The organism is Acidisoma sibiricum (assembly GCF_057837225.1).
In genome coordinates this window covers 3174938-3288321 of record NZ_CM174445.1, presented here as the reverse complement: position 1 = coordinate 3288321, position 113384 = coordinate 3174938, and the positions used below count along the sequence as shown (strand labels likewise).

Here is a 113384-nt window from a genome sequence, read left to right as displayed (position 1 = left end):
CTAGCAACCGCACCGCCCCCTGTCCACGCAGGAGCAAGCCGGGTCGGACCTGCGTTGCGCATGTCAAGCCATCGTTTCATGACGCCGGCGGCTTCGTTCCGGTATTCGTCGGCACCGGCTTGGCATAGGCGCGCTTGCCGATATTGTTGTCCAGCACTTCCTTGACGCCACCAGCCGCCTGCTGGGCGGCCACCACCGCGACATCGCCCCAGAAAGCGTCGAGCGAGCCTTTCGGGATATCGTGCAACTGCGCCACCCGTCCGACTTCCTTTCCGTCCGGTGTCGTGACGATCCAGTAGATCTCGATCCGCTGCGTCTGCGCATCGACCGTGACCGCTTTCACCTCGCCGCGCATGACATAGTCGGCATCGCGTGGCTGACCGATGACGATGACGCCAAGTACGCCGATGTCTTTTGTCATTTCGCGCGCGAGTGCCGCGTCGCCGTCGCCCGGTGCACCCGTGACCTTGGAGAAAGCCAGCTGCGGTGGCCGGTTATAAAGGCTGTTGGGGTCACTTTGCTTCAGCGCCGCGTCAATATTCGAGAGTAGATTGGAAATCTTGGGCGCCGCGTCATTGGCTTCCGCGGTCAGAACCGCCTGGTCGCCATTCGCCCAGGCCTGGGCCGGCACCGGCTGCCCGGAGTCGCGGCCCTGGATATGGCCGCGCGGGTCGATGACCGTATAGGTCGGTGTCACCTGATCGCCCATCATGACGGCGGTCACACCCAGCACCCAGTCGCCGCGCTGCGGCTTCTGTGCCAAGGCGGGCACGGTCTGGGCGGCCAGTGCGCCAGCGATATCGGCCGCGAAGACCGCTGCCGATTTGTCGTCGAGCAAAGCGCGACCGGGCACCGGTACCACCAGACGCTGCGGCGGCGGATGGGACAGAATGGCCCCCATGCGGCCGGGATGGCCCATCATCGGCTGCGGGAAATCGCCGCAGGCCGCGAGTGTCAGCGGCAGGGCCATCAGCCCATAGCGGAAGGAGGATGTCAGGCGTCGCATCGAATTCCCGAAATTTGATGTCCGATCGGGCCACCGCCCGCGAGCGTGCGGCGCCGGTGGCTGAAAAAGCGATCTGCCTCGGCTTGGGTATCGCCGGGGGTGATCGACACGAGCCCCACCCCTGCCGCGGACAGGCGCGTAGCGCAATAGCCAGCGAGATCGAACAGCCAGCGCTCCGGTCGTCCCGGCTGGAAGAAGCGGGCATTGCCCAGGTCGTGCGCCAGGACGCTGTCGCGCAGATCGGCGGCGACTTCATAAGACGGCTGGCGGATGCAGGGGCCGACGACGGCCGCGATACGCGACCGCTCGGCGCCGAGTGCCACCATCGCATCGACCGTCGCCTCCAGAATGCCCGCGACGGCCCCGCGCCAGCCGGCATGGGCGGCGCCCACCACGCGGTGCTCAGGGTCGGCGAAGAGGATGGGCCCGCAATCGGCGGTGATGACGCCGAGGGCGATGCCCGGCACCCGCGTCACCATGGCGTCGGCGCGCGGACCTTCGCCCGGCGCCCAGAGGTCTGTCACCGTCACAACATCGGTGCCGTGTACTTGCGTGAGGCCCAGGAGATGGTCAGGGGCCGCACCCAGTGCGCGCGCGACCCGCGCTCTGTTCTCCAGCACCACTGCCCGATCGTCACCACCCGAAAGGCTGCAATTCAGGCTGGCAAAGGGGCCGGTGGAAATTCCGCCCTCCCGCGTGAAGAAGCCATGCGGGGCGGATAGGTTCGGGTCGGTCAGGCAAGGCGGGGTCATGCGGCAAATCCTGGCAGGGGCGGGAAGCCGGTGGGCGTGATGGCCATAACCTTGAACAGCCGGCCCATGGCGGTGGGCTCCACCAGCCGGCGGGCCGCAGCCATGATCGCGGCGGCTTCGGTATCAGGCCGTCCGGCCGCCAGTTTGATGGCCCGCGGCAGAATACCAAGGGCGGTCAGGAAAGCACCTTGCGTCACCGGCCCCTGGACCCCCGCGCCCTGTACCATTGCGGCACGACGCATGGCGCCGAAATCGACCAGGGCGGTCAGATCGGCCTCCCCGGCATGGTCCAGCGGAGGCGACATACGCTTGGCCCGGATGGCCTGCAGACTGTCGCCGGGATTGGTGAGCGATCCGTAGTCGATCAGCACGGCAATTCCGCCCTTGGTCGCGATCCGCCGGCTGAGAGACTCGACGAACTGCTCGGCCGGCTCGTTCCGTTCCAAAATCCCCTGCGCATCCGCGTCCTCCGCTGGCAGGCCGGCTTGCGGGTCACATGGTATGTCCACGAAGGTGGTGCCGCTGACATGGCGTTCAAACCAGGCGCCATCCACGACGCGAAACTGCCGGATCGGCAGCGCGTCCAGGAACTCGTTGCCGATCAGGATCAGCGGCCCGTCCGGCAGGCTGGAGAGGTCGTCATGCCACACGGCATTGGGCACGCGCTTGGCTTGCTCGTCGCGCAGGCGGGGCGAGGTTTCGATGAAATGCACCGCGCAGGCGGCGTGAAACGCCGGCGCCACGCGTGCCGTCAGCCGCCGCGCATCGGCCATCAGACTGCCGCGGCCGGGGCCGGCTTCGGCCAGAATGACGGGGGATGGGCAGCCCAGGGCGGTCCACGCGATGGCCGCCCAGGCGCCGATCAGCTCACCGAAGATCTGGCTGATTTCGGGCGCGGTGGTGAAATCGCCGAAAGGGTCCTGACCGGCGTAATAGGCCGCATTGGCCCGGCCCATGAAGCGGTCCAGGCGCTCAGGCGCCGGATCTGTCTCAGGCCGGTCGCTCAAGCCGCCACCGGAATCGGCCGGCTTTTATAGGCGTAGATGAGCAGGCCGATGCCGGCCAGAACCATCGGCACACACAGCAGCTGGCCCATGGTCAGGCCCTGGAACAGGAAGCCGAGAAAGGCATCCGGCTCGCGAAAACATTCGGCCGTGCTACGGGCGATGCCATAGCCAATCAGAAACAGGCCGGTGAGTGCGCCGGCCCGGCGCCGCCGCGTTTCGGAACGCGCCAGCAGCAGCATGATGACAAAGAGGCAGAGCCCTTCCAGAAAGGCCTCGTAAAGCTCGCTCGGGAAACGGGGGATCTGGTCGACCCGCGGAAAGATCATCGCCCCCGGCCAGCCGGCTGGTGCAGGACGGCCCCAAAGCTCGCCATTGATGAAATTCGCGATCCGCCCGAAGCCCAGACCCATGGGGGCGACGATGGCAATGCGGTCGGCGAAGCCCAGCACGTTGATGCCATGCTTGCGGCAGAACCAGATGATGGCGATGGCGACCCCCAGCATGCCGCCATGGAAGCTCATGCCGCCTTCCCAGACCGCGATGATGCTGAGCGGATGGGCGAAGAAGGTACCGGGCTGATAGAACAGAACATAGCCGATGCGGCCGCCGAGGACGACGCCGAGCGTCGCCCAGGACAGGAAATCGTCCACCTGCAGAGCAGTCGCGACCGCCGGCGGCCAGGTCACGAAACGCCGCACCAGCCGCCAGCCGATGACGAGGCCCGCAATATAGGCGATGGCATACCAATGGATGGCAAAGGGCCCGATATGTAGCAGAACCGGGTCAAAATCCGGGAAAACCAGGGGTTTCATAGGCTAGCCATGCCTCGCGCTTCTGCAATGCCGCGGCCGATCTTGGCCAAAGGTCCGGGGCGACCCATGTGTACTGCCCTCGGCGACATAAGTCTGTTAGGAAACAGCTTGGCCGCCTGCGGCCGGGCCATCAGGTTCCGGTCTCATGGCGGCGCCTTATACGCAACCCACCCCCGGGGTGGAAGGCAGGAGGACGGATATGAAGGAGCGCGGCCGCTTCATGGATGATCTGGCAGGGGTGGCGCAGGGTGCGCTATCGGCCTTTACCGGGCTGCGCGACGAGGCCGAGGCCGTTTTTACGGCCCGCGTCGAAGCCGTCATTCACAAACTCGATCTTGCGCGCGGCGAACAGCTGGCCGCCGTCCAGGAACTGGCGACCAATACCCGCCTCGCCCTGGAGGCCGCAGAAGCTGAGATTGCGAGCTTGAAGACCAAGGTCGCGGCTTTGGAGGCTGCACAGGCCGCCCCGGCTGTGGTCCCCACTGTCGATCCGATCACGGCCTTCCCGCAGGATCTGCCGCCTGCGGTGCCCACCGACCTGCCGGCAAGCGACCTGCCTGGCGGCCTGCGGCCTGACGGCGATGCCTATGGCAGTGCCCCGGCATCTCCCATCGCCTGATGAGGTTTTTGTGGCAGTTTAGCCCTTAAGCCTTTGCACCGGCGGGCTTTACTTGCGGTTTGCGCAATAGAGCCCCTAGTGTTTTTACGGAGGCGGCGATTCGCGACGTCGGAACTGGGGTCCATGGGGAGCCCATCATCCGGCAGCGGCAACGTCTCACCGCCGATCCGGCCTTCCTCTCAGCACCGAGGAGACCTTCGATGTCCGCTAGCAGCATTGCCGCTGACGTTAGCGTCAAAAATCCGCTCGATGTGATCGAGCAGATCGTATCCACCAATGAATGGGCTTTCGAGCGCCGCAACAACGCCGAGATGGCGGCCGAAGCCCCGGGGCAATGGTCGGATTACGGTCTGTATTTCAACTGGTCTCAGGAAATTTCGGCGATGCACTTCACCTGCGCCTTCGACATGAAGGTGCCCGAGACGCGTCGCGCCGATTTCTACAAGCTGCTGGCCTTGGCGAACACGCATTTATGGATTGGCCATTTCGGCATGGACGCGGATGACGGCATGCCCGTTTTCCGCCACGCCGTGCTGTTGCGTGGGGCGCCGGGTGCGTCGCTCGAAAGCATGGAGGATATGGTCGATATCGCCATTACCGAATGCGAGCGCTTCTTCCCGGCTTTCCAGTTTGTGATCGCCGGCGGAAAATCGCCGGACGAGGCGCTGAGTGCCGCCATGCTGGAATGCGTGGGCGAGGCCTGATCGCAGGCGGATGCGGTCTAGCAAAAACGAGGGCAGGGGTGGCGACACCTCTGCCCTTTGTTTGTCACGATAACCGTCATTGAAGGCAGAGCAGCATGACCGACAGTGAATTCGACGCAGCCCTGGTTGCCGCGGTTTTTGCCCAGGCCGGGGAGCGCGGCTGGAACCGCGTCAGCATCGTCGAGGCGGCGCGCAGTGCCGGTCTGGATTTGCCGCGGACGCGGGCCCGTTTTCCCACCAAGCTGCATGTGTTGATCCGCTTCGGCAGCATCGCCGATCAGGCGGCATTGGCCGGCGCCACAACGGATGGTCCCATAAAGGATCGTCTCTTCGATATCATTCTGCGCCGCTTTGACGTGTTGCAGGCGCATCGCGCCGGCGTCGTCGCCGTGCTGGCAGCGGCGCGTTTCGACCCGGCGCTTGGCCTCATCCTGGCGCGGCTGTCGGCGCGCAGCATGGCCTGGATGCTGGAAGGCGTGGGTATTCCGGCCGGCGGTCTGCGCGGCCTGCTGCGGACGAAGGGCCTGCTCGCCGTCTGGCTTTATGCCGTCCACGCCTGGACGCAGGATGACAGTCCTGATCTTTCCGCCACGATGACGGCGACGGATAAGGCGCTGGACCGCGCCGCCGAGTTTGCAGGCTATCTGGACGACAAGACGGAAGACCAGAGCGGGGCGCCCACCGCCGGCCCTGACGAGGATCTGCCCTATACCGCGCCACCGCCCATTGATCCCGCGATTTGACGGTTGAGTGATATACGGTGAGGCCGCTTGCAGGCGGGCGCCGGATGGGCGTGAATGGGGCGCAGGGACGCCCTGACCTCTGGCTGGGGGCCAAGAGGCGGTCTAAAAAAACAATCGCGTGAAGGGGGTAACACCATGTCTGATGTGCCGAATTTCCCGGTCGATTTTGCCAAGTTTTTCTCCTCTCTCAGTCTTCTCCCGGCCTTTCCTGAGATGACGGCGCTGGTCGAGACGCAAAAGAGGAATCTGGCGGCCCTGACGGCCGCCAATAAGCTCATCTTTGAGGGCGCGCAGGCCATCACGCAGCGCCAGGTCGAGGTCGTGCGGCGGCAGGTGACGGACGCGACCGAAGCGGCGCGTGTCCTCGCCACCACCCTGAACCCGCAGGAGCGCGCACGCCTTCAGGCGGAACTGGTGAAAGTCGCTTACGAGAAGAGCGTCTCTGACCTCAAAGAGGTCGAGGATCTGCTGCGGAAGTCCAGCACCGAGGCCCTGGGCCTCGTCCACGCCCGCGTGCTTGAAGCGGTTGATGAAGTGCGGGCGGTCGTCGACAAAAAGGCGGCTGGCTAGGCAGACCGGCTCACCAAAAAACGCCCGCGGCGCAAGCCAGCGGGCGTTCATTCAGGCTTGATCCGGCGCGTCAGACGATCGCCGGCGCACGCTCACCGGCGACGCGGCCCCAGCCTTCGCTACCCGTTTCATCGAAAAGCGAGGTCAGCTGGCGCATCATGGTGCCGCCCAATTCCTCTGCATCGACGATGGTGACGGCGCGGCGATAATAGCGCGTGACGTCATGGCCGATGCCGATCGCGACCAGTTCCACCGCGTTGCGGCCTTCGATTTCATGAATGACCTGGCGCAGATGCTTCTCCAGGTAATTGCCGGGATTGACCGACAGCGTGGAATCATCCACCGGCGCGCCGTCGCTGATCACCAGCAGAATCCGGCGATGTTCGGGGCGGGTGAGGAGGCGGCGGTAGGCCCAGGCCAGCGCCTCGCCGTCGATATTCTCTTTCAGCAATCCTTCGCGCAGCATCAGGCCCAGGTTGCGGCGCGCGCGCCGCCAGGGCGCATCGGCGGATTTATAGATGATGTGGCGGAGGTCATTCAGGCGCCCCGGATTGCGCGGCTTGCCGTCCTGCACCCAGCGCTCGCGGCTTTGTCCGCCCTTCCACGCGCGGGTGGTGAAGCCCAGCACCTCCACCTTCACGGCGCAGCGTTCCAGCGTGCGGGCCAGGATATCGCCGCACATGGCCGCCACGGTGATCGGCCGGCCGCGCATGCTGCCCGAATTGTCGATCAGCAACGTGACGACGGTGTCGCGGAAATCGGTGTCGCGCTCCATCTTGTAGGAGAGCGACGCGGTCGGCGTCGTCACTACGCGGGCGAGACGGCTGACATCCAGCAGCCCGTCTTCCAGATCGAAATCCCAGGCGCGGGTCTGCTGGGCCAGCAGCTTGCGCTGCAGCCGGTTGGCAAGTTTGGAGACCACACCCTGAAGATGCTGCAGCTGGTGATCCAGCTGCTGGCGAAGCCGGGACAGTTCTTCCGGGTCGCAAAGCTCGGCCGCATCGATCTCTTCGTCGAAGGCTTTGGAATAGGCCCGGTATTGCGTGTCTTCCTGGCCGCGGTCGCGGGTCTGCTGCTGGCCGCCGGGGCGTTCATCGCCCTCGGCTTCCATCGTCTCGTCCTCGTCGCCCTCGGTCGCCTCCTCGGCCGTCGTCTCGCCGTCCATGTCCTGGGGATCGGGAGTCATGCTGGCTTCGGCTTCAGATTGGGACTGGCTTTCCCCCTCTGAGGAGGCATCCTGCTGCGGGCTCTGCTCCGGTGCTTCGTCGCCGCCTTCAGGCTGCTCTTCCGGCTCGGCTTCGATCTCAGCCTCAGCCAGGTCATAGGCTTGCAGCAGCTTGCGGGCCGCGCGGGTAAAGGCCTGCTGGTCGTCCGCCGTTGCCGCCATGTCGCTCAGCGCGGCAGAGGCGTCCTTGCCCATGGCGTCACGCCATTGGGCGAGCACCCGCTCGGCCCCCTCCGGGGTGGCATTGCCCGACATCCGCTCGCGCGCGAGCAGCGACAGGGCAGAGGCCAGCGGCAGCTGTTCCCGTTTGGTCATGCGGTCCAGGCCCTCGGCCTCGATCTGCTCGACCAGCTTCTGCTGAAGATTGGCGGCGACGCCTGCCATATGGCGGCTGCCCACGATCTCGACGCGCGTCTGCTCCAATGCGTCATAGACGTCCCGCGCTTCGCGGCTGGCGGGTGAGCGGGCTGAATGGATGGCGCTGTCGTGATGCTTCAGGCGCAGCGCCACGGCGTCCGCCGCACCACGGATACGGGTGATTTCGGCCGGCGGCAGGCCACGGGTGGGCGAGGGCAGGCGCGCGCGCTTGCCCGCCAGACTGGCGGGGCCGGCCTGGAAGGCGACCTCAACCTCCGGCTGGCCGGCGACAGCACGGATCGTTCCCGCGGTCGCGCGCTTGAACGCTTCGGCGCGTTCCTGTCCGTCCTTGGTTCCGCTCAAAGCCTGCCTCTAGCGTCAATGACCCCTCAACTCAGGGATGGGCTGAGGGCGTCGCCACATGTGCCGGGCAGGCGTCTCCCGCCCGGCTTTTCGGAAATCAGCTCGCGCGGCGAAGCCCGGTGGGCAGCTCCTCGTTGAAGCAGCGCTGATAGTATTCGGCCACCGTCTGCCGCTCCGCCTCATCGCATTTATTGAGGAAGGTGACGCGGAAGGCATAAGGCAGATCGTTGAAAATATTCGCGTTTTCGGCCCAGGTGATGACCGTGCGCGGGGACATGACGGTCGAGATGTCGCCCGCGATGAAACCGGCGCGGGTGAGATCGGCCAGGGCCACCATGCTTTCCACACGGCGGCGGGCCGGCCCGTCCTTGGGGTCGATGCCGAGCTTGGCCATCACGATGGCCGTTTCCTGAGCATGGGGCAGATAGTTCAAGGTCGCGACGATGCTCCAGCGATCCATCTGGCCCTGATTGATCTGCTGGGTGCCGTGATAGAGGCCGGTGGTATCGCCCAGGCCCACGGTATTGGCAGTCGAGAACAGACGAAAACCCGGATGCGGATGGATGACGCGGTTCTGGTCCAGCAGCGTCAGGCGGCCGGCCACTTCCAGCACGCGCTGGATGACGAACATGACGTCCGGTCGGCCGGCATCATATTCGTCGAAGACCAACGCGACAGGATGCTGCAGCGCCCAGGGCAGAATGCCTTCGCGGAATTCGGTGACCTGCTGCCCGTCCCTGAGCACGATCGCATCCTTGCCGATGAGGTCGATGCGGCTGATGTGACTGTCGAGATTGATGCGGATGCAAGGCCAGTTCAGCCGTGCCGCAACCTGCTCGATATGTGTCGACTTGCCGGTGCCATGATAGCCCTGGACCATGACGCGGCGATTGAAGGCAAAGCCCGCAAGGATGGCGAGCGTCGTCTCGCGATCAAACTGATAGGTCGGGTCGATGTCCGGCACGTGCTCGGTGCGGGTGCTGAAGGCCGGCACGGTGAGATCGGAGTCGATACCAAAAGTCTCGCGCACATTCAGCGTGACGTCGGGCATACCGAGATCGCTAATGCTCGTCGCATATTCGGTGCCGGGGATTGCGCCATTCATCATCGAAAAGACTGTCCTGTCATGCTGCTGCCAGATTAGCGGAGTGAGGGCGCATCGCAAGACGCGGGCTGCGCAGGAAGCCTATGCGGCCGGCCTGTGCGACCCGGCCGCGTCGCGCGCGCGGCTTCAGGGGTTGGCTGCCGCCGGCTGCCGTTCTTCGGCTGGCCAGTGCCGCTTCAAGGCGGTGTAGGCGCCGTTGATCAGCTTGATCTGTTCTTCTGCCGCACCGTCGCCGCCGCCCGTCGCATCGGGATGATGCTTCTTGGCCAGCGCCTTGTAGCGCGCCTTCACGGTATCCATCGTCACCGGCCAGGTCAGGCCCAGAACGCCAAGCGGTTGGCGCAGCTCGGCCGGAACCTCGATCGGTTCACGGTAAGTATGGGGATGCGCACCTCGTCCCGCCATATGCAGCAGCGGATCGCGCAACAAGTCTTCTTGCGCCGCATGGGCGGCGCCATTGGTGCCCAACCGCCAGGTCGGCCGGTGCCAGGACACATCGGCGCGCAGTTCCTGCTCGATCTGCCCCGGCGTCATGTCCCTATAATAATCCCACTTGGCATTGTAGGCGCGAACATGGTCCAGGCAGAACCAGAAATAGCTGTTGAGGGCGATGCGGGACTTGGGCGCGCGGTAGCAGCCCAGTTCTTCACAACCTGGTTGGTCGCATAGCCGGCCCGGCGCATCCGGGTCGGGCGCGTAGGCCCTTGCTCGGGGGGCGCGTCGGTTTGTCATGGCCGCTATATGGTGAAAACCGGTCACGCTTGGCAACACTGCTCTTGCACGGCAGGACGGCGCAGCGAACGGTTGATCAGGACGGGTGTTTTCGGCGAAAATGCTGTGCATGAGCCGTAAGATACGCATCCAGGATACGCTCTCGCGCGCCTTCGCGCCGCTCTCCATCCTCGTGGAGGATGACAGTGCGCGCCATGCCGGCCATCGCGGTCACCCGGGTGGGGCCGGGCAGGGTGGCGAAAGCCATTTCAACGTCACGATAGTCGCCGATTGTTTCTCTGGCATGAACCGTGTGGCCCGCGCCCGCGCCGTGAATGAGGCGCTGGCCGAGGAATTCGCCGGCGGCTTGCACGCCCTGTCGCTCACCCTGCGCGCCCCGGGTGAGAGCGCCCAGTCGCCGGCAGGTTGACCGGGCGCCACCGCCCCGCGACGAGGCGAGATCGTCTCTCTCGATACGGTTCAATTCGGGCGTGATTTTTCCCTTTTTGGTGACTAAAGATCCATCTGGGAGAAAAATATGTTGCGGCCTGTCGATAATCTGGTGAAATGACTTTACGGGGCAATCAGCCTCGCAGCATTTTTTCAGAGATTGGCGCTTATGGCTGCAGCTGTGCCGATGGACGAAACCGATCGTGCCATCCTTCGCCTGATCGCCCGCGATGCCTCCCTGTCTCTCGCCGAGATTGCCGCGGAAGTGCATCTCACCCCCACGCCATGCTGGAAGCGTATCCGTCGTCTGGAAAAGGACGGCGTTATCAAGGCGCGTGTCGCCGTGCTGGACCAGCAGGCGCTGGGCCTGCCGGTGTCCGTCTTCGTATCGGTCGAGACGGCTGATCATTCCGCGGAGTGGCTGACGAAATTTGCCGCCCTCGTCGATCAGACGCCGGAGATCGTTGACGCATGGCGCATGGGGGGCGATGTGGATTACCTTCTTCATGTCGTTGTGACCGATATCAGCGCTTATGATGCCTTCTATCGCCGTCTGATCGCGGCGGTGCCTTTGCGCAATGTGACGAGCCGCTTTGCCATGGAGCGGATCAAGGCAGCGCCCTTGCCGCTTTAGCCGGTCCATGCTGGGATCGGCCCTGAGAAGGAGACTGATCCTGACCGATGATCGCGACGAGCCCCTGTCTGGCGGTCAAGGCGACGGTGTCGCTTCGATGATTCGCACCGCGCTGGACGCCGTCGGCACCCTGCCGGATGCCGAAATTGCGCTGGCAGATACCGCCCTGCTCCTTGGCCGCTTGGACAATCCGAAGGCGGATTGGCGGCGCGCGCAGAAACATCTGACCCAGCTTGCCCGCGAGGCGGCCGAATTGCGGTCCTGGGCTGGCGGTGAGGCGCGGGATCAGGCCGAAGCTCTCTCCGGCATGCTCGGTTGCCGCCATGATTACAGCGGCGACTACGAAGATTATGACGATCTGCAGAACCTCAATCTCATTGCGGTGACCGAGCGGCGGCGCGGCATGCCGGTCGGGCTTGGCATCGTCTGGCTGCATTGCGCGGAGGTTGCCGGCTGGGATTGCTACGGAATCAATTTCCCCGGGCATTTCGTGCTTGGCATTGACGGGGATGACGGCCAGGCCGTGCTCGATATCTTTTCCGGCGGCCGCATTCTGGAGGCTGAGGATCTGGACGGCATGCTCGCACGGGTCAGTGAAGGCCGGCGCCAGGCGGCCCTGCCGCTGCTGACAGGGCGCATGACCAAGCGCGAGGTGCTCATCCGCCTTCAGCAGAATATCAGCTACCGGCGGGAGCAGTCGGGCGATCTCGACGGCGCGCTGATCGCGGCCGAGGACATGCTCCGATTCGCGCCCGCCGATATCAATCTGTGGCAGCAGGCGGCGGCGCTGAACCAGAAGATGGGACGGATCGCCGCGGCCGTGCGCTGCATGGGCAAGGTCGTAGACCTCATCCCGCCGGGGGCCGACCTCGCCCGGGCGCGCGCCGCGATGCGCCGGCTGCGCAGCAGCCTGAACTGACCCTCCTGCGCAGCAGCCTGAACTGACCCTCCTGCGCAGCAGCCTGACGTGAAAAGCCTGCGTGGCAGGCTGAAATAGGGACCCAGAGCTTCCGCCTGGTGGACGCCGCGCCCCTCGACGCTGCGTGGGTCGCTGCCATCTCTGTCCGCAGCGATGGATGGAGCGCCGCAGATGCCGGTCACAGGTCAGCCGTTTCAATTAGTCGTCGTCGGCGGTGGCGTCGCCGGCATAGAGATCGCGACCAGCCTGGGTCGCCGATGGCGCCATGCGCGGGTGGCGCGCAAGGGGGTGCCGGCCGTCACTTTGGTCGATGCCGATTTTGCCCATGTCTGGAAGCCTATCCTTCATACGATCGCTGCCGGGACGCGGGATGTGGCCCAGCAGGACCTCGCCTTCGTGACGCAGGCGCGGGATGCCGGGTTCACCTATCAGCCGGGGGCGCTGGCAGGGCTGGACCGCGCTGCCAGGCAGATCGTGCTCGCACCCCTGCATGCGTCCGATGGACGGCTCGTGATCCCCGAGCGGCGCCTCAGCTACGACGCGCTCATTTTGGCGATCGGCAGCGAAGCGAATGATTTCGGCACCCCCGGTGTGAAGGCGCATTGCCGTACGATCGATTCCCGCCGCCAGGCGATTGCCTTCAATGACGAGATTCGCACCCGCATGCTGCAGTCCCTGGCTCTGGAGCAACCGCTGTCGATCGCGATTGTCGGCGGTGGTGCGACGGGGGTGGAGTTCGCGGCCGAATTGATCCAGCTTTTGCATATCTCCGCCGGATTAGGCGCGACAGGGCTGGCCGGTCGCATGACGGTCACGCTCATCGAAGCCGGGCCGCGGCTGCTGGCAGGCTTCCCCGAGGATATCTCCGCGGCCACGGAACGCCGCCTTACCGCCATCGGCATCACGGTGATGACCAATACCAAGGTGAGTGCGGCGACCGAGTCGGGTTTCACTCTGGCTGATGGGTCTGAGGTTGCGGCCAGTTTGAAGGTCTGGGCGGCGGGCGTGCGGGCGCCCGCTCTGCTGGGCGATCTGGACGGTCTGGAGGCGCTGCCTAGCCATCAGCTCTGCATTCAGCCCAGCCTGCAGGCAACGCGGGACGCGGCCATTTTCGCGGTCGGCGATTGCGCAACGCTGAAGCCGGAGGGAGCCAGCCGCCCGCTGCCGCCGACCGCCCAGGTCGCGCATCAGCAGGCGCGGCATCTGGTGCAGCACCTGCCCGCCTTCATCGAAAACGGCACGCCATTGCCGGATTTCAAATATCACGACATGGGCGCGCTGGTGTCGCTCGCCGATTACGACGCCTTCGGCTCGCTCGGGCGCACCGGTCTGTTCAAGGGCATGACCTTCCGTGGCAGATTGGCCCAGTTCAGCCACGAAATGCTCTACCGCAGCCATCAGCAGAAGATTTTCGGCTTTTGGCGCGGCGGACTGGTGTGGTTTCTGGACTGGCTCAATGCACGCGTGCGGGCGCCGATCCGGCTGGATTAGCTCAATCGAACTTGGGGGCTACGGCGCGGATCTCCGGCAGCGGGACAGTGTCGCCGCCCTTCAGCTTGCGGAATTCCAGATATTGCCAGAACAGCAGCGCCGGCAGGCCGATGACGAGATCGCGGGCCCGCGTGAGAAGAGAGACCGCAACCGAAATTTCGACCGGCAGGCCGAAGATGGCGCCAAGGCCGGCATAGGCCGCTTCCTGCACGCCGACTGCCCCGGGAATGAAAAACGTCATGCTCAGCGCCGCGCGCAGCAGCGCCTCGATGGCGAGGGCCTGGGACAGGGTGATCTGAGCGCCGAGCAGGTGATAGGCGAGCCAGGACTGGCTGGCGGAGCCCAGCCAGCCCAGGAAGTGGAAGAGAACGGCGCCGATGATGCCGCTTTTGCGCGCATAGATGGCATCGAACTGGCTTGCCATATGCTCCAGCGAGCCAAGAGCACGGCCTTCGCCCTTGGCAATGCGGGACGCAAGCTTTTGCACCAGCCGCGTGCCCGGGCCGGGCAGGGCGATGAAAATGGCGGCAGCCAGCGCCGCCACCACAATGCCGGCGCCGACCGGCAAAATCAGGTGCGAATGCGGCTGCCAGACCAGAAGAATCCCGAGGCCCAGGGCCGAAAACATGACTTCGGCGGTAAATTCGGCGGCGACATCGACCAGGGTGGAGGCCGCGGCCAGTGCCATCGGAATGCCAGTGAGGCACACCGCGCGCGCGCCGATCACAAAGCCGCCGACGGGCAGGAAGGGCAGAAAGCGGCCGCCGGCCTCACGCACCAGCCTGCCCCAGTAAAGCCGTGGCAGCAGGCGCCAGGATCGCTGAGGGAGGATGATCAGCCAGGCCAGGGCAAGCGGGATTGAGATGACCAGCTGTGCGAGGATCAGTTCTGCGAAACCCCACCAGCCCACAGACAGCATCGCTTCCAGCACATGATGGGCACCGAAGGCGAAGACGATCGCGATGGCCAGAAGAATGCCGGCGAGCATGAGCAGAAGCGAGAGCCGCTTCATGCCGCTGCCACCGCATTCGCCAAACCGAGCTTTGTATGGTCAGTCAATTGTGTCTTGCCTTGGATCGAAGCTTGCGCAAGGGGCGCCGCTGGCATCTATACCGGCCCGATGCCGGTGCGCCAGTTCCAGTCCATCGACGCTGCATTGAGGAGGAAGCCTTGGCCCGAAACAATCTGACCCTGGTCACCGGGGCCACTGGTTTCGTGGGTGCGGCCGTGGCCCGCGCGATCGCCGCGCGGGGCTATCCGCTGCGTCTGCTGGTGCGCAGCGCGTCCTCGCGCAAGCATCTGACGGAACTGGATGCGGAATTCGCCGAGGGCGACCTGAATGACGTCGACAGCCTCGCGCACGCTGTGAAAGATTGCCGCTATGTCTTTCATGTTGCAGCAGATTATCGTATCTGGGTGCCAGACCCGGAGGCGATGATCGCAACCAATGTGCAGGCGACCGAGAATCTGTTGCGGCTGGCTTATGCGGCGGGCGTCGAACGCATCATCTATACCAGTAGCGTCGCGGCGCTTGGCCTCAATCCCAAAGGCGGCCCGCCTGCGACCGAAATTACGCCCATCACCTATGACAAGGTCGTCGGCACCTACAAGAAATCCAAATTCCTGGCCGAGCAGATGGCGCTGAAACTCTCCGACGAAGGCATCCCTGTCGTCATCGTCAATCCGGCTGCCCCTATCGGACCGGGGGACGTGAAACCGACACCGACGGGCGTGATGATTCGCGACGCCGCCACGGGCCGCATGCCGGCCTATGTCGATACCGGCCTCTCCGTCGTGCACGTGGATGATTGCGCGGCTGGCCATTTGCTGGCGCTGGATCGCGGCGAGATCGGCGAGCGCTATATCCTGGGCGGCGAGAATATTTCCATGAGCGCCGTGCTGGGCCTGGTCGATACGGTGGTGGGCAAGGCCCCGCGCCGTGTCCGCCTGCCGATCGGCCCCCTGATGCCGGCGGCTATGATCGCCGAGCAGGTGGCGCGTGTCACGGGCAAGGAGCCGCGCATGACCCGCGATCATCTCAAAATGGCGAAAAAGATGATGTATTTCTCCTCCGCCAAGGCCGAGCAGACGCTCGGCTATACCTATCGTCCGGCGATTGAGGCGGTGCGGGACGCCATTCAGTGGTTCGACCAGCACGGCTATCTCAAGGCATGACGTTGCTCACGGCTTTGACGCTGCTCGCCCTTCTCATCTGGTGCGGGATGATTTTCTGCCACGGCCGCTTCTGGCAGGCGGGGCCCATCCTGCCGCCTGTGCCGGTCGGGCTGCGGCTGCCCGCCGTCGATATCGTCGTCCCGGCGCGGGACGAGGCCGAGACCATCGGTGCTGCCATCGGCTCGCTGACGCGGCAGGTGCTGCCGGGCGCCCCGGCCGTACGGGTCTTTCTCGTCGATGACGGCAGCAGCGACGGCACGGCCGCTATCGCCCGCCAGGCGGCCGAAGGGGCTCCCAATCCGCTGACCGTCATCACGGGTGCGGACAAGCCGGCCGACTGGAGTGGCAAGCTATGGGCCGTGCGCCAGGGTGTGGCGGCCACCGCCGCCGACCTCATCCTGCTCACGGATGCCGACATCATCCATGATACGGACCATCTCGCCCGCCTCGTCGCCAAGGCCGAAGGCGGCCGCTACGACATGGTGTCCGAGATGGTGCTGCTGAATTGCGAGAGCGTCGCCGAGCGCGCTCTGGTTCCGGCCTTCGTCTATTTTTTCCAGCTGCTCTATCCCTTCGCGAAAGTCGATGACCCGCGCAGCAAGGTGGGCGGTGCGGCCGGCGGTACGGTCCTGATCCGCCGCACGGCGCTGGAGCGCATCGGCGGTATCGAGGTGATGCGCGGCGCGCTGATCGATGACGTGACGCTGGGCAGGGCGGTGAAAAAAAGCGGTGGCCGGACCTGGCTCGGACACACCACGCGGGCGCGTTCCATCCGCCTCTATCCGCATTTCGCCGATATCTGGGCGATGATCGCGCGGTCGGCCTATGTCCAGCTGGGCTTCTCGCCGCTCAACCTGCTGGGCACCGTTCTCGGCATGCTGCTGGTCTGGCTGCTGCCGCCTGCGGTCGCGATCTTCGGCCATGGTGCGGCGCGCGCCTACGGGCTGATCGCCTGGGTTCTGATGGCGGGCAGCTATGTGCCCAGCATCCGCCGCTATCACCTGTCGCCGCTCTGGGGGATCTTCCTCCCGCTCATCGCCCTGTTCTACATGGCGGCCACCGTCGGCTCGGCCGTCAATCACATGCGGGGGCGAAGCGTGATGTGGAAGAACCGGGTCTATGTCGAGGGCGGATCGTGAGCCCTGATCTGGCGCCGCCTGACGTGGCGAATGTCGAAACCTGGTCCGGCAAGGACAAGGGGGATGAGAATTTTCCCGTCGGCGTCCTGATCCGTCCTGATCTTCGCCGTCATGTCCATGCCTATTACAATTTCGCCCGCAATGCGGACGATATCGGCGACAGCCCGGATCTGCTGCCGGCGGAGAAAATCGCCCGGCTGGACCATATGCAGGCGGTGCTGCTGGGCGCGCGCGTCGGCGGCTCCCCCAGTGCCGCCGCCCTGCGGACGACACTCGCCGAAACCGGCGTCGATGCGCGCGTGGCGACCGACCTCCTGGTTGCCTTCCGGCAGGATGCCATCAAGACGCGCTATGCGAGCTGGGATGAGCTTGACCAATACTGCCGCTTCTCCGCCGTACCCGTCGGCCGCTTCATGCTCGACCTGCATCGCGAATCGCCTGAGACCTATCCGGCCGCGGATGCCATCTGCACGGTGCTGCAAGTGCTGAACCACCTGCAGGATTGCCAGAAGGATCTGGCCCAGCTGGACCGCTGCTATCTGCCGCTGGACCTGATGGCGGCCACGGGTGCCACGGTCGGAGATTTGGCGGCGAGCGCCGCGACGCCGGGCCTGCGCCAGGTCTTCAACGCCCTGCTGGACCATTGCGACGCCTTGAACCGCCAGGGTGCCGCTCTGCCGCGCCTGGTCCGGGACCGGCGGCTGCGGGTCGAGCTGGGGGTGGTCATCAAGCTCTGCCGCCGCCTGGCCGCGCGCCTGCGCCGTCAGGACCCCATCGCGGGCCGTGTGAAACTGACGAAAATTGACGCAGCCGGCGCTTTGCTCGGCTCTCTGGGTTATGCGCTATGAGCCTTGCTAAACTGCCTGTGCCTCCCCTGGGCGCCCTGCCGGGCGATCTGGCAGAGATCGAGTCTCTGGTCCGCCGCTCCGGCTCCTCCTTCTATTGGGGCATGCGCATGCTGCCGCCCGATAGGCGCGCCGCGGTCTATTCCATCTATGCCTTCTGCCGGGTGGTGGATGATATCGCTGACGAACCCGGTGCCTTGGTCGCCAAGCGCGAGCAGCTGGACGGCTGGCGCGACCGCGTGAACGCGCTTCTTGAAGGCCGCACGGATGGTCCGCTCACGCGCATGATGCTGCTCTCCAGCCGCGCCTTCGACCTGCGGGCGATCGACTTCCTGGCCATCATCGATGGCATGCAGATGGATGCCGAGCGGGAGATCGTGGCCCCGCCGATGGCGGTCCTCGACCTTTATTGCGACCGGGTGGCGAGTGCTGTGGGACGTTTGTCGGTGCGCGCCTTCGGCGATGCCTCGCCGGCCGCCGACCGCGTCGCCTATTGCCTCGGCCGGGCGCTTCAGCTGACGAATATCCTGCGGGATGTGGGCGAGGATGCCGAGCGCTCGCGCCTCTATCTGCCGCGCGAATGGCTGGCGGAGGAGGGCGTGCCGCCCAATCCGCAGGCGGCGCTGAAGTCACCCGGCCTGCCGCGCGTCTGCCAGCGTATCGCTTCCCTTGCCCGCGACCATTATGCGGGGGCCGAGGAGGCGATGGCGGTCTGCAACCCGCAGGCCATGAAACCCGCCCGCATGATGGCCGCGCCCTATAAGGCGCTGCTGTTGCGGATGGAACGCACGGACTTCCTGCGGCCGACCGAACGCGTCAGCCTGCCGAAATGGCAGAAGGCCTTGTTCGGCCTGCGGATGCTGACAGCTTGAGCGAAGCGCGCCGCGTCCATGTCATCGGCGCCGGGCTCGCGGGATTATCCGCGGCCATGGTCCTGGCCGAGGCGGGCAGGGCGGTCACTGTGCATGAGGCCGGCCCCCAGGCGGGCGGCCGCTGCCGCTCCTATTTCGATCGCGAACTCGGCTGCCGCATCGACAATGGCAACCACCTGCTGCTCTCCGGCAACGCAGCGGCCATGCGCTATCTGGACCGCATCGGGGCGCGGCAAACCATGGTGGGGCCCGCGACGCCCATCTTTCCCTTCATTGACCGGGCGGATGGCACCGCCTGGGTGCTGCGCCTGGATTCTGGGCGCATTCCCTTTTGGATTTTCGATTCCCGCCGCCGCGTGCCGGGCACCACCTGGCGCGACTATCTGTCGCTCCTCCGCCTGCGGGCTGCGAAGGGTTCGGTCGCGGCGGCCATCGGCAGCGCCGGTCCTGTCTATCGCCGCCTGCTGGAACCGCTGACGATCGCGGCCCTCAATACCATGCCGGAGGAGGCCTATGCGCCGCTGATGCAGGCGATCGTCGCGCAGACGCTGGGTGCCGGGGGTGCCGCCTGTCTTCCTCTGGTCCCGGCCGAAGGGCTGTCGGAGAGTTTCATCGATCCGGCCCTCGTCTGGCTCGGGGCGCGGGGTGCCACGGTCGGTCTGGGGCGCCGGATGCAATCCCTGACCCGTGACGGCAATCACATCTCCGTGTTGCATTTCAGTGACGGCGCTGTGCCGCTCGCGCCTGGCGATGCCGTCGTCCTGGCGGTGCCGGCCCCGGTCGCGGGCGCTTTGCTGCCCGATCTGACGGTGCCGGAGGCCTTCGAGGCGATCGCCAATGTCCATTTTCAGGCCACGGCTGCGGTCGGCGAAGCTCCCTTCACCGGCATCGTCGGCGGGCTTGCAGAATGGGTCTTCGTCAAGCCTGGCATCGTTTCCGTGACCATCAGCGCGGCCAACCGCTGGGCGGACATGCCCAATGCGGAGATGGCGGCGCGCGCCTGGGCCGATTGCCGGGCGGCGTATCCTGAATTGCCCGCGGCACTGCCCCCGCACCGCCTGGTGCGAGAGAAGCGGGCAACCTTTGCGGCTACCGCAGCGCAGCAAAAACGCAGGCCTGCGGTTAATGGTGCGGGACTTGCAAACCTTGCCCTGGCGGGCGACTGGACCGATACAGGTCTGCCGTCAACGATCGAGGGCAGTATTCTTTCCGGCGAATCTGCCGCCCGCCATCTTTTGAGGCCCGTATAAAGCAACGATGCCGCACGATATCCAAATCGACACCGCAATTGCGACCGAGGACCTGGCAAGGGCGATCGAACGCGCCGAGGGCGCGCTCGCATGCCGCCAGAATAGCGACGGCCATTGGGTGTTCGAGCTGGAGGCTGACGCCACCATTCCGGCGGAATATGTGCTGCTGGAACATTATCTGGACCGCATCGACCCAGCGCTTGAGCAAAAGATCGGCGTCTATCTCCGCCGCATCCAGGGCGAGCATGGCGGCTGGCCGCTCTATCATGGTGGCGAGTTCAATATTTCGGCGAGCGTCAAAGCCTATTTCGCCCTGAAGGCGATCGGTGACGATATCAATGCGCCGCATATGGCGCGCGCTCGCAAGGCTATTCTGGCGGCCGGCGGCGCGGAACGGACGAATGTCTTTACCCGCATCCAGCTGGCTCTGTTCGGGGAAGTGCCCTGGCGCGCCGTGCCGGTGATGCCGATCGAGATTATGGGCCTGCCGCGCTGGTTCCCCTTCCATCTGCTGAAAGTGAGCTACTGGTCGCGCACCGTCATCGTGCCGCTTCTGGTGCTGATGGCGCTCAAGCCGCGCGCCCGCAATCCACACAACATTCATGTCGCCGAGCTGTTCGCGACCCCGGCCGAGCAGATCACGGACTGGATCAGGGGTCCCTATCGCAGCCAATGGGGCCATGTCTTCAAGCTCATCGACGATGTCCTGCAGAAGGTCGACCCGCTGGTGACGCAGGCGCGCCGGCAGAAGCATATCGATGCCGCCGTCGCCTGGGTGCAGGAGCGTCTGAATGGCGAGGACGGGCTGGGGGCCATCTACCCGGCCATGGCCAATTCCGTGATGATGTTCGACGTGCTGGGCTATGACCCGAGCCACCCCGATTTCGCCATCGCCTGGAAATCCGTCCAGAAGCTCGTCACCGTCAAGGACGGCGAGGCCTATTGCCAGCCTTGCCTGTCGCCGATCTGGGATACGGGCCTGGCAGCGCACGCCATGGCAGAGGCCAAGGGGCTGGGTGCTGCGGAAGTGGAGCAGGCGGCCAATTGGCTGCTGAGCAAGCAGATCACCGAACTGCGCGGCGACTGGGCTGAGATCAAGCCCGATGCGCCGCCGGGCGGCTGGGCCTTCCAATATAATAACGACTACTACCCGGATGTGGATGATACGGCGGTCGTTGGCATGCTGCTGCACCGCAACGGCGATGCCGCCCATGGCGCCTCCATCGAACGCGCCCGCGCCTGGGTCATCGGCATGCAGAGCAAGAACGGCGGCTGGGGCGCTTTTGACGCCGACAACAACCACGACTTCCTGAACCACATTCCCTTCGCCGATCACGGCGCCTTGCTTGACCCGCCAACCGCGGATGTGACGGCGCGCTGTGTCTCCTTCCTCGCCCAGCTCGGCCATGCCGAGGATCTGCCCGTCATCGCGCGCGCCATCGAATTCCTGCGCGCCGATCAGGAGAAAGAGGGCTGCTGGTTCGGCCGTTGGGGTACCAACTACATCTACGGCACCTGGTCGGTCCTATGCGCGCTCAACGCGGCCGGCGTGCCGGTGGATGACCCCATGGTCGCGCGCGCGGTGGATTGGCTCATCTCCAAGCAGCGGCCCGAAGGCGGCTGGGGCGAGGACTGCGCCAGTTTCGAGGGCGCGCCGAAGGGCGAATATCATGAAAGCCTGCCCAGCCAGACCGCCTGGGCGGTGCTCGGGCTGATGGCGGCGGGCGAGGCCGATCATCCCGCCGTCGCCCGTGGCATCGCCTGGCTGGCCAGCGCCCAGAAGGAAAACGGCGAATGGGATGAGATGCCCTACAACGCCGTCGGCTTTCCGAAGGTTTTCTACCTCCGCTACCATGGCTACCGGCTGTTCTTCCCGCTGATGGCCATGGCGCGCTACCGCAACCTGTCGCAGGGCAATTCGCGCCAGGTGATGTGGGGCTTCTGAGGAAGCCGCCTATCGCGCGCAGGTGGGGATTGGCACTACGGGCTGCATCGCCAGGTCATCGCCTTTCGGCACGATATCGACCCTATATCTGAACCAGGTTTTGGGATGCAGTTTGCCGGCCGGGGCGCGCCAGCCGGCATAGGTCATGGATAGGATTGCACCGCGGCTTTTGGGCGGCCCAGCCGTGGCAGTGAAGTCGTAACTCTCGCAATCGGTGTCCGAGTCAAGATCCATCCCCTCCCAGGGAAACCCTCCGCCGCCAAAAATCTCGCCCAGATAGCGTGGCCTTGAACGATCCAGCCGCATGACATCAATGGTGTCGTTGCAGGCTCCCATCCCGCACCATTCGGTCGTTGCCAGATAGAGTGGTGCAGCGTCGAAATGCCGCACAGCGCTGCCGCCATTGGCGGGCACGCCGAACGCGCCTGAATAGAAGACCTCCGGCCACACATCCTCTTTCCGCCACAGCTGGCCCTTATGCTGCAGATAGGCGACGGCAGTGGCCCCCGCGTAAAGATGACCAATCTCCTGAATGGTCTCGTTCACGATAAGCGCCCATCGCGCAGGTCCGAGCGGTATGAGCCGTTCAGGCGTCAGCTGCACAGTAATGGGCCAAGGTGCGCTCTCACCGCGCGCAATTCTCCCGACGAATGTGGGCAGGAACGTCTGCCGGATGAGGGGCGGGGGATGTCCGAAGGCCGCCAGAAATGACGCGTCAAGGTCCGCCTGGGACGCGGCTCTGGCCATGCCTGTGGCAGCCAGCAAGCTCACGGTGACGGTCAATACCGACAGCCTCAACCAGGAGATGATCCGGGGTGCAAGGCACATCCACCGCGATAAAGCCATTGTCAGAACGCATCCCAGTCAGCGCGGGCGATGGGCCGTCGCGGTCCAGGCGATGATAGTCAAATTCGCTTCGTTGCGAAAGCACAATAGTGAACGCCGTCGCGGGTCAGCGCCTGCGGGTGATCCAGATCAGCGGCACCATGATGGCGGTCAGCGCCAGTCCGCCGGCGACGATCCCCGCAGGCGTCGTGCGGGCCGCGGCCGACAGCGTGACCCAATCGCCGATGCGCAGCGTGATGCTGGCGCGCAGCTCCTCCGGGTGGGTGGCCGCCCCCTGCGGTTCCGGCAGGTCAGCGCTTTCGGCCTGATCCTCGGTCTCCACCGCATGCGTCTTGCGCTTGTCACCCATGGACCATCTCCTCCTCTTCGGCATCTGCTGAGGCTGGCGGCGCCTTGGTCCGCCGCGCCGTCAGCGCGTCCAGCGCATCCGCATTGTCCCGCCCCCAGGCATAGAGCAGCTCGATCGGCTGCACGAAGCGCTTGCCCAGCGGTGTCAGGGAATAATCGACTGCCGGCGGCACGGTGCCATAGACGCGGCGGCTGACGAGGCCTGACGCCTCCATGTCGCGCAGGGTCTGCGTCAGCATCTTTTTGGAAATGCCCGGCAGGCTCCGCAGCAGCACGCCATTGCGGGCCGTGCCGCCATGCTGCGCATCCAGCACATGCAGGATCATGCTCGTCCATTTGCTGGCGAAAATCTCCAGCACGCGGCGCGGCGCGCAATCCTCCCGCCAGTTGTCGTCGATGGATGGTGCCGTCATGGTTACCTCTGGGTATCTATGTCCCGCTTGGGTGCCTTCTAGATGCCCGCGCGTCATCTGACTATGTGGAAGGCCAGATAGAGTTTCAGGAGGCGTCATGACAGACCAGGCTTTGATCGCGGGCGTAAGCGGCATTATCGGCGGTGCGACCGCTGAAGTGCTGATGGGGGCCGGCTGGGCGGTGTCGGGTCTTGCCCGCCGGCCGGAAGGCCCGGCCGGCATGGCCAAGGTCGCGGCCGATCTGCTTGATCCGGCCACGCTGAAACCGGCCTTGGCCGGCCAGACGCCCAGCCACGTCTTCATCACCACCTGGCTGCGCCAGCCGACGGAGGCCGAGAATATCCGCGTCAACAGCGCCATGGTGCGCAATCTGCTGGATGCACTGCGGCCGGCGGGCTCCGTCCGCCATGTCGCCCTTGTCACGGGTCTGAAGCACTATCTCGGGCCGTTCGAGGCCTATGGAAAGGGCAGCCTGCCGGCGACACCCTTCCGGGAAGAGCAGGCCCGCCTCGATATCGAGAATTTCTACTACGCACAGGAGGATGAGGTTTTCGCGGCCGCTGCGCGTGACGGTTTCACCTGGTCCATCCACCGCCCGCATACGGTCATCGGCAAGGCCGTCGGCAATGCCATGAACATGGGCACCACGCTCGCCGTCTACGCCTCCATCTGCAAAGCCACCGGGCGGCCGTTCCGCTTTCCCGGGTCGCTCGCGCAGTGGAACAGCCTGACGGATATGACGGATGCGCATCAGCTGGCCCGCCATCTCCTCTGGGCCTCCACAACGCCCGCCGCGGCGAATGAAGCCTTCAACGTGGTGAACGGCGACGTCTTCCGCTGGAGCTGGATGTGGCAGAGGATCGCGGGCTGGTTCGGCATCGCAGCCGCGCCCTTCGACGGCACGGTCCTGCCGCTGGAAATCCAGATGGCGGAAGATGCGGCGATCTGGACCGGCATTGCGGCCGAGCACGGTCTGGTGGAGGCCGATATTCATCGCCTCGTCTCGCCCTGGCATACCGATGCCGATCTTGGCCGCCCGATCGAGGTCGTGACCGACATGTCCAAAAGCCGGCGTCTGGGCTTTACCGGCTACCAGCCGACGGATGATGCCTTTTTCGACCTCTTCACGCGGCTGCGCAGCGAGCGGCTGATCCCCTGAGCCGCCTTCAGGCCGCTACTTGCGCTTACCGTCGTTGATCACGCCGGTGGAGCGCAGGATGCGGCCGACGAGGGAATCGGGTGCAGCCAGCTCGGCCGTGATCTCCTTCAAGGACGTGGCGCCGCCTGGCAGAAGGTTCTGCCACAACGGATGGGTGGCAGCGGCCGGTTTGCGCGCGCCTGCAGCCGGGCGCGCGCGGGGCAGGACATGGCGCGTCAGCCCCCAGCTCTCGGCCATGACATAGGTCGAGGAAATGCCCGCAGGCAGGATGTAGCGGCTGGCGGTGGCTGATCCGCAGCGCGCATCCTCAACCGAGGCTGCCGGGTCGATCGGCGTTGCGTGGCCGAAGCTTGGCACGCTGTAGAGTTCGACTGCAGTCTGGCCGGCAGCGTCCCGCCATTCGGTATGGCGGGTGGCGCCGATCATCGTCTCAGCCGTGGGCGCTTGCGGCAGGCCATGGACATCGGTCCACTGTTTGGCGAGTTCCAGGGCATTGACGGGATTGACGACGTGATCCGCCTCACCCTGCCAGATGGCGATGCGGGGCCAAGGCCCGGGATGGGGCGAGGCCGCGCGCACGCGCGCGCCCAGTTCCACTGGCTTGCGGATACGGCCCTGGCCCATGACGCCGAAAGCCTCCTGCACGCCCGTCGCACTCCCGTAAGGCAGGCCAGCGATGATGCTGCCGCCCGCGAAAAGCTCGGGATAGGCGGCGAGCATGGCGGCCGCCATGCCGCCGCCGGCCGAAAGACCGGTGATGAAAACACGGCGTCCGTCCAGCCTGTATTCGTTCAGCATGAAGCGGATCATCGCGGCGATGGAGGCCACTTCGCCGTCTCCGCGCGTCACATCGTCAGTCTGAAACCAGTTGAAACAGCCCTGGCCATTATTGGCATGGCGCTGCTCGGGCAGCAGAACCGCGAAGCCGAACCGGTTCGCAAGCTCAGACCAGCCAGCGCCCCGGTCATAGACGGCCGCATTCTGCTTGCAGCCGTGCAGCACAACCACCAGAGGCGCGCCGCGCGCCATCCCGTCAGGGACATGGCTGAGCATGCGCAGATGGCCCGGATTGGCGCCGAAATCGGCGGTCTCCATAAGGCTGTGCTCACCTTCGGCTTCGCTGTCGAGGAAGTTTTGCGCAAAGGAATGCGGTTTGAAATTCATCATCTGACTGAAAAAACTATCCTGGCTGTCCAGAAACGCCATGGTGGAGCCTGACTGTAACGGGTGAGGGGCGGCGCCGAGCGCCGCTATTCGTTACAGCGAACATGGTGCGGTGCAGCAATGCGTGCAAGTCCGCATCTGGGTAGCAGCTCTGCGCCCTTCGGCAAGACCGGGAAAGCCTATGCAGCGCAAGCCAATTGGTCAGGAAAATATTTTATGATCGAGGCCTGAGAGGAGAATGACTGTGCCGTCGGACAGGGTGATAAGGTCAGACCCGTGAAGGACGCCCTCGGAGGTAATGGGATTGCCGGCATAGCCTGCGAAGGCGAGACTATCGGTTGCCTTCAGGCCGGTGATGACGACACTGCCGCCGGCATGGCCGTCGATGAAGCCATAGACGTCAGAGCCGCGACCGCCGATCACCGAGGCCGCCCCAGATCCCGCGAGGACACTATCTGCCCCGGAACCGAGGGCGATGATATCCGCGCCGGCGCCGGCAAAGACGGTTTCCGGCCCCGTCCCATACAGTCCGTTGACGGTGGTCGCACCCGCGCCGGCCTGGATCTGTTCACTGGCCGAGCCATTGGCCAGGATCAGCGTGAGGCCACTGCCGCCCGCCAAGGTTGAGGCACCGCTGCCGCCGACGAGGGTGGAGGCGCCCGCGCCGCCGTGGATAAGGCTCGTGCCAGATCCGCCCATCAGAAAGCTCGTGGCGGTGCTGCTGGTGGCGCCATACAGCGTCACCGCGCCGCTGCCGCCCAGGACGGAGACAGCACCCGTGCCGCCGACGAAGACGAGCGGAGAGGCATCGCCCTGGATGGTCGCCGCGGCACTGCCGCCCAGCACGATACCGTCGGGCGCGAGGCCGAAGCTGATCGTGGTGCCCCCTGCGCCGTCACTCTGCAGGCTCAGGCCTGTCGCTATATTGGCGGTGGAAAGCGTTGTGCTGCTCCCGCCCGTGGTGAGCGTGACCTGCCCGTTCGCGGCGGAAACCTGGGTCGTGCTGGTGAGATCGACGCCGGGCAGGGTGATGGTTCCGCCCGCGCTGCCTGATGTCTCGCCGAGTGCCGAGAGCAGCCCGGCGCCGATCGTCGCGCTGCTGTCCTGTCCAAGACCCGCCGCTGAGCCATCGCCGCTCGGCAAGGTCACGCCAAGATCCGAGGCATAGGTCGAGAGGACATGGTAGTCATCGACGGCCGTCGCGAAAATGCCCAGCCAAGCGGAGAGGGCAGCGGCCTTCTCGGTCAGCGTGGTCGCACTCAGCACCTCGTCATAGGCGCCGTCCGCCGTATAGAGCAGCGCCGTGCCGAGATAGGACCCGATGTAATTGGTGACGCCGTAATGGACGATGGTGGGCGACAGCAGCCAGTCGTCATTGCCGCCGGCCGCATAATTGCCGACCGGATCGCCGCGCTCGACATAATTGGTGAGATTGGCGCCGGTGCTGCCCGTGGGAATGTCGCTGGTCGGAATGCCGGGCGTGCCGAAGGTCATGCCGCCAAGGCCGGTTTGCGTCGCCACATATTCGGCTTCCGCCGCACCCAGGGAATGGCCTGCGACGGAGATCTGGGACAGGCTATAGCCCGCTGGCGCCGCGTCCGCGATGACGGTCTGGGTGAAGCTCAGCGCATCGGCGTAGCTGGGCGCATTGACGCCGGCGCTGATCGCCAGATCATCGGCTGTCTGCGCCTGGGTGAAGGTGTCGCTCCCGGTATAGAAATTGGTGCCTTCAAAAACGATGATGATCTGGCCAGTGCCGGTGGCCAGGGCCGCGGCGTAGAACCCTGTCGCCGCATTGTACGACCACAGCGCGCTGCCACCCACGTTGAAGGTGGAAAGCCCGGCCGGCGGGGCAGTGGTGATGCCGTCGACGCCGGACTGGTCATAGGCCCAATCGGACGCCAGCAAATAGTCCGAGATGCTCGGCGTAAGGCTCATGGATTGTGACATGACCGTCCCGAAGGTTCGCTCCGCGACCTTCGCCAGAGCATGTTCTTATTGTTTGTTGGCCAGAATGATACGATATCCGTGATACGTCAATGTCACGGTACCGCCTCGGTCTTTGTGGCTTTACCCCCACGGCGGCGCGACAGCATCCGTTTCAGCTCGCGCGGGTGTGCCACGCCGAGGACGATGCATAGCAGAGCAAAAACTGCCATTCCGCTTCCAACAAGTGACGAAAGCGCAATCAAGCGCACGCTCAGATGATGGGCATAGAGCAGCGGCTGCAGCAGGTGATGCAGGCCGATCAGGGCTGCGCCCATGCCGATGGCGGCCAGCAGAATGCGCGGCAGGCTGCGGCGGCTGCGTGCGTCGAGCGAAAACTGGCGGCGGTGCGCTGAAATCGCCATCAGGCTGCCGGCATTGACCCAGCCGGCGATGGAAGTCGCGAGCGCGATGCCGACATGGGCAAGGCCCGAGAACAGCCCGAGCCAGACCGTCAGCACGATATTCACGGCCATGGCACAGGCCGCGACCTTCACCGGCGTCAGCGTGTCCTGCCGCGCCAGGAAATCCGTGATGACCACCTTGATGAGCACGAAGGCGGGCAGGCCGAGCGCATAGGCGGCAAGGGTGGGTGCCACTTCGGCCACCTGATGCGGCCCGAATTTTCCGCGCTCGAACAGCACATGCAGGATGGGCTGGCTTTCCAGCAGCAGGGCGACCGCGGCCGGCAGGGTCAGCAGCAGCGCCAGTTCCAGTCCGCGATTCTGCGTATGCAGCGCGGCACTATCCTCGCCTTTTCTGATATGGCGCGAAAGCGTCGGCAGAATGGCGGTCGCGACGGCCACGCCCACCACGCCGAGCGGCAGCTGGTTCAGCCGGTCGGCGTAAGCCAGATAGGAGACCGAACCGACGGGTGCCAGCGAGGCGATGGCGGTCGAGACCATCAGGTTAAGCTGGGTCGCCCCCGCCCCGAACACGCCGGGCAGCATGATGCGCAGCAGCCGGCGCAATTCAGGCGTCAGATGCACCCGTCGCGGCATGCCCAGTTTCAGCCCGGCGCGGCGGCAGGACCAGGCGAGCCACAGGCATTGCGCGATGCCCGCCAGCGTCACCGCCCAGGACAGGTTCTGTCCCGTCACCGGATGATAGAGCAGGGCGGCAATAATGAAGACATTGAGCAGGATCGAGGTGGCGGCGGTCGCCGCGAAACGGTCGACTGCGTTGAGCAGGCCGCCCTGAAAAGACGCCAGTGAGATGAAGGCCAGATAGGGAAAGGTGATGCGCGTCAGCTCCACCGTCAGGCGGAAATGCGCGGGGTCCTGATCGAAGCCCGGCGCCACCACATGCAGGATGGCCGGGGTGAAAATTTCACCCAGGATGGTGAATATGGTCAGTGCCGCCAGCAGGCCTGAAAACGTATCCTGGGCGAAGCGCATGGCGGGCTCGCGCCCGTCCCGGGCGATCATGCCGGAAAACAGCGGCACGAAGGCCGCGGAAAAGGCGCCCTCGGCAAAAAGGGTGCGGAACAGATTGGGCAGACGCAGCGCCACGAAGAACGCATCGCTCGTAGCCCCGGCGCCCAGCGCCGAAGCCGTGAGGATTTCGCGCACAAAGCCAAGTACGCGGCTGATCATCGTATAGCCGCCGACGGTCGCGACGCGGCGGAGCAGAGCCATGGGCGTCTTTCATCTTTCAGCGCAGGACGTGCGCCGCCCGGTCACGCCGGACGAGAGGGGCCGGACCTGACTCCTCCGCTGGCTAATGCACGACCGAAGGACCGATCTCAAGCTGCCGCAGCGTCACATCGATCAAGGCCAGGGCCTTGGCGATGGTCTGCGCCAGGGCCTTGGGCTGATCGTCCATCTTGTCGGTCAGCCGCTGCTGCACCGACTGGATCAGTTCCGCGGCTTCCACCGAATGCTGCAATTCCTCGATCTGTTCGCCTTCCAGGGCGATCGCGACATCGAACAGCTCGCTGGCCAGCGCCACCAGACCGGCGGCGGCCGAGCTGGCTTCCTCCGGCTTGTCCAGCAGATCGATCAGGCTGCGCATGTCCTGGATATAGGACCGGAAGACGCGCTCCGTGACGCGATCGGGCAGGGAATGCCAGTCGGGCGCGCGCTCTTCCTTACGCCATTCCAGAAGGATGGCGGCGGCAATGCCCAGCTCGATCCGCTCATCGCGGGCGAAGTGCCGGTTCAGCACCACCCGCCAATCCTCCCAGGCCGGACCTTCCGCGGCGGTCGCCGCAATCACCGCCAGAATGAGACCTTCCGTGGTGCGCCGGCTGCGCGCGCCGAGCGTCGCCAGATACTGCGCGAGACTGGCCTCCAGATCCTTCGGTCCGGCCGCGTTCGTGGCCGTCAGCAGGGCGGCCCAAAGCGCGTCCAGATCGTCGTCATCGCCAATCGTATTGGACCACTGGTCCAGCCCTTCGGCTTCGGCCTCGTCCCTGTCGGCTGACCTGGCGTTCATGCTCTGCTCCTTGCCACTCAATCCCATGGCCCGGTCCAAAGATCGCGGTCAGCCGTGGTATGATGCGCGTTATACGCGTCGATCCCTTTCATAGCCACGAAGGGACCTGGCGAATCATCTGGGACGGCCCGTCCTGGCCTTCAATGTGGCGCCTGATGCAGCGCCCGGATGAAGGCATAGGCGACGACCGGTATGGCGATCAGCACATAGACCCGCAGACTATAGAGCAGCGTCACGGTCATGCGGCTCAGCCGCGCGCGGGGCAGGGGCGCCAGCGATCCGTCTGGGTTGCGCGCGGTGATCATCGGATCAGGTGTCATGAACCGTCATCCTCATCCCAGCAGTCCCGGAAAGACGGTCAGCAGACCGTACAGCGTGCCGACCAGCGAGATCGCGATGACGATGGTGCCGCCCGCCAGATTGGCGATGGCGCCATTGGCAAGGCGGCCCATGATCGCCCGGTCATTGACCAGAAGCAGCAGAAACAGCAAAGCCGGCGCCATCAGCAAGGTCGCGATGACGTTGACCGTCAGCGTCATGGCCAGCAGCGGGGCGCCGGGAATAAGCACGACAGCGCCGGCCACCACGGCCGAGACGATAGCGGCGCCATAGAATAGCTTGCCGTCGCGAAAGTTGAGGTTGAGGCTATGCCGCGCGGACAGGGTTTCGGCAAAGGCATAGGACGAACTGGTGGAGATCGTCATCGCCGCGACGAGGCCCGCTTCGACGATGCCAAGGGCGAAAAGGGTGGCACCGGTCGAGCCGATATAGGGGCGCAGCGCGGTCGCGAAATCGGCACCGCTCGCGAAGCTCGAAATATCGACGTGGTGGCGGAACAGAGGTGCCGCCGCGACCACGGTCGCAATGGCGGCGATCGCCGCAATCAGCGCGCCCACCAGCGTATCGATCCGGCCCTGCGGCAAGTCGGCTTCGACCAGCCCTTTGTCGACGACCGCGCTCTGCTGGAAGAAAATCATCCAGGGGGTCACGGTAGCGCCGATATTGGCGAGGATGAGTGTCACGAAGGCGGTGTTGAAGCCACCCGGCAGCGGACCCCAATGGGCCAGCGCATGAACCAGGGCATGGCCGTCGGGGTGAGCGAGGAGGGCGGCGGGAATGAACAGCAGATTGAAACCTGCCAGCACCATCAGGACCCGCTCCCAGGTCGCGTAGCGGCGAAGCCCGAGCGAGGCGACGATGACCAGAATGCCCAGCAGCACCGATAGCCAGGCGGGCAGTCCGAAATAGAGCCCGCCGGCCTGGATGGCGATGAATTCCGTCACCAGCGTCAGCACATTGCCGAAGACGAGATCGGCCATCGCGAAATAGCCCCAGAAGGGTCCGAATCGCTGGAAGATCAGCTCGGCATGGCCGCGGCCGGTGGCGATGCCAAGCCGCACCGTCATTTCCTGCACGATGAAGGACATCATGAAGGTGAGCAGGATGAAGGGCACGAAGAAGCCGACGCCATAGGTCGCGCCGGTCGTGGCGTAGGAGACCATCGACGGGCCGTCATTCTCGCCCAGCATGACAAGGACGCCGGGCCCCGCGAGAAGCCAGAGCAGCCGCCAGCTGCGTCCGGCGGCCCGGCTGCGCAGCACGGCCAGCCGGTCCAGGGCGCGCAGACGTTCATCATTCGCCAGGGCCATGTCCTGGGCGCCTGCGCCGGCTGAGGTTTCTATCTGCGGCACCTCACAGCTCATCGTGAACCCAGCCCATGCGACACTCTCGTCATTTGATCTGCGTAGAGATAAATGTAGCCAAGGGTACAATTCCGTCAATAGGCTTGGAGGTAGCGCCCAGTCACCGCTATAAGGTCCTGGCTTTACATTGACGTGATGTTCCTCGGGTCGGATAGAAGTCGGATAGAAGAATGTCTGTGAACAAGGCGGGTAGACGCGGCGTGGTGGACGAAACTGCTGACATTCCCGCGGACATGCCCGAGGAACCGACCCAGGCTGAGCGCTTCGGCAAGGCGCGGTCTGCGCGCTCGACCGTGGTGCAGGAAGATTATGTCGAGCTGATCGCCGATTTGATGGCGGCCCATGGGGAAGCCCGCGCGACCGACATCGCCAAGCGCATGGGTGTGACGCATCCGACGGCGCTTAAATGCATCACCCGGTTGAAGCGGGAGGGGCTTGTCACCTCGCGCCCCTATCGCGGCATCTTTCTCACGGAGGCCGGCCAGGAACTGGCCCAGCGCGTGCGCGCGCGGCACCGCCTGATGGTCGAATTCCTGATCGCCATCGGCGTGCCCGCAGAAGCGGCGGAAGCGGATGCGGAAGGCATGGAGCATCACGCATCGGAAGCGACGCTTGCGGCCTTCAGCCGGTTTCTGGGCGGCCACCGGCAGCGCAACTAGGCGCGGCGGCGGCTGCCGCAATATGGCTTGCTATGGAATGGAGAGAGTCTCATGCCGCATGCGATCATCAAGCTTTTCCCCGGGCGCAGTCAGGCACAGAAAGACGCGCTCGCCCGCGCGGTCAATGATGCCATCATCGCAACTCTGGGCAGCAAACAGGCTGCCGTTTCCGTCAGCATCGAGGACGTGACGCCTGAAAACTGGGGCGCTCTCGTCTACGGGCCTGAGATTGCGGACAAGCCGGACACGCTCTTCATCAAACCCGGCTACGATGACCCGCGCTGACCCGCTCCGGCATCGGCGGCCCGCCAAGAGTCCTACGACTTTCTGTGAATTGAAAGAGACGGTGGTGCAGCCGACATGGCAACGTCGCGGCGATGCTTTTGCTTTGTCGCGGCGACGCCATTGGCTAGGTAAGTCGTCGCCTTCAGTGCCAAAGACGGGGAGGGCCGCAAAACCTCCCTGTCGGCGGTGCGCTAGGCACCAGACTGGTTCCAGTTTTGCCATCGATGCACCATCAGACATCCAGCCGGTCTGGATCTATCTGAGGCAACCGCATCTAAACTATTGAAAAAATGGTGCTGCTGGAGGGGATTGAACTCTCGACCTCTCCCTTACCAAGGGAGTGCTCTACCACTGAGCTACAGCAGCGCCGGTGGGCGTGGCGCGCTTCATAGGGGGTCAGGCCGGACGGTGCAACCCCCTGATTGGACAGATTGGGTGGCAGTCGCGCGCTGGGCACAAGACCAGGCGACTGCCGGGGATCGCAGGGTCAGCGCCCCAAATGCGGCTTTGCCAAACCATCGCCGAATGCGATCGGCAGTCTGCGCATGGGAAGGACACGGCAATGGGATACGACGTCAGTCAGGATATCGTTCTCTCACTACGCTGCATGCATTGCCCGCATGTCATGCAGCGCCCGCTCTTCGTATTGATCCCCCTCGACAGCATTGATTGTATGGGATGCGACCGCCCCATTGACCTCCAATCGGGGCTCTATGGCACCCTCGTGAAGAGACTGACCCTTCTCTGCGCTGAGATTGGATAGCTGCCGCCCGGCGCCCGACCTTAATCTCTGTCGCGGCCGTCCTTGTCGAAAACCCGGTGCGTCAGCGTGGCGGAGGGCAGGGTTGAACTCATCACCTCTCCGCGGCGATTGAGACCGATCCAGCCGATTGCCAGAATCACGGCCAAAACTGGAATCGAGCAGACGGTGATGGTGCCGTCTGGATAGTCCAACGCCATGACAACGAGCACGGCCGCGAGAAAGGCCAGGGCAATCCACGCGCTGAAGGGCGCCCAGGGCATGCGGAAAGCAACCGGCTCGTTCTCGCCCCGCCTGATCGAGGCCCGCAGCTTCATCTGGCAGACGACGATGAAGGCCCAGGTGCTGAGCACGCCGATCGAGGCCACGTTCAGGACCAGTTCAAAAACCTGGGCGGGGACAAGGTAGTTCAGGATGACGCCGACCAGATAGACCAGGACGGTCACGGCGATGCCTTTGTAGGGCACGGCATTGGTATTCAAGGCGGCGAGCGCTGTGGGCGCCGAGCCGCCGATCGCCAGCGACCGCAGCACGCGGCCGGTGGAATAGAGGCCCGAATTCAGGCTGGACAAGGCTGCGGTGATGACGATGACATTCATCACGGACCCTGTCCCCTCAATCCCCAGCGTATGGAAGAAGGTCACGAAAGGGCTTTGCCCCGCGTGATAAGCGGTCCAGGGCAGCAGCAGCACCAGCAGCACGACCGAGCCGACATAGAAGATGGCGATGCGCCAGATGACGCTATTGATCGCGCGCGGCAGGATTTTGCGGGCGTCCTGCGCCTCTCCGGCGGCAACCCCCAGGATCTCGACCCCCGCATAGGCAAAGATCACCCCTTGGGTAATCACCACAGCGGGCAGCAGGCCATGCGGAAAGATGCCGCCGTTATGCGAAATCATCGCGAAGCCGGGCGTATGGCCGCCGACATGGGTGCCGGTGCCCAGCACCACGAGGCCGACGATCAGGAACAGCACCAGCGCCGCCACCTTCAGGATGGCGAACCAGAATTCCATCTCGCCGAACCATTTGACGCCGACCATATTGGTGCCGGTGACGATGACCAGCGCGACCAGGGCAAAAACCCATTGCGGTACCGGCCCGAAGACCGGCCAGTAATGCATATAGAGGGCGACGGCAGTGATATCGACGATGCCGGTCATGGCCCAGTTGAGGAAATAGAGCCAGCCCGCGACATAGGACGCCCGCTCGCCCAGGAACTCCCGTGCATAGGAGACGAAACTGCCGGAGGTCGGCCGGTGCATCACCAGTTCGCCTAAGGCGCGCAGGATCAGGAACGCGATGATGCCGCAGGCGAGATAGACGAGGGCGAGGGCGGGGCCGGCGAGTTGCAGCCGGGCGCCGGCGCCCAAGAACAATCCGGTGCCGATGGCGCCGCCCACCGCGATCATCTGGATCTGTCGTTTATTCAGTCCGTGCTTGTAGCCGCCCTCATGAGCCTCCAGCCAGGCCAGTCGGTCCAGATGATCCTGTTTGGCGCTCATGCTGTCTTCCTTCTCGTTGGGCGGATGGCTCGTAAGAGCTTGACTTAAAACCATGTCTTGCGGGCAAACAACGTGAGATGGCTCAAGACGGCTGATCTCGCAGCATTTTCATGCGGCGGCGGTCACGCCGGAAATTGACAAGACCGGGTCCGCGCGTCAGATCCCTGCTCCGTGGACAAGAATGAGCTATCCCAGCCAAGCCTGACGCCCGCCGCGCAGCGCGCCAAAGACGAGCGCGACGCCCGCCGTGCCGCGGCGCTGCGCGCGAACCTGCGCCGCCGCAAGGTGCAGGAGCGCGGGCGCGGGGAAGACCCGCCGCCGCCACCGGCTGACGGCAGCCAGCCGCACAATTGATTTCAACCTGTTTCAGACTGAGCTAGAGGAAGGTATCGCGCGGCCTTGGCCGTGCCCTCTCTTGCGAGTCCCGGAGTCTCTTTTCATGTCCGTCCTGCCCGATCACGAGATCCGCCGCCTGGCCACCGAGCGCGGCATGATCGATCCCTTCGTGGAAACCCAGAAGCGGGACGGTATCGTCAGCTACGGCCTCTCTTCCTACGGCTATGACGCGCGGGTCGCTGAGGATTTCAAGATTTTCACCAATGTCGACTCGGCGGTGGTCGACCCGAAAGCCTTCAATCCGTCCAGCTTCGTGGACCGCAAGACGCCCGTCTGCATCATTCCGCCCAACAGCTTCGCGCTGGCTCATACGGTGGAATATTTCCGTATCCCGCGCGACGTGCTGGTGATCTGCCTGGGAAAGTCGACCTATGCCCGCTGCGGCATCATCGTGAACGTGACCCCGCTGGAGCCGGAATGGGAAGGCCAGGTCACCATCGAGATCAGCAATACCACGCCGCTCCCTGCCAAAATTTACGCGGGCGAGGGCATCTGCCAGTTCCTGTTCCTGCGGGGCGAAGGCGCGCCGGAAGTGAGCTATGCCGATAAGGCCGGCAAATATATGGGCCAGCGCGGCGTCGCACTGCCGCGCATGTAATCGGCTGTAGCGGAGAGAACGGCGCCTTTATGGATCGCATCAGGATTATCGGAGGCCAGCCGCTGTCTGGCAACATCCCCATCGGGGGTGCGAAGAATGCGGCCCTGCCGCTGATGGCGGCAGGGCTGCTGACGGATGAGCGGCTGGTGCTCACGCGCGTGCCGAAGCTCGCCGATATCGCCACCATGGCGGATCTTCTCGCCCAGCACGGCATTGCGGTCGAAACGGCAGACAGCGAAGGGCGCGTGCTGTCGCTCGGCGGCGCCATCACCAATACCGAGGCGCCGTATGACATCGTGCGCAAGATGCGCGCCTCCATCCTGGTCCTCGGGCCGCTGCTCGCCCGCTGCGGTGTGGCGCGGGTCTCGCTGCCCGGCGGCTGCGCCATCGGCACGCGGCCCGTCGATCTCCACCTCAAGGGGCTGGAGCAGATGGGCGCCATCATCGAGCTGGAGGCGGGCTATATCGCGGCGCATACGCGCGGCCGGCTGAAGGGTGCCACCATCATCTTCCCCATGGTCTCGGTGGGAGCGACGGAAAACCTGCTGATGGCGGCAAGCCTGGCCGATGGCCAGACCGTGCTGCGCAATGCCGCGCGCGAGCCCGAAATCATCGATCTCTGCCATTGCCTGACGGCGATGGGTGCCCGTATCGGCGGCATCGGCACCGGGGAACTCGTCATTGAAGGGGTGGAGCGTCTGCACGGCGCGACCCATGCCATCATCCCGGACCGCATCGAGACCGGCACCTATGCCTGCGCGGTCGCCATCGCCGGCGGCGAGGTCGTGCTGCGCGATGCGCGCATCGACCATCTCGGCGCCGTCGCCCGCGTGCTGGAAGAGGCCGGCATCGACATCGCCGAAGTGCCGGGGGGCGTCCGCGTGCGGCGCCGCAACGGCTTGCACGGCGCGGATGTGATGACGGAACCCTATCCCGGCTTCCCGACCGATATGCAGGCGCAATTCATGGCGCTGATGACGGTGGCTGAAGGTGCCTCCATGATCACCGAATCGATCTTCGAGAATCGCTTCATGCATGTCTCAGAACTCACCCGCATGGGCGCGCGGGTGAATGTGCATGGCGCCTCCGCCATTGTGCGCGGCGTCGATCATCTGACGGGTGCGCAAGTCATGGCGACGGATCTGCGCGCCTCATCCTCCCTGATCCTCGCGGGGCTGGTCGCGCGCGGCGAAACCATCGTCAGCCGGGTCTATCACCTCGACCGTGGCTATGAGGATGTCGAAGGCAAGCTCTCGGCCGTCGGCGCGCGCATCGAGCGCATCCGCGACTGATCCCGCGGCGGTGCGTCAGCGGCGCGGCGCCGGCCCGTCGATGGCGCATCGCACATCGGTCTGGCGGAAGTCATCGCCGACGAAAAGAAGCGGGCAATCGCATGAGGTCGCCAGTTCATAGGCGAAGCAGTCGCCGAAATTGAGCTTGGCGGCACTGTTGCGACGGCCCCACCGAACATAGGCGTCGGCGGCCCGCTTTGCCCGCTCGGCATCAAGCGGGATGACGTCCAGGCTTAAGGCGCTGCGCAGGGTTTCCAGCTGCGCCAGCGACCCGGACAGGCACAATATCGAGACCGTCTGTCACATCAGGGGCGGGGCCTGAAAGCGCCGTAAATAGGCTTGGGCGCGCGGCATGGCGTCATGTAGGAATTGACCCGGCTCCCGCAGCCATAGGCCATCATAGGCTTGGGATTTCTCTCCCGAAATGAGAACATCGGGCGGCAGCTGATGAAGGCTGCCGGCCCATCCTGGCCAGCGTCGCTGCGCACCTCGCCAAATATGTTCGATAAAGCGGGGTTTCGACGAATAGCCGTGGTAGTCGAATACCCAGTCACCCCCATCAATGAATACATGATTGCCGATAAATCCGAGGCTCGGCTTTATCCACATCGCTCGCATGTCTGATTGGCCCCAGCGTTCCAGGAATGCATAGGCGAGGACGTGGCATGCACCACAGGCAAAGAATACACGATCGGGCAAAGCCCATTGCATCACGGCATTTTTCTTGCTGTAGCCTGGCGTTATCGGCTGGTACATGCGCGCGGCCTGCTCGTATTTTGATCTTTGCGTTGTTTACTTGAGGCGAAACGTTCTATGTCGCGTGGTTGAAGCGTCCATGCGCAATGGCATCAGGCCACCAGCCATCTGGCCGCCGCGTGAAGCGCGGTGTGGCGAAGACATGGGAAATGGGGAAGGGGTCAGCCGCTGGGTCGTAGGCGCCCTGGCGCATGGCGACAACCGCGCCGACCACGGTGACCGCGCAACCGGCCAGTAACCTGGCTGCCGCCCGCAGCGAAGCGCCGGTGCTTGCCACATCATCGACTACCAGAACCCGGCGTCCGGTCAGGCGCGGCAGAATCAGCGGATCAAGATAGAGCCGCTTGTCAGCGTCGGGCGAGGTGATGGAGCGGATTGGGATGGAGAGTTCGTCACGGTACCAGAACTTCCGAGAATAGCCGAGCGGCACGAAATGGGCATGGCCCAGCCCGCGCGCGACATCGGGTGCGAAAGCAAGGCCAAGCGTCGGCAGGCCGATCACGATCTCCGCTGCATAGGCTTGTGCCAGCCGCACCATCTCCACCGTAATGGCGTCCACCACCGGGAAACTCGCCTGATTGGCAATCAAGGACGCGACGGCCTGATTGGGCGCGGGCAGGGGGCGGATCGGAAGATGCAGCCATTGGGCGCCGACGGCGACGCTGTAGCGGTCGCGATACGGCGGCCCGGCGGCAGGCGCGTCCGCAAAGTCCTGCCAGAAACCGTCCATAATATGCCCCGACCCTCGCTACGCTTCTGGCTATCAGGGCTCGGGCAGGACGTCGATGCCGATGCCGCCCAGCAGAACATGCTGCTGGCTTTGTGTGACCTTCAGCCCGGCGAAGCCAGCGAGGTCACACAGCCGCAGCCCGCTGATCTCGGCGCCGCTGAGGTCGGCGCCGTCCAGGGTCGCTCCGTCCAGAATGGCCTGGAAAAGGTCGGCATCGCGGAAAATGGCGTCCGTCAATCGGGCGGTGGAGAGGTCCGTCTCCCGCAGCCGGCTGCCGGTAAAGTCCGCGCCCGTCAGCGATGCCTCCGCCAGATCGGCGAGTTCGAGATTGCAATGCCGGAACGTCGCCTGGGTCTGAACCAGCTTGCGGCTGACCGCGCGGCTGAAGTCCACCTTGGTGAAACGGGCGCCGCGCATCTGGCATTGGTCGAAGACAACAGCAAAGAGATCCGCCCGCTCGAACTGGGCGAAGGAAAGGTCGCACGCCGTGAAGCGGGCCTGGCGCAATTCGCTCATGAAAAATGTCGCCCCACGGGTCGTCTGGCCAGGCCCGACGAAAACGCAATCGGTAAAATGCGCATCAGTCAGCGGTGTTCGGACGAAGCGGGCGGCAGGCAATTGGCATCGGGTGAAGCGGGCATCGGAAAAATGCGTGTTGGAGAACTGCGCATCCTCAAAACAGCACTCCAGGAACTGCGCGCCTTCAGCATCCAGATCCGCCCAGTCGATATCGGCGAAGCGCATCTGCGTGACCGTCTCGCCACCCCTGAGGCGTTCCTTCAGCTCAGACCTGTCCACGCGCGGCACCTTTCCCCGGTCGTCACGATGACCGAGCAGAGGCGCGCCTGCGGGTCAAGTGCGGGGTCAGGTCCGTCAGCGGGCGGTGCCGTGGCGCAAATAGGATTCGATCTCGCGCTCGAGGCGCTTGCGCTCGGTGATGTCGAGGAAGATCTCGACGTCATAACTCTCGCCATCGATGGTCGCGCGGCGCGCAGAGATGAGGCAGTAAAACAGACGCCCATCCGCGTGGCGGATGGTCGCCTCTTCCTGTGAATAGCTGCCGTGTTCCGCCAGCATCTGCATGCGCCGGTCCCGCTCCGGGCTGTGGATGGCCGCACCGGCTGATGTCATGTCCTGGTCACGCAACGCCTCCCAGCTATAGCCGACGAGGGCCAGATAGGCGTCGTTCACCTGGAGGTAGCGGGCGTGCGGGCCGGCCATGGAAATGCACATTGGCACGGGCGAGAACGTGAACATGTCGAGCAGGAGAGCAACGATCGTGTCCGTCTCAATCACGCCAAACCAATCCTCTCATCGTGACCGAGACAAGGGTTCGGGACATGGACCGGTCTTGCCAGCCGCTATGCCGACGGTCCCCGAGACAGTTTACGCATCAAAACAAATATCACGAAAGGCTGGTGCGCTGTATCATGAAAGGGTTTCAGATTCCTGAGCGCCGCCGCGCATTATCGCCGACCGGCGCTGCCCTCAGCGGAGTGCGAAGCGTTTGACGCTGTGGCTGGGTCCGATCGGGTCCGGCAGATAGCGCAGCAGCCGCGCCTGCCATTGGAATACCGTCTGCGTCGGCCCGCAGGCGGTCTCGGTTGCGACCGTGTGTCCGGTCGCGCCACTGCTGTCCCGGCTGGGGTCTGTCGCTTCGATCCGCAAGCTCGTGTCGCGCGTGTCCATGACCGGAACTTGACGGGCATCGCGTGACGGTGACGTGGCGCAACTGTGTCGAAATCTTGAGAAAACGACCTAAGACGAGATCGTTATACCTTGATACAATTGGAAATGTTGAGGGCGGGAATGGTGGAGCTGAGGGGGATCGAACCCCTGACCTCGTCATTGCGAACGACGCGCTCTCCCAGCTGAGCTACAGCCCCGTTCCCGTCGGCGGCTTAATGCTGGGGTTACGATCCGATGTCAAGCATGCGCCCCCCGTCCGCCCGTTGCATGCAGCCATGCCGCCCGGTAGGGTCCGGCCGCTCAAGAGGAAAAAGCGCTACCCATGGACGCAGTCGTTTGGCTCATCGAAAAGGTCATCAGCCTTTATATATGGGCGATTATCCTGGCCGCCGTGTTCAGCACGCTGGCCTCCTTCGGGGTGCTTGATACCCGCAACCGGCTGGTCTGGACGGTGATGGATTTCCTGGAGCGCGTCACCGCGCCGATCCTCAATCCGATTCGCCGGATCATTCCGTATCTCGGCAATATCGACATCAGCCCGATCATCGCAATCCTGCTGCTGGGCGCGCTGCAGCGCCTGATTGCGGAGCTTTACATGCGGGCGATGATGGGCGGCGGCTTCTGAGCCACCATCCGCGCGGCCACGCTAGAGTCCACGCTCGCGCTTGATGCGGTCCCAGGCCGCGTTCACGCGCGCGGCCCGCTCGGTCGCGCGGGCGACAAATTCCGGCGGCACCCCGCGGGAGGCAAGGCTGTCAGGGTGGTTCTCCCGCATCAGCTTCTTGCGCGCCTCGCGCAGTTCTTCATTTGTCGCCGCCCGCGTCAGGCCAAGCTCGGCATAGGGGTCGCCATCGTCGGTCGTGCGGGCCGCGCGGCTCTGGCCGCTCATCGCCTGGTCCCAGGCAAAACGGTCCAGGCGCAGGCGTTGGTGGACCTCTGCCAGGAAGCGGGTCTCGGCCGCATTCAGGGGACCGTCGGCGCGGGCAATGACGAACAGCGAGCGCAGCACCTCGTCCAGCACCACGCGATTGTCGTCGAAGGCGAGGGCGAGTTCGTCGGCGAAGGGCTCGAAACCGTGCGATGTCGACCGCGCCTCGTCGAACAGCCGTCCGACCAGCGGCACATTCTGCGGCGGCACGTGGAAGGCGCGCTTGAAGGCGTCGATCTCCTGCCGGTTCACCGGCCCGTCGCATTTGGCAAGCTTGGCGGAGAGGCTGACGGCGGCAATCGCGAAGAGCTGATCGCGCTGACCCAGCATGGCGGCGAGGCGCGCGGAATTGAGCGGGGCCGAGGCGGCGCCGAACTGCGCCGGGATAAAGCCCTGGAGGCCCTTCCGAATCTGCGGAATGGCGCCCGAATCGGCCGCATGGCCGAGTGCGGCACCCATGACGGCGCCAGCCGGACCGCCGAAGGCAAACCCCGCGACGCCGCCGATGATCTTTCCCCAAAGCATGGCCGAGGTCTAACACGCTGCGCGCCGGAGGGCGATATCAACAAAAGTGCTCCATCGCATCCGCAGGGTACGTCCGGGTGTGAGGAGGGCGCGGGCCCGGATGCCATCGCCGGGGGCGATGGCATCAATAACGGCCTGTTCGGCGATGCCCTTGGCCAGTATGACGAAACCCTCTGCAGCGGCGCTGATGCCGGGCCAGGGTTTCGATGGAGCGGCTTCGGTCCAATACGGATGACGATCAGACCTATGACGTATGAGGCAGGCCTGTCGTGAGAGCGCCTGCGCCTCTGACCCCGCGTGAGCCTCGGCGCACGCCGCCGGTGCCGCGTTCCCCGCGGCGGCCACGGCCGCGGCGCGGTCGCGCGCTGGGCCTGGTCCTCGCTGGCATCGTCCTGCTCTTCGCCCTGCTGTGGTTCGGACCGCGGCTGGCGGATTGGAGCGCGCATCGTGCCGCGGTGCAGGCCGTGGCCAGCGAGATTCTCGGCCGGGACGTGCAGATCGACGGCGAGATCCACCTTATCCTGCTGCCGCAGCCGTCGATCACCGCTGAGCGGGTCAAGATCAATGACGGCGGTGACGGCGTGCGCATGACGACCGGCGGCCTGACGCTGAACCTGTCGCTGGGCGCGCTTATCACCGGCCGTATTGCCGTGACGCATGTCGAGCTGACCAAGCCGGATATCAGATTGCCCTGGCCGCTGCCGGGCGGCCCGGAAGCCGTGGAACCGCCGCCTTGGCTGGCAGCGCTTTCGGCCGATGTCACGCATGCCACCCTGACCTTGGGGGCGCTGCGCGTGACCGATGCCGATTTCGCCGTTGTGACCGGTGGAGCCGACGACGCCTTGGAAATCAATGGCACGGCCAAGCTTGGTGGCCTGCCCTGGCAGATCGGTCTCGCGCTGTCCTGGCCTGCGTCGGAGGGCAGCGCGCCGGTACGGATGACCTTTGCGAGTACCGCCGCCCCCGACACTAAGGTTGAGCTGCAGGGTCTGCTGAACGAGGACGGCAAGCTTGCCGGCCAGTTCACGGCCAGGGGCGCTGATCTTTCAGCTTTCGTGGCTGCCCCCGCGCTCAGCTTCGACGCGCAGGGCCAGCTGATGGCCGATGGCCGCACGGTCTATCTGACCGGTATCGCGGCGACCCTGGGCAGCATGGCCATGACAGGCGATGTGCTGTTGCATCTGGTCACCCCCCAGGTTGCGCGGACCTCGACCCCGCGCCTGTCCGTTGATCTGCATACGCCGTCGCTCGACCTAGCCCCCTGGCTCAAAGCCTTCCCATCCGGCAGCGGCCGTGGCCTGCCCATGACGCTGTCGCTCGATGCCGACGCCGCGCTCTACGGCGACGGCCTGCTTCGCCATTTCGGCGTCAAACTGTCGACATCGCCGACGCGCCTCCGTCTTGATTCCCTGACCGCGGTGCTGCCGGGCGAGGCCGGACTGTCGCTCTCCGGTTACTACGATCCGCAGGCAGCGGGCTTCAGCGGGCAGATGCGGCTATCTGCCCCGTCTCCGCTCGTAACGCTGCATTGGTTGGCCCAGGCGGGTCTGGTGCCAGACCTTTCGGATGCGCTGTCGGGCCTCAGCACCCTGGCTATCGATTCGCATCTGGATGCCGCGCCGGGCCAGATCGCGATGACCGGGATCGACGGTTTGATGAACGACACCACCATGACCGGTGGTCTGGTCATGACCACGGGCAAGCCCGCGCATATCTCCGCCGGCCTCTCGTTCGCACGCATTGACCTGGGAAATTGGCTGCCGGGCGCCTGGCTGGTCAGCCCGCCACGACCCGATGTGCTGGCCCACCAGCTTACGGGTATCACAGCCGATCTGCAGCTTTCGGCCGATGAGGTTTGGCTCGGTGGCGACCGCCTGGATCATGCGCTGTTCGATGGCGCGATCGACAATGGCAGCCTCAACCTCAGGCAATTCGCGGCCCAGGACGGCGGCATGCAGATACTGGCCTCGGGCGCCATGGATGCGAAAGGCGCTGTGAGCAATGGCCGCGTGGTGCTGACCGCGCCGCATGCGACGCCGATCGTGGATCTGCTGCCGGCACTGCTGGGCAACCTCAATACGGATATCTGGTCCGATCCGCTGTCGGCCACCGTCAGCGCAGCAGGACCGACCAGCGCCCTGGCGCTGAACCTGCAGGGCAGCCTGGGTGATTTGAGCTTTTCCGCGCAGCCGGTGCTCGACCTCCTGCATGACCGCTGGCAGGGCGCCGTGACGCTGCAGCATCCGAGTGCGCGGCGGCTGATGGCCGCTCTGGGCTTCAGCCAATCCGGTGCCTGGCTGGGGGAGGGCTCGCTCTCTGTCGTGGCGAACGCCGCGACCGACGGCCGCAGCTGGCGCGTCAGCCCGCTCACCTTCAGTCTTGGCCTTCTTCATGGCAGTGGCCATCTGGCGCGTCAGACCAAGGGGCCGCCAGATGAGCGGCGGGTGACGGGGGCGCTGTCCTTCGCTGCTTTGCCCTGGCCTCACCCGGACGCGGCAGAGCCTTTGCCCATGGACCTTTTGCAGGGCTGGGACGCCACGCTGGACCTGGGCATTGGCGCCATTACCGATGACCTGACGCCGGTGGCCACCAAGATCAGGGGCAATCTTGATGTCTCTGACGGTGTCCTGCGACTGGCGCTGGAACATGCCCAGGTGCTGGGGGGCGAGGCTTTCGGTGCGATCAAGGTGACGCGGGCTGATCCGCCGCAGGCGGAAGCCGAGCTGGGCCTGGAGAATGGTCAGATCGGACAGGTCGGCGCTCTGCCGCACTGGCTGCCCGATGGTCTCAAAATCCAAGGGTTGAGCGGTCAGGTGACGCTATCCGCCCATGGCTACAGCCTGGCCTCCTGGCTCGCCAGTCTGGCCGGTAAAGTCGATGTCACCGCAGGGGCCGGAAGTTTGCCGGGATTGACGCTGGCCGCAACGGCGGGTGCGACGGCCGGCCTATCCTCAGCCTCCGCCGGCAAGGCTTTGTTCAGTGGCGCGACGCCGTTTGACCGGCTGACCGTCTCTGCCACCCTCAATCAGGGGGAACTCGGCATCGGCGACTTTAGCCTGTCCGGGAGCGCGGGCGCCCTCGGCGTGACCGGTCAGGTCGATCTGGTGCGCGGCATCTGCAATCTCGATCTGGCTCTCAAGCCGGCAGGCGCCGCGGCTGGTGCTGCCGTGTTGCGCGGTCCTGTCCACAGCCCCGCCGCCTGGATTGTCGCGACCCCGCCAGGCGGCTAGAGGCGCGGCCGGCTAGGCGCCGCCGGCTAGGCGCCGTCCTCTGACGACCGATCGCGCAAGGCCCAGACACGCAAAGCGGATGCCAGCGGACGGGCCTCGGCGCGCTCAGCATCGACCACCATCACCAGCGCCGCCAGCGTCTCCCCGCGCCGCCGCGCGGACGCTTCGAGCACGGCCCAAAACTCAGATTCCAATGCCACCGAAGTACGGTGACCCGCGATCGTGAAGCTTCTTTTAATCAACATCGCGTAATGAGTTCCGTAGAGTGACAGTGCGATGAACACGAAAGCGGGCGCCTGTCGGCTATGCCGGGAGAGGTGTATTGAACAAGCAGGCGAACAGACAATTTGCGTGGGGTGAAGAGATTGCCCCATGCGTTCTGCCATAGCCAAAGCGGTGTAAACTTAGTAACGTAATTGCATCGAAAATGGCCCGCACTTTCTTCATGTGTGACATCAAAAAATAAGCATAATTCCTTGGTCACAAATAATTTTCTTTCCCCGCCAACAGCCTCTCGACTAGATGCAGCTCAGGCTTGGCAAGCCCCATTTGGGACGATGCCGGCCGGTTTGGACTTCGCCAGGAGATTTCGGTGAAACAGTCTTACGTAATTGAAATCGACGGTGTTTTCGTCGGTGCTGCAGCCTTCTACGGGGACAGCTACCGGTTTGTCGGTGTCGATTCCCGTCTCAAGGACCTGGACGGCCAGCGCTTTGCCGATCTGTCCCAAGTCCGCGAAGCCGCAAGCCGGGCCTATCGCCTGGCCCCGCTGGCGGCGCGTCCGCCGGTCAAGACCGTGGCGACCCGTGCCGCCGCCTGACGTGCCTAAATGATGGAGAGGGCCAGCCGCATGCTGGCCCTGCTGCCGCCGGCCGGCACAGCATGGCGGCAGAGCGCCTTGCGCAGCGCTTAGTGCAGAATCAGTTTCTGGTGGGGACTGTCCAGGCTGAAGGTCGGAATCGTGACCTCGAAGACGTCGCCGGTCGCGGTAGCCACCATCTCATAGCTGCCAGCCATAAATCCGGTTGATGTGTCGAGCGGTGTGCCGGAGGTATATTCAAAGCTCTCCCCCGGATCGAGCACCGGCTGCTCCCCCACCACCCCATCGCCATGTACACGCTGAACGCGGCCCGCGGCATTGGTGATCCGCCAGCTGCGGCGCAGGAGCTGAACGGACTGCTGGCTCTGATTGTCGATCGTCACCCGGTAAGCCCAGACGAAGCGGCCCTCGTCGGGTTGGGATTGGTCGTCCAGGTAGAAGGATCGCACGGTGACGCGGATGCCCCGCGTGGTCTCGATATAGGCGTCAGTCATGATGCTCCGCCCTGTCAGCGGTCCTTTGGGCGTGTGGCGGGTATGGCGTGAGGCTGCCCCGGGAGTGGCAGCCTACGCTCAGCGGCGAAGAGCGGCAATCACACCCGCGTCAGGCCGCAATCCGGCGGCGGCCGGCGGCGATTTCAGTAATCTCCGCGGCCGGCCGCTCCGCCGTAATGGCCTGCGCGGCCAGCTCGCCGGTCAGGGCGCCCAGCTTGAAACCATGGCCCGAGCAGGCGCTGATCAGCCAGCCCTTCGGCCCCAGCGGCTTCTGGATGAAATGCTCGTCATCTGTCACCGTGTAATAGCAGGCCTTGCGCTCCAGGACCTGGTAGCGGCCGTAGTCCCGCAGCACGCGCGGCAATAGGCCGGTCAGGCGTGCCACATCCTGCTCCGTGGCGCGGCGGTCTTCGTCCGCATCGCCACGGCGGGTAAAGACATGGTCGCCGACTTTCAGGCGCATGCCGCGGCGCGGCGGCAGAATGTAGCAGCTGGTGTCGTCGCCGATATCGGCCATCACGCCGGCCTCCTGCCAGGCTTCCGTCAGGTCAGGCGGTGGGGCCAGGAAAATGACGGCCTGGCGGGAGGGCACGGCCTCCTGACGCAGCTCCGGCACCAGCCGGTCGGCCCAGGCGCCGGCGGCGATGACCACGTAATCGCCGGTGAAGGTCTTGCCATTGGCGACAAGAGTGCCTTTCTCGGCATCGATCGCGGTTACATCATGCAGGGCATGGAAACTGGCCCCCTGGGAGCCCAGCAAATTGATCAGGCCGCGGATGATGCGATAGGGAAACAGAATGCCGGCGCCGCCGGTTTCCACTACTCGCGTCACCGTTTCCAGATTGATCATCGGATAGCGCTGCTCGGCCTTTCCGAGCGGAATGTCGCGATAGCGGATACCCATCTCGGTCAGCGCCGTGGCGGTGCCATGATACCAGGGCGTCTCTTCATGGATGAAATAGGTCGCACCCGTCGGCTCGTAATGCGTGGCGCCCAGATCCTTCCACAGCCGGTCCCACAGCTTGAAAGCATGGGGCATGAGATGGGCATAGCCCTCGAACTCGCCATAGGCATGGCGGGAGATGCGATGCTCATCCCAGGATGAGCTGACCGGGTTCGGAATCGGACCCCGGTCGAAAATATCGACATCATAGCCGCGCCGCTTCAGGCTCCAGGCGGTCGACAGACCCGCGATCCCCGCGCCGACGATCAGAACTTTCCCTTTGGCAGCCATTGCCTTCGCCCTTCCTCAAGCCTGCGCCAGATACGCGCCTGCATCCGATTCATAATCCGGCAGGATAGGCGGAACCCAGCCCTGCCGCACGCGCCAATCGCGCGGCAGGTTCGCGAAACGGCTGAGGCTGAGCTTGCCGATATCGGCGAAGCTGCAGCGTCCCTCCAGGACAAGATCACGAATCGCATGTCCCGTCGCCGGCGAGAGGCCGAATCCGACGCTGCTCATGGTGGTGACTGTCAGGTTGTCGGGCTCCGACAGCCGGTCGATGACAGGGCGACCGTCGGGCGTATTTTCGATGATGCCGGCCCAGGACCGGATGACGCGCACATGTGCGGCTTTGGGGAACAGCTCGACCAGCCGGCGCGACAGGTTCTGCAGCAGCTGGGTGGACGGGCGCGTCACCGCGCCACCTTCGGGCGGCGTGTCGGCCAGCCATTCATGCGGGCCGCCGCCATAGGCAAGGTTGCCGCGCAACGTCTGGCGTCCGTACAGCCCGTTGCCGTCGACGCCGCCGATTTTCATCAGGGGCAGCGGCTCGGTCACGATCATCTCGGCCCGGGCCGGGGCCACGGGAAGATAAAGGCCGATCGTTTCCAGCAGCGCGCCGGTCTGGGGGCCGGCGGCAAGCACCAGATGGTCGCAGTCGAAGCGGCCGAGTGAGGTTTCCACGCCCTTAACCTTGCCGCCTTCGACGATGAGCGAGGACACCGCCGTGTGCTGCAGAATGCGGCCGCCAAGGTCCTGCAAGGCCCAGGCATAGGCCTGCACCGTGCGCTGCGGATTGGCCTGACCGCCGAAGTGATAATAGACCGAGCCGACGACGTTATCGCCCGCGAGGGGCACCAGCTCGCGCGTCTGCTTTGGGTCCAGCGTTTCGTAGCGGTAGCCCATCCTGGCGCAGATCTCGCCATGATCCTGATACTGTGCGAGCTGCTGCTCGGTCAGCGCCATGATGACGCGTTCGGCGCGGTGCTCGGTCGGATAGCCCAGCAGCTCATCCATCTGCGGCCACAGCCGCTGCTCCTCATGGAATAGCGGGCTCTGGTAATGGGTGCAGCCGCCGCCATTGCGGCCCGATGCCTCCCAGCCGACGATGCCCTTCTCGATGACCAGAACATCGACACCGTCGCGCGCCAGCCACCAGGCGGCGCTGAGGCCGGTGACGCCGCCGCCGATGACGATGACCGACGCCTGTTTCTTGATTTCCGACATTTCCCAGCCCCTCAGAAATGCGTCATCCGGCCGGCGCGCTGCGTCTCGCGCTCCGTGCCGATATCGTCATAGGGAATCCATTGGCTGCGGATGCCGAACCAGACGTTCCAGCCTTCGACCATGCCGAGCGTCTCAGAGTCTGCGGCCAGCACACCGAGCGGCAGCGGCCGCACCGGGGCACGGTAGCCGGCCAGCGCGATGGAACTGAGCGGCCGGTCCGTGCCGATCGCCATGATCATCGCCACCTGCTCGCGGCAGCGGCGGGCCTGGCAGGGCCCCATGCAGGCGCGGGTCAGCCGCTTGATCTGGTCCTGGTTGACAGGTCCATCCTCGGCGAGCTGCGTCAGGCTGTTATGGCGCGCGGTCGGTGCTGCGAGGTAGCGGGGCGGCTGCACATCGAGCAGATCCCGCCGCGACACCTCTTCGCAGGAACAGGCGATGACGTCCCGCCCGCCGGTCTCCAGCAGGGCGCGCATCCAGTCCATCCGGTAGGCGTCGGTATCGGGCGGCAAGACGGGCGCGCAAGCGCTCGGCACTGCCTCCGCCGCGGCGGGATGGCCGAGCGAGGCGAGGGCGGCGGTGGCCGCCGCCATCCCGGTGGCCGTGGCGTCAGAGCCTAATCCGGCCGCGTCGCCCGCAACGAAGATCCCCGCGGGCAGCGTGCCGGGCACGAAGGCGCCGGCTTCGTCCCGCCGAATGTGGGCGCCGGCAACATCGGCCAGATCGATCACCGGCACGGCGCCGATGGCGAGGCAAATCGTATCGCACAGGATGCGGCGCGGCGCGCCGCCGGCAACCGGGGCCAGCAGGGCGGCGGTGACGCCCTCGGCATTGCCCTCCGCCTCCAGGATGGCGTGGCCGGTGACGATCTCGACGCCGCGCGCGACCAGCGTCGAAACATCCGCCTGCGGCCTGTCCCGCACCTCGACCAGGGCGGTAACCTCAAACCCGGCGTCGAGCGCGGCCGTGGCCGTCGCAACCGCCAAATCGCCGCTGCCGAGGATGACGATACGCTGGCCGTTGAAAGCCGCATAAGTCTGGATGAGCGCGGTCAGGCCCAGCGCGCCGACCACGCCGGGCGTCTCAAACCCCCGGAAGGAATAGACCAGGTCGCGCGCGCCAGTCGCGATGATCAGGCGGCGGAATCCGACCAGCCAGGAGCGCGTCTCATCGGCCAGACCCACCACAGGCTCGGGCAGGGAGCGCAGATTGGGGCCGCCGGTAAAGGCACCCCAGGCATAGGTGCCGAGCCTGACATCGATGCCAAGCTCGAAAGCCTCTTCCAGGCCAGGATTGGCGGTCAGCACCTGTTCCAGCATGCGGCCCTGGTTCTGCACCGCCGGCGTCCAGCGATTGCCGAAGAGCAGCGGCACATCCATGCCGATCAGCCCGGCGCCGAGCGGATTTTCATCCACCAGCATGACCTGTGCGCCGCCTTTCGCGGCAGCAATGGCCGCGGCCAGCCCTGCGCGGCCGGCGCCGATGACGACAATCTCGGTCCGTTCGTCCGCGCGGATATGCTTTTCGCCGATGGCGTGAAAGTCGGATACGACGTCTTCGTCTTCCATCAGACAGCCTCCAGCGCTTGGGCAAGATCGGCGATCAGGTCGGCCGCCGTTTCGATGCCGACAGAGACGCGCATCGTGGCGGGGCCGATATGCACGGCAAGGCGGTTCTCTTCCGGCACCGCGTAATGGGTGGTCGTCGCCGGATGACAGATCAAGGTTTCCGTCCCCCCCAGGCTCACGGCGAAGCGCAGGAGCTTTAATTGATCCAGAAAACGGAAGGCGCCGGCCTCGCCGCCCTCGACATCGAAGGAGAAGGTGGAGCCGGGTCCCGCGCATTGCCGGTCATAGACCGCGCGCGCTGTGCTGCCGTCCTCCAGAAAATTCAGATAGGTGATGCGGATCACCTTCGGATGGCCGCGCAGGAAAGCCGCGATCGTCTTCGCATTGGCGACCGCGCGTTCGGTGCGCAGCGCCATGGTTTCGACCGACCGCAGCAGCATCCAGCAATTATGCGGATCGGCGTGATTGCCGAGCAGCGTGCGGAGCTTTTTCAACCGCCCGACGAGGGCCGACGACCCGCTGATGCTGCCGCCCATGAAATCGCTGTGGCCGCCGGCATATTTGGTCAGCGAGGTCAGGCACAGATCGGCGCCATGTTCCAGCGGGCTCTGCAGGAACGGCCCCAGGAACGTATTATCCACCGAAATGATCGGCCGCTGCCCTTGGGCGAGGGCAATGCGGTCCGCCAGCCGGCTGATCAGCGCTATATCGGCAATGGCACAGGTCGGGTTGGCCGGGCTTTCCACCATGATCAGCGTGAGGGGACCTTTGGCCATGGCGGCGTCAGCGACCTGCGTCAGATGCGCCTCGTCCACGCCATCGGTAAAGCCGAAGGGGTGAACGCCCATCTCCGTCATATGGGTATTGAGCAGCATGTCCGTGCCACCATAGATCGGGCGGCTATGCATGACGCTGTCGCCCGGCCGCAGAAAGCATTGGGCGAGGGTGGAGACCGCCGCCATGCCGGAGGAGAAGAGGGCAGAATCCTCGGCGCGATCCAGCACCGCGATGCGCGTCTGCGCCATGACCAGGTTGGGGTGGTCGAGGCGCGCATAGATGAAGCCGTTCTTGCCGGATTTTTCCGGCACGTCGCCATCGAAAAAGGCCTGATGCACGGCGCGCGCGACGGCGGCCGACGGATAGACGAAGGTGGAGGTCATATAGATCGGCGGCTTGGCCGCGCCATTATGCTCGGCCGGGTCGTAGCCGGCGCCGATCGCCAGCGTCTCCAGTGACAAGCCTTTGCCCTGTGCGGAGTCCGCCATGGTCAAACCTTCAGAACGAGATGGGAGCGGGGATAGGCGCAGCAGGCAAGGATGTCGCCATCGGCCACTTCATCCTCCTCGATGCCGCCTTGATGGGTCATCTCGACCGTGCCTTCCAGCTTGCGGATGCGGCAGGTGCCGCAGATACCGTCGCCGCAGGCATAGGAGATGGCAATGCCAAGGCGGCTGGCGGCGGTCAGCACCGTCTCCTCCGGCCCGATCGCCACGCTTTTGCCGGACGGTTCAAACCGCAGCGTGAAGCCGCCGGGCTGCGTCCCGGGTTCGGCCTTGGCCGTGTGCGTCACCGCCAGTTCAGGAATCGGGATAGCCAGGAATGCCTCCTTGCGGAAGGCGTCGGCCGGACCACCGGCCTGGGCATGGGCGGTCTCGATCGCCGCCATGAAACCGGCCGGCCCACAGCAAAAAACCTCCCGCTCGGCAAGATCGGGGGCCATGGCCGCAAAGGTCTCGGCCGAGGGACGACCCTGCGCGGCACTCGTCAGCCAGTCAAGCTTCCAGCTGCCGAGGGCCGCGGCGATTGCCTCGATCTCCGGCCTGAACAGCCACTCGGCCTCGGATCGGGCGAGGTGGATGTAGTGAACCGGCGTTTGGTCGCCGATATCGCGCAAAAAGCGGGCGATGGCGGCCATGGGTGTGGCGCCGCTGCCGGCCGAGACCAGCAGCAGCGGCCGCTCGGGCGGATGCATCAGGCAGAAGGGACCGGCGGGCAGCTTTGCCGCAATCTCCATCCCGGCATGGAGGTGATGATGCATCCAGGCGGTGCCGGAGGCATTGATCGCGCCCGCATCGGCCTGAATCTTAATCGTGAGGTCGATCGCCCCTTCCTGCAGGGGCGATGAGGCGATGGTGAAGCAACGCCAGATCTCGCCCGTCGGCAGCGGCAGCCGCAGGGTCACGAACTGTCCGGCATGGAACCGCACAGCCGCGCCGCTCGCGGCCGTGAAGCGAAAGGTTTTGACGCCCGGCGCCTCCTGGGTGACGCTTAGGCAGCGCAGCAAGTCATCGCCGCCGCGCCAGACAGGCTTGTCGCTCACGCTCAATCGGCCGCGAGGGCTGCAAGCGTGGTATTGCCCTCAACCGCGTCAATATAGTCGAGCGCCTTGCTGACGTAATAGTTCGTGAAGCGCAGCACGAGCGATTCGGCCACCGCGGAATAGGGGCCGGGACGATAGCCCGGGCTGTCGACGCCACGCTGATTGAGTTCGCAAAGGTCGCGATCCTCCATATTGGTCACGTCCCACAGCTTCACGAGGTTCTCCAGATCGTAGTCCACGCCTTCGACCGCATCCTTATGGACGACCCATTTGCCCAGCACGAGGGTCTCCTTCGGGCTTACGGGGATGCAGGTGAACATGAAGGTGAAGTCGCCGGTGGAATGGCAGAAGCTGTGTGGCTCGAGCGCCCAGCGCAGGCTGCCGATATCGCCGTCGCCGACAGGGCACATCAGCTTTTTGACGGCCCGCTGCCCGTCCATGGTCATCGACACCATACCGTCATTGAGCGGAAAGCGCGCGGCCTGCCACCAATCGGCCTCCGCCGGCGCGCCGGGCAGGCCGAGCGCGGTCATGCGGGCGTCGAAATGCGCCTCGTGATCGCTCACCGATTCGAAATTGCCTTTGGCATAGATCGGGAAGGTCACGGCAAGTTCCGGGTGGCGACCGGCGCAGTGATAGCATTCCCGCGCGTTTTCCATGACGATCTTCCAGTTCGCCTTCTCCACCAGCGTCGCCTGATGGGCGATCTTTGCGTCCCTCAGATTATGCGCGGCCAGCATCGGGCCGACGGCCTCGCGGTACGGCGCGAAATCGGGCGGGGTGTCGCTCAGGCAGACATAGACCGTGCCTTCCAGCGTCTCCACATGGATCGGTGCCAGGCTATGGGCCGAGGCATCGAAATCATCGCCCATGCGGCCCGCAAAGATCAGCTTGCCGGCAAGGTCGTACGTCCATTGGTGATAGGGGCAGACGAGCCGCGCACTTTTGCCAGCGCCTTCCGGGCATAGCTCGGCCCCGCGATGCCGGCAGGTATTGTGGAAGCCGCGCAGGATGCCGTCCTTGCCGCGCATGATGATGACCGGCGCGCCACCGATCTTGAGGGACTGGTAGCTGCCGGCGGTGGGAAACTCGACCTCAAAGCCGACCAGTATCCAGCTCCGGTGGAAAATCGCCTTCTGGTCGAAAGCAAAGACGTCCGCGTCATTATAAAGCGATTGCGGCAGAGCGTGGCCCGGCCGCCGCGCCTGCAGAGCCGCTTTGATCCGACCGTATTCCGCCATCATCGCGTGTCCCCTTGCCGTGCAGACCGATAGCGCCCAGGCGCAGTCATAGATGATGACATGACCTGGGGGCGGGCTTGCAAATCGCATTTGTGCATATGGTTATCGAATTTCCGTAAGACCCCCATTTTTCCGCCGTAGACCGGCGATTTTCACCTAGCAATCCGCCGCGGACTGGGTCATAGATTCGGGCGGCGCTTTTGATCCTGGGCTATAAGTGTTTCGGTATGCGGGTTTCCGCGCGCCGCGCGCCTCCCCCCAAAGCAAAAGTCAGTTTGGCCCGCATGTTGCGGGTTGCCAGGTGCGAGGAGAGACCCGATGTCGGTTGGCACGGTTAAGTGGTTTAATGCAACCAAAGGCTATGGCTTCATTCAGCCGGAAGACGGCGGCGCCGATGTGTTCGTGCACATCTCCGCCGTGCAGCGCGCCGGTCTGGGCGGTCTGAATGAAGGCCAGAAGGTCAGCTTCGATCTGGAGCGTGGCCAGAAGGGCAAGATGGCGGCCGTCAACCTCAAGGTCTGACCGACCCGAGCGACACAGCCCGCGGCGCCAGGGGTAATCCCTGGTCCCGCGGGCTTTTTTTTGCCCAAAGACCGGACGGGTCCGGGCCTGCCTCCCTTGATCGAAATCAAGGCATCGCCAGACGGAGACTGGCACTCTCCTTTTGCCACAGGGCTTCCGATCACCGCCCGCGGCAAGGAGGATCGCATGTTGCTCGCCCGCGATATCATGACACGTGACGTCCGCACCGTGGGGCCAGATGCGACGGTCAGCGCCGTGATCCAGATCATGGTAGCCTGCCATGCCTCCGGCGTGCCGGTGGTGACGGGGTCCAGGCAAATCCTCGGCATCATCACGGAAGGTGATCTGCTGCGCCGGGTGGAGACCGCAACCGAACATGGTGCAGGCCACAAACCGCGCTATTTCCTGGATCTGCTTCTGGGGGGTGGGCGCGAGATCACCGATTACATCCGCAGCCATAGCCGTCGCGTCAGCGACCTCATGACCGAGGTGGTGGTGACGGTGGCCGAGGACGCGCCGCTGGCCGAGGTGGTGCGCCTGATGGAAAAGCATCGCGTGCGCCGCCTGCCGGTAGAGCGTGACGGGCGCCTGACCGGCATCGTCGCGCGGTCTGACCTGGTGGCAGCTCTCGACCGCCGTCTGGCTGACATCCTCACCCCGAGCCCGGAGCCCGTGCCGGACCCCGATCTGGAGGCGCGCATCATGTCAGCGCTCGACGCCGCGGGCTGGTTTGCCAGCAATGCCAGTGTCGGCGTGCGCGTGGCGGCCGGTGTCGCCACTCTCGAAGGGGTCATTCATGATGAGCGGCTGCGCACGGCCATCCGTGTCACGGTGGAGAATGTGCCCGGCATCGCGGCGGTCCAGGACAAGATCGTCTATGTGGAGCCGATGACGGGGTCGATCTACCCGGCCTGACCGGATAGGGGGGCCGACGCAGCCGAAAGCGGGGCTGTGCGGCGCGATGCGTGACGGCTATAGGGCAGAGAAACTGACTGTTTCCTGTTTCAGCATCGGACCATCCCATGTCATCTGGCGAGATTCGCCCCCTTCTGATTACGCATAGTGGCAAATTCCATTGCGATGAGGTCTTTGCCTATGCCGTTCTCCGTCTGGCACTTGGACTGAAGCGGGCAGGGGAAGACCATCGCCTGCTGCGCACGCGGGATGCACGGCTGATCGAGACCGGGGATATCGTCTGGGATGTCGGAACCGTCTTCGATCCGGCTCTCAGTCGTTTCGACCACCATCAGCGCGGCGCCCCCACCCGGCCTGACGGCACGCCCTATTCCGCGGCGGGGCTCATCTGGCAGGTCTATGGCGTGCCCGCGATTGCGGCCCTGCTCGGGCCGCACGGCGAGGCGGATGCAGGGCTGGCCCAGGCCATTGCGGCGGAACTGGATGACAGCGTCCTGCGGCGCATCGACGAGCTGGACAATGGCGTATCGCCCCGCGGGCCGGTGCAGGATGACGGGCTGGGGCTCGGCCGCCTGATCGGCGACTTCAACCCAAGCTGGGACAGCCCGGAGTCCAGCGGCCCGGCGGCGGGTGACGCGGCTTTCCTGGAGGCGGCGGATTTCGCGTCCGGCGTTCTGGCCCGGCGGGTCGATATGCTGCGCGCCCGTCATCTCGCCGATGGGCGCGTGCTGGCCGCGCATGCGGCGGGGGAGGACCCCAGGATACTCGTGCTCGACCGTGGCATGCCCTGGAAGAATACGGTCTTCGCCCGCGATTTGCCGGTCATCTACTGCGTCAGCCAGGCATCCAACGGCAATTGGATGATCGACACCATGCCGCCGGAAAAGGAGTCCTTTGCCCAGCGTGTGCCGCTGCCTGAGGCCTGGGCGGGGCTGGAGCGGGAGGCTTTGGCCGCCACGTCAGGCGTGCCGGACGCGGTCTTCGTCCATCTGCGCCGCTTTGTCGGCGCCGCCAAAAGCCGGGATGGGGCGCTGGAGATGGCCCGTCGGGCGCTGGCCATCGGCGCGGCGGCAGCGAAGGACGCTGACCCGGCGCCGAACGGCGGCTGAACCTGCCTCGGCGTCAGAACTCGTTCCAGCCGTCACCGTCGTCTCCCCCTGCGCCTGCCATGGCGCGTGCAGGGGCAGGGGGCCTGCTCTGGCCCGTCGCCGCGCGGGGGCGGGGTGCCGGCGACCGCAGTGCGGTAGGGCCACTGGCTCTCTTCACGGGCGCGCCCGCCCCGGCGGGGCTGTCGCCTAGGCTGAATTGCCCGACCAACCGGCTGAGCGCTTCGGCCTCTTTCGCCAGGCTGTGGCTGGCGGCGGTTGCCTGCTCCACCATGGCCGCGTTCTGCTGCGTCACCTGATCCATCTGGTTCATCGCGGTATTGACCTCAGCCAGGCCGGTGGCCTGTTCCTGCGCCGAGGCTGCGATATCGTTGATCAGCGCGTTGAGCCTGCCGACCTGCTCGACGATCCGGTCCAGCGCGCGGCCGGTCTCGCCCACCAGCCGCACGCCGCTTTCCACCTCCCGGCCGGAGGTGGAGATCAGCGCCTTGATCTCCTTGGCTGCATCGGCCGAGCGCTGGGCCAGCGCACGCACTTCGGTCGCGACCACCGCAAAGCCGCGCCCAGCCTCACCGGCGCGGGCGGCCTCAACCCCGGCATTGAGGGCCAGAAGATTGGTCTGGAAGGCGATTTCGTCGATCACGCCGATGATATTGCCGATCTGCTTGGAGGAGTTCTCGATGCCGCTCATGGCGCCGACGGTCTCCCGCACCACCGCGCCGGATTGTTCGGCATCCTCCTTGGCGGTGATGGCCGTGCTGCGGGCGGCGGTCGCGTTCTCAGCGGTTTTGCGCACCGTCGCGGTAATCTCATCCAGGGCGGCCGCGGTTTCTTCCAGACTGGCGGCCTGCTGCTCCGTGCGCCGCGACAGGTCATCGGATGCCTGGCTGATTTCCCCAGCGCCCGAGCGTACCCCTTGCGTATTGGTGGAGATGGAGATCATCGTCTCCTGCAGCTTGTCCATCGCCCCGTTAAAATCATGCCGCAGCTTTTCGTATTCGGCGGCGAAAACCTGGTTGAGGCGGAAGATCAAGTCTCCGGCGGAAAGCTTTTCCAGGCCAAGGGCAAGCGCATCCACCACCAGACTGGCTTGCTGGGCGGCCTGCGCTCTGATGGCTTCCTGCTGCTGGCGCTGCTCCTCGGCATGGGCGCGCTGCTGGGCGGTTTCAGCCTCCAGGCGGATCTTGTCGCGCCCGGCATCGCGGAAGATTTCGACCGTGCGGGCAATGGCGCCGACCTCATCCCGCCGTTCGGTGCCTTCGACGGTGATGTCATACTTGCCATTGGTCAGCTGCCCCATGAAGTCCAGCTGGCGGCGGATCGGGGCAATGATCCAGGCGCGGGCGCCGAAAACCGCCAGGGAGGCGATGATGATCAGGCCGATGATGATGCCGGCATAGGTGGTCAGAATGGTCCTGCTCGTCTGGGCTTTTACTTGCGCCGCAGATGCGGCAACTTCGCCCCGCAGCGTGGCGACTTTGGAGGTGATCTCGGTCAGCAGCGGTAGGAAGAGCGGGGCGCATTGATCAAGATATTCGCGTTGGGTCGTGAGAAGAGCCGTGGGCGTCGTCGCCGCCGCCATGTCGCTGATGCTTTTCTGGCATTTATTATTGATAGTATCGAGGACCGTTTTCTTGAAAGACTGGTATTCGCTCGCATGCTCCGGCACCAAATTGGCCGCCTGTTCTATCATCTGCGTGAAGTTGCCGAGATCGGATTTCATCTCGGCGAGGCTCGTGGCATTCATGGCGTCCGTATAGTCCAGCCCAAGCTCGGCAATGCCGGCGCGCTCTGATTGCAAGAAACGGGACGCGCGGGTGAGAGAGGTCGCGGCGGCGCTCGGGCCTTCCAGGAGATTGTTGTATCGTGACCCGATCGCGCTGATCTGACCTGACGAATAGAAGGCAACGCCGAGAACGAAGAGGCCGAAGAGCCCCACGATCATCATGATTTTGAGCGTGATAGGGACGTTCTTCAACCGAATCTCTCCTTGACTGGCGGGGCTCTGCGCCCGTGCATCGTGCCGCCGAGTTGGACGCTCGACCGGTCATACAGGGGCAATGGTAAAGTTCCGTTGATGGAACTTTGAATTTTCTCGAAGCTATAAGGATTTGTCGAAGCGAGAGATCCTGAATGGCGCCGGACGACGGTCAATACCGTGAAAGACCGTCATTACCCCGTCCGGCGTCGAACGGCGGCTGAACGCCGGACGTCCAAGTTTGTGAGCCTTTAGTGGACCCTGGTCACCCCGTCATGCCCACGCAAGTGGGCATCTTCCTGACCACCGCACGCAACACCTCGCCGGGAATGGCGCCGCGCCGTCAGAAGATACCCGCTTGCGCGGGTATGACGCTATTGAATGGTCGAATCCGGCTAACTCTAGAACTCATTCCAGCCGTCACCGTCATCAGCCCCGGCGCTGGCCAGGGCGCGGGCCGGTGCCGCGGGCCTGCTCTGGCCCGTCGCTGCGCGCAGACGCTGGGCGGGTGACCGGGGTGCGGCCGGGCTAGATGGTTTCTTCGTTGGCGCGCTGGGTCCGCCGGCACCGTCGCCCAGGCTGAATTGCGCGACCAGCCGCCCAAGCGCTTCGGCCTCCTTGGCCAGGCTGTGGCTGGCGGCGGTTGCCTGCTCCACCATGGCCGCGTTCTGCTGCGTCACCTGATCCATCTGGTTCATCGCGGTATTGACCTCGGCCAGGCCCGTCGACTGTTCCTGGGCTGAGGCCGCGATATCGCCGATCAGCGCATTCAGCTTGCCGACCTGCTCGACAATCCGGTCCAGCGCGCGGCCGGTTTCACCCACCAGACGCACGCCGCTTTCCACCTCCCGGCTGGAGGCGGAGATCAGTGCCTTGATCTCCTTGGCCGCATCGGCCGAACGCTGAGCCAGCGCGCGCACTTCGGTCGCGACCACCGCAAAGCCACGTCCGGCCTCACCGGCACGGGCGGCCTCAACCCCGGCATTGAGGGCCAGAAGATTGGTCTGGAAGGCGATTTCATCGATGACGCCGATGATATTGCCGATCTGCTTGGAGGAGTTCTCGATGCCGCTCATGGCGCCGACGGTCTCGCGCACCACTGCGCCGGATTGTTCGGCATCATCCTTGGCGGTGATGGCGGTGCTGCGGGCGGCGGTCGCATTCTCAGCGGTCTTGCGCACCGTCGCGGTAATCTCATCCAGGGCAGCCGCGGTTTCTTCCAGGCTGGCCGCCTGCTGTTCCGTGCGCCGTGACAGGTCATCGGAGGCCTGGCTGATTTCCCCGGCGCCCGAGCGTACCCCTTGCGTATTGGTGGAGATGGAGATCATCGTCTCCTGCAGCTTGTCCATGGCCCCATTGAAATCATGCCGCAGCTTTTCGTATTCGGTAGCGAAAACCTGGTTGAGGCGGAAGATCAGATCGCCTTCCGAGAGCTTTTCGAGACCTATGGCGAGCGATTCGACCACCAGACTCGCCTGCTGAGCGGCCTGCGCCTTCAAAATCTCCTGCTGCTGGCGCTGCTCCTCGGCATGGGCGCGCTGCTGGGCGGTTTCGGCTTCGAGGCGTACCTTGTCGCGACCGGCATCGCGGAAGATTTCGACCGTGCGGGCAATGGCGCCGACCTCGTCACGCCGCTCGGTGCCCTCTACGGTGATATCGTAATTGCTATTGGCGAGTTGGCCCATGAAGTCCAGCTGGCGGCGGATCGGCGCAATGATCCAAGCACGCGCGCCGAAGACGCTGAGACTGGCGATGATGATCAGGCCGATGATGATGCCGGCATAGGTGGTCAGAATGGTCCGGCCGGTCTGGGCCTTCACCTGCGCGACGGAGTTGTCCACCTCGCCCCGCAGCGTGGTGACTTTGGTGGTGATCTCGGTCAGCAGCGGTAGGAAGAGCGGGGCGCACTGGTCCAGATATTCATGCTGAGTCGCGAGAATGGCCGTAGGCGTCGTCGCCGCCGCCATGTCCTTGATGGTTTTGCCGCATTTGTTGTTGATGGTATCGAGAACCGTTTGCTTGAAGGACTCGTATTCGGTCGCGTGACTTGGCGCCAGCATCCCTGCTTGGTCCATCATTTGCGTGAAGCTGCTGAGATCGGATTTCATCGCGGCGACGGTCGCGGCATTCTGCGTATCGGTATAATCCAGCCCAAGCTCGGCAATGCCGGCGCGCTCTGATTGCAAGAAACGGGACGCGCGGGTGAGAGAGGTCGCGGCGGCGCTCGGCCCTTCCAGGAGATTGTTGTAGCGTGACCCGATCGCGCTGATCTGACCTGACGAATAGAAGGCAACGCCGAGAACGAAGAGGCCGAAGAGCCCCACGATCATCATAATCTTCATTGTAATGGGGACGTTCTTCAACCGAATCTCTCCTTGACTGGCGCGGCCCCGCGCCCCTGCATCTTGCCGGCGAGTTGGACGCTCGACCGCTCATACAAGGGCAATGGTAAAGTTCCGGTGATGGAACTTTGAATTTTCTCGAAGCTATAAGGATTTGTGGAAGCGAGAGATCCTGAATGGTGCAGGACGACGGTCGATACCGTTAAAGATCGTTATTACGCCGTCCGGCGCCGTCCGGCGCCGTCCGGCGTCGAACGGCGGCTGAACGCCGCACGTCCGAGTTTGTGAGCCTTTGGTTGACACAGGTCACCCCGTCATGCCCACGCAAGTGGGCATCTTCCTGACCACCGCACGCGGCACCTCGCCGGGTATAACTCAGCGCCGTCAGAAGATACCCGCTTGCGCGGGTATCGAATGGTCGAACCCGGCTAACTCTAGAACTCGTTCCAGCCGTCTCCCTCATCGGCACCCGCACCGGCCATGGCGCGGCTCGGCGCAGCCCGTGACGCAGCCTTGTCACCGCCGAAGCCCTGCACAGGCCGCAAGCGCGGAGCCGGGGTTTTTGGGCCGGCCGTCGGGCGCTTGCCTGAGGCAGGCGCGGCTGCCGCTTCGCTGCCAATGCGGAACTGCGCGACCAGCCCGCTCAATGTCTCGGCCTCCTTCGCCAGGCTGTGGCTGGCGGCGGTTGCCTGCTCCACCATCGCCGCATTCTGCTGCGTCACCTGATCCATCTGGTTCATCGCGGTATTGACCTCAGCGAGGCCCGTTGCCTGTTCCTGGGCTGAGGCCGCGATATCGCCGATCAGCGCATTGAGCTGGCCAACTTGCTCTACAATGCGGTCCAGCGCACGGCCGGTCTCACCCACCAGACGCACGCCGCTTTCCACCTCCCGGCCGGAGGTGGAGATCAGCGCCTTGATCTCCTTGGCCGCATCGGCCGAGCGCTGGGCGAGCGCACGCACTTCGGTCGCGACCACCGCAAAGCCACGCCCGGCTTCCCCCGCGCGGGCGGCTTCCACCCCGGCGTTGAGTGCGAGCAGATTGGTCTGGAAGGCGATTTCGTCGATCACGCCGATAATATTGCCGATCTGCTTGGAGGAGTTCTCGATGCCATTCATCGCCGTCACAGTTTCCCGCACCACCCGGCCCGAAGTCTCCGCGTCATCCTTGGCGGTCGAGACGGTATTGCGCGCGGCATTGGCATTCTCGGCCGTCTTGCGCACGGTCGCGGTAATCTCATCCAGGGCAGCGGCGGTCTCTTCCAGGCTGGCGGCCTGCTGCTCCGTGCGGCGTGACAGGTCATCGGAGGCCTGGCTTATCTCGCCGGCACCGGACCTGACGCCCTGTGTATTGGTGGAGATGGAGGACATGGTCTCCTGCAGCTTGTCCATCGCCCCGTTAAAATCATGCCGCAGCTTTTCGTATTCGGTGGCGAAAGCCTGATTGAGGCGGAAGATGAGGTCGCCGGCGGAGAGCTTTTCCAGTCCGATGGCAAGCGATTCGACCACCTGGCTGGTCTGCTGCGCAGCCTGCGTCTTCAAAGCCTCCTGATGCTGGCGCTGCTCTTCGGCATGGGCGCGCTGCTCGGCGGTCTCAGCCTCCAGCCGGACCTTTTCCAGCGCATTCTGCTTGAACACCTCAACCGCATTGGCCATCTGGCCAATTTCGTCCTTGCGGCCCACGCCCGGGATAGCGACCTGGTTATCGCCACCCGCCAGACGCAGCATGGTCTCGCTCAGGCGCGACGCGGGGCGAGCGATGGACCGGTTGGCAAAAATGCCAAAGCCGATCGAGGCCAACACGGCCAGGAAACTGCCGATGAGCATGACCCAGCGGGTCGTATCTTCGGCAGCGACTTTGCGGGCGGCGCGCACGTCAAGCAATGACCCCTCCGCCTGACGGAACTCGCTCAGAACGCCGCGCAGACCATCCATCGCTTTCTTGCCGGCGCCGCTGGCTTCGATCGATCGCGCCTCCGGCACCGTCGCCATACTGTCCATGAGACTGATTTCGCGCTCGGCGATATTGGTCCGCCAGTCATCGGCAAAAGTGCGGATCTTATCCAGCCGTTGCTGCTGCGCGGGATTGTCTGCCGTCAAATGCCGCAGCTGCGTGTAGGAATCCTCAAAAGCGGCCTTGCCCTTGTTATAGGGGTCGAGGAAGGCGGGATTATTGCCGATCAGATAGCCGCGCACCCCCGTCTCCTGGTTGACCATGGATTCCAGCATTTGGTCGGCCTGGAGCAGAACTTTGTAGGTGTGGTCGTTCCATTGATCGGCCTGAACCAGCGATCCAAGATTGCGCAGAACGAGAACGGTCAGGGCAATGACCAGAATGCTGATGACAGCAAAGCTGAGCGAGATTTTCTGAGTGATCTTCATGTCTTTGCCAGATGTGAGGAGCGGTGCAGCACGGGTGTTGGATTGCGGTGTCGGCGGCAGAAGCGGCAGGGTCGTGCCGGGCCGGCGTTGACGGTCCGCATCCGAGCAGTCGGACACACCTAACATTCAAATCGTAAGATTCTTCTGAGAGAACCTTAAGAAAACCTGGATTGGCCTCTTTCCGTTCGCGGCGCGGTCAGGTCCAGCTTGGATGATGGCCTTCGGCGCCGAGCGGCCCGGCGGGCCGGTCCCAGCGCATCGCCGTACCATCGATGGCCAGCGGCGGCAGCAGGCGCCGTGCCGGACCCCAGACCGTCGTCTCGACCTCCGGCGCCAGATCGGCCTCCGTCTCCGCGGCGAGGGCGTCGCCTTCCAGGTCAGCCGGATGGCTGAGCAGCAGATGCGCAGTGCGGGCGAGGGAGGCGCGCGCGGTGCTGCCGCGGCCCGTCAGGCGCCGTTCGGTCAGGCCGCGGAGGACGGCGGCGGCCATCAGATAGCCGGTCGCGTGGTCCAGCGCCTGCACCGGCAGCGGCGTCGGCTGTGCCCGCCCCAGGCGCCGCATGCCGGCATCCGCGATGCCGCTGCTCATCTGCACCAGGCTGTCGAAGCCCCGCCGTTCCTTCCAGGGACCCGTCCAGCCGTATGCGCTGAGACAGACATCGACGAGGCTGAGATTGAGGCCGCGCCGCCCGGCGGAATCCAGTCCCTTCGCCGGCAAGGCATTGGGGCGATAGCCGTGCACGAGTACATCCGCTCCGGCGATGAGTTTTTTGAGCCGGTCGAATTCGGACGGCTTGTGGAAATCGAGAAGGGCGCAGCGCTTGCCGAGCGTCATCTCGGGCGCCAGCGCCGCTTCGTCCCAGTTGGGCGGATCGACCCGCAAAACCTCGGCGCCGAAGCCGGCCAGGAAGCGCGTCGCCGTGGGGCCCGCCAGCACGCGGGTGAGGTCCAGCACGCGGATGCCGGCCAGCGGCCGCTCCGCCGTGCCAGCCCAGGCCGGGCGTGGCGCGTCCCCCAGGCGGGCGCGATGCAGCAGCGGTTCGATCGCGACGGCGCGGCCTTGCGGGTGCGTCGCCCAATCCTCGGCCGACCGCATGCGCGCCGCACAGCCGCCCGAGGCCATGATGGCGGCTTCCAGCCCGTCGGCCGACCAGCGCGTGACGGCGGCCGCCACGCCCGCGCGGTCTGCCGCACGGCCCAGCACATTCAGCGCCGCCGCACGGTGATGCGGCGCATTGGTATGCAGCCTTATCCAGCCGTCGGCGGTCGGATAATCGCCCGCAAACGGGTCCCAGGGGGCGGGTAAGTCCCAGCCCGTGGGGCGCAGCGAGGTGCCGAACCAGAAGGAGGCGAGGCGGCGATCCACGGTCACGGAGGGCGGTGCCGCGCTGGAGCCGGCCGCGCGAAATTCTGCGAGCGCCAATCCGGCGATGCCGATGCTCGCCGCAGCCAGATCCGAGACCGCGAAGACTGACGGCAGGTCGCCGGTGCCGACGAAAGTCAGGGCGGCCAGCGCATCCCGGTTGCCGCCCAGGACGGACCAGAAGTCTGCGGCAAGGCGCGGGGCCAGGGAGGCGTCGGTCATAAACGGTGCTCGCGCTGAGGTCGGCGGACTGTCGGCGAAGGGCGGGCGATGGTCACTCTGCCTGGGACCGACCGCCTTGCCGCCCATGCGGCGTCGGGCCAGAACGGAGCGAGGCACGGTAAGTAGATCCTAAGACACTATCCTTCAGGGCATCTAAAGGCGGCATGATTAGGTTTTTGCGAAGATTGGCGGTGGCGCTTGCAGTGCTGCTGCTCCTGGCAAGCGGCGCCATCGCGCTGGTCGGCCCGGCGCGCGTCCCGGGGCTGATGGCCCTGCTGCGCCAGGGCGCGGGCGCGGGTCTCGGGGTCGGCGGGTCTTTTCGGCTCATCGATGCCGCTACCGGCCGGCCCTTCACGCAGGACGACCTCCGCGGCCACTGGAGCCTGCTTTATTTCGGCTACACCTTTTGTCCCGATATCTGCCCGACCGATCTCGCAAAAGCGGTCCAGGCCCTGGCGGCGCTCGGCCCCACAGGGGCTGGGATTATGCCGGTTTTCATCACCGTCGACCCCGCCCGCGACACGCCGGATATCATGGCCCGCTATGTCGCGCTCTTCAGCCCGCGCCTGCGCGGTCTGACGGGCAGTGAAGCAGCGATCGACACGGCCGAGCGCGTCTTCCGGGTCTTTGCCGAAAAGCAGGCGGCACCGGGCGGCGGCGCCGGCGCCTATCTCATGAACCATTCCGCGTTTTTCTATCTGATGAACCCGGCGGGGGCGGCGGCCGCCATTCTGCCGCCGGACCTGGACACCGCTGCCATGGCGGACGCCATCCGCCGCGCCATGGCGGCGGCCTCCGCCGGCTGACCCTCAGCCGCGGCCGAGGTCGAGTGGCGCCGCATCGCGCAGGATCGCATGGGCGGCAAAGCTATAGGCCGGGCCGTCATGAAGGATGACGCCGGACAGCATGCGGCACTCCGCGCGGCCGCCCTTGATCGCCTGGATGAGGATGATCTTGGCCTCCCGGCCCGGGCGCGGCCACAGCGGCAGGATCACCGGGGCGCCGCAGCCGCCCGCCGCCAGGCCGGCCAGGGCGTCCGGTATGGCGCGGGCGGGCAGGATCAGCGTGAAGGTGCCACGGGGTTTCAGCCGCGGGGCCAGCCGCGCGATCCAGCGGCCGAGCATGCCGTCATCCGCCATCTTCGCGCGCTCGCGCAGCCCGTCCGCGGGATGGGTGCCGGCAGCGGCATGCCAGGGCGGATTGCTGAAAATATGGTCGAAGGGTGCGGCCCCCAGTAGGCGGGGCAGCGGAGTGTCCAGCACATCCGCGCAGACCGCGCTGAGATTGTCGTGGCCGTTGGCCGCAAAATTTGCCGCCGCGATCTCCGCCATGTGGGGCTCGATCTCAAGGCCGATGCCGTGAATGCCGCCGATCCGCCGCTCCAGGCATAACAGCCCCGCGCCGGCGCCGGTTCCGGCCTCCAGCACGCGCTCGCCGGTTCGGGCGGGCACGCTGGCCGCCAGAAAGACGGGTTCGATCCCGGTGCGGTAGCCCTCTTTTGGCTGGCTGTAGCGCACCCTGCCGCCCAGCAGAAACCCGTCCGTCATGCCGGCGGCCGCCGTCTCAACCAGCATGGCCGATCTCCGCCGCGCGGGCGCCTGCCACCCCGTCACGGCGCAGGGTGGTAGCGACATCGGCCGATTTGTGCGATGGCGAACGCGGTCGGCTGTAGGCTGACGGTCGGAGCCGCGCTATCCGGGGCTCATATCGACCACCGTAAGGAAGGGCTTGAGTTTGGGCATGACTGCCGGCGTCACATCTCCCAGCCAGGAAATTGCGGCCGAAACCCAGCCGCCCGATGCGCTGACCAGGCTGACGCGCCTGCTGCAGGCGGATATGGAGGCGTGCAGCCAGGCCATCGTGAAGCGGATGGACAGTCCGGTCGATCTCATCGGTCAGGTGACCGCCCATATCGTCGCCGCCGGCGGCAAGCGCCTGCGCCCGCTGCTGACGCTGGCAGCCGCCCGCATGTGCGGCTACCGGGGCGGACAACGGCATGTGCATCTCGCTGCCTGTGTCGAATTCATCCATACGGCGACCCTGTTGCATGATGACGTCGTGGATGAAAGCAGGTTGCGCCGCGGCCTCGACTCCGCCAATGCGATTTTCGACAACAAGACGCCGGTGCTCGTGGGTGACTTCATGTTCGCCCGCGCCTTTCAGCTGATGGTGGAAGACGGATCGCTGCATGTGCTGCGCATTCTGTGCTCGGCCTCCGCCACCATCGCCGAGGGCGAGGTGCTGCAGCTCGTCACCCAGCATGACCTGACCACCACCGAGGAACGCTATCTGGACGTGGTCCGCGGCAAGACCGCCGCACTGTTCTCGGCCGCCGCCCAGGTCGGCGCCGTCGTCGCGGGACGACCGCTGGCGGAGGAAGACGCCCTGGCCCATTACGGCCAGGATCTCGGTATCGCCTTCCAGCTGGTTGATGACGCGCTTGATTACGCGGCCGATCAGGCGGTGCTCGGCAAGACCGTCGGCGACGATTTCCGCGAGGGCAAGGTGACGCTGCCGGTGCTGATCGCCTATGCCCAGGGATCGGAGCCGGAACGGGCCTTCTGGCGTCGCACGCTGGAGGAGGGGCAGCAGACGGACGCGGATCTGGCCCATGCGATGCAGCTGCTCGACAATCACAAAGCGATCGCCACCACTCTCGCACGGGCTGAAAGCTTCGTGCGCAGCGCGCAGGCGGCGCTGGCGATTTTCCCGCCCTCCGAGCTTCGCGATGCCTTGATGGATGTCGCAACCTACACGGTGATCAGGGTCCATTGACGCGGGCTGGGGCGGTCCCACCTGTGGTTCAGCTTCGTTGACCGATTTTGAAAGGGCGACACCCCATGGCGACTGCACCCAAGACCATCCACAATCACAAGACCCGTAACGACCTCGAGAGCAATGCCAAGACCGTGGCCATCGAGATACTGAATGCCCGTCTGGCCGATATGATCGATCTCGCTCTGATCACCAAGCAGGCGCATTGGAACCTCAAGGGTCCGCGTTTCATTATGATCCATGAGATGCTGGACGGTTTCCGCGACCAGATCGACGAGCATGTCGATACCGTGGCCGAACGCGTCGCCCAGCTCGGCGGCACGGCGCTCGGCACGACGCAGGTGGTCGCCGACAAGTCGACCGTTCCGGCCTACCCCACCAATATCTACAAGATCGAGGATCATCTGGCGGCGCTGATCGAGCGCTACAGCGCAGTCGCCAATGCAACCCGCAAGGCCATCGATGACACCGATGAAGCCGGCGATGCTGATACCGCGGATATCTTTACGGCGGCGTCGCGCGATCTCGACAAGGCGCTGTGGTTCCTGGAAGCCCATACGCAGGAACCCGCCTGACCCTGGCGGCAAGTGTCCGCACTTGCCTCAGACTGAGGTCAAAACAGGCCGGAGAGTTATCTCCGGCCTGTTTTGTTTCGGCCAAAGCCTGATGTCCTGCGCGGAACGCCGTCACGTGTCATCACGGCGCCCCGCACGCTAACCATATTGTCGCAAATTCCCTGTCGTGCGGCGCTGGGCAGGCCCGGCACTTCGCGCTATGCGGGGAACATGGATGCAAAGAAGAAAGCTGCGACCGCCTGGCTGCGCCAACAGAGTGCGCAGGGCCGCAAGGCGGCGTCCAGCGCGATCGTCTTCGGCCTTCTTGGCACGCTGTTCGGCGTCATCCAGGCCGCCGCCGCCGCTGACCTGCTCCGCGCCCTCATCGTGCGCGACGATCAGCCGGTTGTGCTCGCTTCCATCATCTTCGCCATCGCCGCGGTGTTGCGCGGCCTGATGGGTCTGGGCGCTGACGCGGCCGGCTCGGCGGCCGGCGCGGCAAGCCGGCGCCGTCTGCGCAGCGAGACGCTCAGCCGCCTGCTGTCGATCGGACCCAGCCTGCTGCGCCATGGCCATAGCGCGCATCTGGCGGGGATTGTCGTCGATCGCATCGAAGCGCTGGACGGTTTCTTCGCGCGCTGGATTCCGGCCGCCCTGATGGCCGTGCTGGCGCCGCTGCTGATCGTCATCGCCGCCGCCATCGCAGACCCTGTCTCGGCCCTCATCCTGGCGGCTTGCGGCATCTGTGTGCCCTTTGCCCAGGCGATTGCCGGAATCGGTGCGGCGCTTGCCGCGCGCTCGCAGCTCGCCGCCATGATGCGCCTCGAATCGCGCTTTCTGGACCGTATTCGGGGCATCGGCACCATCGTCCTGGCCGGACGGGCGGAGGATGAGGCAGTCGCCCTGCGCGGCGCCGCCGACGAGCTGCGCCGGCGCACCATGCGCGTGCTGCGGGCGGCCTTTCTCTCGTCCACGGCACTCGACCTCGCGGCGGCGGTCGCCCTGATCGGGATTGCCGTGCAGCAGGGCCATCTCATCCTGGCTGCGCCGAAAGGGGCCGAGATGGCGGCCCAGGCCGGTCGGGCCTTGTTTCTGCTGCTGCTGGTGCCTGAGATGTTCGCGCCCTTGCGTGCCTTCGCGCTCGCCTATCAGGATCGCGGCGCCGGCATTGCCGCGGCGGAAGCGCTGATCGCGCTGCCCGACGCCGATGCACGCCTGATGGCGGAGCCTCCGGCGGCCGCTCCGGTGACCGTCGCGGCGCATGGCATCAGCGTCGCGTTCGAGGATGTGCATCTGACCTGGGACAAGGCCCGTGGTCCGGCGCTGGACGGAGTCAGCTTTCGCTTGCCGGCGGGTGGTGCCGTTATCCTGGCGGGACCGTCCGGCGCCGGCAAATCCACGGTCATCGAAATCCTGCTCGGCTTCGTGCGCCCCGATACTGGCCGTGTGCTGCTGAACGGCATGGATATGGGCAGCATCGTGCCCCAGGCGCTGGCGCGGCTCACCGCCTGGATCGGCCAGAAGCCGGTCATCTTTGCGGCGACCATTCGCGATAATGTCCGCTTTGCCAAGCCTGAAGCGAGCGCGGGCGAACTGTCCGAGGCCGTTCGCCTCGCCAGCATGGATGGTTTTCTCGCGGACCTGCCGGACGGGCTCGACACTATGGTGGGCGAAGGCGGCTATGGGCTGTCGGGCGGTCAGGTGCAGCGCATCGCCATTGCCCGTGCCTTCCTCAAGAACGCGCCGCTGCTGCTGCTGGATGAGCCCACGGCGCATCTGGACCCGGCGACCGAGGCTGAAGTCCTGGAAAGCCTGAAGCGGCTGGCGGTCGGCCGCACTGTGATCATGGCAAGCCATTCGACCCAGGCGCACATGCTGACCGGCCGCCGCCTCAATATGGCATCGGGTCGGCTTGTGGCGGGCGACGCGCAGAAAGGGGTCGCCTGATGCAGGATATTCTCGTCATCTTCCGCCTCTGGCGGAACCGCGCCGGCTGGATGGTGGCTGGCATCATCCTCTCGCTTCTCGCACTCCTCGCCGGGCTGATGATGATGGCGCTGGCCGGACGCCTGACGGCAGCCGCCGTGGTGGCGGCCGTGATCGTCACCCCGGTCCTGCTGCGGGTGGCGGGCGTTGCGCGCGTCATCCTCCGCTATGCCGAGCGTGTCGTGACGCATGAGGCGACCTTCCGGGCGCTCGCCGATCTCCGCGTGTGGTTCTTCGCCGGCATCGCCCAGCGGCTGGCCGGCGGACTTGGTCTGGCACGCAGTGGTGATGTGCTGAACCGCGCCGTCAGCGACGTGGAATCGCTCGATGGGCTTTATTCGCGCATTCTGGTGCCGCTCGCGGGCGCGGTTGTCGTGCTGCCGATACTGGTCGTCGTGCTGGCGCTGCACAGCGGCATTCTGTCGCTGCTCGTAGGCATTCTCTTCGCGCTCTCCGCCTTCCTGCTGCCGGTGCTCGCCGCCCGCGGCACCGCAAGCGCCGGGGCGCGCCTGGCGGGCAATCTGTCGGCGCTACGCGTCACCGTGCTCGACGCGATCACGGGTCTGCGCGAGGTCCGCGTGTTCGGGGCCGAGGGACGCATGCTCGCCGCCGTGCAGGCGCGGGAGGCCAATCTGCTGGCCGCCCAGCGAGACGTCGCCAAATATGCGCGGCTGGCGCAGCTCGCATCCTTCCTCTGCGCCCAGGCGGCGATTCTGGCTGTCTTGGTCGGGCTCGGCGCGCCGGCGCCGGCCGCGGTGGCGGCTGCCTTTCTGACGATCGCGGCTTTTGAGGCGATCGGCGGTCTGCCCCGCGCCGGGGCGCTGGCGGGCTATGCCATGGCGGGCGCCCGGCGTGTGCGCCTGGCCGCGTCCGCACCCTTGATCTCGCCCGATCCGCTGGCGCCGCGGCCTTTGCCGACAGATTCCACGCTGCGCTTTGAAGGCGTGCGCTTCCGCTGGCAGGCGGAGCGCAGCCCGGTGCTCGACGGGCTGACGATGGAAATCCCGAACGGCTCGCGTGTCGCCATCCTGGGCCCCTCGGGCTCAGGCAAATCGACGCTGGCGCAGCTGGCGCTGCGCCTGGCGGTGCCGGAGGAGGGCCGTATTCTGCTCGGCGGCGTTGATATCGCTGACCTCAAGGCCGCCGACCTGAGGTCGCGCATCGCGCTGCTGTCTCAGGCCACGCATCTCTTCGACGATACCATCCGGGCCAATCTCCTGCTCGCCCGGCCCGACGCCGACGAGCGCGCGCTCTGGGCGGCGCTGGATGCGGCCCAGATCGGCGACACGGTGCGCGCCCTGCCGGAGAAGCTCGATACCTGGGTGGGTGAGGGCGGCTTTCGCTTTTCCGGTGGCCAGGGGCGGCGCCTGGCGCTGGCCCGCGTGCTGCTGTCACCCGCTCTGGTCGTCATACTGGACGAGCCCTGTGCCGGCCTCGATATCGAGACCGAACAGGCCTTCCTGGCGACGCTGAACGATCTGGGCCGCGGCCGCACCTTCGTTCTGATCGCGCACCGGCTTCTGGGCGTGGAGAGGCTGGACCGGATCTGGCGCATTTCAGGCCATCATGCCGTGGCGGCGACTGCCTGACGGGTCAATGCACCCGTGTAGTTCGTTCAAACCGCACGGTTTTTACGCGCAGCTCCCTTGACGGACGCCGCGCGGTCAGGCCCCATCAGGCCAACCTAGTGTGGAGCCGAATTCATGCGCCGTAGAGCAGCCCTTCTTGCCTTGTCACTGATCGGCCTCAGCGGCTGCTCCAGCACATCCCAACTCCTGTCGCGGCAATATCATTCGGCTGAGCCGAAATTCATTGTCTTCTACAGTGCCTGGTCCTCGACACTCGACGGTCAGGGCCTGGCCGTGGTGTCGCAGGCAGCGCAGGCGGCGTTGAAAGACCCTGGATCGACCGTCCAGGTGGTGGGCTTCGCCAGCACGATTGGCACGGACGCCGCCAACCAGACGTTGTCTGAGCAGCGGGCGAGCAATGTCATGAACCAGATCATCGCCGATGGCGTGCCGTCCAACCGCGTCACCAGCATGGCGCGCGGCGCGACCAGCTATCAGCTTAGCCCGATCGAGGCCCGCCGGGTCGAAATCGACATCATCCACGCGGGTTTCTAAGAAACTTTTCCACACTTGTGTTGCGCGAGCCTCATTGCAGGCTTGCGCCCGGCACCCAGAAAACGGCATGAAGGCAATAGGATAGCGGGTCTTCCTGGAGTGCTGCTTCATGTCTTTTGCGGTCTCGATCAAGCGGCGGGTGCGGGCAGGGATTCCGCCTGTCATCTTCCTGTCGCTCGCCGCCTATTTCGCCTGGAATGCGACGCGCGGCGATCGCGGTCTGGTCGCCCAGCAGCAGGATCGTCTGGATCTGCAGGCGGCCGAAGTCCAGCTCGCCCATGCGAATGAAGACGTTGCCCAATGGCAGAACCGCATCCAGGGGATCGGCGGCCGCACGCTCGATCTGGACGCGCTGGATGGCCAGGCGCGCAGCATGCTCAATCTGGTCGATCCCGGTGACACGGTGGTGATGATGGGCAATGGCACGCCGGCGACGGGCCTGCCGGCGCCTGACCCCGGCTCCGTCATCGCGCCGGCGCCGCTGCCGGCCACGACGGCGGGCCAGTAAGCGCGGCCTTCGTCAACGAGACAATAAAAAGGGGCCACATGGCCCCTTTTTTTGTCCGATAAACCCATCCCGGCCGCGCGGCCGGGATGGTCGATGGGAGGGCTGATCAGCCCTCCATGTCTTCCGCGATGAGGCGGAGCGTCTCAGGCGACTTGCCCTTCAGGATCGCGAACCAGATGAAGCCGATCACCATATAGGCGATGAAGATCGGCGGCAGCCAGTTGTAGGGCGCGGTCGGGTAGGGCGCGACGCTGCCGTAGATGACGAAGGCCATCAGGGCCGCGCCGACGACGCCGTAGAGCAGGTGCTGCGCCTGCAGCTTGCCGGCCCGGTAGAGATCGACCGGAGCGGTCACGCAGACGCCGAGATAGACGACGACGAAGCCATAGGTCGCGATGGTGCCGGTCAGACCGAACCCATTCAGGAAGCCTTCCGGCAGCAGGGCCAGGGTCAGGACCAGCACGATGACGGCGGAGGCGAGCACGGCGATATGCGGCGTCTTATGGGTGCCGTGGACCAGGCCCATGGAGCGGTGCAGGAACTGGTAGCGGCCCATGGAGTAAAGCATGCGCGAGCTGGCATTGATGCAGGCCAGGGCGCAGGCAAAGCCCGAGATCATGGCGGCAAAGTAGACGACGGCGGCGGCCCAGGGCAGGCCGGCCTTGTTGGTCATATCGGCGAAGGGGGACGAGCTGTTGCCGATGGCGCCCGCATTGTCATCCATGCCCATGACCATGCAATAGGACAGGATGCAGAAGAAGGCTCCGGCCACGGCAGCGCTGCCGATGATGGCGATCGGCACGTTGCGCTGGGGGTTGGACGATTCTTTGGCCAGGGTCGCTGCACTTTCAAAGCCCACGAAGCTGAAGACCGCGAAGGTCAGCGCTGACATCACGCCACCGAACTTGAGCTTGCTCACGTCCAGCTGCGTGGAGTCGACAACTGTGCCGTGCTTGGCGACGACGACGGCGGTGATGATGATGATGATGCCGATCGACAGCGTCTCCATGATCAGGCCGATCCGCGACGACACCTGAATGTCGCGATAGGCGGCATAGGTGACGAGCGCCAGGAAGGCGACCGTAAAGAGCACGAGCACGGGGAAGGACAGGCTCGCATGGAAAACGGACAGGAAGTTCGACAGAAAGATCGGAAAGCCGAAGACGACGGCGACCGCTGTGGTCAGATAGGCCAGGATCATCGCCCAGCCGGCGAGCGCGCCCGTCATCGGGCCGAAATTACGGCCGATATAGACGAAGTAGGACCCGGCCTCGGGATGACGCTTGGCAAGAGACGCGATGCAGGCACCCACAAACACAAGGCCGATCGTCGCAATCAGATAGGACAGCCAGGAGCCGACGCCGGCGAGGCCGGCAACGACGGTGATATTCAGGGCGGGCGTCAGCGTGGGCGCGATATTGGCGATAGATTGCCCGATCGTTTCGAGCAGGCTCAATGCGCCATGCTTCAACTGCGCCTTCGCCGGAACGCCTGTCAGGTCGGTCGCGACCACCATTATGCAGATCTCCTCAGTAAAAATTTCGTGAAATCGTGGGCGAGTATTCGTGGCATATCACTGATATGGCAAGGCTTGTTTCGTCATATGACCGACAAAAATCGTGTCGCCAGCGCAAACGGCGACCGAACCGTCATGCGCAGCAGCCTGCATCAGCGGCCTTGCTTTCCGTATTGACCGTTTCCGCCAGATTGATTGCAGGATTACCATTGAAAAAGCCGGTCGGCATCAGCGTGAATCCGGTGGAGATGCAGGGCTGAACAGGGAAGTCTTCAACACGCACGGCATGATGCAGCCCAAAGACATGCCACAGCACGACGCTTTCATTCTCGATCGGGCGGTCCTGCGCGACATAGTCGGCAATGCCGCCGCGCCCATCGGAATGGTTCATGAACTCGCCCGCGGGATAGCGTTCCTCCGCGTCATAGGCGGATACCCAAAGATGGTTTTCGACAAAGTTGGAACGCGTGCCCGAGGGGCCGCCCGGCACCAGGAAGGAGGTCACGGTATTGGTCGGCATCAGCTTGTAGGCGGTAGGCTGCCCGATGGCATTGCTGACATTGGGATTGGTCACCTTCCAGTAGCGCTGGCTGGCCGGATTGGCGCGGCGGCTTCCTTCCAATTCGGTGCGGAAGGCGGTCTGAGTCTCAAAGAACGCGTTGCCATAAGGATTGTTCTCGACCGCCTCCGCCTGCGTATTGCATTCGACGACCGTGTTGCGCTCACCGTCCACGGCCATGTCGAGGCGCGCGCAGAAAATATGCTGGTGGATCTGCCCCGCGACACCGGGTGAGACTTCGGTCTCGTATTTGCTGGGCTTGCCCGGTTCGATGCCGACGGTGTTGATGATGCCCGTCGCCTTCATCTCGAATTCGATTTCACCGGCCTGGTCGAAATACCAGTATTGGGCATATTCGTAATTGCCCACGGTGCAGATGACCGAGACGACAAGCTTGCGGCCGCGGCGCACCTGCGTCCGCTCGGTGCGGAAATCCCAGTGCTTCCACAGGATGCCGTTATCCTCTTCATGAATGCAGATCGCCTTTTCGATCGTGAAGATATCGCCGGTCATCGTATTCAGATGCGCGTCGAGATACTGGATCACGCCCAGGCAGTCGCAGCCGAGCTTGAGGGAGTTGGCGAGCTTGCCGAGACCGTATTCGCCGATGTCGAAAACATTCTTGCGGAAATGCCCGCGATCGGGCGACCCGTAAGGCACCACCATCTCGACCAGCGACGCGCGGTTGATGAGCGGCCGTCCGTCGAACCGGATGTCATGCAATGTCAGCCCTTCACGGGCATTGAAACCGATGGACAGCGACCAGCGGTCCCAGGTCAGATGATGGCCGTCGAGCGTGAAGTTGACGCCCTCGGGTTGGACGATATGCAGCGGCTTCAGCGGCGGCTGCGTGTCGGTCACAAACTGGCTGTCGTAATTGACTTCCGTCATCGGGATCGGCGGGCCGGGCCGGTCGTCCACGCGCAAAACCTCGCCGGTCTTGACGTCAACGACCGCGTTCAGCCCTTCGATCGGATGGGCGTAAAAGGCCTCGTCCTGATACAGGCGCAGCCACGCGAAGGTGTGGCAGAGCAGCCGTCCGTCTTCCTCGGCATAGCCGAAATTGCCGGCCGACCAGGGATCGACGCAGACCTTCTCCATCTCGGTCACGCCGCGGCGGGCGCAGGCCGCAATGAAGCGCGGATCGGCCTTCACCCAGCCTTCAACCTGCATGAATTGTTCGAGCTGGATCATCGGCCGGGCGGTGGGCGCATGCTCACGGGTCAGAATCCGCCCTTCGTCGAGCGACAGCGTCAGCTTCCACACGCCGGGCTGATCGTTATGAAAGACGTTCGCCCGGGCGCGCCGGTGCAAGGGCGCGCCGCTGGCGTCCGAGGGCTGGCCGCTGACCACAGCGCTTTTGGGCGGGTCCATGGCCTCGATCGTCTCGAACAGCACGGCCTCGCCGAAGTCGGGGTCCGCCTTGATGATCGTGACGACCGCGCGGATCTCGGTGGGGCTCAATGGCGCCAGCAGCAAGCGGTGCCTGAGCGGCGCCGCCCGGGCGGCGGAGAGACTGGCGGTAGACGCGATGTCATCCAAAGACCGATCTCCTCATGCTCATGGCCATGCGCCCGGAGGGACTCTGTGCATCCCTGGCAATTTTCTAAGCAAATCTCGTGCCAGAGCGGTGCTCCTCCCGGCCTCTGGAGGCTGCCGGCTGATGCAGTCCACCCCTGTTAAGGCCAGAACTCATGCCCATATCGTGGCTCATGGGGACTGAGGAGGATTGCGCCATGACAACCAAGTCCGACCACCGTCGCGATCATGTGTCGCCGAAGACAGTGAAATCCGGTGCCGAGCCCGAGGCAGAGTCGGTTGACGGCTCTCCCGACAACCGCCCGAGCCCGACCGCTCCAATGCCGCATGTGAGTGCGGAGGATGAGCCCAAGGGTCAGCCGACGAGTGACCGTTTTCACTCTGAGCAAGCGCACCGCACCGGCAAGGCCAAGCACTGATCCCTGCCTAGTCGCGCGGCGGTGCTGCTCGCCTAGGAAGCTGAAACTGCATGGGCGACGGGACGGGGATGACGTGGCAGTATGGTTCCATGAGCGCGACCATAGTGGCCATGTCAGAGAGTCCGGCCCTTCAGCCCGTCTTGTTGATCCGGGAGGCGGGTCATCTGCTGGCGATTCTGCAACGCGATGTGGCGGAAATCCTGCCCTTGCCGCGTTTGAGCCCGGTGCCCGGCGCCCCGCCCATTCTCCTCGGCTGCTTTTCGCTCGGTCAGACCGCTGTCTTCGTGCTGCCGCTGAATAGCCTGCTTGGCCTGTCGGGTCCGGCGGAGGGCACGGCGCTCTACCATCATCTCTTGCTGCTGCAGGCCCGCGACGGCGGGCCGCGCCTGGCGTTGCGCGTCGATCGGGTCACGGAACTGGTTCAGGCCGAACCGAGCGGGCTGACGGGGCGCGACAGTTTCAACGGCTGTGTCCAGGGCGAGATCCGCCATGGTGAGGGCGCGGTCCCTCTGCTCTCTGTCCCGGATCTGCTCACGACCTATGAACGCGAACGGCTTGTTGCCTTTACGGCGCTCGAAAGCACACGCGCCGCGCTGTTCCGGCCGGTGGAGCCCGGCTGATGCTGGCGCCCAAGGCGCTGCCGAAGAGTGACATTGGCTTTCTGGAGCTGAAACAGGCGATTATCGCCCGCACCGGCCACCACTATTATAGCGACAAGGATTATCTTCTGCGGGATCGCGTGGACCGCAGGCTGCGGGCCACCGGCTCGCGCACGATCGCAGACTATCTCGTGTTGCTCCGCCACTCTGGCGAAGGTGCGACGGAATGGCAGGAGCTGGAGGCCGAAATCACCATCGGCGAGACCTTCTTCTTCCGGCACAAGGAGCAGTTCGCCGCCCTCCGGGACGTTATTTTTCCCGATATCATTCGCCGGAACACGCAGCGCCGCGCCTTGCGCGTCTGGAGTGCGGGCTGCGCCGTGGGCGCCGAGCCTTATTCCATCGCCATCCTGCTGGAACGGCTCCTGGGTGCCGCGCTGCGCGACTGGACGATCGAGATTGTCGGCAGCGACATCAGCCGTCGTGCGCTTGATCAGGCACGGACGGGCGTTTTCAGTGATTGGGCACTCCGCGGCATGCCGGGCGCCGAAAGGGCGCGGGATTTTACCGCCATGCCCGATGGGCGCCATTGGCGGATTGCAGACCGCCATCGTCTGCGGCTGCACTTCGTGCAGCACAATCTGCTCAGCCTGCCGCCCGCCGGGGGCAGCCCGGACTGGGCTCAGTTCGACCTCATCCTATGTCGCAACGTGCTGATCTATTTCAGCCCGGCACAGATCGCGCCGACACTGGCGGCGCTCGCAGCCTGCCTGTCCCCCACTGGCTGGCTGATGGTCGGCCATTCTGACGCCATCGCGGCCTTGCCGCGCGATCTGAGTATCGTCGAACTCGACGGCACCATGGCCTTCCGCCAGCCCGATTCGGAGATCTTGAGCGCTGCGGCCCGGCCTCCGCGCTTGTCCGCATTGATTGAGCCGGTCGCGATACCGGTCGAACGGCCGCCACCCCCACCACAGATCGGCAGCCGCCATCAGGAAGCACCGGCCCCCGCGCCGCTGCCGCCGGCGCAGGCATCTGTCGTTCCCACGCAGGCAGGGCGCAGGAACGCGCCGCCGCTCGCCGTCATCCGGGCCCTGGCCGATGCGGGACGCCTGGATGAGGCCGCGGATGCCTGCCGGCTGGCGATCGAGGCCGATCCGCTGGACGCCCGGCTGCATTTTTATGATGGCGTGATCGCCCAGGCCGGTGGCCTTCGCGCCGAAGCCGCGGCCGCACTGCGCCGTGCCGTCTATCTTGCCGGGGACATGGTCATGGCCCATTACCATCTCGGCCTGCTGCTCCTGGATGGTCCCATGCCTGAGGCCGGCCGCCGCAGCATGGCGCAGGTCATGCGGCTCTGCGCCACGCTGCCGGAGGATGCGGTCCTGCCGGAGAGCGACGGATTGACGCCGCCTGAACTCGCCGAACGGGTGCGGCTGCGCCTGCGGGTGAAGCGCGGCTAGGATGGGCAGGGGAGGCAGGCTGTGAATCGTCAGGCGGAAAGAGCGGCCGCGATCCTTGATCGCCGCACCCGCGCGCTGGCCGAGCGGCAGGTCCGGGCAGAGGCCACCGCGGCGGCTGTCCGTCGCGCGCTGGTGGTCGCGGCCGTGGGGCAAAGCCTGCTCGGGATCGATATCGCGGACATCGCCGCCGTCATTCCTTTCGAGGGCTGCGCCGCCATGCCCATGCGCGATCCCGCCGTGCTCGGTGTCATCGGCCGCGCCGGGCGCTTTTACAGCGTCGTCGGCCTGCGCCGGCTGCTGTCCGTGGCCGTGAGCGACGATGATGGGTCGGATGGGTCCTCGGCCCATCTTCTGCTCCTGCGGGGTGGCGCGCCGCATCTGGCGCTGGCCGTGGACCGCGTGATCGGCCGTTTCGATCTGGCCGGCAGCGGTCCCAGTTTTGACCTCGACGGGCGGCTGGTTGCGCTTTTTGATCCTGAGACGCTGCGCCGCCGCTTTGGCCCCGCAACACCCGATGCCTTATCCTGAAGCGCGTGCCTGATACGAAATCCTCAGGTGGCGCGCATTCTGCAGCGCGCCACTGCCCCAGACGAGTGGAGTGACTGCCGTGACCATCGCCGCCCGGCTCTTCCTTGGCTTCCTGATCAGCATCCTGCTGCTGATCGGTGTCGGCGTCTTCGCGCTCAACCGGATCGGTACCGTCAAGGATACGACGGTCGCGGTCATCGATCACGATATCTGGGCCTACCGGGCCTTTCAGAACATCCTGCAGGGGCAAATCACGCTTCTGGATGCGCGGCGCGCCATCATCGTCGATTTCATGCTGCCAAAACAGGACGCTGTTGCCGCGAATGCGGATATTTCTGCCCCCACTGTTTCGGCGGCCATTGATCGCTGGCGGTCGCTGGCTGCGGGCCTCAGCAACCAGATGAGCCAGACGGTCTCAATCACGCAGGGGTATGAACAGCAGGCGGCCTCGGTCAATAGCGACGTCCGCGCTGAGAGCTGGCGGGGTATCACCACCGTCCTGCAGCAGGCCCAGCTCCAGTTTATCGCCCTGCAGGCGGATTCGCTGGCCCAATTCGATGCTGTCAACCGCGGCAATATGCCCGTCGTGATGGCGGCAGAGCCGAAGCTGGTGCAGGACAATGCCGTCTTCGGCAAGACGCTGTCCCAGGCGGTCGATGCGCTTGCCAGCGGCAGCAATGCCGGCATCACGCGCATTGGCGAGCTGTACGCCAATGCGCGCTACCTGTTGCTATGGACCATGGCCATTGCCGTCGTCCTGCTGATCCTCATCGCCTGGGCCATATTGCGATCCATCATCCGTCCGCTTGATGCATTCATCGACTTCGCTGAGCGCGTCGGCCGCGGCGATCTCACCGGAGAGCCGCTGCGCACGGGCCGCGATGAACTCGGCCGGCTGGGGGCCACGCTGAACGACATGGCCGAGAGCCTGCGGCAGGTCAGCCGGCAAAGCCGGGAACTTACCAGCACGCTCAACGCCTCCGCCGCGCAGATCCGCGCCTCGACCCAGGAACAGGCGGCGAGTGTCGAGCAGCAATTGGCGGCCTTGCAGGAGACGGCCGCGACTGCGGATGAAATTACCCATTCCGGCGCCCGCATTTCCGCCCGCGCGCAGGAGGTCATCCAGGTCGCGCAGCAGGCGGTGCAGACGAGCGCGAATGGCCTCAGCGCGGTGTCTGACGCGGTTCGCGCGATGGACGCGATCCGCGAGCAGGGCGAGGTGGTGGCCACCAATATCGTCGCACTCAGCGAGAAGACCCAGGCCATCGGCGAGATCATCTCGACCGTCAACGACGTCTCCGAGCGCGCCCATCTGCTGGCGCTGAATGCCGCCATCGAGGCGGCGGCCGCCGGAGAGAACGGGCGCAGTTTCGCCGTCGTCGCCTCCGAACTGAAGGTGCTGGCCGATCAGGCCAAGGAAGCGACCGTGCAAGTCCGCTCGCTGCTGGGAGAGATCCAGCGCGGCATCAATGCCTCGGTGATGATGACGGAAGAGTCGGTCAAGCGCGTCGCCGTGGGCCGCGAGCGTTCGGATGTGACGGAACGCACCATCGAGGCGATCACGGCAAGCGTGCAGGAAAGCGTCCAGACCTTCCAGCAGATCGTAGCTTCCACCAACCAGCAGCAGATCGGCATCGAGCAGGTCATGGGGGCGTTGCAGAACATCCGCCAGGCAAGCCAGCAGACGGCGGCCGGCACGCGGGAACTGGATGTGGCGGCCAGCAGTCTGGCCGAACTCGCGGGCGCATTGATGACGCTGGGCGATCGCTACAAAATCTGAACCACGGCAGATCGCCATGCCCCCCGTTATTCCCGCTGATCTGCGCCAGGAACTGCTGGCGGCGTTCGAGATCGAATATCGTGATCACCTGTCCGTGGTCCGCCGCGGGCTTGATGCGGCCAGGCGGGGGGAACGCGCCGATCTGAAGGATATCTTCCGCCGGCTCCATTCGCTCAAGGGTGCGGCGCGGGCTGTCGACCTGCCCGAGGTCGAGACCCTTGCGCATGAGCTGGAAGCGCAGATGGCGAGCGTGATCGAAAGCGGGCGCGGTCTCGCGCGCGACCGCATCACGGTGATTGAAGCCGGGCTCGACCGGATCGAAGCGGTGATCGAGCGGACCTCCGCTGGCGCCACGCCTGAGCCCGAGGGCGCAGTCAGCCGGGACGAACCGGCGCAGGGTTATTTGCGCGTCGAAGCGAGCCAGGTGACGGATCTGATTGTCGCGGCAACCCAGCTCGCCCAGGCCGTGGATCGGCAGGACGGGTTGCAGGAGCGCCTGGCCAGTCTCGAAGCCGTGGTGCGGCGTGCCCGTCGCGCGATCGAACCCCTGCTGGGCCAGCGTCAGGCAGGGCCGCAGCTGGAGCAGGTCGCGGCTGACCTGAGCCAGGCCCTGCGGCAATCCTCCCTCATGCGGCATGACCTGCGCGGCTCCTCCTGGGCGCTGGATGAGGCGCTGCGCAGAGTCCGCCAGGATGTCGACCGCATGAGCCTGGTGCCCGCCGAAACCATCTTCGGTCCCATGGCGCGCATGGTACGCGATATCGCGCGTGACGAAGGGGTAGAGGCGGAACTGGAGTTTCTGGGTCTTGGCCTGCAGGCTGACCGGCGGGTGCTGCAGGCGCTGAAGGACCCGGTGCTGCAATTGCTGCGCAATGCCGTCAGCCACGGCACCGAAGCCGCGTCGCTTCGGCGTGCCCGTGGCCTGCCGGGGGCGACGCGCATCATGCTGTCGCTTCATAGCGGCGGCGGTGTTCTGACGGTGCGGGTCACGGATGACGGGCCGGGGCCCGATCTGGCCGCCATCCGCGCACGCGCGATCGAGCGCGGCCTGCTGACCGACGCGGTAGCGCGCCGCGCGCCGCCCGAGCAGCTTTTGGCGCTGGTTTTCGAGCCGGGCTTCTCCACCCGCGCCGATGTCGGGCAGCTGTCTGGCCGCGGCATGGGTCTTTCCATCGTAACCGAAGCCGCCCGCAGCCTGGGCGGCTCGGCGCGCATGATCGCGGCGGGGCGGAACGCGCCCGAGCCTGGCGGGCAGGGCCGTGGCGCGACCGTCGAAGTCAGCGTGCCGCTTCTGGTCGCGCGCCAATACGCGGTGCTGCTCGACTTCGGAACGGTGACCGTCGCCATCCCCGCGGCGGGGCTCATCCGTCTGCTGCGGATACCGGTGGGACAGATCGAACCGGTGGCCGGCCAGATGTGTGTGCGGATCGACGGGCCGGGGTCGCACCGCCTGGCACCCGTGGCCGTGTTGGGCGATCTGCTCGGCATGGGCACGGCCGGTCTGCCGGTCCATGACGGTCATGTGAAGCTCGCCGTCATCCAAAGCCCGATCATGAACCAGCGTCTGGCTCTGGCGGTCGATCACTTTCAGGATGCGCGCCGGTTTCTCTCGCATAATGCCGATCTCGTTGGGCTTGATACGGAACTCGTCGCCGGGCTTGTCATGATCACGAGCGGCCTGCCGGCGGCCCTGCTCTCACCCGACGGGCTGATCGCGCGCTGGAGCCGGCGCGGCGGCTGGTCCGGGGATGCCGGGACGGCGGAGACCGTCTCCGACGCGCAGGGGGGCGTCGTGCAGACCATTCTGGTCGTGGATGATTCCATCACCAGCCGGACCTTGGAGAAATCCATTCTGGAAGCACATGGGTATCAGGTGCTGGTGGCGGTCGATGGATTGGAGGCGCTTGCTATTCTACGGCGCTATGGCGGCAGGCGCGGCGATCACGAAGAGGCGTCCGGCGGGGGCATTGACTTGGTCCTGGCTGACGTCGAAATGCCGCGGATGGATGGATTTACACTCTTGCGGACGATGAAGAACGATACGGTCCTCAAAGACATTCCGGTTGTTATCATGACCTCCCGCAGTAACGCCGATGATATCAGGCGTGGGCTGGATCTGGGGGCGAGCGCCTATATCGCGAAGCAGAACTTCGACCAGCATAGTCTGCTGGGCACGATCGGGCAGTTTTTGTGACGGCGTACGCCTCACGCGTTCACGGACGCCCGGTGCGGGTGATGGTCGTGGAGGACAGCCTCGTCATTCAGGGGCTGCTGCGCATGATCATCGAAGCCGATCCGAGGCTAGAAGTCTGCGCGGTCTGCCCCTCGGGTGAGGCCGCCATCGCGGCGCTGTCTGACGTCGATCCCGACGTCATTTCCATGGATATCCGCCTGCCGGGCATGGACGGGCTGGAAGCAACGCGCATTATTATGTCGCGCTCGCCCAAGCCGATCGTCGTCATCGCCGATGCGGTCGAGGATGCGTCCTTGCGCATCTCCATGAACGCGCTCCGCTCGGGCGCGCTTTCGGTGGTGGAAAAGCCTGCCGGTTTCGGTCATGCGCATCATGCCGAGATCGCGGACACCATCTGCACCCAGCTTTATATCATGAGCCAGGTGCCGGTCATCCGGCAGCGGCCGCCGCGGCCTCGCGCGGCCCTGCCGGGGCCTGTTTTTGGCGCGGCGCGGGGGCGGCCGGGTAGCACGCCGTCGATCGCGGCGATCGTGGCATCCACGGGCGGCCCTGCCGCCATCGCCCGCGTGCTGGGCGCGCTGCCCGCCGATCTGCCTATTCCCATTCTCGTCGTCCAGCATATGGGGGCTGCCTTCATGCCGGGCTTCGCCGCCTGGCTGGACGGCATCGTGCCGATGCGGGTCGGGATTGCGGTCGCGGGTGAAACCCCGATGCCGGGCCGTGTCTATATCGCGCCCGGCGACCAGCATCTGACGCTGGCGCCCGACGGCACGCTGCGCCTGGGGCGCGAGCCTCCGGTCAACAGCCAGCGTCCCTCCGGCACGGTTTTGTTCCAGTCGCTGGCCCAGCTCTGCGGCCCGCGCGGGCTGGGCGTGCTGCTGACCGGCATGGGCGAGGACGGGGCCGAGGGCCTGCTCGCCATGCGCCGCAGCGGCGCCCTGACCCTGACCGAGGACGATACAACAGCGGTCGTCTATGGCATGCCGCAGGCGGCGGTGAAGCTCGGGGCCTCCTTGCTCTCTCTGCCCCTCGACAGCATCGCCGATACGCTGCGCCGCGCCGTGCTGGACCCCCCGTCATGGTAAATACGATCGTGCAGGAGCGGAGCCACAACCTTCTGGTTGTGGAGGATTCCGAAACCCAGGCCATCATGATCCGCCGGATGCTGGAATCCCACGGGTTTCAGGTCGAGCGCGCGGCGACCGCGGAAGCCGCGCTCGATCATCTCAATGCCAAGCTGCCCGATCTCGTCATCGCCGATTTTCATCTTCCCGGCATGTCCGGCGGTGAATTGTCGCGCCAGCTCCGCCTGAACAGCCGCACGCGCTCCATACCCCTGCTGATGCTGACGGAAGCGGCCGAAGTGGAAACGGAGCGCGAGGGGCTGGAAAGCGGCGCCGATGCCTATATTTCCAAAGCTGCCGATCCTGACTTCATCATCCTGCGCATCCGCGCCCTGCTGCGCCAGCGGCCGGCGCCGGTGGAGGAGGCAGGCGATGACATGCCGCATTTCCGGCGCCTCCGCTTTCTGGTGCTGGATGATGATGCGGCAGGGCTGGAGGAGCATCGCGCCACGCTGCTGCGCGAGGGCTATCTGGTCGAGGCGGCCTCCGGCGTCGCGGATGCGCTGGTCGCGCTCGACAATCCCGAGCGGCCGATCGATTGTGTGTTGATTGGTCTTCCTGCGCGCGATTTCGACAGTGTGGAGGCGTGCCGCGCGCTGAATGCCTTGCGGACGGAAGAGCGCGCCCAGCAGGGCGATCGCAGCACGGCGCCGTTTCTGCTGATCGGCATTGAGCGCGACGGTGCCGTCTCGAAAGAAAAGCTCTCCGGCGCCTTCGATGCGGGTCTCGACGAATTCATCCCGACCCTGAACGATCACGGTCTCCTGCGGGTGCGGCTGCGTGCCATCGTCCGACGCAAGATGATGCAGGACGAGATGGCGCAGGCCGACGCCGACCGGCGGGAGCGCGCGATCACGGTCGAACGCGCCCGCATGACGGAAGCGCTGACCCAGGCCAATGCAGAGCTTGGGGCGGCGAATGACAAGCTCATCGAGACCCAGGCGAAGCTCGTTCAGGCCGCCAAGATGGCGTCGCTCGGCGAGCTTGTCGCGGGCATCGCGCATGAGATCAACAATCCGCTCGCCTTCATCCTGGCGCATCAGGCAACGGTGCAGCGGGTTCTGGACCAGATCGGCGCCGATGATGTCACGACCGACAAGGCCCGCGGCTATATCGCCAAGGCCCAGGACCGCGCGACGGCGATGGGCGCTGGGCTGAAGCGTATCCGTGATCTGGTGCTCAACCTGCGCCAGTTCTCCCGCCTGGACGAGGGCGGCTTTCAGCTCGTCGATATTTTCGAGGCGATCGACACGGTGCTGACGCTGCTGCGTCCCAAACTGGGTGATCGCATCAGCGTCGGCCGCCATTATAACGGGCTGCCGACACTCTGGTGTTCTCCGGCGCTGCTCAATCAGGTGGTGATGAACATCGTGAGCAACGCGGCCGACGCCATTCAGGGCACGGGTCGTATTGACATTACCGTGACCACCGAAGGAACAGATTACATCATCCTCATCGAGGATTCCGGGCCAGGCGTGCCGGATGCGGTGCAGGAACGAGTTTTTGAACCGTTTTTCACCACAAAGCCGATCGGATCAGGGACAGGGCTCGGTCTGGCTATCGCTTATTCGGTGGTGAAGGCGCATCAAGGAGCCATCACCATCGGCCGTTCGGCTGCGGGCGGCGCTTCCTTCAAGATAGCCGTGCCTCTGACGCACGAAATGGAACACCAGGCAGTCCAGGCATCTGCCATGGATCGGGAGATGTCGGCGGCGCCACTGCGCCCGCCGACCACAGGAGCATGACGGAAGGTATGAGAGGCACTATTCTCATCGTCGATGACGAGCCGGAGATTCTGACCGCGCTGCGCGACCTTCTGGAAGACGAGTTTGACGTCTGGAGCGCCGTTTCGCCGATAGCGGCGCTCGAAATCCTGTGCGATGAGCCGTCAATTTCCGTGATCGTCTCCGATCAGCGCATGCCGGAGATGACGGGCGACGTCTTCCTGTCGAAGGCGCGCGAAATTTCAGATGCGCAAACCATCCTGCTGACCGGCTACGCGGACCTCACGGCCGTCGTCAACGCCGTCAATCACGGGCGAATCTCGGCCTATATGCAGAAACCGTGGGAGCCGGCTTTGCTCCTCAGCACGATCGCCAATGCGCATGAGCAGTGCCAGCTGCGGCGCTCGCTGGCGGAGGAGCAGGCGCTGCTGCGCGGTCTCATGGATGGCAGCCAGGATGCGGTCTCCTTCAAGGATGCCGCCGGGCGTTTCGTGCGGCTCAACCAGGCCAAGGCCGCGGCACTTGGGCTGTCGCCGCAGGCCGCCCTGTACCGGCGCGAGGCGGAATTGCTCGCGGCCGATGGGGAGGGTGGCCGATTGGCGGAAGCCGAGGCCGAGGCGCTCGCGGCCGGAGAGGCGATGGAGAGGCTGGAAGAGCGCGGCGCTGGCCTCTCGCCCCGTTTACTGCAGGTGACGCGGGTGCCCATTCCAGGTGCCGACGGCAAGCCCCGCTATCTGGCCGTGCTCGAACATGATGTGACCGATCGGCGGCTGATGGAAAACCGTCTGCATCAGGCTGAGAAAATGCAGGCCCTCGGCACCATGGCGGGTGGCGTCGCGCATGATTTCAACAATCTGCTGACCGCCATTCTGGGTAGCCTGGAATTGGCACTGCGCCGCAATAATGACGACGCCCGGCTCCAGCGTCTGCTGGAAAATGCAACCCTCGCGGCCGAACGCGGCACGGCGCTGACGCAGCGGCTGCTCACCTTCAGCCGGCAGCGGGATCTGGCCTTGCGCTCGGTCGAGGCCAATCAGGTCATCGATGAGATGGAAGACCTCATCCTCCGCAGCATTGGTCCGGCCACGATCGTGGCCAAGGATCTGGCGCCGGATCTGTGGCTGGCCCATGTCGACCCCGACCAGCTGGAACTCGCCCTGCTCAATCTGTGCATCAATGCACGCGACGCCATGGAAGGCGCCGAGGGCAGCCTGACGCTCGTTACCCGCAATTTGACGCTGTCGGTTGAAGATGGCGTTGATCTGGCACCCGGCGACTACGTCTCCGTCGCGGTGCGCGATACGGGGCCCGGCATTCCGCCCGAAGTTCTGGCCCGTGTGTTCGAGCCGTTTTTCACGACCAAGCCGGTGGGCAAGGGAACGGGTCTGGGCCTCTCGATGGTCTACGGCCTGGCGCAGCAGGCCGGTGGTCTGGCCCGCGTGCATTGCCCGCAGCACGGCGGCACGGTGGTGGAGATCATCCTGCCGCGCGCGCCTGATCCAGCGCGCTGAGGCGGACGCTCCGCGCCAGCACGCGACTGAAAGAACCGGCGGCCATGTCCTTGTTTCTGTCCGTGCTGCGCGCGCCGCTGCTGATCTTGGCACTGGCAGCGTTGCTGACCCGGGCACCGATGTTCGGCAATCCCGTCATCTATACGGATGAGGAATTCTATCTTCTCGTCGGGTCGCGCATCCTGCATGGCGCAATGCCCTATATCGACATCTGGGACCGCAAGCCTGCCGGCCTCTTTCTGCTCTATGCCGCGATGCGCGCTCTGGGTGGCAACGGGGTGCTGGCCTATCAGCTTGTCGGCACGCTCTTCGTGGTTCTGACGGCTGAACTGATCCGGCGCATCGGCACGGAATTCAGCACGCGTTTTGGCGCCCTCTGCGCCGGGCTCGCCTATATCCTGTGGCTCAATCTCGGCCATGCCGGGGCCGGCCAGTCGCCCATCTTCTATAATCTGCCGGTTTGTGCTGCAGGTTTGCTGACCCTGCGCGCCGTGCTCGGGCGGATGGCCCCCTTTCGGGGCCTGATGGCCGCCGGGTCCGCCGCCATGCTGCTGATGGGCGTCGCCTTGCAGATCAAATACAGCGCGGTGTTCGAGGGGGTTTTCTTCGGCCTCACCTTCCTGCTTCTGGCCTATCGCGCCAAGGGCGCGGGGTCAGCCCTTATCTCCGGCGCGATCTGGATTGGTCTGGCGCTCGCGCCGACGCTTCTGGTGGCGGCTTTTTATCGGGTCACCGGCCACTGGACAGCGTTCTTCTTCGCCAATTTCGTGTCGATCTTTGCGCGTGCGCCGACGCCCGATAGCGTCCTGGTTCTGCGCTTGGTCCTGATCCTGGCGGTGCTCGCACCATTGCTGGCTTGTGCCGTCATCGGCCGGGGCGAGCAGGGGGCGCAGGCGCGCGCCGCCCATCGCTTTGTGTTGTCCTGGCTGGTGGCGGCAATGCTGGGGCTGCTGCTGTTCGGCACCTACCTGCACCACTACCTATTGCCGGTGCTGGTGCCTCTGGCGGCTGCGGCTGCCGCGGGCTTTGGTTCGCGAAACCTCCGCGCGCCGGCGCTCGCCGTGCTGGCGGTGGCCTTCATCGTGAGCGAGACCATGATGCTGACCAGCCTTCGCCATCACGGCACGCGCCGGCAGTTTGACGCGATTGCCGCCGACATCGATCCCGCCGGGTGCCTTTATGTCTATAGCGGCGAGCCCGCCTTCTACGGCGCGACCAGCGCCTGCATTCCCACCCGGTTCGCCTTCCCCAGCCACCTCGCCCGGCTGGAAGAGGCGCACGCGCTGGGCACTGACCTGCTGGGCGAGGTCGCCCGCATCATGGCGAGCGCGCCGACCACCGTCATCATCGCCCCGCCCTATGGGGATGAGAATTGGGCAGCGCGCCAAATCGTCCTGAACGGTGTCGCCCGGGACTACCGGCTGGCACTCCGGCAAAAGCTCGGCCGGGATGAGGTCGAGGTGTTCCGGCGTAACACCCCGTAGCGGCGTCAGGCCGGCTGGCGCTTCAACCGGTCAAGAAATTCCTTGCGCATTTTTGAGACTTTCGGCGCGATGATCACCCGGCAGTAGCCGGCATTCGGGTTCCGGGCGAAATAATCATCATGATAGGCCTCGGCCGGATAGAAGATGTCCAGCGGCTCGATCGTGGTAACCGCATTGGCGCCCCAGGCGCCGCGGGCGTCGATTTCGGCAATGATATCGCGCGCGGTCTGCGCTTCCTCTGCCGTCGTCGGCATGATCGTGGAGCGGTACTGCGTGCCCACGTCATTGCCCTGGCGATTGAGCGTGGTCGGGTCATGCGTCGCGAAGAAGACGCGCAGCAGATCGGCATAGGACAGGACAGCCGGATCGTAGGTGATCTGGATGACCTCGGCGTGTCCCGTGCGGCCGGTACAGACCGCTTCATAGGTCGGGTTGGGGATATGGCCGCCCGCATAGCCGGATTTGACGGAGGTGACGCCGGCTAGCTCCTGAAACACCGCCTCGGTGCACCAAAAGCATCCGCCGCCGACGGTGGCCGTTGCGGTTGTCATGTTTGTCTCCCATTTTGACCAATTGTGCGGATCAGCATATCGGCATTCCGACACGACCGTAAAAGATGTCGTCCAGCAAGGGAACGCGAGTACATGGTTATGGCAGACGGCACGGCAACGCCGGGCGGCATCGTCACCATCGGTGAGATTCTGGTCGAGATCATGGCGACCGAGCCCGGGCACGGCTTTCGGGAGCCGATCAGCCTCGTCGGGCCTTTTCCCAGCGGCGCCACTGCCATTTTCATCGACCAGGTCGGCAAGCTCGGCTTTCCCTGCGGTATTATCAGCGCGGTGGGAGAGGATGACTTCGCGCTCGTCAATGTCGAGCGCCTGGCGGCCGACGGCGTCGATGTCAGCGCCATCGCGGTCGATCCCTCCTATGCCACCGGCAGCGCCTTCGTGCGCTACCGCCCGGACGGTGACCGTGACTTCGTCTATAACATCCGTCACAGCGCCTCGGGCCAGACCCAGTTGACGGAAGCCGCGCTGACCTTGCTGGGCCGCAGCCGTCATCTGCATATCATGGGCTCGTCGCTGGCGTCTCCCCGCATTATCGTGGAGACCAAGACCGCCATCGCCATGATCAAGGCGCAGGGCGGCACTATCTCCTTCGATCCCAATATCCGTAAGGAAATGCTGAACGCGCCCGGCATGCGGGAGGCGCTGACCCATATGCTGTCGGTCTGCGACATCTTCATGCCGAGCGGCGCTGAACTCAGCCTGCTCACCGACAGCAAGACCGAGGGCGGCGCTATCGCCGAGCTTCTGGGCCTGGGCATCTCAGCCATCGTCGTGAAAAACGGTGCCGAGGGTGCGACCTATCACGATGCCCATGAACATCGTCGCCAGCCGGCTTTCGCGGTCAGCGAGATCGATCCGACCGGGGCAGGGGACTGTTTCGGCGCGACCTTCATCACCTGCCGTCTGCAGGGGCGCAGCGTCTCGGAATGCCTGCGCTATGCCGCGGCCTCCGGCGCCCTGGCGGTAACCCGCCGGGGGCCGATGGAGGGCACCGCGACCTTCGCCGAGCTTGATGCCTTTATCCTGTCGCAGCGGCGCGGCCTGGTGCCGGGCGCCCCGGCGCCGGCGCCATCGGGGGCGGATATCCTGGCGGAACTGGCGCCCGCCCGCGCCTCGGGCCGGCCGTTCGGCATCACCTCGGTTTGCTCGGCCAATCCCTTCGTCATTGAAGCCGCGCTGCTTCAGGCGAAGGAGGACGGCAGGCCGGCGCTGATCGAGGCGACCTGCAATCAGGTCAACCAGCACGGCGGCTATACCGGCATGACGCCGGCTGATTTTCGCGATTTCGTCTACCGCATCGCGCAGGATGTCGGCTTTCCGCAGGCGCGAATCATCCTGGGCGGTGACCATCTCGGTCCCAACCCTTGGAAGAACCTGCCCGCGGATGAGGCCCTGGCTGAGGCCGAGATCATGGTTGAGGACTTCATCCGCGCCGGCTTCCTGAAAATCCATCTTGATTGCAGCATGGGCTGCGCGGGCGAGCCGATCGCCTTGGCAGACGCCACCGTCGCGGCCCGTGCCGCGCGTCTGGCGACCGTCGCCGAGCGCGTCGCGGCCCAGGTCGGCACCAAACCCTATTATATCATCGGCACGGAAGTGCCGACGCCGGGTGGCGCCCTGGAAGCGATCCCCGAAACCGAAGTGACGGACCCGGAAGCGCCGCTCGCGACCTATGCCGTCCATCGCCAGGTCTTCACAGAACAGGGTCTGGGGCGAATGCTGAACCGGGTCGTGGCCCTCGTCGTGCAGCCCGGCGTCGAGCACGGCAATGAAAGCGTCACCCGCTATTCATCGGCCGCGGCGGCGGAGCTGACCGGGGCGCTCGCGCATCTGCCGGGGCTGATTTTTGAGGCGCATGCCACCGACTACCAGACGGCGGATGCGCTTTCCAACCTCGTGCGCGACGGATTTCCGATCCTGAAAGTGGGTCCGTCACTCACCTTCGCGCTGCGCGAGGCGCTGTATGGGCTGGATGACATCGCCGCCGTGATCGCGCCGGAGATCGACCCTGAAGTCGAATCCCTGGCAGGCGTGATGGAGCATCTGATGCTGCTCAAGCCCGAATACTGGCGCGCGCATTATCACGGCAATCCGGCCGAGCTGCGCATCCTGCGGCATTACAGCTACAGCGACCGCATTCGCTACTACTGGCCGGAGCCCGAGGCGGTCGCGGCGGTGGACCGGCTGTTTCGGCGTCTGGACGGCGTCACCATCCCCGAGCCGCTGATCAGCCAGTATCTGCCGCGCTTTTACGATCGCGTCGCGGCCGGCACGCTGCCTGCCACCGCGCGCGGCCTCGCCGTGGAAGCGGTGAGGGATGTGCTGCGGATCTATGCGGCAGCTTGCCGGCCAGCCGGCTGACGCGGGCCGCCGGGTCTTGTCGCGCGACCAAATAAAGCCTTGACCGCGGCGGCATCGTCACTGCGATGTCATCCGGTCAGGATAGCTGCGCTGCAACATAAAGACTTGGCCGCCAGGGCCGCGCAGTTTTATGTCCAACCGAGCGGAAGTGAGAGGGCGAGTTACGGATGTCGGCGTTCAATACGGAAACAGTGACGAATGTCCATCATTGGACCGATCGGTTGTTCAGTTTCCAAACCACCCGCGATCCGGCCTTCCGCTTTCTGAATGGCCAGTTCACCATGATCGGGCTGGAAGTGAACGGGAAGCCGCTCATGCGGGCCTATAGCCTGGCCAGCGCCAATTATGAGGAGGGGCTGGAATTCCTCTCCATCAAAGTGCCGGACGGCCCGCTCACCTCTCGCCTGCAGCATCTGAAGGAAGGCGACACCATTCTGGTCGGCCGCAAGCCGGTCGGCACGCTGGTGTCTGACAGCCTGCTGCCCGGCAAGAACCTTTATCTGCTCGGCACGGGCACGGGCCTCGCCCCCTTCATGGCGATCATCAAAGACCCCGAGATCTACGAGAAGTTTGAGCATGTCGTGCTGGTTCATGGCGTCCGTCAGGTCGCCGAACTGGCCTATGCCGAGTTCATCGAAAGCCAGCTCCCGAATGACGAGCTGCTCGGCGACATCGTGCGCGGCAAGCTGCTCTATTACCCGACCGTGACGCGCGAGCCCTTCCGCAATCGTGGCCGCCTGACCGACCTCATCGGCAATGGCAGCATCGCGTCCGACCTCGGCCTGGCGCCGATCGCGACTTCGGATGACCGCTTCATGCTCTGTGGCAGCCCGGAAATGCTGGTCGATATGACGTCCTGGCTGCGGGACAACGGGTTTGAAGAAGGCAGTCACGCCAAGCCGGGCGAATTCGTCGTCGAAAAGGCTTTCGTCGAGAAATAGACATGGCTCTCAGCGCTCACCGTCCGGGCGCTCAGCCCGCCGCCGCCCCGGTCGGAAGCGTCTTTGAGAAGATCCAGCACGGCACGCGCGCCTTTGTACTGACGCAGATGGCGCTGGCGACCGCCGGCTTCTCCACTTTCGCTCTGCTTTATTCCATCCAGCCGCTGCTGCCGGTCTTCTCGCTCGTCTTCCGCCAAAGCGAGGCGGGCGCCAGCCTCGCCTTGTCGCTCACCAGCGGGCTGATGGCCTTCTGCATGCTGGTCGCCAGCAGCGTCTCCGAAAGCATCGGCCGCAAGCCGGTGATGGTCGCGTCCGTCGTCTCCTCCTCCGTCCTCATGATCGTCTCTGCCCTGGTGCCGCAATGGTGGCAGTTTCTGGCTGTACGCGCGGTCATGGGCGTAACCTTGAGCGGCCTGCCGGCGGTCGCCATGGCCTATGTCGCGGAGGAAATTCATCCGCGCTCCGCCGGCCTGTCGATCGGTCTCTATATCGGCGGCAATGCTTTCGGCGGCATGATCGGGCGGCTGGTCATCGGCGTGCTGGCCGGACATGTCGGCTGGCGGGAGTCCATTCTGATCATCGGCCTCGTCTCGCTGATCGGAAACCTCATCTTCTGGCGCATCCTGCCGCCGTCACGGTTTTTTCAGCCACGGCGGTTTTCCGTCACCGTGCTGGGGGCAGCCTTCGTCTCCCATCTGCGGGACGGCGCGATGCGCATGCTGTTTGCCGAGGGCTTCCTGCTCATGGGTGGCTTCGTCATCGTCTACAATTACCTCGGCTACCGGCTGCTGGCGCCGCCCTTCAACCTCAGCCAGGCGTCGGTCGGGCTGATTTTCTCCTGCTACCTGATCGGCATCTTCAGCTCCGCCTGGATGGGCAATCTCGGCAACCGCCTGGGCCGCCGCCGCGTGCTCTGGGTGGGCTTCGTGCTGATGCTGCTGGGAACAGTAATGACCGAGACGCACAGCGTTCTTCTCGTCATCCTGGGCGTCGCGCTGGTGACCTTCGGATTCTTCGGTGCCCATTCCATCGCCAGCGGCTGGGTCGGGCAGCGGGCCCGGCACGCAAAGGCACAGGCGTCATCGCTCTATCTGTTTTTCTACTATATGGGCGCCAGCGTCGTCGGCACGCTGGGCGGCGTCTTCATGCGCTATTTCGGCTGGCACGGCGTTGTCGCCTTGACCTGCGCGCTGGTCCTGCTCGGCCTGTTTCTGTCCTGGCGCCTCAGCCGCATTGAGCCGCTGCCGGCGGCCTGACGCGCCTGCTGCCTCAAATAGCCGGTTCGCGCGCGTCATAGGCGCGCTGCGCCTGCGCGACATCGCCAGCATGGGCCAATGTCCAGGCGTGCAGCGCCGCGAAGGGCGCCCGCAAGGTCTGTCCGAGCGGGGTGATGGCATATTCGACAGCAACCGGAGAGGTCGTGATCACCCGCCGGGTCGCAAGTCCATTCCGTTCCAGCCGCCGCAGCGCCTGGGTCAGCGCCTTATGCGTGATCCCGCCAAGCCGCCGCTGAATGGCATTGAAGCGCGTGGGCTCGGTGCAGAGCACCGTCAAAATCATGATCGACCATTTGTTCGCGATCTGGTCGAGGATGAGCTGAGCGGACTGGGCCTCCGGGAAGTCCTGGGCGATGTCGTCGAGCATGGCGGTTTCCTCAAGTATACCTAGGCGATCGTAAGTGCGTAATTGACCGCAGGTATCTATCCTATACCTGGATGGCTCCCTTTGAAGGAGTAATCCTGATGTCTCAGTTGAGTGGAAAGATCGCCGTCGTGACGGGCGGCAATAGTGGCATCGGCCTCGCCGTCGCCCGGCGCTTCCAAAGCGAGGGCGCCAAGGTCATCATCACCGGCCGCCGCCAGACGGCGCTGGACGCGGCAGTCGCCGACCTTGGCCCCGATGTCACCGCCGTGCAGGGCGATGTCACCAGCGCGGCGGATCTGGATCGGCTGGCCGAGACCATCCGCGACCTCTATGGCAGGCTTGATGTCCTCGTCGTCAATTCCGGCGTCGCGGAACCCGCCGCACTGGGCACAATAACAGCCGCGCATTTCGACAAGACCTTCGACATCAATGTGCGTGCGGCGTTGTTCACGGTGCAGACGCTGCTGCCGCTGATGGCCGACGGCGGTTCGATCGTCCTCGTCGGCTCCATTGCAGGCTTCATCGGCACGCCGAGCTACACGGCTTATGGTGCCAGCAAGGCCGCGATCCGGTCCTTCGCGCGCACCTGGGCCAAGGAACTGGCGCCACGCGGTATTCGCGTCAATACGCTGAGCCCGGGCCCGATCGACACGCCGATTTTCGACAACGCGCCGGACGAGTTGCGAGAGACCATCACGCAGATGATTCCGCTGGCCCGCTTCGGCCGGCCGGAGGAAGCGGCCGCGGCGGCGCTGTTCCTGGCATCATCGGAAAGCAGCTTCGTGACCGGGGCTGAGCTTTGCGTCGATGGCGGTATGGCTCAGGTCGTCTGACGCCCCCATCGCCCGTTGCGAAGCGCCCAGAACCGGTTCAGGCTTATCGCTGCAATCACAGAGGATGTGCCGGATGGCATTGGAGATGACGCGTGCCCTGATGACCGCGATGGGCGCCCCTCTGGAACTGGGCTGCGACGCCATCCCATCGCCTGGCCGGGGAGAGGTGCTGATCCGCGTCTCCGCCTGCGGCGTCTGCCATTCCGATCTGCATATCGTGGACGGCGACTGGGGCCAGCCGCCCAAGCTGCCGCTGATCCCCGGGCATGAGGTGGTCGGCGAAGTCATCGCCTACGGGCCTGAGACGGTCGGGCCCGCGCTGGGTGCGACCGTCGGCGTCGCCTGGAATGGCGGCGCCTGTGGCCATTGCCGGGCCTGCCTGGAAGGGGATGAGACCATTTGCCGCGAGGCGGAAGGTACCGGCTTCAGCCGTGACGGCGGCTATGCCGATTACATCGTCGCGCGTGCCGCTTTCGTGGTCGAACTGCCCAAGGATATCGACGCCGCGCGCTTTGCGCCCGTGCTCTGCGCCGGGGTCACGACCTATCGCGGCCTGAAGCGTGCCGGTCTGCGGCCGGGCGCCTATGTCGCGGTCATCGGCTGCGGCGGCCTCGGCCAGATGGCGGTGCAATATGCCCGCGCCATGGGCTACCGGCCGATTGCGGTCGATCTCGACGCCGGCAAGCTGGAACGCGCGACCCGCCTCGGGGCTGTGGCTACGGTGCGCGGCGATGTCGCCGATCTGCCGGCGGAACTCCGTGCCATTGCGGGTGAGGCCGGGCTCAGGGCCGCGATTGTCGTCGCTCCCGCGCCTCGCGCCTTCACCCAGGCGATCGCGGCGATCTCCCCCGGCGGTGCGGTCATCTTTATCGCGCTTCCCGCGAAGGACCGGGATCAACTCCCGGTCTCGATCTCCGATCTCGCCAATTTCGAGAAGCGGCTGATCGGCTCCAATGTCGGCACGCGGGCGGATCTGATGGAGGCGGTGGAACTCGCACTTGCCGCCGGCATCCTGGCCGATGTTGAGACCCTGCCGCTGGCAGAGGCCAATGCGGCGCTGGACCGTCTGCGCCGCGGCCAGGTGCCGGGCCGGCTGGTGCTGACGGCCTGATCGCAGGGCGTCAGGCGGGGCGGATCAGGATCGCGCGGAAATCGTTCACATTGGTCAGGGTCGGACCGGTGATGACCTGAGCGCCGAGCGCTTCAAAGAACCCGTGCCCGTCATTATCATCCAGCGCCGCCTGACCAGAGAGGCCGCGCGCGGCGGCCTCGGCCAGAGTGCCGGGGCCGATCACCGCGCCGGCCACCTCCTCGGCGCCATCGACGCCATCGGTATCGCCGGCAATGGCGGAAATGCCGGCCGCGCCCTTCAGCGCGACCGCGAGGGCAAGCAGGAATTCGACATTGCGCCCGCCGCGGCCCGATCCGCGCACCGTCACCGTCGTCTCGCCGCCTGACAGCAGCACGCAGGGGGCCTGGGCCGGCTGGCCATGCCGCGCCACCTGCAGCGCGATCCCGGCCATGACGCGGCCGACCTCACGCGCTTCGCCTTCGATGGCGTCGCCCAGGATGACGGGCGCAATCCCGGCCGCTTCCGCCACGCGAGCGGCTGCCTCCAATGCGGCCTGGGGCGTCGCGATCATCCGGGTCTCGGCCTGCGCGAAAGCAGGATCTCCCAGTTTGGGCGATTCGCAGCGCGGATCGGCAAGCACGGCCGTGACCGCGGGCGGCACGTCTATGCCGTAGCGGGCCAGCACCGCGCGCGCCTCGGCCTGGGTGGTGGCGTCCGCAACCGTGGGACCCGAGGCGATGACGGAAGGGTCATCGCCCGGCACATCGGAAATCACCAGCGTCACCAGGCGGGCAGGGGCGGCGGCCTGGGCCAGCCTTCCGCCTTTCACCGCCGAGAGATGCTTGCGCACGCAATTCATCTCCTCGATCGCGGCGCCTGAGCGCAGCAGCGCGCGGTTGATCGCCTGCTTATCGGCCAAGGTCACGCCCGGAAGGGGGGCTGCCAGAAGGGCGGACCCGCCGCCGGAGATCAGGCACAGAACGAGATTCTCTGGCGTCAGGCCGGCGACGAGGTCCAGAATGCGCTGGGCCGCTGCCGCGCCCGCGGCATCGGGCACCGGGTGGCTCGCCTCCACCACATCGATTCGCGCCAATGTCCCCACACCGTGACCGTAGCGCGTAACCACCAGACCGCTCAGCGGCCGGTCCTGCGGCCAGGCCTGTTCCACCGCGCGCGCCATGCTGGCGGCGGCCTTGCCGGCGCCGACGACGATGGTACGGCCCGGCGGCGGCGGCGGCAGATGCCGGGGCAGCGTGTGATCGGGTGAGGCCGAGTCGACGGCCGCCTGAAACATCTGCCGCAGTAGCGTCTCATCCTCAGTCACGGCATGTCCCTCAGCCCAGGCAAGCGTGTCCCCAGCTTGCACCGGTTCACGCGTGAGGAAAAGCAGCCGGGCGTCATGGGGTAAAATGTGACATTGCTCTCATAACTCTGTGACGACTGCGCCAAACCCTGTTGTCTTCGCGGCGTGGTATGATAAGGATATCTCAAGATACGGCCGATGCTGATAACGGCCGCGCGGAACCCTTCAGCGGTTCGGAGGAGGAAATGATGACAGCCACAGGCTTCAGCCTTGGCCCCATGGAGCTTTGCGCGTGAGCGCGGCAGTGGCCGTGGACATGCCGCAGGCAGCGGGCGATGTGGTCGTTGATTGCAGCAGCCTCACCAAATCCTATGAGGGCGTGCCTGTTCTGCGCGACATCTCGGCGCGTTTCCTGGCCGGCACCGTCAACGTGCTGGCCGGTGAAAACGGCGCTGGAAAATCCACCCTCTTCAAGATCATCTCCGGCCAGGTCCAGCCTGACAGCGGCCATCTGAAACTGTTCGGCGAGCCGGTGCGGCGCTTCGATGCGCGTCATGCGCAATCGCTGGGCGTGTCCATCATTCCCCAGGAACTCGCCCCCATCCCGGATATGAAGGTGTGGCAGAACCTGATGATCGGCCGCGAGAAAAGCGGCTTCGGCCTGCTCCGGCGGCGGCAGATGATCGAGGAAGCGGCGGCCATGATGGAAGGCGTCGGCCTGTCCGTCGATCCGACGCTGACCATGAAAGGTCTCAACGTCGCCACCACGCAGATGATCGAAATCCTGAAAGCGACCTCGCGTCAGGCCCGCATCATCCTGATGGATGAGCCGACATCCTCCCTCAGTGGGCAGGAGGTCGAGCAGCTGTTCCGGGTCATCCGCCGCCTGCGCGCGGATGGCGTCTGCATCCTTTATACCAGCCACCGCATGGAAGAGATCGAGGCGATTTCAGACACCGTCGCCATCATGCGGGACGGCGCCATCATTCGTCATGCGCCCACATCCTCGCTCACCGAGCGCGAGATCATCGCCGATATGGTGGGGCGTGAGATCACCGAGCTTTTCCCGGACCGGCAGATCATGGAGAGTGAGACGCCGGTGCTGGAAGTCCGCGATCTGGCGGTCAGCGGCTACAAATCATCGGTCTCCTTCACGGTGAAGGCCGGTGAGATCGTGGGGCTCGGCGGCCTGGTCGGCGCCGGACGGTCTGAGATGCTGGAAGCGATCTACGGCATGCGCAAGGCGACCGGTTCGCTGCGCCTGGATGGCCGCGATCTTCCGCTCGGGCATTTGCAGCAATCGATCAGCCGCGGCATCGCGATGGTGCCGGAAGATCGCAAACTGTCCGGCGTGCTCACCTCGCTTTCGATTCTCGACAATATCACGCTGCCGCATCTGAATGCCTTCGTGACGCCCGGCGGCCTGCTGGAAAACGGCAAGCGCCGCAGCCAGGCGCTGGAGGTGCTCAAGCGCACCAAGGTTGCCTATGCGACGCTCGGCCAGAAAGTCGGCCATCTCTCGGGCGGCAATCAGCAGAAGGTCGCCATCGCCCGCTGGCTTGTCACCGGCACGCCGCGCCTGCTCATTCTGGATGAACCGACGCGCGGCATTGATGTCGGCGCGCGCAGCGAGCTGTATCGCCTCATCAATGATCTCGCGGCGCAGGGTGTCGCGGTGCTGCTGGCATCCTCCGACATGCCGGAACTTATCAATCTCAGCCACCGCGTGCTCGTCATCCGGGACGGGGCGATCATGGGCGAGCTGAAGAAGAACGAGCTGGAGCAGGAAGCGATCCTGCGTCTGGCGATGGGAAGGTCGTCCAATGGCAAGCAATAGCGTCTCACCCGTGGTTGCCAACGCAGCGGCACCGAAGGGTCTTCCGTCCCCGCAGAAGGTCGGCCGTTTCGCGCTGCGCTATGCGCTGGTGATCATCCTGGCGGTGTTCCTGGTGACACTGGCCATTTCCAATCAAAGCTTCCTCACCTTCTCCAATATGAACGTCATCCTGATCCAGGTCGCGGCGAATGCCCTCCTCGCGACAGGAGCCACCTTCGTCATCCTGACAGGCGGTATTGATCTGTCGGTCGGCAGCATCGTGGGCCTGTCGGGCGTTGTGGCGGCGCTTTTCGCACAGGATGACGGCGCCCTGACCTGCACCGAAGCGGTGGCACTGGGCGTGCTGGCCGGCACCGCGATCGGCGCCTTCAACGGATTGCTGGTGGCTTTCGCCCGCGTGCCGCCTTTTGTGGCCACACTGGGCAATATGACGGTTGCCTCGGGCCTGGCCTTCGTCGCCAGTGACGGTCAGCCGATTTCGGGTCTCTCGGATCAGTTCCTCGCACTCAGCGGCAAGATCTTCGGACTGTCCATTCCGGTCGCGGTGATGATCGTGGTTGTGGTCGTCGCCTGGATCATCCTCGCCCGCACCAAATTCGGCATGCATATCTATGCAGTCGGCGGCAATCCGCAGGCCGCGCGCGTCGCAGGTGTCAGCCTCCGCAGCAATCGCTTCGCGGTCTATACCATCTCGGGCTTTCTGGCCGGCATCGCGGGCGTCATTCTGGCGGCGCGGGCCACCGCGGGCATCGCCACCAACGGCACCGGGTATGAGCTGAATGCGATCGCGGCGGCGGTCATCGGCGGCATCAGCCTGGCCGGCGGCCGCGGCTCCATCATCGGCACCGTCTTCGGCTTCCTCATCATCGGGGTGCTCGATAACGGGCTGAACATCATCAACGTTTCACCCTTCTACCAGCTCATCGTCAAAGGCCTGATCATCATCGGCGCCGTCTTCGTCGACAGCGTGATGAACCGCGGCGACGACTGAGCCTGAAGGGGACGTGCCTTGGCTGCTCCGCCGCCAGAAGGTGGCGGAGATCGAACAAAAAACGACCAGATAAAAGGGATAGAGAAATGTCGTCCAAGTTCCTCACGAGTCTTCTGGCGGGTGCCGCCCTTTCGGCCGGCATGGCCGGGGCCGTCCCGGCCTTCGCCGATAGCGCCCATCCCGTCATCGGCTTCACCGTCTATGACATGTCCTCCTTCATTTCGCTCGCCAAGCGCGGCGTGGAGAAGGTGGCCGAGGCCAATCATGCCACCCTGCTGTGGAACAGCGCGGGCATGGACGTGAACGCCCAGATTTCGCAGTTCCAGCAGTTCATCAACCGCAAGGTTGATGCGATTGTCGTGGCGCCGGTCAACTCGGCTACGCTGACGCCGCAGATCAAGGCCGCGAAGGAAGCCGGCATTGCGGTCATCGTCACCAATCTGACGGCCAGCCCCGATGCGACGCCCTATATCACTTCCTATGTCGGCCCTGATGACGTGCAGGCCGGCGCCAATGAGGCGAAGCACATGGTCGCCGCCCTCGGCGGCAAGGGCAATGTCGTGGTCCTGCAGGGCCCGCTCGGCCAGTCCGGTGAAATCGACCGCACCAAGGGCATCAAGCAGGTTCTGGCGCAGAATCCCGGCGTGACGGTGCTGGCCATCCAGCCCGGCAACTGGGCGCGCAACCAGGCGTACAGCGTGACGCAGGATTGGCTGTCGCGCTACGGCAGCAAGATCGACGGCATCATCGCCGAGAATGACGACATGGCGATCGGCGCCATTCAGGCGTTGAAGGAAAAGGGTCTGGCAGGGAAGATCCCGGTCACCGGCACCGACGGCATCAAGGACGGCATGCGCGCCGTGCGCGATGGCACCGAGCTCGAAAGCAACCTGCAGGATGGTCCGCTGGAACTCGGCATGGCTGAGCAGGTCGCCATCAACCATGTCCAGGGCAAGCAGGTCCCGGCCACCGCCATGTTCATCATGCCGGAACTGACCAAAAGCAATATCGACCATTACTACACGCAGATGTACGGCGATTTTAGCGGCTTCCTGAACACGCTGCCGGCGCTGATCAACGCCAACCTCGCGTCGGGCGACTACGGCCACCAGTAACCCCCAGAGCCGACTGTAGGCTGTGATCCGGTCGCCCTTGGCCGGATCACACTTCCCCCGTTATGGAGCCTGAGCCCCATGGGAGATGACAGTCAGAAATTGCGCGGCGTCGATGGAAGGCGCCAGCGCATTCTGGACTATCTGCTGAAGGAAACCGCAGCCCAGGTGGATGAGCTGGCGGCGCGTTTCGGCGTCAGCCGCATGACGGTGCATCGCGATCTCGACGCCTTGTCCGAGCAGGGCTTCGTCCGCAAGGTCCATGGCGGCGCGCGGGTGCAATCCTTCACGCTGGTGGAAACTGAATTCGCGCAGCGCGGCACGATTGCGACCGCTGAGAAACGGGCCATTGCGCGCCTCGCGGCCGAGCTGGTGCAGCCAGGCCAGATCGTGGTCATCGACGATTCCAGCACCTCCACCTTCCTCGCCGAACAGCTGGCACCCATCTCGCCGCTGACCGTCATCACCAACGGGCTCGGTCCATTGGAGCGGCTGCGCGGCGATCCCGGCAAGACCGTGATCTGCCTCGGCGGCACCTACTATCAGCATTACCACGGCTTCTTCGGCCTGGTCTGCGAGCAGGCCATTCGCGGCCTGCGGGCCAATACCGCCTTCATCTCCGCCCAAAGCGTCTGGGACAATACGATCTATCACTCGGAAGAAGAGGTCGTGAAAATCAAACAGGCGCTGGCCTCGGTCGCGGCCCAGCGCGTGCTCCTCGCCAATAGCCAGAAATTCGGCGCGACCGCGCTGCACCGTGTCGGGGATGTTACGGATTTCGATGTGATCATCTCCGATCGCGGACTTTCCACGCCGGATCTGGATAAGCTGCGGGAGACAAAGGTGCAGATCAAGCTCGCCGATCCGCAGACATTCTCGTGACCGCAAAAACCATCCCTCACCAGGATTAGAACCATGACAGCAACAAGCCTCGCCAAGACCTATGATCTCTCCGGTCAGGTCGCGATCGTCACCGGCGGCGCGCAAGGCATCGGCCTCGCGATTTCGACCCTGCTGGCCGAGCAGGGTGCGCGCGTCGTCATCATCGACCAGAATCCCCAGGTCTCTGACCTTGCAGAGGGTCTGGGCAATGGTAGCTACGGCCTCGCCGTCGATGTGCGGGATGATGCCGCCGTCCATGCCGCGGTCGATGAGATTGCCGGCGAAAATGGCCGCATCGACATCCTGGTCAATAATGTCGGTATCGCGCCGATCGCGCGGGCGACCGATCTCACGATCGGCCAGTGGGACGCGACCTTCGCCATCAATCTGCGCGCCGCCTTCCTGTTTTCCCAGGCGGCGGGGAAGCACATGATCAGCCGCAATTACGGCCGCGTCATCAGTCTGGCCTCGCAGGCGGCGCTCGTGGCACTCGAAGGCCATATCGCCTATACGGCCAGCAAGGCGGGCATCATCGCCATGTCGAAAGTGCTGGCGCTGGAATGGGGTCCGCACGGCGTCACCGCCAATACGATTTCACCGACCGTCGTCAATACGGCCATGGGCCGGGAAGTCTGGGCGGGCGAAAAGGGCATTGCCTTCCGCGCCAAAATCCCGGTCGGCCGCTTTGGTGAGGTGGAGGAGATCGCCCATGCTGTGCTCTATCTGGCGAGCGGCGCTGCCGGGCTGATCAATGGCGAGAACCTCGTCATCGACGGCGGCTACACCATCGTCTGAGGTCTACGCCGGCGGCCTGCCGCCGCGCTGGCATTTGCTGCGTCATCCCCGCGCTTGTCGCGGGGATCTTCTTGTCTGAGGCGCCAATAGGCAGACCCGTGTGACGAGCACGCGGATGACGAGGTTAGTCCATCGCCACATGGGCCTCGCCCGGATCGGCGGGCTTGGGCGGCACTTTGGGCTTGCGCATGAGAAACAGCAGGAAAAGGCAGGGGATCGAGCTGATCATCAGCGCCTTGAAGGCGTCGCCATAGCCAATGATGCTCGCTTGCCGCTGAATGATCTGGTCCATCTGCTGGGCGCCCAGAGCCGTTCTCGGGTCCAGCATGCGCATCGCGTTGCCCGTGAATGGGTGCGCGAAGGGGGTCACAAACCAGCTCAAAACCGCATGCTCGTATTGCGACATCTGCGTCACGATGGCGGAACTGACAGAAGTGCCGATCGCCATGCCAACGTTACGCGTCAGGCTCATGGCGGCGGCACCATCACCCCGCAGGGCGGGGTTCAGCGTCGCGAAGGCAATCAGCTGCAAGGGCATGAAGACAGCGCCGATACCCGCACCCTGCACGACGATGACGGTAATGATCCAACTGCTGGATACATCCGGCGTCCATAGCGTCATCCAGTAGAGCGACAGCAGCAGAAGCACGATGCCGACCAGCATCTGCAGGCGCACGTCGAGTTTTGTGCCCACGCGCCCGCAGATCATCATCGCGGCCATGGTGCCGAAGCCGCGGGGCGCCATCTCCAGACCGGCCGAACGCACGGAATAGCCCGAGAGTTTCTGCAGATAGGGCGCGAGCAAGGCAGAACTCGACAGCAGCACCAGTCCCACCAGGAACATCATCAGGATCGCGCTCAGCATGTTGCGGTCCGTAAAGATGCCTTTGGGCAGCAGGGGCTTGTCGGATGTCAGCATATGTACGGTGAACAGATAGAAGCCCAGCGCCGCGATCACCGTCTCGGCGATCACCTCGTTCGATCCGAACCAGTCCTTGGTCTCGCCGCGGTCGAGGGCAAGCTGCAGTCCGGCCAGTGCGATGCCCAGAATGGCAAATCCCGTCCAGTCGAAGCGCGGTACGGGACGTTCGTCATCCTTGGCCATGAAGATGAACACGCCGATCGTCGCCAGAATGCCGAAAGGCAGGTTGACGAAGAACACGTAGCGCCAGTTGTAAAGATCGGTCAGATAGCCGCCCAGCGTCGGGCCCAGAATGGGGCCCAGCATCACGCCCATGCCCCAGATCGACATGGCACCGCCGCGCTTCTCGATTGGGTAGATGTTGAGCAGCGTTGACTGCGAGAGCGGCACCAGGGCCGCGCCGAAGACGCCCTGCAGGAAGCGGAAGATCACCATCTCGCCGATGGACCCCGCGATACCGCAGAGCATGGAGGTGACGGTGAAGCCGACCAGGCTCACCAGCAGCACGTTCTTGGTGCCAAAACGCGCGCTCATCCAGCCGACGGGCGCCGTCATGATGGCGGCCGCGACGACATAGGAGGTCAGCACCCAGTTGATCTGGTCGGAATTGGCCGAAAGCGTGCCCTGCATATAGGGCAGGGCCACATTCGCGATGGTGCTGTCCAGCGCCTGCATCAAGGTCGCCAGCATGACGCAGATCGTGACGATGGTCCGCGTCAGCGGCGTGATGCGCTCATACAGTGGGATGGCGGCGGACGTCGCGGACATGCGTCTGGGTTTCCGCGCTTACCAGAGGTCGGAGAGATGGCGCTGATGATGCGTATCGACGGATACGACGACGCTCATGCCGGCGCGGAGCACCAGATCGGCGGGGCCGCCGGTGATCTTCACGCGCATGGGAATGCGCTGCACCACCTTGACCCAGTTGCCGGAGGAGTTTTCCGCCGGCAGCAGCGAGAACTGGCTGCCCGAGGCAGGGGCGATGCTGTCGACGACGCCGGTCCATTTGGAGCCGGGATATGTATCGACCGTAATGGTCACGCCCTGGCCCGGCAGCACATGCGTCAGCTGGGTTTCCTTGAACTGTGCGGTGACCCAGACGTCATCGGTCGAGACGATGCCGAAGGCGGCGGAGGCAGCCGTGAGATACTGGCCGCGCTGCAGATTTTCGACATTGGTGACGATGCCGTTGAACGGCGCGCGCACGGTGGTGTGGTCAAGCTGACGCTGCGCCTCCGCGACATCGGCCTGGGCGCTCAGGTAATCGGGCAGTTGTTCCACCGGGGTTGTGATATCGCCGCCCAGCTTGGCGAGCTGCGTCTTTGCCTGCTCGCCCAGGGATTCCAGCCGCGACTGATCGGCCATCAGCTTGAAATGGGCGTCGTCATATTCGGCCCGCGTCACCCCGCCGCCATGGATAAGCGAGGCATAGCGTCCGAAATCGGCCTGATCCTGCGCGACCTGGGCCTTCGCTGTGTCCACATCCTTCAGCATGCGCTGATAGTCTTCTTTCTCGGCCGCCAGCTGTTCTGCCGTTTGCTCCAGCTTAGCCTTCGCGCCATCGAGCATGATCTGGAAATGATGCTCACCGAGATGGAACAGCACCTGGTTCGTCTTCACGGCCTCGCCCTCATGCACCAGCACGCGGGACACGAGGCCCGAAATGTCGGTCGTGGCATTCACTTCGGCGGCCTGCACATAGGCATCGTCGGTGGAGATGTAGCGTCCGCCGGTCAGCCAGACATAGCCGGTGCCGATGATCACCACAGCGATGCCGCCCAGCATCAGGATAGGGCGCAGGATGCTGCGTTTGCGCTTGGCCGGTGGCGTCGGGGTGGATTGCGCGGGCGGCTGCGCGCTGGGCTCGGCCTTTCTGGCCTCGCCGGCATCGGCCGTCGTGCGATCGCGGGAAGAAATCTGGTTCATGCTCAGACCGCCGCTTTAGTACTGTCGGTGATTGGCTGCGGGAAGCCGTCGGCCCCCTTCAGCGCGTGGGAGACGTTCACTTTGACCCGCGCCAGTCCGGCTTGCAGCCTGTCATGGGTTGCATCATCAATGCCCTGGCCGATCATCGTGACGATTTCACGACGCCGTTCGGCGAGTTCCGCCAGCACGGGCTCGGCCGCCGGCAGAAGCTGCAGGCGCCAAACGCGGCGGTCCTGCTCATCGGGCACGCGTTCCACAAGGCCATGGCTTTCCAGGCGGTCCACTAGGCGGCCGACGGTAATCGGCTCCACCGCCATCATCTGGGCCAGGTCCTTTTGCGACAGGCCCGGATTTTGGGCGAGTTTGATGAGCAGAACCCATTGCGCCTTGGACATGCCGCGCGTGCGCGCGATGCGATCGGCATAGACGCCGATCAGCCGTGCCGTATCGCCAATGAGGAAGAGAAGGTCTTCTTCCTGAGGGTAATTGACCATCCCGGGAGATTATAACACCCGTTATCATATCAATAGATACGATTGCCTTATGGGCGTTCTTGCGTTTCAGTTATGAATGACAGCCGGAAGACACTCGCTATGGGGGGGAGGGGCATGCGGCTCCGGGGCTTGCCTCCGCCGGGCGTCGATGATGTCTCTGGATGAAAGCAGTGGAGTGAAGCCTCATGAGTGACGGTCGGCTAGTCATCGGCTCGCGCCGGTATTCGTCCTGGTCTCTGCGCGGCTGGCTGCCGGTGGCGGCGGCAGGGCTCGATGTGCACGAGGTCGTCATCCCCCTCAGCGGCGGCCATACGGAAGCCGTGAAGGCGCAATCGCCGAGCGGTCTGGTGCCCTATCTGGAACATAACGGCGCGCGCATCTGGGAAAGCCTTGCGATTATCGAATATTGCGCCGAGTTCGATCAGACGCTGTGGCCCAAAAAGCGCCGGGCGCGGGCTTTGGCGCGGTCGATCGCGGCTGAGATGCATGCGGGCTTCCGCGCGCTCCGCCAGGCGATGCCGATGAATCTCGGCCGGGACGACTATGCCGGCCTTGGCCAGACCGAATTCGCGCTCGAGGATATCGCCCGCATCGAGCATATCTGGGCGGACGCGAAGGGCGAGTTCGGGGAGGACGGTCCCTTTCTCTTCGGTGAGCGGTTCACCGGCGCGGATATCATGTTCGCGCCGATCGTCGCCCGGTTCCTGACCTATCAGCCGCCGCTCAAGACGCTCAGCCAGGACTACTGCCAGGCGGTACGTCAGCATCCTCTGGTCGATGCCTGGTATCAGGCGGCGGCCGAGGAGCCGGTCGAGTGGCAGATCGAGAAATACGAAACCCTGCGCTAGCGCGCATTGATCAGCACGACGCCGACCAGGATGAGGGCGATGCCCAGCCATTGCCGGCGGGCAAGCCTCTCTTTCAGGAGCAGAAAGCCCATGATGGCGGTGATCGTGCTGCAGAGCGAACTCAGCACCGCGACGATCGCGAGCTGGCCGGTGGCAAGGCCCAGCGCCAGGCACAGATAGGCCAGGGCCGTCAGCGTGCCATAGCCGAAGGTATAGGGCATCAGCCGTGCGGGCGGCGGCGTCAGGTTGTGCCGCCGCAGGGTCGCGACCGTGGCCGCCAGGAGCAGGGATGACAGGGTGCCGACCCAAAGCGGCGCCACCGGTCCCAGATGGGGCATCACGTAATGCCCTTGCAGCCACAGCGTGGTGCCATAGCCGAAGGCCGCGAGGATCGCCCAGCCGACGCCCGCGCCACGGTTGTGCGTCTCAAGTGTGCGCGCGCCGCGGCGCATGGCGGTGATGGCGATGCCGAGCACGGTGAGCGCAATGCCGATGGCGGCGGGCAAAGACAGGTGCTCGCCGGTCGCGACCGCCAGCACGGTTGAGACCGCGCCATAGCTCGCGACCACGGGCACCACGAGCGACAGGGCGCCTGCGATGAGACCGCGCACCATGGCATAGCCCGACAGCGTGGTGCCGGCCGCGGCAATCACGGCGAGCAGCCAATAGGCATGCGGGGCGGACAGCGCCGGATGCCGGAAGGCAGGGCTGAATATCAGGCAGCCGGTGAAGATCAGGCAGCCGGGGATCTGGCCATAGAAGGTCGAGCGCCAGGGACCGAGCCCGCGCGCCGAGAACCGCGCCAGAAAATCGGCGACACCCCAGAGAATCGCAGCGAGTAGCCCGAACGTAATCGCCATGGCGCCTGCTACCGGCCGGCGGTGAGGCTGTCATCAGCCCAGGCGTGCAGAGCGGACGCGCGCCGCCCCCTTTCTCTCTGGGCGAAGTCATGCTCTAGCGACAAAGCATCCAAAGAGAGCTGCGCGATTGATCATCCAGGCGATAGAGACGGCCGCCGGCGGCAATCCCAGATATCTGCCGGCACGATGCCTTGTCATCCTGGCGGTCGCGATCGCGATGGTGGGCAGCAGCGCGCCGTCGCCGATCTATGGGCTCTACCAGCAGCATATGCATTTCGACCATGCCATGCTGACGGCGATCTACGGCGCCTATTCGCTCGGCACCGTCGCCACGCTCTTTGTGCTGGGCCAGCTGTCCGATCGCATTCCCGACCGCCGCCTGCTGCTGACCGCGGCCCTGGCCTGCTCGGCGCTGGGCGGCCTGCTGATGGCAATGGCGCATTCCGTGCCGGCGCTGCTCATCGGCCGGTTCTTTGCCGGCATGGGCACGGGCTGCATCATGGGGCCGGCGACCGCCGCCCTGGTTGAACTCGATCCCATGCGGGACCGCGTGCGCGCGGCGGTGCTGGCGACGGTCGCCGTCACGGGGGGCATTACCAGCGGCATCGTCATTACCGCCGCGGCGCTGGAGGCCAATGTCGCCCCGACGCTGGTGCCGTTCGCGGTGATCATGATCGGCGCCAGCCTGGCGATCCTGCTGCTGCGCATCGTGCCCTGGGCGCCGCGCGATGTCGTGCCCGCGACCGCCCATCGGGAGACGCGGGCAAAGCCCTCTCTCAGCCTCATGATCCGCGAGGCGGGTCCCGGCTTCTGGCTGTCCTGCGCCGGCATGGCGACGGCCTGGATGGTGGGCGGCTGCTTCCTGGCGCTGGGCGCGATCTTCGCCCGCCAGCTGGCCGGCATCCACAACCCGGCCGTGGCCGGATTGACGATCGCGGTGTTCCAGATCGTCGCCGGCTGTGTTCAGCTCGGCAGCCGCAATGTGGCGCCGCGCCGCCTCGTCCTGGCCGGTCTGGGCCTGATGATCGCGGGTTTGCTGCTGGCCCTGCTGGCGGCCGCCTTCAGCGTGGCGGCGCTGTTCGCCATCGGCGCGCTGCTGACGGGCGGGGGCTACGGCGCGGCCTTCTCAGCCGCGGCGGCGATCGGCAACCGCAGCGCGCCGGCGCAGGGACGCGCCACCATCGTCTCCTTCACCTATATCGCGGGCTATCTCGGCAATCTCATCCCCGTCATCACGCTGGGCCTGATCGCCGATCACTGCGGCCTCTTCGCCGCCATGGCGACGCTCGCCGCGGCGGCCACGCTGTTCGGACTGCTGCTGTCGCTGTTCGTCCGGCGGTTCGCGTAAGGCAAACCTGTTAGGTGATTGAAAAGCCAGAGAGTTGACAGCTGTCAACTCTCTGACTTTAGTCAGATATCCACGTCAGGCGGCGGCCGCCAGATCCGCATGCACCGCGAAGGGCGCTTCGGTCTTGCTGCGCACGTCCTCCACCGTCACGCCGGGGGCGAGATCGACCAGCGTCAGGCCCGGACGGCCTGACGCGGCCCGGCCGACATCGAAGACGCAGAGATCGGTCACGATGAGATCGACCACGCCCTTGCCGGTCAGCGGCAGGGTGCATTCGCGCAGAATCTTCGGCTCGCCCTTGGCGGTATGCTCCATCAGCACGACGACGCGCTTGACCCCGGCGACGAGGTCCATCGCACCACCCATGCCCTTGACCATCTTGCCCGGCACCATCCAATTGGCGAGGTCTCCGTTCTCGGCCACCTGCAAGGCGCCCAGGATGGACAGGTTGATATGTCCACCACGGATCATGGCGAAGCTTTCGGCGCTGTCGAAGAAACTTGTCGTCGGCAGTTCCGTCACCGTCTGCTTGCCGGCATTGATGAGATCGGCATCCTCCTCGCCCTCATACGGGAAAGGCCCCATGCCGAGCATGCCGTTTTCGCTGTGCAGAACGATGTTCATCCCTGGGGGAATGAAATTCGCCACCAGCGTCGGGATGCCGATGCCGAGGTTGACATAGAAACCGTCCTGCAATTCGCGGGCGGCGCGGGCCGCCATCTCATCACGTGTCCAGGCCATGGTCTTGCCTCCTCAGGCGGCGCGCTTGCGGGTGGTACGCTGCTCGATCCGCTTGTCCACCTGATCGAGCTTGACGATGCGCTGCACATAGATGCCGGGGGTGATGATATGGTCAGGGTCGAAGGCGCCCGGCTGATGCAGTTCCTCGACCTCGGCGACCGTGACCTTCGCGGCCGTCGCCATCATCGGGTTAAAGTTGCGCGCCGTCTTGCGGTAGACGAGGTTGCCCTCGGTATCGCCTTTCCAGGCATGGATGACGGCGAGATCGCCGACGATGCCGCGTTCCATGACATAGTGATTTCCGTCGAATTCCCGTGTCTCCTTGCCCTCGGCCACCGCCGTGCCGTAGCCGGTGCGGGTGAAGAAAGCCGGAATGCCGGCGCCGCCGGCGCGGATACGCTCGGCCAGCGTGCCCTGCGGGTTGAACTCAATCTCCAGCTCGCCGGCCAGATATTGCTGCATGAAGAGCTTGTTCTCACCCACATAGGACGAGACCATTTTCTTCACCTGCCTGGTCTCCAGCAGCACGCCCAAGCCCACGCCGTCGATGCCGGCATTGTTGGAGACGATGGTGAGGCCGGTGACGCCGGCTTCGCGGATGGCCGCGATCAGCGCGCTGGGGATGCCGCAAAGGCCGAAACCGCCCGAGAGGATGAGCATGTCATTCTTGAGGAGGCCCGCCAGGGCCTCGGTCGCGGTCGCATGGACCTTGGACACCGCCATCAGCCAACTCCCTCCATCTGGCCCCGCCTTTCCGGCGGGTAGTGTCTCAGGAGGTAGACCATCACCGCGATCGAGGGAAGCGTGGCGAGGGCGGTCATGACATAGAAGCCGTGCCAGCCAAGGCTTGGCACCACGAAGCCGGACAGCCCGCCCACCGTGCGCGACGCCAGCGCCGCGATGGAGGACAGCAGCGCATATTGGGTTGCGGTATGCGCGAGCGAGCAGAGCGACGACAGGTAGGTGAGGAACGCGGCATCGGCCAGCCCCTCGGCAAAGGATTCCACCACCGCCGTCGCTGTCAGCATGTGATGGCTGCCGGCGGAATAGGACAGCAGCACATACATGAACATGCAGAGCGTCTGAAAACAGCCAGTGATGAGCAAGGCGCGGCCGGTGCCGAGGCGCGCCACCAGCCAGCCGCCCATCAGGGCGCCGATGAGAACGGCGGCGAGTGAAATCGGGCCATTGGCGACGGCGACCTGCACCCGGTCGAAGCCCAAATGCCGGTAGAAGGGCACCAGCATGGTGCCGGCCAAAGCCTCACCCAGGCGGAACAGCACGATGAACAGCAGGATCACGACCGCGCCGCGCCGTTGGATGAAGTCCTGCAGCGGCTCGATCACCGAGCGCACGAAGCGCTGGGCGAAGGAAACGCGGTCCGTCAGCCTATGGGCGACGGTGGCGTCCGGCGTCGGCTCCCGCGCCAGCAGCGTCACCACAGGTCCGATCAGCGTCAGCGCGGCCATCACCGCGAAGACGCCATGCCAGCCGAGATGGCCGACCAGGGCGATGGCACCGGAGCCCGAGACCAGCATGGCCGCGCGATAGCCCCAGACATAGAAGGCGAGCGCCGTGCCTTGCGTCGCCTGCGGGAAGGTCTCGATACGCCAGGCATCGATGATGGTGTCCTGGCTCGCCGAGCAGAAGGCGAGGAGTGCGGCAAACAGAATGAGCAGCGCCGGGGCGGTGGGGTTGCCCAGGACCATGAGCAGGCAGGAAAGCGTGAGGAGCGGCTGCACCGCCATCAGCCAGCCGCGGCGGCGGCCGAGGCCACGCAGGAGGCCGGGCGCGCCGTTGTCGAAGACCGGAGACCACAGGAATTTCAGGGAATAGGCGAGGCCGATTTCGTTGGTGAGGCCGATCAGCTTGAGGCTGACATTACCCTCGGACAGCCAGTAGCGCAGCGTGAAGCCCGACAGCAGCAGCGGCAGGCCGGAGGCAAAGCCGAAGCCCAGCATGAGCCAGATGCGCCGGTCCGCCAGCATGGCGGAGAAGGGCGGGCGGGTGGAGGTTTCGAGACTCGCGGATTCGCTCATGCGGGCAGGGTGTCACGCCAGGGGGCGTTTCGGGAAGCTGGGTTCGAGGCGTGGAGAGTCTCGGTGTGAATGTCGGCTATCGACCCATCCGAGACATTGCGTGGCGCGCCGGCTATGTCTGGTATTCGCCGGAACTGGACTGTCCGCTTCTAGACGAAAGATATACCGAAGCGGATGTTCCTTCGTATCACCTATGGGTGGTTCCATGGTTCTGGAAGGCGGGCTTCCGACGTGCGATGGAGAAAATCAATTGACGGGGAGCATCCTTGAACCAGGACGACATGATTGCCGCTCGCCCGCGCAGCCCGATCCGAGTCTGTCTCCTTGGTGCCACAGGCACCATCGGTCGCGCGACGCTGGCCACGCTGATGCGGCGCGGGCATGACGTCGTATGCTTTGCCCGCAGCTGCCCGGGCGGCGCGCTAGCCGTCGGTGGCGCCGAGATCCGTCTTGTTGATGTGCGCAATCCGGTCAGCATCGCACGCGACGGGTTTCGCGGCGAACGGTTCGACGCCGTGGTGTCCTGCATGGCCTCGCGCACCGGCACGCCCCGGGACGCGTGGGCCATCGATCATCAGGCACATGTCAATGTGCTCGCGGCGGCGAGCCGCCTAGGCGTCGGCCACTTCGTTCTTCTCTCGGCGATCTGCGTGCAGA

At 65.1% G+C, this 113384-nt stretch carries 106 protein-coding genes and 2 tRNA genes (1 of these 108 cut by a window edge); 56 read left to right on the top strand and 52 right to left on the bottom strand.

Annotated elements, in window-relative coordinates; translation table 11 throughout:
• Positions 1-76: 76 nt before the first annotated feature.
• The 4 genes from AC3G7M_RS15665 to lgt are packed head-to-tail and all read right to left on the bottom strand — an operon-like array spanning position 77 to position 3577.
• Complete coding sequence (locus AC3G7M_RS15665) at positions 77-1006, bottom strand: hypothetical protein (RefSeq protein ID WP_489213059.1); 930 nt, start codon at positions 1004-1006, stop codon at positions 77-79.
• Positions 994-1758: a peptidoglycan editing factor PgeF gene (gene pgeF, locus AC3G7M_RS15660; protein WP_489213058.1), complete on the bottom strand. Its 765-nt coding sequence runs from the start codon at positions 1756-1758 to the stop codon at positions 994-996. The genes AC3G7M_RS15665 and pgeF overlap by 13 nt, the downstream gene beginning before the upstream one ends.
• Positions 1755-2714: a class I SAM-dependent methyltransferase gene (locus tag AC3G7M_RS15655; RefSeq protein WP_489216077.1), complete on the bottom strand. Its 960-nt coding sequence runs from the start codon at positions 2712-2714 to the stop codon at positions 1755-1757. Before AC3G7M_RS15655 ends, pgeF begins: the two co-directional genes overlap by 4 nt.
• Before the next feature lie 47 nt (positions 2715-2761).
• Positions 2762-3577, bottom strand: a complete 816-nt coding sequence (lgt, locus tag AC3G7M_RS15650) for a prolipoprotein diacylglyceryl transferase (protein WP_489213057.1) — start codon at positions 3575-3577, stop codon at positions 2762-2764.
• Between the two features lie 199 nt (positions 3578-3776).
• On the opposite strand from lgt, the gene AC3G7M_RS15645 reads away from it, so the two are divergent.
• The 4 genes from AC3G7M_RS15645 to AC3G7M_RS15630 all read left to right on the top strand — a co-directional run bounded on the left by AC3G7M_RS15645 (position 3777) and on the right by AC3G7M_RS15630 (position 6213).
• The gene (locus tag AC3G7M_RS15645) at positions 3777-4196 is read left to right on the top strand and encodes an accessory factor UbiK family protein (RefSeq protein ID WP_489213056.1); all 420 of its coding nucleotides are present in this window, start codon (positions 3777-3779) and stop codon (positions 4194-4196) included.
• Between the two features lie 200 nt (positions 4197-4396).
• On the top strand, positions 4397-4900 hold the full coding sequence (locus AC3G7M_RS15640; protein ID WP_489213055.1) for a type III secretion system chaperone family protein: 504 nt from the start codon (positions 4397-4399) through the stop codon (positions 4898-4900).
• Between the two features lie 95 nt (positions 4901-4995).
• Positions 4996-5643: a TetR family transcriptional regulator gene (locus AC3G7M_RS15635; protein ID WP_489213054.1), complete on the top strand. Its 648-nt coding sequence runs from the start codon at positions 4996-4998 to the stop codon at positions 5641-5643.
• A 135-nt stretch (positions 5644-5778) separates the two neighbouring features.
• Positions 5779-6213 (top strand): phasin family protein, encoded by a 435-nt coding sequence (locus tag AC3G7M_RS15630; protein ID WP_489213053.1) that lies wholly within the window; start codon positions 5779-5781, stop codon positions 6211-6213.
• Between the two features lie 70 nt (positions 6214-6283).
• Here the strand turns inward: AC3G7M_RS15630 and cobT are convergent, their stop codons facing one another.
• The 3 genes from cobT to AC3G7M_RS15615 form a co-directional block, all read right to left on the bottom strand.
• The gene (gene cobT / locus AC3G7M_RS15625) at positions 6284-8158 is read right to left on the bottom strand and encodes a cobaltochelatase subunit CobT (RefSeq protein ID WP_489213052.1); all 1875 of its coding nucleotides are present in this window, start codon (positions 8156-8158) and stop codon (positions 6284-6286) included.
• 97 nt (positions 8159-8255) lie between these two features.
• Positions 8256-9209 (bottom strand): cobaltochelatase subunit CobS, encoded by a 954-nt coding sequence (gene cobS, locus AC3G7M_RS15620; protein WP_489216075.1) that lies wholly within the window; start codon positions 9207-9209, stop codon positions 8256-8258.
• A 180-nt stretch (positions 9210-9389) separates the two neighbouring features.
• Positions 9390-9995, bottom strand: coding sequence for a J domain-containing protein (locus AC3G7M_RS15615; RefSeq protein WP_489216073.1), 606 nt, complete (start codon positions 9993-9995; stop codon positions 9390-9392).
• A 109-nt stretch (positions 9996-10104) separates the two neighbouring features.
• Between AC3G7M_RS15615 and AC3G7M_RS15610 the strand changes: the two genes are divergently transcribed.
• From AC3G7M_RS15610 to AC3G7M_RS15595, 4 genes are all read left to right on the top strand, one after another.
• The gene (locus AC3G7M_RS15610) at positions 10105-10404 is read left to right on the top strand and encodes a BolA family protein (RefSeq protein ID WP_489213051.1); all 300 of its coding nucleotides are present in this window, start codon (positions 10105-10107) and stop codon (positions 10402-10404) included.
• Positions 10405-10593: 189 nt separating this feature from the next.
• Positions 10594-11058, top strand: a complete 465-nt coding sequence (locus AC3G7M_RS15605) for an Lrp/AsnC family transcriptional regulator (protein WP_489213050.1) — start codon at positions 10594-10596, stop codon at positions 11056-11058.
• Positions 11059-11155: 97 nt separating this feature from the next.
• The gene (locus tag AC3G7M_RS15600; RefSeq protein ID WP_489213049.1) at positions 11156-11977 is read left to right on the top strand and encodes a SirB1 family protein; all 822 of its coding nucleotides are present in this window, start codon (positions 11156-11158) and stop codon (positions 11975-11977) included.
• A gap of 171 nt (positions 11978-12148) precedes the next feature.
• Entirely contained in the window at positions 12149-13468 is a 1320-nt protein-coding gene (locus tag AC3G7M_RS15595) for an NAD(P)/FAD-dependent oxidoreductase (RefSeq protein WP_489213048.1), read from the top strand.
• Position 13469: 1 nt separating this feature from the next.
• Here the strand turns inward: AC3G7M_RS15595 and AC3G7M_RS15590 are convergent, their stop codons facing one another.
• Positions 13470-14480, bottom strand: coding sequence for a lysylphosphatidylglycerol synthase domain-containing protein (locus AC3G7M_RS15590; protein ID WP_489213047.1), 1011 nt, complete (start codon positions 14478-14480; stop codon positions 13470-13472).
• Positions 14481-14638: 158 nt separating this feature from the next.
• Between AC3G7M_RS15590 and hpnA the strand changes: the two genes are divergently transcribed.
• Genes hpnA through shc form a run of 6 tightly spaced genes read left to right on the top strand, consistent with a single transcriptional unit; the run spans position 14639 to position 21694 of the window.
• A complete protein-coding gene (gene hpnA, locus AC3G7M_RS15585; protein WP_489213046.1) occupies positions 14639-15643 on the top strand; it encodes a hopanoid-associated sugar epimerase in 1005 nt (334 codons plus the stop codon).
• A gap of 2 nt (positions 15644-15645) precedes the next feature.
• Positions 15646-16782 (top strand): glycosyltransferase, encoded by a 1137-nt coding sequence (locus AC3G7M_RS15580; protein ID WP_489216072.1) that lies wholly within the window; start codon positions 15646-15648, stop codon positions 16780-16782.
• Positions 16779-17630 (top strand): squalene synthase HpnC, encoded by an 852-nt coding sequence (gene hpnC, locus AC3G7M_RS15575; RefSeq protein WP_489213045.1) that lies wholly within the window; start codon positions 16779-16781, stop codon positions 17628-17630. Before AC3G7M_RS15580 ends, hpnC begins: the two co-directional genes overlap by 4 nt.
• Positions 17627-18499: a presqualene diphosphate synthase HpnD gene (gene hpnD / locus AC3G7M_RS15570; protein ID WP_489213044.1), complete on the top strand. Its 873-nt coding sequence runs from the start codon at positions 17627-17629 to the stop codon at positions 18497-18499. The genes hpnC and hpnD overlap by 4 nt, the downstream gene beginning before the upstream one ends.
• The gene (gene hpnE, locus AC3G7M_RS15565) at positions 18457-19749 is read left to right on the top strand and encodes a hydroxysqualene dehydroxylase HpnE (protein ID WP_489213043.1); all 1293 of its coding nucleotides are present in this window, start codon (positions 18457-18459) and stop codon (positions 19747-19749) included. Before hpnD ends, hpnE begins: the two co-directional genes overlap by 43 nt.
• 7 nt (positions 19750-19756) lie before the next feature.
• Positions 19757-21694, top strand: coding sequence for a squalene--hopene cyclase (shc, locus tag AC3G7M_RS15560; protein ID WP_489213042.1), 1938 nt, complete (start codon positions 19757-19759; stop codon positions 21692-21694).
• A 9-nt stretch (positions 21695-21703) separates the two neighbouring features.
• Here shc and AC3G7M_RS15555 read toward each other — a convergent pair whose 3' ends face one another.
• From AC3G7M_RS15555 to AC3G7M_RS15545, 3 genes are all read right to left on the bottom strand, one after another.
• Complete coding sequence (locus AC3G7M_RS15555; RefSeq protein WP_489213041.1) at positions 21704-22240, bottom strand: hypothetical protein; 537 nt, start codon at positions 22238-22240, stop codon at positions 21704-21706.
• A 406-nt stretch (positions 22241-22646) separates the two neighbouring features.
• Positions 22647-22889, bottom strand: coding sequence for a hypothetical protein (locus tag AC3G7M_RS15550; protein ID WP_489213040.1), 243 nt, complete (start codon positions 22887-22889; stop codon positions 22647-22649).
• Positions 22882-23301 (bottom strand): winged helix-turn-helix transcriptional regulator, encoded by a 420-nt coding sequence (locus AC3G7M_RS15545; protein WP_489213039.1) that lies wholly within the window; start codon positions 23299-23301, stop codon positions 22882-22884. Before AC3G7M_RS15545 ends, AC3G7M_RS15550 begins: the two co-directional genes overlap by 8 nt.
• Positions 23302-23398: 97 nt before the next feature.
• Between AC3G7M_RS15545 and AC3G7M_RS15540 the strand changes: the two genes are divergently transcribed.
• Positions 23399-24460, top strand: a complete 1062-nt coding sequence (locus AC3G7M_RS15540; RefSeq protein WP_489213038.1) for an SDR family oxidoreductase — start codon at positions 23399-23401, stop codon at positions 24458-24460.
• Positions 24461-24475: 15 nt separating this feature from the next.
• Here AC3G7M_RS15540 and AC3G7M_RS15535 read toward each other — a convergent pair whose 3' ends face one another.
• The 6 genes from AC3G7M_RS15535 to AC3G7M_RS15510 form a co-directional block, all read right to left on the bottom strand.
• Complete coding sequence (locus tag AC3G7M_RS15535; protein WP_489213037.1) at positions 24476-25666, bottom strand: extracellular catalytic domain type 1 short-chain-length polyhydroxyalkanoate depolymerase; 1191 nt, start codon at positions 25664-25666, stop codon at positions 24476-24478.
• Positions 25667-25825: 159 nt separating this feature from the next.
• The gene (locus tag AC3G7M_RS15530) at positions 25826-27562 is read right to left on the bottom strand and encodes a beta strand repeat-containing protein (protein ID WP_489213036.1); all 1737 of its coding nucleotides are present in this window, start codon (positions 27560-27562) and stop codon (positions 25826-25828) included.
• Positions 27563-27666: 104 nt separating this feature from the next.
• Positions 27667-29247, bottom strand: a complete 1581-nt coding sequence (gene murJ, locus AC3G7M_RS15525) for a murein biosynthesis integral membrane protein MurJ (RefSeq protein WP_489213035.1) — start codon at positions 29245-29247, stop codon at positions 27667-27669.
• 82 nt (positions 29248-29329) lie between these two features.
• Entirely contained in the window at positions 29330-30046 is a 717-nt protein-coding gene (locus AC3G7M_RS15520; RefSeq protein WP_489213034.1) for a hypothetical protein, read from the bottom strand.
• Positions 30047-30186: 140 nt separating this feature from the next.
• The gene (locus AC3G7M_RS15515) at positions 30187-30366 is read right to left on the bottom strand and encodes a hypothetical protein (protein ID WP_489213033.1); all 180 of its coding nucleotides are present in this window, start codon (positions 30364-30366) and stop codon (positions 30187-30189) included.
• A 12-nt stretch (positions 30367-30378) separates the two neighbouring features.
• The gene (locus tag AC3G7M_RS15510) at positions 30379-31737 is read right to left on the bottom strand and encodes an NRAMP family divalent metal transporter (protein WP_489213032.1); all 1359 of its coding nucleotides are present in this window, start codon (positions 31735-31737) and stop codon (positions 30379-30381) included.
• A 245-nt stretch (positions 31738-31982) separates the two neighbouring features.
• Here AC3G7M_RS15510 and mntR point away from each other — a divergent pair, with 245 nt between their 5' ends.
• Both mntR and AC3G7M_RS15500 read left to right on the top strand, forming a co-directional pair.
• Positions 31983-32408 carry a manganese-binding transcriptional regulator MntR gene (gene mntR / locus AC3G7M_RS15505; protein WP_489216070.1) on the top strand — a complete coding sequence of 142 codons (426 nt, stop codon included), beginning with the start codon at positions 31983-31985 and terminating at the stop codon, positions 32406-32408.
• Positions 32409-32459: 51 nt separating this feature from the next.
• Entirely contained in the window at positions 32460-32693 is a 234-nt protein-coding gene (locus tag AC3G7M_RS15500) for a tautomerase family protein (RefSeq protein ID WP_489213031.1), read from the top strand.
• A 291-nt stretch (positions 32694-32984) separates the two neighbouring features.
• Here AC3G7M_RS15500 and AC3G7M_RS15495 read toward each other — a convergent pair.
• Together AC3G7M_RS15495 and AC3G7M_RS15490 are read right to left on the bottom strand one after the other, a co-directional pair.
• Positions 32985-33059 (bottom strand) — tRNA-Thr (locus AC3G7M_RS15495).
• A gap of 417 nt (positions 33060-33476) precedes the next feature.
• A complete protein-coding gene (locus AC3G7M_RS15490) occupies positions 33477-34955 on the bottom strand; it encodes an amino acid permease (RefSeq protein WP_489213030.1) in 1479 nt (492 codons plus the stop codon).
• Between the two features lie 171 nt (positions 34956-35126).
• Between AC3G7M_RS15490 and AC3G7M_RS15485 the strand changes: the two genes are divergently transcribed.
• The 3 genes from AC3G7M_RS15485 to murA all read left to right on the top strand — a co-directional run bounded on the left by AC3G7M_RS15485 (position 35127) and on the right by murA (position 37241).
• Complete coding sequence (locus AC3G7M_RS15485) at positions 35127-35309, top strand: hypothetical protein (protein ID WP_489213029.1); 183 nt, start codon at positions 35127-35129, stop codon at positions 35307-35309.
• Between the two features lie 85 nt (positions 35310-35394).
• Positions 35395-35949, top strand: a complete 555-nt coding sequence (dcd, locus tag AC3G7M_RS15480) for a dCTP deaminase (protein WP_489213028.1) — start codon at positions 35395-35397, stop codon at positions 35947-35949.
• Positions 35950-35978: 29 nt separating this feature from the next.
• Positions 35979-37241: a UDP-N-acetylglucosamine 1-carboxyvinyltransferase gene (murA, locus tag AC3G7M_RS15475; RefSeq protein WP_489213027.1), complete on the top strand. Its 1263-nt coding sequence runs from the start codon at positions 35979-35981 to the stop codon at positions 37239-37241.
• A gap of 15 nt (positions 37242-37256) precedes the next feature.
• Here murA and AC3G7M_RS15470 read toward each other — a convergent pair whose 3' ends face one another.
• The 7 genes from AC3G7M_RS15470 to AC3G7M_RS15440 all read right to left on the bottom strand — a co-directional run bounded on the left by AC3G7M_RS15470 (position 37257) and on the right by AC3G7M_RS15440 (position 40613).
• Positions 37257-37526 carry a type II toxin-antitoxin system VapC family toxin gene (locus AC3G7M_RS15470; RefSeq protein ID WP_489213026.1) on the bottom strand — a complete coding sequence of 90 codons (270 nt, stop codon included), beginning with the start codon at positions 37524-37526 and terminating at the stop codon, positions 37257-37259.
• A 15-nt stretch (positions 37527-37541) separates the two neighbouring features.
• Positions 37542-37997, bottom strand: a complete 456-nt coding sequence (locus AC3G7M_RS15465; RefSeq protein ID WP_489213025.1) for a hypothetical protein — start codon at positions 37995-37997, stop codon at positions 37542-37544.
• A gap of 55 nt (positions 37998-38052) precedes the next feature.
• Positions 38053-38727 (bottom strand): phosphoribosyltransferase, encoded by a 675-nt coding sequence (locus AC3G7M_RS15460; protein WP_489213024.1) that lies wholly within the window; start codon positions 38725-38727, stop codon positions 38053-38055.
• Positions 38728-38760: 33 nt separating this feature from the next.
• A complete protein-coding gene (locus tag AC3G7M_RS15455; RefSeq protein WP_489213023.1) occupies positions 38761-39525 on the bottom strand; it encodes a pentapeptide repeat-containing protein in 765 nt (254 codons plus the stop codon).
• A gap of 75 nt (positions 39526-39600) precedes the next feature.
• Entirely contained in the window at positions 39601-40023 is a 423-nt protein-coding gene (locus tag AC3G7M_RS15450; protein WP_489213022.1) for a PAS domain S-box protein, read from the bottom strand.
• A 192-nt stretch (positions 40024-40215) separates the two neighbouring features.
• On the bottom strand, positions 40216-40416 hold the full coding sequence (locus AC3G7M_RS15445; RefSeq protein WP_489213021.1) for a hypothetical protein: 201 nt from the start codon (positions 40414-40416) through the stop codon (positions 40216-40218).
• 121 nt (positions 40417-40537) lie between these two features.
• A tRNA-Ala gene (locus tag AC3G7M_RS15440) sits at positions 40538-40613 on the bottom strand.
• 125 nt (positions 40614-40738) lie between these two features.
• On the opposite strand from AC3G7M_RS15440, the gene AC3G7M_RS15435 reads away from it, so the two are divergent.
• Entirely contained in the window at positions 40739-41041 is a 303-nt protein-coding gene (locus AC3G7M_RS15435) for a YggT family protein (protein ID WP_489213020.1), read from the top strand.
• Between the two features lie 21 nt (positions 41042-41062).
• Here AC3G7M_RS15435 and AC3G7M_RS15430 read toward each other — a convergent pair whose 3' ends face one another.
• Positions 41063-41869: a TerB family tellurite resistance protein gene (locus tag AC3G7M_RS15430; RefSeq protein ID WP_489213019.1), complete on the bottom strand. Its 807-nt coding sequence runs from the start codon at positions 41867-41869 to the stop codon at positions 41063-41065.
• Positions 41870-42189: 320 nt separating this feature from the next.
• Between AC3G7M_RS15430 and AC3G7M_RS15425 the strand changes: the two genes are divergently transcribed.
• The gene (locus AC3G7M_RS15425) at positions 42190-45099 is read left to right on the top strand and encodes an AsmA family protein (protein ID WP_489213018.1); all 2910 of its coding nucleotides are present in this window, start codon (positions 42190-42192) and stop codon (positions 45097-45099) included.
• A 26-nt stretch (positions 45100-45125) separates the two neighbouring features.
• Here the strand turns inward: AC3G7M_RS15425 and AC3G7M_RS15420 are convergent, their stop codons facing one another.
• Entirely contained in the window at positions 45126-45344 is a 219-nt protein-coding gene (locus tag AC3G7M_RS15420) for a ribbon-helix-helix domain-containing protein (RefSeq protein WP_489216069.1), read from the bottom strand.
• 347 nt (positions 45345-45691) lie between these two features.
• On the opposite strand from AC3G7M_RS15420, the gene AC3G7M_RS15415 reads away from it, so the two are divergent.
• On the top strand, positions 45692-45919 hold the full coding sequence (locus tag AC3G7M_RS15415; protein ID WP_489213017.1) for a hypothetical protein: 228 nt from the start codon (positions 45692-45694) through the stop codon (positions 45917-45919).
• A gap of 89 nt (positions 45920-46008) precedes the next feature.
• Here the strand turns inward: AC3G7M_RS15415 and apaG are convergent, their stop codons facing one another.
• The 7 genes from apaG to AC3G7M_RS15380 all read right to left on the bottom strand — a co-directional run bounded on the left by apaG (position 46009) and on the right by AC3G7M_RS15380 (position 53994).
• Entirely contained in the window at positions 46009-46413 is a 405-nt protein-coding gene (gene apaG / locus AC3G7M_RS15410; RefSeq protein WP_489213016.1) for a Co2+/Mg2+ efflux protein ApaG, read from the bottom strand.
• 109 nt (positions 46414-46522) lie between these two features.
• On the bottom strand, positions 46523-47647 hold the full coding sequence (locus tag AC3G7M_RS15405; protein WP_489213015.1) for an NAD(P)/FAD-dependent oxidoreductase: 1125 nt from the start codon (positions 47645-47647) through the stop codon (positions 46523-46525).
• A gap of 15 nt (positions 47648-47662) precedes the next feature.
• A complete protein-coding gene (locus AC3G7M_RS15400; protein WP_489213014.1) occupies positions 47663-48862 on the bottom strand; it encodes an NAD(P)/FAD-dependent oxidoreductase in 1200 nt (399 codons plus the stop codon).
• Between the two features lie 11 nt (positions 48863-48873).
• On the bottom strand, positions 48874-50430 hold the full coding sequence (locus tag AC3G7M_RS15395; protein WP_489213013.1) for an FAD-dependent oxidoreductase: 1557 nt from the start codon (positions 50428-50430) through the stop codon (positions 48874-48876).
• Entirely contained in the window at positions 50430-51695 is a 1266-nt protein-coding gene (locus AC3G7M_RS15390; RefSeq protein ID WP_489213012.1) for a cystathionine gamma-synthase family protein, read from the bottom strand. The genes AC3G7M_RS15395 and AC3G7M_RS15390 overlap by 1 nt, the downstream gene beginning before the upstream one ends.
• Positions 51696-51697: 2 nt before the next feature.
• Positions 51698-52750, bottom strand: coding sequence for a flavin reductase family protein (locus AC3G7M_RS15385; protein WP_489213011.1), 1053 nt, complete (start codon positions 52748-52750; stop codon positions 51698-51700).
• A gap of 2 nt (positions 52751-52752) precedes the next feature.
• Entirely contained in the window at positions 52753-53994 is a 1242-nt protein-coding gene (locus AC3G7M_RS15380) for an aromatic ring-hydroxylating oxygenase subunit alpha (RefSeq protein ID WP_489213010.1), read from the bottom strand.
• Positions 53995-54309: 315 nt separating this feature from the next.
• Here AC3G7M_RS15380 and AC3G7M_RS15375 point away from each other — a divergent pair, with 315 nt between their 5' ends.
• From AC3G7M_RS15375 to AC3G7M_RS15365, 3 genes are all read left to right on the top strand, one after another.
• A complete protein-coding gene (locus AC3G7M_RS15375) occupies positions 54310-54513 on the top strand; it encodes a cold-shock protein (protein ID WP_227306586.1) in 204 nt (67 codons plus the stop codon).
• Positions 54514-54699: 186 nt separating this feature from the next.
• Entirely contained in the window at positions 54700-55428 is a 729-nt protein-coding gene (locus AC3G7M_RS15370) for a CBS domain-containing protein (protein WP_489213009.1), read from the top strand.
• Between the two features lie 107 nt (positions 55429-55535).
• Positions 55536-56537 carry an MYG1 family protein gene (locus tag AC3G7M_RS15365; protein ID WP_489213008.1) on the top strand — a complete coding sequence of 334 codons (1002 nt, stop codon included), beginning with the start codon at positions 55536-55538 and terminating at the stop codon, positions 56535-56537.
• Between the two features lie 13 nt (positions 56538-56550).
• Here the strand turns inward: AC3G7M_RS15365 and AC3G7M_RS15360 are convergent, their stop codons facing one another.
• From AC3G7M_RS15360 to AC3G7M_RS15345, 4 genes are all read right to left on the bottom strand, one after another.
• Positions 56551-58512, bottom strand: coding sequence for a methyl-accepting chemotaxis protein (locus tag AC3G7M_RS15360; RefSeq protein ID WP_489213007.1), 1962 nt, complete (start codon positions 58510-58512; stop codon positions 56551-56553).
• 401 nt (positions 58513-58913) lie between these two features.
• A complete protein-coding gene (locus tag AC3G7M_RS15355) occupies positions 58914-60854 on the bottom strand; it encodes a methyl-accepting chemotaxis protein (protein ID WP_489213006.1) in 1941 nt (646 codons plus the stop codon).
• A gap of 434 nt (positions 60855-61288) precedes the next feature.
• On the bottom strand, positions 61289-63235 hold the full coding sequence (locus tag AC3G7M_RS15350) for a methyl-accepting chemotaxis protein (RefSeq protein WP_489213005.1): 1947 nt from the start codon (positions 63233-63235) through the stop codon (positions 61289-61291).
• Positions 63236-63431: 196 nt separating this feature from the next.
• Complete coding sequence (locus AC3G7M_RS15345) at positions 63432-64820, bottom strand: CoA transferase (RefSeq protein WP_489213004.1); 1389 nt, start codon at positions 64818-64820, stop codon at positions 63432-63434.
• A gap of 191 nt (positions 64821-65011) precedes the next feature.
• Between AC3G7M_RS15345 and AC3G7M_RS15340 the strand changes: the two genes are divergently transcribed.
• Entirely contained in the window at positions 65012-65626 is a 615-nt protein-coding gene (locus AC3G7M_RS15340) for an SCO family protein (RefSeq protein ID WP_489213003.1), read from the top strand.
• A 3-nt stretch (positions 65627-65629) separates the two neighbouring features.
• On the opposite strand, the gene AC3G7M_RS15335 is transcribed toward AC3G7M_RS15340, so the two are convergent.
• Positions 65630-66394, bottom strand: a complete 765-nt coding sequence (locus AC3G7M_RS15335; protein WP_489213002.1) for a tRNA1(Val) (adenine(37)-N6)-methyltransferase — start codon at positions 66392-66394, stop codon at positions 65630-65632.
• A 166-nt stretch (positions 66395-66560) separates the two neighbouring features.
• Between AC3G7M_RS15335 and AC3G7M_RS15330 the strand changes: the two genes are divergently transcribed.
• The 6 genes from AC3G7M_RS15330 to AC3G7M_RS15305 all read left to right on the top strand — a co-directional run bounded on the left by AC3G7M_RS15330 (position 66561) and on the right by AC3G7M_RS15305 (position 72766).
• Positions 66561-67595, top strand: coding sequence for a polyprenyl synthetase family protein (locus tag AC3G7M_RS15330; protein ID WP_489213001.1), 1035 nt, complete (start codon positions 66561-66563; stop codon positions 67593-67595).
• Between the two features lie 65 nt (positions 67596-67660).
• On the top strand, positions 67661-68170 hold the full coding sequence (gene dps, locus AC3G7M_RS15325) for a DNA starvation/stationary phase protection protein Dps (protein WP_489213000.1): 510 nt from the start codon (positions 67661-67663) through the stop codon (positions 68168-68170).
• Positions 68171-68380: 210 nt separating this feature from the next.
• The gene (cydD, locus tag AC3G7M_RS15320; protein WP_489212999.1) at positions 68381-70096 is read left to right on the top strand and encodes a thiol reductant ABC exporter subunit CydD; all 1716 of its coding nucleotides are present in this window, start codon (positions 68381-68383) and stop codon (positions 70094-70096) included.
• Positions 70096-71724 (top strand): thiol reductant ABC exporter subunit CydC, encoded by a 1629-nt coding sequence (gene cydC, locus AC3G7M_RS15315; RefSeq protein ID WP_489212998.1) that lies wholly within the window; start codon positions 70096-70098, stop codon positions 71722-71724. Before cydD ends, cydC begins: the two co-directional genes overlap by 1 nt.
• 114 nt (positions 71725-71838) lie before the next feature.
• Positions 71839-72258 carry an OmpA family protein gene (locus AC3G7M_RS15310; RefSeq protein ID WP_489212997.1) on the top strand — a complete coding sequence of 140 codons (420 nt, stop codon included), beginning with the start codon at positions 71839-71841 and terminating at the stop codon, positions 72256-72258.
• Positions 72259-72367: 109 nt separating this feature from the next.
• Positions 72368-72766 (top strand): FtsB family cell division protein, encoded by a 399-nt coding sequence (locus AC3G7M_RS15305; protein WP_489212996.1) that lies wholly within the window; start codon positions 72368-72370, stop codon positions 72764-72766.
• Between the two features lie 106 nt (positions 72767-72872).
• Here AC3G7M_RS15305 and AC3G7M_RS15300 read toward each other — a convergent pair whose 3' ends face one another.
• Positions 72873-74282, bottom strand: coding sequence for an APC family permease (locus tag AC3G7M_RS15300; protein ID WP_489212995.1), 1410 nt, complete (start codon positions 74280-74282; stop codon positions 72873-72875).
• A gap of 133 nt (positions 74283-74415) precedes the next feature.
• Positions 74416-76383 carry a primary-amine oxidase gene (locus AC3G7M_RS15295; RefSeq protein ID WP_489212994.1) on the bottom strand — a complete coding sequence of 656 codons (1968 nt, stop codon included), beginning with the start codon at positions 76381-76383 and terminating at the stop codon, positions 74416-74418.
• A gap of 194 nt (positions 76384-76577) precedes the next feature.
• Here AC3G7M_RS15295 and AC3G7M_RS15290 point away from each other — a divergent pair, with 194 nt between their 5' ends.
• The 10 genes from AC3G7M_RS15290 (at position 76578) to AC3G7M_RS15245 (ending at position 89206) form a co-directional block, all read left to right on the top strand.
• Positions 76578-76799, top strand: coding sequence for a hypothetical protein (locus tag AC3G7M_RS15290; protein ID WP_489212993.1), 222 nt, complete (start codon positions 76578-76580; stop codon positions 76797-76799).
• Positions 76800-76888: 89 nt separating this feature from the next.
• Positions 76889-77419, top strand: coding sequence for a chemotaxis protein CheW (locus tag AC3G7M_RS15285; protein WP_489212992.1), 531 nt, complete (start codon positions 76889-76891; stop codon positions 77417-77419).
• Positions 77419-78861 carry a CheR family methyltransferase gene (locus AC3G7M_RS15280; RefSeq protein WP_489212991.1) on the top strand — a complete coding sequence of 481 codons (1443 nt, stop codon included), beginning with the start codon at positions 77419-77421 and terminating at the stop codon, positions 78859-78861. Before AC3G7M_RS15285 ends, AC3G7M_RS15280 begins: the two co-directional genes overlap by 1 nt.
• Positions 78862-78882: 21 nt before the next feature.
• Positions 78883-79389: a chemotaxis protein CheW gene (locus AC3G7M_RS15275; protein ID WP_489212990.1), complete on the top strand. Its 507-nt coding sequence runs from the start codon at positions 78883-78885 to the stop codon at positions 79387-79389.
• A gap of 79 nt (positions 79390-79468) precedes the next feature.
• A complete protein-coding gene (locus AC3G7M_RS15270) occupies positions 79469-81169 on the top strand; it encodes a methyl-accepting chemotaxis protein (protein WP_489212989.1) in 1701 nt (566 codons plus the stop codon).
• Between the two features lie 16 nt (positions 81170-81185).
• Positions 81186-83363: a hybrid sensor histidine kinase/response regulator gene (locus tag AC3G7M_RS15265; protein ID WP_489212988.1), complete on the top strand. Its 2178-nt coding sequence runs from the start codon at positions 81186-81188 to the stop codon at positions 83361-83363.
• A gap of 41 nt (positions 83364-83404) precedes the next feature.
• The gene (cheB, locus tag AC3G7M_RS15260) at positions 83405-84448 is read left to right on the top strand and encodes a chemotaxis-specific protein-glutamate methyltransferase CheB (protein ID WP_489216067.1); all 1044 of its coding nucleotides are present in this window, start codon (positions 83405-83407) and stop codon (positions 84446-84448) included.
• On the top strand, positions 84442-86232 hold the full coding sequence (locus tag AC3G7M_RS15255) for a response regulator (RefSeq protein WP_489212987.1): 1791 nt from the start codon (positions 84442-84444) through the stop codon (positions 86230-86232). Before cheB ends, AC3G7M_RS15255 begins: the two co-directional genes overlap by 7 nt.
• A gap of 8 nt (positions 86233-86240) precedes the next feature.
• Positions 86241-87722 (top strand): ATP-binding response regulator, encoded by a 1482-nt coding sequence (locus tag AC3G7M_RS15250; RefSeq protein ID WP_489212986.1) that lies wholly within the window; start codon positions 86241-86243, stop codon positions 87720-87722.
• 44 nt (positions 87723-87766) lie between these two features.
• Entirely contained in the window at positions 87767-89206 is a 1440-nt protein-coding gene (locus AC3G7M_RS15245) for a hypothetical protein (protein ID WP_489212985.1), read from the top strand.
• Between the two features lie 5 nt (positions 89207-89211).
• On the opposite strand, the gene msrA is transcribed toward AC3G7M_RS15245, so the two are convergent.
• Positions 89212-89757, bottom strand: coding sequence for a peptide-methionine (S)-S-oxide reductase MsrA (gene msrA / locus AC3G7M_RS15240; RefSeq protein ID WP_489212984.1), 546 nt, complete (start codon positions 89755-89757; stop codon positions 89212-89214).
• 93 nt (positions 89758-89850) lie between these two features.
• Between msrA and AC3G7M_RS15235 the strand changes: the two genes are divergently transcribed.
• The 3 genes from AC3G7M_RS15235 to AC3G7M_RS15225 all read left to right on the top strand — a co-directional run bounded on the left by AC3G7M_RS15235 (position 89851) and on the right by AC3G7M_RS15225 (position 94336).
• The gene (locus tag AC3G7M_RS15235) at positions 89851-92139 is read left to right on the top strand and encodes a D-tagatose-bisphosphate aldolase, class II, non-catalytic subunit (protein ID WP_489212983.1); all 2289 of its coding nucleotides are present in this window, start codon (positions 89851-89853) and stop codon (positions 92137-92139) included.
• Positions 92140-92306: 167 nt separating this feature from the next.
• The gene (locus AC3G7M_RS15230) at positions 92307-93080 is read left to right on the top strand and encodes a ferredoxin--NADP reductase (protein WP_489212982.1); all 774 of its coding nucleotides are present in this window, start codon (positions 92307-92309) and stop codon (positions 93078-93080) included.
• A gap of 2 nt (positions 93081-93082) precedes the next feature.
• Positions 93083-94336: an MFS transporter gene (locus AC3G7M_RS15225; RefSeq protein WP_489212981.1), complete on the top strand. Its 1254-nt coding sequence runs from the start codon at positions 93083-93085 to the stop codon at positions 94334-94336.
• Between the two features lie 13 nt (positions 94337-94349).
• Here AC3G7M_RS15225 and AC3G7M_RS15220 read toward each other — a convergent pair whose 3' ends face one another.
• Complete coding sequence (locus tag AC3G7M_RS15220) at positions 94350-94724, bottom strand: winged helix-turn-helix transcriptional regulator (RefSeq protein WP_489212980.1); 375 nt, start codon at positions 94722-94724, stop codon at positions 94350-94352.
• A 98-nt stretch (positions 94725-94822) separates the two neighbouring features.
• Here AC3G7M_RS15220 and AC3G7M_RS15215 point away from each other — a divergent pair, with 98 nt between their 5' ends.
• Both AC3G7M_RS15215 and AC3G7M_RS15210 read left to right on the top strand, forming a co-directional pair.
• Positions 94823-95557, top strand: coding sequence for an SDR family NAD(P)-dependent oxidoreductase (locus AC3G7M_RS15215; RefSeq protein ID WP_489212979.1), 735 nt, complete (start codon positions 94823-94825; stop codon positions 95555-95557).
• A gap of 73 nt (positions 95558-95630) precedes the next feature.
• A complete protein-coding gene (locus AC3G7M_RS15210) occupies positions 95631-96668 on the top strand; it encodes an alcohol dehydrogenase catalytic domain-containing protein (RefSeq protein ID WP_489212978.1) in 1038 nt (345 codons plus the stop codon).
• 10 nt (positions 96669-96678) lie between these two features.
• Here the strand turns inward: AC3G7M_RS15210 and AC3G7M_RS15205 are convergent, their stop codons facing one another.
• Complete coding sequence (locus tag AC3G7M_RS15205; RefSeq protein WP_489216065.1) at positions 96679-97923, bottom strand: glycerate kinase type-2 family protein; 1245 nt, start codon at positions 97921-97923, stop codon at positions 96679-96681.
• Between the two features lie 301 nt (positions 97924-98224).
• Here AC3G7M_RS15205 and AC3G7M_RS15200 point away from each other — a divergent pair, with 301 nt between their 5' ends.
• From AC3G7M_RS15200 to AC3G7M_RS15180, 5 genes are all read left to right on the top strand, one after another.
• Positions 98225-99769, top strand: a complete 1545-nt coding sequence (locus AC3G7M_RS15200) for a sugar ABC transporter ATP-binding protein (RefSeq protein WP_489212977.1) — start codon at positions 98225-98227, stop codon at positions 99767-99769.
• Entirely contained in the window at positions 99756-100760 is a 1005-nt protein-coding gene (locus AC3G7M_RS15195; protein ID WP_489212976.1) for an ABC transporter permease, read from the top strand. Before AC3G7M_RS15200 ends, AC3G7M_RS15195 begins: the two co-directional genes overlap by 14 nt.
• Before the next feature lie 86 nt (positions 100761-100846).
• The gene (locus AC3G7M_RS15190; protein ID WP_489212975.1) at positions 100847-101875 is read left to right on the top strand and encodes a substrate-binding domain-containing protein; all 1029 of its coding nucleotides are present in this window, start codon (positions 100847-100849) and stop codon (positions 101873-101875) included.
• A 78-nt stretch (positions 101876-101953) separates the two neighbouring features.
• Complete coding sequence (locus AC3G7M_RS15185) at positions 101954-102754, top strand: DeoR/GlpR family DNA-binding transcription regulator (protein WP_489212974.1); 801 nt, start codon at positions 101954-101956, stop codon at positions 102752-102754.
• Between the two features lie 33 nt (positions 102755-102787).
• Complete coding sequence (locus AC3G7M_RS15180; RefSeq protein ID WP_489212973.1) at positions 102788-103549, top strand: GolD/DthD family dehydrogenase; 762 nt, start codon at positions 102788-102790, stop codon at positions 103547-103549.
• Positions 103550-103673: 124 nt separating this feature from the next.
• On the opposite strand, the gene AC3G7M_RS15175 is transcribed toward AC3G7M_RS15180, so the two are convergent.
• From AC3G7M_RS15175 to AC3G7M_RS15165, 3 genes are read right to left on the bottom strand one after another with little or no spacing between them, the layout of a single operon-like run.
• On the bottom strand, positions 103674-105239 hold the full coding sequence (locus AC3G7M_RS15175; protein ID WP_489212972.1) for a DHA2 family efflux MFS transporter permease subunit: 1566 nt from the start codon (positions 105237-105239) through the stop codon (positions 103674-103676).
• A gap of 18 nt (positions 105240-105257) precedes the next feature.
• On the bottom strand, positions 105258-106397 hold the full coding sequence (locus tag AC3G7M_RS15170; protein ID WP_489212971.1) for an HlyD family secretion protein: 1140 nt from the start codon (positions 106395-106397) through the stop codon (positions 105258-105260).
• 2 nt (positions 106398-106399) lie between these two features.
• Positions 106400-106891 (bottom strand): MarR family winged helix-turn-helix transcriptional regulator, encoded by a 492-nt coding sequence (locus tag AC3G7M_RS15165; protein WP_489212970.1) that lies wholly within the window; start codon positions 106889-106891, stop codon positions 106400-106402.
• A 185-nt stretch (positions 106892-107076) separates the two neighbouring features.
• On the opposite strand from AC3G7M_RS15165, the gene AC3G7M_RS15160 reads away from it, so the two are divergent.
• Positions 107077-107739: a glutathione S-transferase gene (locus AC3G7M_RS15160; RefSeq protein ID WP_489212969.1), complete on the top strand. Its 663-nt coding sequence runs from the start codon at positions 107077-107079 to the stop codon at positions 107737-107739.
• On the opposite strand, the gene AC3G7M_RS15155 is transcribed toward AC3G7M_RS15160, so the two are convergent.
• Positions 107736-108599, bottom strand: coding sequence for a DMT family transporter (locus AC3G7M_RS15155; RefSeq protein ID WP_489212968.1), 864 nt, complete (start codon positions 108597-108599; stop codon positions 107736-107738). The genes AC3G7M_RS15160 and AC3G7M_RS15155 overlap by 4 nt on opposite strands.
• 127 nt (positions 108600-108726) lie before the next feature.
• Between AC3G7M_RS15155 and AC3G7M_RS15150 the strand changes: the two genes are divergently transcribed.
• On the top strand, positions 108727-109947 hold the full coding sequence (locus AC3G7M_RS15150) for an MFS transporter (protein ID WP_489212967.1): 1221 nt from the start codon (positions 108727-108729) through the stop codon (positions 109945-109947).
• 75 nt (positions 109948-110022) lie between these two features.
• On the opposite strand, the gene AC3G7M_RS15145 is transcribed toward AC3G7M_RS15150, so the two are convergent.
• The 3 genes from AC3G7M_RS15145 to AC3G7M_RS15135 are packed head-to-tail and all read right to left on the bottom strand — an operon-like array spanning position 110023 to position 112727.
• Complete coding sequence (locus tag AC3G7M_RS15145; protein WP_489212966.1) at positions 110023-110688, bottom strand: CoA transferase subunit B; 666 nt, start codon at positions 110686-110688, stop codon at positions 110023-110025.
• Positions 110689-110700: 12 nt separating this feature from the next.
• Positions 110701-111411 (bottom strand): CoA transferase subunit A, encoded by a 711-nt coding sequence (locus AC3G7M_RS15140; protein ID WP_489212965.1) that lies wholly within the window; start codon positions 111409-111411, stop codon positions 110701-110703.
• Positions 111411-112727, bottom strand: a complete 1317-nt coding sequence (locus AC3G7M_RS15135; RefSeq protein WP_489212964.1) for an AmpG family muropeptide MFS transporter — start codon at positions 112725-112727, stop codon at positions 111411-111413. Before AC3G7M_RS15135 ends, AC3G7M_RS15140 begins: the two co-directional genes overlap by 1 nt.
• A 266-nt stretch (positions 112728-112993) precedes the next feature.
• Between AC3G7M_RS15135 and AC3G7M_RS15130 the strand changes: the two genes are divergently transcribed.
• A protein-coding gene (locus tag AC3G7M_RS15130) for an NAD(P)H-binding protein (protein WP_489212963.1) crosses the window boundary here: on the top strand, positions 112994-113384 show its 5' end (the start). The gene runs 608 nt beyond the window's last position; only the first 391 of its 999 coding nucleotides appear in the window; the start codon lies at positions 112994-112996; its stop codon lies beyond the right edge, outside the window.

Coding starts and splice junctions, on each gene's coding strand:
- AC3G7M_RS15665 (WP_489213059.1), bottom strand. CDS start 1,006: ATGCGACGCCTGACATCCTCCTTCCGCTATGGGCTGATGGCCCTGCCG.
- pgeF (WP_489213058.1), bottom strand. CDS start 1,758: ATGACCCCGCCTTGCCTGACCGACCCGAACCTATCCGCCCCGCATGGC.
- AC3G7M_RS15655 (WP_489216077.1), bottom strand. CDS start 2,714: ATGGGCCGGGCCAATGCGGCCTATTACGCCGGTCAGGACCCTTTCGGC.
- lgt (WP_489213057.1), bottom strand. CDS start 3,577: ATGAAACCCCTGGTTTTCCCGGATTTTGACCCGGTTCTGCTACATATC.
- AC3G7M_RS15645 (WP_489213056.1), top strand. CDS start 3,777: ATGAAGGAGCGCGGCCGCTTCATGGATGATCTGGCAGGGGTGGCGCAG.
- AC3G7M_RS15640 (WP_489213055.1), top strand. CDS start 4,397: ATGTCCGCTAGCAGCATTGCCGCTGACGTTAGCGTCAAAAATCCGCTC.
- AC3G7M_RS15635 (WP_489213054.1), top strand. CDS start 4,996: ATGACCGACAGTGAATTCGACGCAGCCCTGGTTGCCGCGGTTTTTGCC.
- AC3G7M_RS15630 (WP_489213053.1), top strand. CDS start 5,779: ATGTCTGATGTGCCGAATTTCCCGGTCGATTTTGCCAAGTTTTTCTCC.
- cobS (WP_489216075.1), bottom strand. CDS start 9,209: ATGCCCGACGTCACGCTGAATGTGCGCGAGACTTTTGGTATCGACTCC.
- AC3G7M_RS15615 (WP_489216073.1), bottom strand. CDS start 9,995: ATGACAAACCGACGCGCCCCCCGAGCAAGGGCCTACGCGCCCGACCCG.
- AC3G7M_RS15610 (WP_489213051.1), top strand. CDS start 10,105: ATGAGCCGTAAGATACGCATCCAGGATACGCTCTCGCGCGCCTTCGCG.
- AC3G7M_RS15605 (WP_489213050.1), top strand. CDS start 10,594: ATGGCTGCAGCTGTGCCGATGGACGAAACCGATCGTGCCATCCTTCGC.
- AC3G7M_RS15600 (WP_489213049.1), top strand. CDS start 11,156: ATGATTCGCACCGCGCTGGACGCCGTCGGCACCCTGCCGGATGCCGAA.
- AC3G7M_RS15595 (WP_489213048.1), top strand. CDS start 12,149: ATGCCGGTCACAGGTCAGCCGTTTCAATTAGTCGTCGTCGGCGGTGGC.
- AC3G7M_RS15590 (WP_489213047.1), bottom strand. CDS start 14,480: ATGAAGCGGCTCTCGCTTCTGCTCATGCTCGCCGGCATTCTTCTGGCC.
- hpnD (WP_489213044.1), top strand. CDS start 17,627: ATGAGCCTTGCTAAACTGCCTGTGCCTCCCCTGGGCGCCCTGCCGGGC.
- hpnE (WP_489213043.1), top strand. CDS start 18,457: ATGGCAGAAGGCCTTGTTCGGCCTGCGGATGCTGACAGCTTGAGCGAA.
- shc (WP_489213042.1), top strand. CDS start 19,757: ATGCCGCACGATATCCAAATCGACACCGCAATTGCGACCGAGGACCTG.
- AC3G7M_RS15550 (WP_489213040.1), bottom strand. CDS start 22,889: ATGGGTGACAAGCGCAAGACGCATGCGGTGGAGACCGAGGATCAGGCC.
- AC3G7M_RS15545 (WP_489213039.1), bottom strand. CDS start 23,301: ATGACGGCACCATCCATCGACGACAACTGGCGGGAGGATTGCGCGCCG.
- AC3G7M_RS15540 (WP_489213038.1), top strand. CDS start 23,399: ATGACAGACCAGGCTTTGATCGCGGGCGTAAGCGGCATTATCGGCGGT.
- AC3G7M_RS15535 (WP_489213037.1), bottom strand. CDS start 25,666: ATGGCGTTTCTGGACAGCCAGGATAGTTTTTTCAGTCAGATGATGAAT.
- AC3G7M_RS15530 (WP_489213036.1), bottom strand. CDS start 27,562: ATGAGCCTTACGCCGAGCATCTCGGACTATTTGCTGGCGTCCGATTGG.
- murJ (WP_489213035.1), bottom strand. CDS start 29,247: ATGGCTCTGCTCCGCCGCGTCGCGACCGTCGGCGGCTATACGATGATC.
- AC3G7M_RS15520 (WP_489213034.1), bottom strand. CDS start 30,046: ATGAACGCCAGGTCAGCCGACAGGGACGAGGCCGAAGCCGAAGGGCTG.
- AC3G7M_RS15515 (WP_489213033.1), bottom strand. CDS start 30,366: ATGACACCTGATCCGATGATCACCGCGCGCAACCCAGACGGATCGCTG.
- mntR (WP_489216070.1), top strand. CDS start 31,983: ATGCCCGAGGAACCGACCCAGGCTGAGCGCTTCGGCAAGGCGCGGTCT.
- AC3G7M_RS15500 (WP_489213031.1), top strand. CDS start 32,460: ATGCCGCATGCGATCATCAAGCTTTTCCCCGGGCGCAGTCAGGCACAG.
- AC3G7M_RS15490 (WP_489213030.1), bottom strand. CDS start 34,955: ATGAGCGCCAAACAGGATCATCTGGACCGACTGGCCTGGCTGGAGGCT.
- dcd (WP_489213028.1), top strand. CDS start 35,395: ATGTCCGTCCTGCCCGATCACGAGATCCGCCGCCTGGCCACCGAGCGC.
- murA (WP_489213027.1), top strand. CDS start 35,979: ATGGATCGCATCAGGATTATCGGAGGCCAGCCGCTGTCTGGCAACATC.
- AC3G7M_RS15465 (WP_489213025.1), bottom strand. CDS start 37,997: ATGTACCAGCCGATAACGCCAGGCTACAGCAAGAAAAATGCCGTGATG.
- AC3G7M_RS15460 (WP_489213024.1), bottom strand. CDS start 38,727: ATGGACGGTTTCTGGCAGGACTTTGCGGACGCGCCTGCCGCCGGGCCG.
- AC3G7M_RS15445 (WP_489213021.1), bottom strand. CDS start 40,416: ATGGACACGCGCGACACGAGCTTGCGGATCGAAGCGACAGACCCCAGC.
- AC3G7M_RS15435 (WP_489213020.1), top strand. CDS start 40,739: ATGGACGCAGTCGTTTGGCTCATCGAAAAGGTCATCAGCCTTTATATA.
- AC3G7M_RS15430 (WP_489213019.1), bottom strand. CDS start 41,869: ATGCTTTGGGGAAAGATCATCGGCGGCGTCGCGGGGTTTGCCTTCGGC.
- AC3G7M_RS15420 (WP_489216069.1), bottom strand. CDS start 45,344: ATGTTGATTAAAAGAAGCTTCACGATCGCGGGTCACCGTACTTCGGTG.
- apaG (WP_489213016.1), bottom strand. CDS start 46,413: ATGACTGACGCCTATATCGAGACCACGCGGGGCATCCGCGTCACCGTG.
- AC3G7M_RS15405 (WP_489213015.1), bottom strand. CDS start 47,647: ATGGCTGCCAAAGGGAAAGTTCTGATCGTCGGCGCGGGGATCGCGGGT.
- AC3G7M_RS15400 (WP_489213014.1), bottom strand. CDS start 48,862: ATGTCGGAAATCAAGAAACAGGCGTCGGTCATCGTCATCGGCGGCGGC.
- AC3G7M_RS15395 (WP_489213013.1), bottom strand. CDS start 50,430: ATGGAAGACGAAGACGTCGTATCCGACTTTCACGCCATCGGCGAAAAG.
- AC3G7M_RS15390 (WP_489213012.1), bottom strand. CDS start 51,695: ATGGCGGACTCCGCACAGGGCAAAGGCTTGTCACTGGAGACGCTGGCG.
- AC3G7M_RS15380 (WP_489213010.1), bottom strand. CDS start 53,994: ATGATGGCGGAATACGGTCGGATCAAAGCGGCTCTGCAGGCGCGGCGG.
- AC3G7M_RS15375 (WP_227306586.1), top strand. CDS start 54,310: ATGTCGGTTGGCACGGTTAAGTGGTTTAATGCAACCAAAGGCTATGGC.
- AC3G7M_RS15370 (WP_489213009.1), top strand. CDS start 54,700: ATGTTGCTCGCCCGCGATATCATGACACGTGACGTCCGCACCGTGGGG.
- AC3G7M_RS15365 (WP_489213008.1), top strand. CDS start 55,536: ATGTCATCTGGCGAGATTCGCCCCCTTCTGATTACGCATAGTGGCAAA.
- AC3G7M_RS15355 (WP_489213006.1), bottom strand. CDS start 60,854: ATGAAGATTATGATGATCGTGGGGCTCTTCGGCCTCTTCGTTCTCGGC.
- AC3G7M_RS15350 (WP_489213005.1), bottom strand. CDS start 63,235: ATGAAGATCACTCAGAAAATCTCGCTCAGCTTTGCTGTCATCAGCATT.
- AC3G7M_RS15345 (WP_489213004.1), bottom strand. CDS start 64,820: ATGACCGACGCCTCCCTGGCCCCGCGCCTTGCCGCAGACTTCTGGTCC.
- AC3G7M_RS15335 (WP_489213002.1), bottom strand. CDS start 66,394: ATGCTGGTTGAGACGGCGGCCGCCGGCATGACGGACGGGTTTCTGCTG.
- AC3G7M_RS15330 (WP_489213001.1), top strand. CDS start 66,561: ATGACTGCCGGCGTCACATCTCCCAGCCAGGAAATTGCGGCCGAAACC.
- dps (WP_489213000.1), top strand. CDS start 67,661: ATGGCGACTGCACCCAAGACCATCCACAATCACAAGACCCGTAACGAC.
- cydD (WP_489212999.1), top strand. CDS start 68,381: ATGGATGCAAAGAAGAAAGCTGCGACCGCCTGGCTGCGCCAACAGAGT.
- cydC (WP_489212998.1), top strand. CDS start 70,096: ATGCAGGATATTCTCGTCATCTTCCGCCTCTGGCGGAACCGCGCCGGC.
- AC3G7M_RS15310 (WP_489212997.1), top strand. CDS start 71,839: ATGCGCCGTAGAGCAGCCCTTCTTGCCTTGTCACTGATCGGCCTCAGC.
- AC3G7M_RS15305 (WP_489212996.1), top strand. CDS start 72,368: ATGTCTTTTGCGGTCTCGATCAAGCGGCGGGTGCGGGCAGGGATTCCG.
- AC3G7M_RS15300 (WP_489212995.1), bottom strand. CDS start 74,282: ATGGTGGTCGCGACCGACCTGACAGGCGTTCCGGCGAAGGCGCAGTTG.
- AC3G7M_RS15290 (WP_489212993.1), top strand. CDS start 76,578: ATGACAACCAAGTCCGACCACCGTCGCGATCATGTGTCGCCGAAGACA.
- AC3G7M_RS15285 (WP_489212992.1), top strand. CDS start 76,889: ATGAGCGCGACCATAGTGGCCATGTCAGAGAGTCCGGCCCTTCAGCCC.
- AC3G7M_RS15280 (WP_489212991.1), top strand. CDS start 77,419: ATGCTGGCGCCCAAGGCGCTGCCGAAGAGTGACATTGGCTTTCTGGAG.
- AC3G7M_RS15265 (WP_489212988.1), top strand. CDS start 81,186: ATGCCCCCCGTTATTCCCGCTGATCTGCGCCAGGAACTGCTGGCGGCG.
- cheB (WP_489216067.1), top strand. CDS start 83,405: ATGGTCGTGGAGGACAGCCTCGTCATTCAGGGGCTGCTGCGCATGATC.
- AC3G7M_RS15255 (WP_489212987.1), top strand. CDS start 84,442: ATGGTAAATACGATCGTGCAGGAGCGGAGCCACAACCTTCTGGTTGTG.
- AC3G7M_RS15250 (WP_489212986.1), top strand. CDS start 86,241: ATGAGAGGCACTATTCTCATCGTCGATGACGAGCCGGAGATTCTGACC.
- AC3G7M_RS15245 (WP_489212985.1), top strand. CDS start 87,767: ATGTCCTTGTTTCTGTCCGTGCTGCGCGCGCCGCTGCTGATCTTGGCA.
- msrA (WP_489212984.1), bottom strand. CDS start 89,757: ATGACAACCGCAACGGCCACCGTCGGCGGCGGATGCTTTTGGTGCACC.
- AC3G7M_RS15235 (WP_489212983.1), top strand. CDS start 89,851: ATGGTTATGGCAGACGGCACGGCAACGCCGGGCGGCATCGTCACCATC.
- AC3G7M_RS15230 (WP_489212982.1), top strand. CDS start 92,307: ATGTCGGCGTTCAATACGGAAACAGTGACGAATGTCCATCATTGGACC.
- AC3G7M_RS15225 (WP_489212981.1), top strand. CDS start 93,083: ATGGCTCTCAGCGCTCACCGTCCGGGCGCTCAGCCCGCCGCCGCCCCG.
- AC3G7M_RS15220 (WP_489212980.1), bottom strand. CDS start 94,724: ATGCTCGACGACATCGCCCAGGACTTCCCGGAGGCCCAGTCCGCTCAG.
- AC3G7M_RS15215 (WP_489212979.1), top strand. CDS start 94,823: ATGTCTCAGTTGAGTGGAAAGATCGCCGTCGTGACGGGCGGCAATAGT.
- AC3G7M_RS15210 (WP_489212978.1), top strand. CDS start 95,631: ATGGCATTGGAGATGACGCGTGCCCTGATGACCGCGATGGGCGCCCCT.
- AC3G7M_RS15205 (WP_489216065.1), bottom strand. CDS start 97,923: ATGTTTCAGGCGGCCGTCGACTCGGCCTCACCCGATCACACGCTGCCC.
- AC3G7M_RS15195 (WP_489212976.1), top strand. CDS start 99,756: ATGGCAAGCAATAGCGTCTCACCCGTGGTTGCCAACGCAGCGGCACCG.
- AC3G7M_RS15190 (WP_489212975.1), top strand. CDS start 100,847: ATGTCGTCCAAGTTCCTCACGAGTCTTCTGGCGGGTGCCGCCCTTTCG.
- AC3G7M_RS15185 (WP_489212974.1), top strand. CDS start 101,954: ATGGGAGATGACAGTCAGAAATTGCGCGGCGTCGATGGAAGGCGCCAG.
- AC3G7M_RS15180 (WP_489212973.1), top strand. CDS start 102,788: ATGACAGCAACAAGCCTCGCCAAGACCTATGATCTCTCCGGTCAGGTC.
- AC3G7M_RS15175 (WP_489212972.1), bottom strand. CDS start 105,239: ATGTCCGCGACGTCCGCCGCCATCCCACTGTATGAGCGCATCACGCCG.
- AC3G7M_RS15170 (WP_489212971.1), bottom strand. CDS start 106,397: ATGAACCAGATTTCTTCCCGCGATCGCACGACGGCCGATGCCGGCGAG.
- AC3G7M_RS15165 (WP_489212970.1), bottom strand. CDS start 106,891: ATGGTCAATTACCCTCAGGAAGAAGACCTTCTCTTCCTCATTGGCGAT.
- AC3G7M_RS15160 (WP_489212969.1), top strand. CDS start 107,077: ATGAGTGACGGTCGGCTAGTCATCGGCTCGCGCCGGTATTCGTCCTGG.
- AC3G7M_RS15155 (WP_489212968.1), bottom strand. CDS start 108,599: ATGGCGATTACGTTCGGGCTACTCGCTGCGATTCTCTGGGGTGTCGCC.
- AC3G7M_RS15145 (WP_489212966.1), bottom strand. CDS start 110,688: ATGGCCTGGACACGTGATGAGATGGCGGCCCGCGCCGCCCGCGAATTG.
- AC3G7M_RS15140 (WP_489212965.1), bottom strand. CDS start 111,411: ATGGCGGTGTCCAAGGTCCATGCGACCGCGACCGAGGCCCTGGCGGGC.
- AC3G7M_RS15135 (WP_489212964.1), bottom strand. CDS start 112,727: ATGAGCGAATCCGCGAGTCTCGAAACCTCCACCCGCCCGCCCTTCTCC.